Annotated in this window: 100 protein-coding genes and 1 tRNA gene (2 of these 101 running past the window's edge); 52 read left to right on the plus strand and 49 right to left on the minus strand. The window is 44.1% G+C overall.

Going from position 1 to position 115343, the window contains the following annotated elements; translation table 11 throughout:
- The 6 genes from C942_RS00525 to yidZ form a co-directional block, all read left to right on the plus strand.
- Positions 1–801 carry the 3' portion of an AI-2E family transporter gene (locus C942_RS00525; RefSeq protein ID WP_007461247.1) on the plus strand. 327 nt of this gene lie to the left of the window's left edge, so only the last 801 of its 1128 coding nucleotides appear in the window; its start codon lies beyond the left edge, outside the window; its stop codon occupies positions 799–801.
- A 160-nt stretch (positions 802–961) separates the two neighbouring features.
- Complete coding sequence (locus C942_RS00530; protein ID WP_007461249.1) at positions 962–1966, plus strand: SDR family oxidoreductase; 1005 nt, start codon at positions 962–964, stop codon at positions 1964–1966.
- A 179-nt stretch (positions 1967–2145) separates the two neighbouring features.
- The gene (locus tag C942_RS00535) at positions 2146–3258 is read left to right on the plus strand and encodes a YcjF family protein (RefSeq protein WP_007461251.1); all 1113 of its coding nucleotides are present in this window, start codon (positions 2146–2148) and stop codon (positions 3256–3258) included.
- Positions 3233–4783 (plus strand): GTPase family protein, encoded by a 1551-nt coding sequence (locus tag C942_RS00540; RefSeq protein ID WP_007461254.1) that lies wholly within the window; start codon positions 3233–3235, stop codon positions 4781–4783. Before C942_RS00535 ends, C942_RS00540 begins: the two co-directional genes overlap by 26 nt.
- Before the next feature lie 154 nt (positions 4784–4937).
- Positions 4938–6143, plus strand: coding sequence for an MFS transporter (locus C942_RS00545; protein ID WP_007461258.1), 1206 nt, complete (start codon positions 4938–4940; stop codon positions 6141–6143).
- The gene (gene yidZ, locus C942_RS00550; RefSeq protein WP_007461260.1) at positions 6118–7074 is read left to right on the plus strand and encodes an HTH-type transcriptional regulator YidZ; all 957 of its coding nucleotides are present in this window, start codon (positions 6118–6120) and stop codon (positions 7072–7074) included. The genes C942_RS00545 and yidZ overlap by 26 nt, the downstream gene beginning before the upstream one ends.
- A gap of 280 nt (positions 7075–7354) precedes the next feature.
- Here the strand turns inward: yidZ and cra are convergent, their stop codons facing one another.
- Positions 7355–8338, minus strand: coding sequence for a catabolite repressor/activator (cra, locus tag C942_RS00555; protein ID WP_007461262.1), 984 nt, complete (start codon positions 8336–8338; stop codon positions 7355–7357).
- Between the two features lie 281 nt (positions 8339–8619).
- On the opposite strand from cra, the gene fruB reads away from it, so the two are divergent.
- Genes fruB through fruA form a run of 3 tightly spaced genes read left to right on the plus strand, consistent with a single transcriptional unit; the run spans position 8620 to position 12458 of the window.
- The gene (gene fruB, locus C942_RS00560; RefSeq protein WP_007461264.1) at positions 8620–9738 is read left to right on the plus strand and encodes a fused PTS fructose transporter subunit IIA/HPr protein; all 1119 of its coding nucleotides are present in this window, start codon (positions 8620–8622) and stop codon (positions 9736–9738) included.
- The gene (pfkB, locus tag C942_RS00565; RefSeq protein WP_007461266.1) at positions 9738–10697 is read left to right on the plus strand and encodes a 1-phosphofructokinase; all 960 of its coding nucleotides are present in this window, start codon (positions 9738–9740) and stop codon (positions 10695–10697) included. Before fruB ends, pfkB begins: the two co-directional genes overlap by 1 nt.
- A gap of 21 nt (positions 10698–10718) precedes the next feature.
- Positions 10719–12458: a PTS fructose transporter subunit IIBC gene (gene fruA / locus C942_RS00570; RefSeq protein ID WP_007461268.1), complete on the plus strand. Its 1740-nt coding sequence runs from the start codon at positions 10719–10721 to the stop codon at positions 12456–12458.
- Between the two features lie 319 nt (positions 12459–12777).
- Here fruA and C942_RS00575 read toward each other — a convergent pair whose 3' ends face one another.
- Complete coding sequence (locus tag C942_RS00575) at positions 12778–13455, minus strand: hypothetical protein (protein WP_007461270.1); 678 nt, start codon at positions 13453–13455, stop codon at positions 12778–12780.
- A 386-nt stretch (positions 13456–13841) separates the two neighbouring features.
- Entirely contained in the window at positions 13842–14675 is an 834-nt protein-coding gene (gene ppsR / locus C942_RS00580) for a posphoenolpyruvate synthetase regulatory kinase/phosphorylase PpsR (protein WP_007461271.1), read from the minus strand.
- A 220-nt stretch (positions 14676–14895) separates the two neighbouring features.
- Between ppsR and ppsA the strand changes: the two genes are divergently transcribed.
- Positions 14896–17268, plus strand: coding sequence for a phosphoenolpyruvate synthase (gene ppsA / locus C942_RS00585; protein ID WP_007461273.1), 2373 nt, complete (start codon positions 14896–14898; stop codon positions 17266–17268).
- Positions 17269–17371: 103 nt separating this feature from the next.
- Here the strand turns inward: ppsA and C942_RS00590 are convergent, their stop codons facing one another.
- Complete coding sequence (locus tag C942_RS00590) at positions 17372–17752, minus strand: hypothetical protein (protein ID WP_007461275.1); 381 nt, start codon at positions 17750–17752, stop codon at positions 17372–17374.
- Positions 17753–17786: 34 nt separating this feature from the next.
- Positions 17787–18095, minus strand: a complete 309-nt coding sequence (locus C942_RS00595) for a monooxygenase (RefSeq protein WP_007461277.1) — start codon at positions 18093–18095, stop codon at positions 17787–17789.
- 171 nt (positions 18096–18266) lie between these two features.
- On the opposite strand from C942_RS00595, the gene C942_RS00600 reads away from it, so the two are divergent.
- Positions 18267–19190: a LysR family transcriptional regulator gene (locus C942_RS00600; protein WP_007461279.1), complete on the plus strand. Its 924-nt coding sequence runs from the start codon at positions 18267–18269 to the stop codon at positions 19188–19190.
- A 425-nt stretch (positions 19191–19615) separates the two neighbouring features.
- Here the strand turns inward: C942_RS00600 and C942_RS24250 are convergent, their stop codons facing one another.
- The 6 genes from C942_RS24250 to C942_RS00630 all read right to left on the minus strand — a co-directional run bounded on the left by C942_RS24250 (position 19616) and on the right by C942_RS00630 (position 25769).
- Positions 19616–20296, minus strand: coding sequence for a DUF2931 family protein (locus tag C942_RS24250; protein ID WP_007461282.1), 681 nt, complete (start codon positions 20294–20296; stop codon positions 19616–19618).
- A gap of 45 nt (positions 20297–20341) precedes the next feature.
- Positions 20342–21022, minus strand: a complete 681-nt coding sequence (locus C942_RS00610) for a DUF2931 family protein (protein ID WP_007461284.1) — start codon at positions 21020–21022, stop codon at positions 20342–20344.
- A gap of 45 nt (positions 21023–21067) precedes the next feature.
- The gene (locus tag C942_RS00615) at positions 21068–21754 is read right to left on the minus strand and encodes a DUF2931 family protein (RefSeq protein ID WP_007461286.1); all 687 of its coding nucleotides are present in this window, start codon (positions 21752–21754) and stop codon (positions 21068–21070) included.
- Positions 21751–23865 carry a T6SS phospholipase effector Tle1-like catalytic domain-containing protein gene (locus C942_RS00620; protein ID WP_007461288.1) on the minus strand — a complete coding sequence of 705 codons (2115 nt, stop codon included), beginning with the start codon at positions 23863–23865 and terminating at the stop codon, positions 21751–21753. Before C942_RS00620 ends, C942_RS00615 begins: the two co-directional genes overlap by 4 nt.
- A 9-nt stretch (positions 23866–23874) precedes the next feature.
- The gene (locus tag C942_RS00625) at positions 23875–24237 is read right to left on the minus strand and encodes a hypothetical protein (protein ID WP_007461291.1); all 363 of its coding nucleotides are present in this window, start codon (positions 24235–24237) and stop codon (positions 23875–23877) included.
- A 236-nt stretch (positions 24238–24473) separates the two neighbouring features.
- Positions 24474–25769, minus strand: coding sequence for an outer membrane protein transport protein (locus C942_RS00630; protein ID WP_007461292.1), 1296 nt, complete (start codon positions 25767–25769; stop codon positions 24474–24476).
- 680 nt (positions 25770–26449) lie between these two features.
- Between C942_RS00630 and C942_RS00635 the strand changes: the two genes are divergently transcribed.
- The gene (locus C942_RS00635; protein ID WP_036798168.1) at positions 26450–28249 is read left to right on the plus strand and encodes a carboxylesterase family protein; all 1800 of its coding nucleotides are present in this window, start codon (positions 26450–26452) and stop codon (positions 28247–28249) included.
- A 137-nt stretch (positions 28250–28386) separates the two neighbouring features.
- Here the strand turns inward: C942_RS00635 and C942_RS00640 are convergent, their stop codons facing one another.
- Entirely contained in the window at positions 28387–29826 is a 1440-nt protein-coding gene (locus C942_RS00640) for a glyceraldehyde-3-phosphate dehydrogenase (RefSeq protein ID WP_007461296.1), read from the minus strand.
- Positions 29827–30310: 484 nt separating this feature from the next.
- On the opposite strand from C942_RS00640, the gene C942_RS00645 reads away from it, so the two are divergent.
- Positions 30311–31195, plus strand: a complete 885-nt coding sequence (locus C942_RS00645; RefSeq protein WP_007461298.1) for a sulfurtransferase — start codon at positions 30311–30313, stop codon at positions 31193–31195.
- A gap of 27 nt (positions 31196–31222) precedes the next feature.
- Positions 31223–33157 (plus strand): ATP-binding protein, encoded by a 1935-nt coding sequence (locus tag C942_RS00650; protein ID WP_007461300.1) that lies wholly within the window; start codon positions 31223–31225, stop codon positions 33155–33157.
- 94 nt (positions 33158–33251) lie between these two features.
- Here the strand turns inward: C942_RS00650 and C942_RS00655 are convergent, their stop codons facing one another.
- The 4 genes from C942_RS00655 to C942_RS00670 all read right to left on the minus strand — a co-directional run bounded on the left by C942_RS00655 (position 33252) and on the right by C942_RS00670 (position 38158).
- Positions 33252–34346, minus strand: coding sequence for an anhydro-N-acetylmuramic acid kinase (locus tag C942_RS00655; protein ID WP_036798170.1), 1095 nt, complete (start codon positions 34344–34346; stop codon positions 33252–33254).
- Positions 34347–34564: 218 nt separating this feature from the next.
- Positions 34565–36415 (minus strand): maltodextrin glucosidase, encoded by a 1851-nt coding sequence (gene malZ, locus C942_RS00660; protein WP_036798276.1) that lies wholly within the window; start codon positions 36413–36415, stop codon positions 34565–34567.
- A 110-nt stretch (positions 36416–36525) separates the two neighbouring features.
- On the minus strand, positions 36526–36972 hold the full coding sequence (locus tag C942_RS00665) for a DUF4174 domain-containing protein (protein WP_036798172.1): 447 nt from the start codon (positions 36970–36972) through the stop codon (positions 36526–36528).
- Between the two features lie 262 nt (positions 36973–37234).
- Entirely contained in the window at positions 37235–38158 is a 924-nt protein-coding gene (locus C942_RS00670; protein WP_007461308.1) for a LysR family transcriptional regulator, read from the minus strand.
- Positions 38159–38356: 198 nt separating this feature from the next.
- On the opposite strand from C942_RS00670, the gene C942_RS00675 reads away from it, so the two are divergent.
- From C942_RS00675 to C942_RS00690, 4 genes are all read left to right on the plus strand, one after another.
- On the plus strand, positions 38357–39550 hold the full coding sequence (locus C942_RS00675) for a glycine C-acetyltransferase (RefSeq protein WP_007461310.1): 1194 nt from the start codon (positions 38357–38359) through the stop codon (positions 39548–39550).
- A gap of 117 nt (positions 39551–39667) precedes the next feature.
- Positions 39668–40699, plus strand: coding sequence for an L-threonine 3-dehydrogenase (gene tdh, locus C942_RS00680; RefSeq protein WP_007461312.1), 1032 nt, complete (start codon positions 39668–39670; stop codon positions 40697–40699).
- 222 nt (positions 40700–40921) lie between these two features.
- Positions 40922–42517 carry an ABC-F family ATPase gene (locus C942_RS00685; RefSeq protein ID WP_007461314.1) on the plus strand — a complete coding sequence of 532 codons (1596 nt, stop codon included), beginning with the start codon at positions 40922–40924 and terminating at the stop codon, positions 42515–42517.
- A 63-nt stretch (positions 42518–42580) separates the two neighbouring features.
- Complete coding sequence (locus C942_RS00690; RefSeq protein WP_007461316.1) at positions 42581–43033, plus strand: YaiI/YqxD family protein; 453 nt, start codon at positions 42581–42583, stop codon at positions 43031–43033.
- Between the two features lie 13 nt (positions 43034–43046).
- Here C942_RS00690 and C942_RS00695 read toward each other — a convergent pair whose 3' ends face one another.
- The 3 genes from C942_RS00695 to C942_RS00705 form a co-directional block, all read right to left on the minus strand.
- Complete coding sequence (locus C942_RS00695) at positions 43047–44105, minus strand: ParB/Srx family N-terminal domain-containing protein (protein ID WP_007461317.1); 1059 nt, start codon at positions 44103–44105, stop codon at positions 43047–43049.
- A 156-nt stretch (positions 44106–44261) separates the two neighbouring features.
- The gene (locus tag C942_RS00700) at positions 44262–44936 is read right to left on the minus strand and encodes a DUF3334 family protein (RefSeq protein ID WP_007461320.1); all 675 of its coding nucleotides are present in this window, start codon (positions 44934–44936) and stop codon (positions 44262–44264) included.
- Positions 44937–45152: 216 nt separating this feature from the next.
- Positions 45153–45512, minus strand: a complete 360-nt coding sequence (locus C942_RS00705) for a glutathione S-transferase N-terminal domain-containing protein (RefSeq protein ID WP_007461322.1) — start codon at positions 45510–45512, stop codon at positions 45153–45155.
- Between the two features lie 234 nt (positions 45513–45746).
- Here C942_RS00705 and C942_RS25690 point away from each other — a divergent pair, with 234 nt between their 5' ends.
- The 4 genes from C942_RS25690 to C942_RS00715 all read left to right on the plus strand — a co-directional run bounded on the left by C942_RS25690 (position 45747) and on the right by C942_RS00715 (position 47401).
- Complete coding sequence (locus C942_RS25690) at positions 45747–46127, plus strand: response regulator (protein WP_332308675.1); 381 nt, start codon at positions 45747–45749, stop codon at positions 46125–46127.
- Between the two features lie 120 nt (positions 46128–46247).
- Complete coding sequence (locus C942_RS25695) at positions 46248–46472, plus strand: hypothetical protein (RefSeq protein ID WP_332308672.1); 225 nt, start codon at positions 46248–46250, stop codon at positions 46470–46472.
- Positions 46473–46496: 24 nt separating this feature from the next.
- Positions 46497–46910 carry a GGDEF domain-containing protein gene (locus C942_RS25700; RefSeq protein ID WP_332308673.1) on the plus strand — a complete coding sequence of 138 codons (414 nt, stop codon included), beginning with the start codon at positions 46497–46499 and terminating at the stop codon, positions 46908–46910.
- Positions 46911–47053: 143 nt separating this feature from the next.
- The gene (locus C942_RS00715) at positions 47054–47401 is read left to right on the plus strand and encodes a DUF3802 family protein (RefSeq protein WP_007461324.1); all 348 of its coding nucleotides are present in this window, start codon (positions 47054–47056) and stop codon (positions 47399–47401) included.
- 224 nt (positions 47402–47625) lie between these two features.
- Here the strand turns inward: C942_RS00715 and C942_RS00720 are convergent, their stop codons facing one another.
- Together C942_RS00720 and C942_RS00725 are read right to left on the minus strand one after the other, a co-directional pair.
- Positions 47626–49110: an alanine/glycine:cation symporter family protein gene (locus C942_RS00720; RefSeq protein WP_007461326.1), complete on the minus strand. Its 1485-nt coding sequence runs from the start codon at positions 49108–49110 to the stop codon at positions 47626–47628.
- 1007 nt (positions 49111–50117) lie between these two features.
- Positions 50118–50194 (minus strand) — tRNA-Pro (locus C942_RS00725).
- An 884-nt stretch (positions 50195–51078) separates the two neighbouring features.
- Here C942_RS00725 and C942_RS00730 point away from each other — a divergent pair.
- The 3 genes from C942_RS00730 to C942_RS00740 all read left to right on the plus strand — a co-directional run bounded on the left by C942_RS00730 (position 51079) and on the right by C942_RS00740 (position 53657).
- On the plus strand, positions 51079–51381 hold the full coding sequence (locus tag C942_RS00730; RefSeq protein ID WP_007461328.1) for a hypothetical protein: 303 nt from the start codon (positions 51079–51081) through the stop codon (positions 51379–51381).
- Between the two features lie 579 nt (positions 51382–51960).
- Positions 51961–52818: an ABC transporter ATP-binding protein gene (locus tag C942_RS00735; protein ID WP_007461330.1), complete on the plus strand. Its 858-nt coding sequence runs from the start codon at positions 51961–51963 to the stop codon at positions 52816–52818.
- Entirely contained in the window at positions 52815–53657 is an 843-nt protein-coding gene (locus C942_RS00740; protein WP_007461332.1) for a hypothetical protein, read from the plus strand. Before C942_RS00735 ends, C942_RS00740 begins: the two co-directional genes overlap by 4 nt.
- A 58-nt stretch (positions 53658–53715) precedes the next feature.
- Here the strand turns inward: C942_RS00740 and C942_RS00745 are convergent, their stop codons facing one another.
- The 4 genes from C942_RS00745 to C942_RS00760 all read right to left on the minus strand — a co-directional run bounded on the left by C942_RS00745 (position 53716) and on the right by C942_RS00760 (position 59373).
- A complete protein-coding gene (locus tag C942_RS00745; RefSeq protein ID WP_007461334.1) occupies positions 53716–53919 on the minus strand; it encodes a helix-turn-helix domain-containing protein in 204 nt (67 codons plus the stop codon).
- 102 nt (positions 53920–54021) lie between these two features.
- Positions 54022–56856, minus strand: coding sequence for an Hsp70 family protein (locus C942_RS00750; RefSeq protein ID WP_007461336.1), 2835 nt, complete (start codon positions 56854–56856; stop codon positions 54022–54024).
- Between the two features lie 55 nt (positions 56857–56911).
- A complete protein-coding gene (locus C942_RS00755) occupies positions 56912–58747 on the minus strand; it encodes an Hsp70 family protein (protein WP_007461337.1) in 1836 nt (611 codons plus the stop codon).
- Entirely contained in the window at positions 58747–59373 is a 627-nt protein-coding gene (locus C942_RS00760) for a DUF2760 domain-containing protein (RefSeq protein WP_036798280.1), read from the minus strand. Before C942_RS00760 ends, C942_RS00755 begins: the two co-directional genes overlap by 1 nt.
- Positions 59374–59919: 546 nt before the next feature.
- Here C942_RS00760 and C942_RS00765 point away from each other — a divergent pair.
- Entirely contained in the window at positions 59920–60276 is a 357-nt protein-coding gene (locus tag C942_RS00765) for a YajD family HNH nuclease (protein WP_036798175.1), read from the plus strand.
- A 153-nt stretch (positions 60277–60429) separates the two neighbouring features.
- Here the strand turns inward: C942_RS00765 and C942_RS00770 are convergent, their stop codons facing one another.
- Positions 60430–60723, minus strand: a complete 294-nt coding sequence (locus tag C942_RS00770; RefSeq protein WP_036798177.1) for a winged helix-turn-helix domain-containing protein — start codon at positions 60721–60723, stop codon at positions 60430–60432.
- A gap of 133 nt (positions 60724–60856) precedes the next feature.
- Here C942_RS00770 and C942_RS24500 point away from each other — a divergent pair, with 133 nt between their 5' ends.
- From C942_RS24500 to lpxL, 5 genes are all read left to right on the plus strand, one after another.
- Positions 60857–60994, plus strand: a complete 138-nt coding sequence (locus tag C942_RS24500; RefSeq protein ID WP_007461346.1) for a periplasmic nitrate reductase, NapE protein — start codon at positions 60857–60859, stop codon at positions 60992–60994.
- A gap of 31 nt (positions 60995–61025) precedes the next feature.
- A complete protein-coding gene (gene napA / locus C942_RS00775) occupies positions 61026–63518 on the plus strand; it encodes a nitrate reductase catalytic subunit NapA (RefSeq protein ID WP_007461349.1) in 2493 nt (830 codons plus the stop codon).
- 11 nt (positions 63519–63529) lie between these two features.
- Positions 63530–63982 carry a nitrate reductase cytochrome c-type subunit gene (locus C942_RS00780; RefSeq protein ID WP_007461351.1) on the plus strand — a complete coding sequence of 151 codons (453 nt, stop codon included), beginning with the start codon at positions 63530–63532 and terminating at the stop codon, positions 63980–63982.
- Positions 63983–63995: 13 nt separating this feature from the next.
- A complete protein-coding gene (locus C942_RS00785; RefSeq protein WP_007461352.1) occupies positions 63996–64577 on the plus strand; it encodes a NapC/NirT family cytochrome c in 582 nt (193 codons plus the stop codon).
- A 313-nt stretch (positions 64578–64890) separates the two neighbouring features.
- Positions 64891–65817 (plus strand): LpxL/LpxP family Kdo(2)-lipid IV(A) lauroyl/palmitoleoyl acyltransferase, encoded by a 927-nt coding sequence (gene lpxL, locus C942_RS00790; protein WP_007461354.1) that lies wholly within the window; start codon positions 64891–64893, stop codon positions 65815–65817.
- Between the two features lie 81 nt (positions 65818–65898).
- Here the strand turns inward: lpxL and C942_RS00795 are convergent, their stop codons facing one another.
- The 5 genes from C942_RS00795 to C942_RS00815 all read right to left on the minus strand — a co-directional run bounded on the left by C942_RS00795 (position 65899) and on the right by C942_RS00815 (position 71213).
- Positions 65899–66741, minus strand: coding sequence for a pirin family protein (locus C942_RS00795; RefSeq protein WP_007461356.1), 843 nt, complete (start codon positions 66739–66741; stop codon positions 65899–65901).
- A 149-nt stretch (positions 66742–66890) separates the two neighbouring features.
- Positions 66891–67499 (minus strand): DNA-J related domain-containing protein, encoded by a 609-nt coding sequence (locus C942_RS00800; RefSeq protein ID WP_007461358.1) that lies wholly within the window; start codon positions 67497–67499, stop codon positions 66891–66893.
- A gap of 148 nt (positions 67500–67647) precedes the next feature.
- Positions 67648–68940, minus strand: coding sequence for a serine/threonine transporter (locus tag C942_RS00805; protein WP_007461360.1), 1293 nt, complete (start codon positions 68938–68940; stop codon positions 67648–67650).
- A 611-nt stretch (positions 68941–69551) separates the two neighbouring features.
- Entirely contained in the window at positions 69552–70034 is a 483-nt protein-coding gene (locus C942_RS00810) for a YajQ family cyclic di-GMP-binding protein (protein WP_007461363.1), read from the minus strand.
- Between the two features lie 123 nt (positions 70035–70157).
- Entirely contained in the window at positions 70158–71213 is a 1056-nt protein-coding gene (locus tag C942_RS00815) for a 3-deoxy-7-phosphoheptulonate synthase (RefSeq protein ID WP_007461365.1), read from the minus strand.
- A 196-nt stretch (positions 71214–71409) separates the two neighbouring features.
- Here C942_RS00815 and C942_RS00820 point away from each other — a divergent pair, with 196 nt between their 5' ends.
- Entirely contained in the window at positions 71410–72300 is an 891-nt protein-coding gene (locus C942_RS00820; protein ID WP_007461367.1) for a putative PEP-binding protein, read from the plus strand.
- Positions 72301–72362: 62 nt separating this feature from the next.
- On the opposite strand, the gene C942_RS00825 is transcribed toward C942_RS00820, so the two are convergent.
- Both C942_RS00825 and C942_RS00830 read right to left on the minus strand, forming a co-directional pair.
- Positions 72363–73385 (minus strand): acyltransferase, encoded by a 1023-nt coding sequence (locus tag C942_RS00825; protein ID WP_007461369.1) that lies wholly within the window; start codon positions 73383–73385, stop codon positions 72363–72365.
- A gap of 236 nt (positions 73386–73621) precedes the next feature.
- Entirely contained in the window at positions 73622–74965 is a 1344-nt protein-coding gene (locus C942_RS00830) for a hypothetical protein (protein WP_007461371.1), read from the minus strand.
- 325 nt (positions 74966–75290) lie between these two features.
- Here C942_RS00830 and C942_RS00835 point away from each other — a divergent pair, with 325 nt between their 5' ends.
- From C942_RS00835 to C942_RS00845, 3 genes are all read left to right on the plus strand, one after another.
- Positions 75291–76130, plus strand: coding sequence for a CvfB family protein (locus tag C942_RS00835; protein ID WP_007461374.1), 840 nt, complete (start codon positions 75291–75293; stop codon positions 76128–76130).
- A 146-nt stretch (positions 76131–76276) separates the two neighbouring features.
- A complete protein-coding gene (locus tag C942_RS00840) occupies positions 76277–77896 on the plus strand; it encodes a peptide ABC transporter substrate-binding protein (RefSeq protein ID WP_007461376.1) in 1620 nt (539 codons plus the stop codon).
- Between the two features lie 229 nt (positions 77897–78125).
- Positions 78126–78662 (plus strand): OmpA family protein, encoded by a 537-nt coding sequence (locus C942_RS00845; RefSeq protein ID WP_051035679.1) that lies wholly within the window; start codon positions 78126–78128, stop codon positions 78660–78662.
- Between the two features lie 65 nt (positions 78663–78727).
- Here C942_RS00845 and moeB read toward each other — a convergent pair whose 3' ends face one another.
- Both moeB and moeA read right to left on the minus strand, forming a co-directional pair.
- Positions 78728–79474, minus strand: a complete 747-nt coding sequence (gene moeB / locus C942_RS00850; protein ID WP_007461382.1) for a molybdopterin-synthase adenylyltransferase MoeB — start codon at positions 79472–79474, stop codon at positions 78728–78730.
- 9 nt (positions 79475–79483) lie between these two features.
- Positions 79484–80716 carry a molybdopterin molybdotransferase MoeA gene (moeA, locus tag C942_RS00855; protein WP_007461384.1) on the minus strand — a complete coding sequence of 411 codons (1233 nt, stop codon included), beginning with the start codon at positions 80714–80716 and terminating at the stop codon, positions 79484–79486.
- 216 nt (positions 80717–80932) lie between these two features.
- Between moeA and folE the strand changes: the two genes are divergently transcribed.
- Both folE and C942_RS00865 read left to right on the plus strand, forming a co-directional pair.
- Positions 80933–81586, plus strand: coding sequence for a GTP cyclohydrolase I FolE (gene folE, locus C942_RS00860; protein ID WP_007461386.1), 654 nt, complete (start codon positions 80933–80935; stop codon positions 81584–81586).
- 84 nt (positions 81587–81670) lie between these two features.
- Positions 81671–82642: a LysR family transcriptional regulator gene (locus C942_RS00865; protein WP_007461388.1), complete on the plus strand. Its 972-nt coding sequence runs from the start codon at positions 81671–81673 to the stop codon at positions 82640–82642.
- A 50-nt stretch (positions 82643–82692) separates the two neighbouring features.
- Here C942_RS00865 and C942_RS00870 read toward each other — a convergent pair whose 3' ends face one another.
- Together C942_RS00870 and C942_RS00875 are read right to left on the minus strand one after the other, a co-directional pair.
- On the minus strand, positions 82693–83595 hold the full coding sequence (locus C942_RS00870; protein WP_036798181.1) for a YjjW family glycine radical enzyme activase: 903 nt from the start codon (positions 83593–83595) through the stop codon (positions 82693–82695).
- Complete coding sequence (locus C942_RS00875; protein WP_007461392.1) at positions 83549–85096, minus strand: YjjI family glycine radical enzyme; 1548 nt, start codon at positions 85094–85096, stop codon at positions 83549–83551. Before C942_RS00875 ends, C942_RS00870 begins: the two co-directional genes overlap by 47 nt.
- A gap of 591 nt (positions 85097–85687) precedes the next feature.
- Between C942_RS00875 and C942_RS00880 the strand changes: the two genes are divergently transcribed.
- Positions 85688–87268, plus strand: coding sequence for a L,D-transpeptidase family protein (locus C942_RS00880; RefSeq protein WP_198287456.1), 1581 nt, complete (start codon positions 85688–85690; stop codon positions 87266–87268).
- Between the two features lie 156 nt (positions 87269–87424).
- Here the strand turns inward: C942_RS00880 and C942_RS00885 are convergent, their stop codons facing one another.
- Entirely contained in the window at positions 87425–88375 is a 951-nt protein-coding gene (locus C942_RS00885) for a TerC family protein (RefSeq protein ID WP_007461396.1), read from the minus strand.
- 624 nt (positions 88376–88999) lie between these two features.
- Between C942_RS00885 and C942_RS00890 the strand changes: the two genes are divergently transcribed.
- Positions 89000–90979 (plus strand): methyl-accepting chemotaxis protein, encoded by a 1980-nt coding sequence (locus C942_RS00890; protein ID WP_007461398.1) that lies wholly within the window; start codon positions 89000–89002, stop codon positions 90977–90979.
- A 120-nt stretch (positions 90980–91099) separates the two neighbouring features.
- Here C942_RS00890 and C942_RS00895 read toward each other — a convergent pair whose 3' ends face one another.
- The gene (locus C942_RS00895; protein WP_036798186.1) at positions 91100–92437 is read right to left on the minus strand and encodes a transporter substrate-binding domain-containing diguanylate cyclase; all 1338 of its coding nucleotides are present in this window, start codon (positions 92435–92437) and stop codon (positions 91100–91102) included.
- A 459-nt stretch (positions 92438–92896) separates the two neighbouring features.
- On the opposite strand from C942_RS00895, the gene C942_RS24960 reads away from it, so the two are divergent.
- The 3 genes from C942_RS24960 to C942_RS00905 all read left to right on the plus strand — a co-directional run bounded on the left by C942_RS24960 (position 92897) and on the right by C942_RS00905 (position 95472).
- Complete coding sequence (locus tag C942_RS24960) at positions 92897–93058, plus strand: hypothetical protein (RefSeq protein ID WP_007461402.1); 162 nt, start codon at positions 92897–92899, stop codon at positions 93056–93058.
- Positions 93059–93427: 369 nt separating this feature from the next.
- Positions 93428–94645 carry a glucose-1-phosphate adenylyltransferase gene (gene glgC, locus C942_RS00900; protein WP_036798284.1) on the plus strand — a complete coding sequence of 406 codons (1218 nt, stop codon included), beginning with the start codon at positions 93428–93430 and terminating at the stop codon, positions 94643–94645.
- A gap of 419 nt (positions 94646–95064) precedes the next feature.
- The gene (locus C942_RS00905) at positions 95065–95472 is read left to right on the plus strand and encodes a hypothetical protein (RefSeq protein WP_007461407.1); all 408 of its coding nucleotides are present in this window, start codon (positions 95065–95067) and stop codon (positions 95470–95472) included.
- 59 nt (positions 95473–95531) lie between these two features.
- Here the strand turns inward: C942_RS00905 and C942_RS00910 are convergent, their stop codons facing one another.
- The 3 genes from C942_RS00910 to C942_RS00920 all read right to left on the minus strand — a co-directional run bounded on the left by C942_RS00910 (position 95532) and on the right by C942_RS00920 (position 98530).
- On the minus strand, positions 95532–96938 hold the full coding sequence (locus tag C942_RS00910; protein WP_007461408.1) for a basic amino acid/polyamine antiporter: 1407 nt from the start codon (positions 96936–96938) through the stop codon (positions 95532–95534).
- A gap of 202 nt (positions 96939–97140) precedes the next feature.
- Positions 97141–97614, minus strand: coding sequence for a cell division inhibitor SulA (locus tag C942_RS00915; protein ID WP_007461410.1), 474 nt, complete (start codon positions 97612–97614; stop codon positions 97141–97143).
- Between the two features lie 529 nt (positions 97615–98143).
- Positions 98144–98530, minus strand: a complete 387-nt coding sequence (locus C942_RS00920) for a hypothetical protein (protein WP_007461412.1) — start codon at positions 98528–98530, stop codon at positions 98144–98146.
- Between the two features lie 382 nt (positions 98531–98912).
- Here C942_RS00920 and C942_RS24255 point away from each other — a divergent pair, with 382 nt between their 5' ends.
- Positions 98913–99650: a class I SAM-dependent methyltransferase gene (locus C942_RS24255; RefSeq protein WP_007461414.1), complete on the plus strand. Its 738-nt coding sequence runs from the start codon at positions 98913–98915 to the stop codon at positions 99648–99650.
- 390 nt (positions 99651–100040) lie between these two features.
- Positions 100041–100415, plus strand: a complete 375-nt coding sequence (locus tag C942_RS00930) for a hypothetical protein (protein ID WP_007461416.1) — start codon at positions 100041–100043, stop codon at positions 100413–100415.
- 312 nt (positions 100416–100727) lie between these two features.
- Here C942_RS00930 and C942_RS00935 read toward each other — a convergent pair whose 3' ends face one another.
- Entirely contained in the window at positions 100728–101183 is a 456-nt protein-coding gene (locus C942_RS00935) for a hypothetical protein (protein ID WP_007461418.1), read from the minus strand.
- Between the two features lie 14 nt (positions 101184–101197).
- On the minus strand, positions 101198–103153 hold the full coding sequence (locus C942_RS00940) for an alkyl/aryl-sulfatase (protein WP_007461421.1): 1956 nt from the start codon (positions 103151–103153) through the stop codon (positions 101198–101200).
- 474 nt (positions 103154–103627) lie between these two features.
- Here C942_RS00940 and C942_RS00945 point away from each other — a divergent pair, with 474 nt between their 5' ends.
- The 3 genes from C942_RS00945 to C942_RS00955 all read left to right on the plus strand — a co-directional run bounded on the left by C942_RS00945 (position 103628) and on the right by C942_RS00955 (position 108273).
- Entirely contained in the window at positions 103628–106642 is a 3015-nt protein-coding gene (locus C942_RS00945) for a flavocytochrome c (protein WP_007461423.1), read from the plus strand.
- A gap of 77 nt (positions 106643–106719) precedes the next feature.
- Positions 106720–107673, plus strand: a complete 954-nt coding sequence (locus tag C942_RS00950; protein WP_157372531.1) for an FAD:protein FMN transferase — start codon at positions 106720–106722, stop codon at positions 107671–107673.
- Positions 107674–107733: 60 nt separating this feature from the next.
- Complete coding sequence (locus tag C942_RS00955; RefSeq protein ID WP_007461427.1) at positions 107734–108273, plus strand: GNAT family N-acetyltransferase; 540 nt, start codon at positions 107734–107736, stop codon at positions 108271–108273.
- A 124-nt stretch (positions 108274–108397) separates the two neighbouring features.
- On the opposite strand, the gene C942_RS24510 is transcribed toward C942_RS00955, so the two are convergent.
- Entirely contained in the window at positions 108398–108745 is a 348-nt protein-coding gene (locus C942_RS24510) for a hypothetical protein (RefSeq protein ID WP_083882284.1), read from the minus strand.
- 217 nt (positions 108746–108962) lie between these two features.
- Entirely contained in the window at positions 108963–109874 is a 912-nt protein-coding gene (locus tag C942_RS00965; RefSeq protein ID WP_007461431.1) for a LysR family transcriptional regulator, read from the minus strand.
- Positions 109875–109990: 116 nt separating this feature from the next.
- Here C942_RS00965 and C942_RS00970 point away from each other — a divergent pair, with 116 nt between their 5' ends.
- From C942_RS00970 to C942_RS00980, 3 genes are all read left to right on the plus strand, one after another.
- Entirely contained in the window at positions 109991–110845 is an 855-nt protein-coding gene (locus tag C942_RS00970) for an SDR family oxidoreductase (RefSeq protein ID WP_007461434.1), read from the plus strand.
- Positions 110846–111137: 292 nt separating this feature from the next.
- The gene (locus C942_RS00975) at positions 111138–111701 is read left to right on the plus strand and encodes a hypothetical protein (RefSeq protein WP_007461436.1); all 564 of its coding nucleotides are present in this window, start codon (positions 111138–111140) and stop codon (positions 111699–111701) included.
- A 273-nt stretch (positions 111702–111974) separates the two neighbouring features.
- Complete coding sequence (locus tag C942_RS00980; protein WP_157372523.1) at positions 111975–112328, plus strand: hypothetical protein; 354 nt, start codon at positions 111975–111977, stop codon at positions 112326–112328.
- Positions 112329–112447: 119 nt separating this feature from the next.
- Here C942_RS00980 and C942_RS00985 read toward each other — a convergent pair whose 3' ends face one another.
- Positions 112448–112930 (minus strand): cupin domain-containing protein, encoded by a 483-nt coding sequence (locus C942_RS00985; protein WP_007461440.1) that lies wholly within the window; start codon positions 112928–112930, stop codon positions 112448–112450.
- A gap of 345 nt (positions 112931–113275) precedes the next feature.
- Here C942_RS00985 and C942_RS00990 point away from each other — a divergent pair, with 345 nt between their 5' ends.
- Positions 113276–113881: a hypothetical protein gene (locus C942_RS00990; RefSeq protein ID WP_157372524.1), complete on the plus strand. Its 606-nt coding sequence runs from the start codon at positions 113276–113278 to the stop codon at positions 113879–113881.
- 91 nt (positions 113882–113972) lie between these two features.
- Here the strand turns inward: C942_RS00990 and C942_RS00995 are convergent, their stop codons facing one another.
- Both C942_RS00995 and C942_RS01000 read right to left on the minus strand, forming a co-directional pair.
- Entirely contained in the window at positions 113973–114194 is a 222-nt protein-coding gene (locus C942_RS00995; protein WP_007461447.1) for a hypothetical protein, read from the minus strand.
- A 254-nt stretch (positions 114195–114448) separates the two neighbouring features.
- Positions 114449–114970: a MerR family transcriptional regulator gene (locus C942_RS01000; protein WP_007461449.1), complete on the minus strand. Its 522-nt coding sequence runs from the start codon at positions 114968–114970 to the stop codon at positions 114449–114451.
- A 349-nt stretch (positions 114971–115319) separates the two neighbouring features.
- On the opposite strand from C942_RS01000, the gene C942_RS01005 reads away from it, so the two are divergent.
- Positions 115320–115343, plus strand: partial view of an MBL fold metallo-hydrolase gene (locus tag C942_RS01005; protein ID WP_007461451.1) — the start only. The gene runs 822 nt beyond the window's last position; only the first 24 of its 846 coding nucleotides appear in the window; its start codon is at positions 115320–115322; its stop codon lies off the right edge, out of view.

A 115343-nucleotide genomic window follows, 5' to 3' on the forward strand; every position in this document is an offset into this window, starting at 1 on the left:
GGCAATGTCAAACTTCCGGGGCCGACTCCTCGTGTGGCTGAAATTCCTTTGATTGGTGACAAGCTCTATGACGTCTGGGCGTTGTTCTCGTTGAATCTAGAAAGTGCGATGCAGAAATATCTGCCTGAGATTAAAGGGGCTGTCAGTGCTTTTGCTGGTTTGCTGGGTAGCAGCTTAGCTTCGCTGGTGATGTTCATTATTTCGCTATTAATTGCAGCCGGATTTATGGCTCATGCCGAAGCGATGTCAAAGGCAGTACAGAATGTATCAGTCCGTATTGTTGGCAAGCATGGTGAAGAGTGGGCAAATTTAATTGCCGCCACTATTCGTAGTGTCTTGCTCGGGGTAGTGGGTGTGGCGTTTATTCAGTCTTTACTTGTTGGCTCTGCATTTTTTATTTTTGGTGTGCCTGCCGCCGGGTTGCTAACGTTGCTTGTGTTTATCTTTGGTATTGCTCAGTTACCGGCAACCTTGGTGGGATTACCCGTCATTGCTTATGTTTTTTCCGTTCAGGATACGACTCCGGCGACCATTTTTGCAGTGTGGGTGATTGTGGCTGGCTTGTCCGATAATGTGTTGAAACCAATGCTGATGGGGCGGGGAGTCTCAATACCTATGCCTGTAATTCTGTTTGGTGCAATTGGCGGGATGATTACTGCCGGAATTATTGGTTTGTTCCTCGGTGCTGTCATTCTGGCGATTTGGTATGAACTGTTTAATACCTGGCTGAAGCTGGAACAGTTTGGACCGGAAGATATATCGGCTGGAGATAAAGCTCAGGCTGAAGCTTCATCGAAATAATACACTTAGAGTAATAGAGATCAGGCCGGGTATTGCCCGGTCTTTTTTGTTGCGGCTGGCTTTTGTTATTCGCTTAGCTAGTGCGCTTAGTGCGGATGGCAGGCTCGGATAATAGATATCTGAATATTTGCTCTATACTGAATCGAAGGAGTGACGTTAAGTGATTGACGTTAAAAAAATGGATATTCAGGCCAAAGGGAGTAAAGCCGCAATGGAAACCATCTTTGATAAGGCAAGAAGGTTGATTAATCGGTTAGAAGTGATCACCGGTACGTTTAAGTTGTCGAAAGTAAAACCGGATGAACCGAATAACAGCCCACCGCTAACGGATAAACACAGCGAACTTGAGAATAAAACCGTTTTTATCAGTGGTGGCTCCAGAGGGATCGGTTTTGCTATTGCCAAGCGTTGTGCTGAAGCCGGAGCAACAGTCATCATTGCGGCGAAAACGACAGAACCTCATCCTAAGCTCCCCGGCACTATTTACACCGCAGCCGATGAAATCAACGCGATTGGCAAAGGCAAAGCAATTCCTGTTGTATTGGATATTCGTGATGAAGAGGCGATAAAACAAGCTGTCGATGAAGTCTGTCAGCGGACGGGAAGAATTGATGTTGTGATCAATAATGCCAGCTGTATTAATCTGCAAAACACCGAAAATACCCCGGCTAAAAAATTCGATCTGATTTTTTCTATTAATGTGCGTGGTACTTACTTATTAACTCAGGCTTGTCTGCCTTACCTGAGAAAGTCCGATAATCCGCATATTCTTACTCTTTCTCCGCCAATCAACCTTAAGCCCGAGTGGTTCAAAAACTACGGGGCGTATACAACGTCAAAATACGCCATGTCGATGCTGGCGCTGACCTTTTCGGAAGAGTTTAAAACTTACAATATTGCTGCCAATGCCTTGTGGCCGAAAACTGCGATCGCGACATCTGCGATCCTAAATATGAAAGAAGGGAAATGGTTGAAAGATCGTTCTCGTCACCCCGAAATCATGGCTGATGCCTGTTATGAAATTATTACCCGGGACGCCAGAGAATGCAGCGGCAACTTCTTTATTGACGAAGAGGTACTAAAGCATCAGGGAGTGACGGACTTTTCTCATTACGCCTGTCAGCCCGGAGCCAGCCTTCAGCGTGATTTGTTCCTGAACGGCTAAACTGACGGCAACAGCGGTTAACTTTGAACTTAATTGATCACTAGCGCATAAGGCCAGAAGGTAGGGAGCCGCTTAAATATTTCAGCTTTAATATTCATAGTGTTATTGTCAGTTGCTTCACCTGGGGTTCAAATAGTCGCGGGTATATTGGTGCGCAGGATTAAAAGGGGCCACTGGTAATGCAGCAATTTTTTAAGACGATCTATCAGTACATCAGTCCACCGGAAAGTCCGGACATTGAGCCTGCAGTTTCTCAATGGCAGGCTCATTTGCCAACGCTATGGCTCTTGGGGAAAACCGGCGCGGGGAAATCATCATTGATTCAGTCGTTAACCGGTAATACGGCCATTGAAATCGGTAATGGTTTTCAGTCCTGTACTCCGACCTCCATGAGCTACATTTATCCTCAATCAAACCCTTTGCTTTGTTTCCTTGATACCCGGGGACTGTCTGAAGCTGACTATGATCCCCAGGAAGATATTGCAGCCTGTCAGAATCGAAGTCATGCCTTATTGGTTGTCATGAAAGCCGAAGAGCCTGAGCAGAGCGATATCATTAAGGCGTTGGAGCAAATTCGCGATACAGGTCAGATAAAGCAAGTACTGGTTGTTCATACCGGTGTGATGTCGATTGCTAATGCTGATGAAAGGAAAAATGCCATTGCTTACAACCAGTCTCAGGTTGAGGGAGCCTGGAAAGGGGAGTTGTCGTCAGTAGCGGTTGATTTTGCCCATACGCCGGAACCAGCTGGATTGGATGTCCTTAAATCATCGCTGGGGGAGATGCTGCCGATTTTATTTTTGCTGATGGAGGAAGAAGAGCATCACAATCGGGAAGAATCGAATTTCAGCAAGTTGAAACGGGAAGTTATCTGGTATGCAGGTATCGCGGGAGCTTCGGATGCGATACCGGTTGTCGGGCTGGTGTCTGTGCCTGCAATTCAGGGCAAGATGCTTCATAGCTTAGCAAGCCATTACGGGATTGAATGGAACTGGCAACGTTTCAGTGAATTTGCCGGATTACTCGGTTCCAGTTTTGCCTTTCAATACGTCTCTAAACTGGGATTGCGACAGTTGGTAAAGATCATTCCTGTATATGGCCAGACTATCGGTAGTGCTTCAGCGGTTGCCATCAGTTTTGGTTCAACTTATGGAATTGGTCGGGCTGCATGTATGTATTTGTATCACCTGAATAAAGGGGAGCCAGTGTCGAGTCAGGATATCAGGCAGGCGTTTGAGCAGGCTTTCACTCATACAAAGGAGCGACATGAAAAAAGCACGCGGCGGGATTAATTTTCTTACTGAGCTGTCCGGCGGCATTGTACCGCTGTTTCTCGCTTTGCTGGTGATACCAACTCTGATGTTGGCAATTGTAGGCGCGGTGACCTTAGTGCAGTTGGGCGGATGGTTGTGGTTTGCGTTGCTGTTGGCACTCTCTTCACTCATTGTCTCCATTCCTTATTTTTATCTGGTCAGGCAGAGAAAAGCAGAAAAGCGGGCACTTGAAGCTTTGCCCGGTTATCAGGTGAAGCCATCAGGGCAATGGAGTGACTTCGACAACAAGGTGTGGGACGAGCTGAACCTGCGTGTTGAGACTCTGCTGGCGTTAAATTCTGAATGGGGGATGATGCGCCCCCATGCCTTTCAGCTTGTTGCTGATGCCGCCGGTTATTATTTTCCTGATAAAGCCGATAAAGAACTGGCTTTTACTGCTCCTGAATTTTTATTGATGGTGGAAGAGGTGAGCCATCGTTACCGTCAGTTTTTGTTAGAGCATGTACCTTTCGCTGAGAAAGTCCGGCTACGGACGCTGGTTAAGGGCTATGAGCAAAAAGACAAGATAGGTGTTGCGAAACAGGCTTACGATATCTATCGGGTGTTCAGAGCGATGACGCCTGCCGGATTAATTGCTGAAGCCCGCGGCCAGATCCTCGGGCGGATTTTTGAGGATGTAAGTGAAGAGGTTCAGGGTCAGCTGAAACGGGTACTGCTACAGGAAGTGGTGGCTGTAGCTATCGATCTTTACAGCGGACGCTTTGCTGCAAGAGAAAGTGAACTCGGTAAAAGTCGAGTTTCAGATGATGATCAATCAAGGTTTGCAGCTGAAATTGAGCCGCTGCGGATTGCGGTGGTAGGGCAAGTCAGTGCCGGTAAGTCATCACTGATAAACGCTATTTCGGGAAATATGGTGGCAGAGGTGCAGGTGTTGCCTTCGACTGATGAGGTAACAGTGCATCGTTGCGAAGTCGATGGGATCGACCTGGTACATCTGGTTGATCTTCCAGGCATTGACGGAAGCCTGAAAACCGCAGAGTTACTCATAGATCAAATGACTAACAGTGATTTGATCTTTTGGGTTGTTAAAGCGAACCAGCCAGCTAGAAAGCTGGATGTTGAGTTACGAAAACAGCTGGATGCTTTTTATCAGGATGAAAAACACTTAAAGCGAAAAAGGCCGATGATTCTGGCTCTGGTTAACCAGGTTGACAGATTAAAACCGACAGAAGAGTGGGAACCGCCGTATGATATTGTTCAGCCGAATTCAGCTAAAGCAGAGGTGATTCGCGCTGCTTTGGAATATAACCGTCAGCAATTAATTCCGGATGAGATTATGGCGGTTGCCGTGCTTGAAGGGCAACCGGATTACAACATTGAACACATTGTCGAATTTTTACTGGAGAACTATCCGGATGGGGTAAACACACAGTTAAACCGTCGTCGGATAGAGCATAAGAGTGCAGCGCTCGGTGATCAGATCACAAGGTTATACCGGTTGGTCGAGCGCGCATTCAAAGAGTTTCAGAAAGAGATATATTAATATTACAGTTCTTCGACATCATAAGTGTGATTGCTATAGCCACTAATTGTTGCCAATGTCGTAAGTGGAAATACCTGTTGTCATAATGGTAACGCGCCAATTCAAGTGATGTCCCATATCATCCTCGTAAACCCAATTTGTTTGCGAGGTAACCATGAAACCACTCTATGTATCCCGATATTTGTTATGCAGTTTTGCCTTTGTGCTGCTCTATCCAACCGCGATAGATCTTTACTTAGTTGCCTTACCACAAATTGCTAAAGACCTGTCTGCGAGCGAATCACAACTTCATATCGCCTTTTCCATTTACCTCGCAGGTATGGCGTCGACTATGGTGTTTGTTGGGCGTGCGGCTGACCGGTTAGGCCGTAAACCTGTAGCAATGTGCGGAGCAGTAATTTTTACCATAGCATCAATGTTGGCAGGCTCGGCGCAGACTAGTGATAGCTTCCTGGTGATGCGCTTCTTCCAAGGTGTCGGGGCCGCGTGTTGCTACGTGGTGGCTTTTGCCATTTTGCGCGACACTCTAGACGATCAAAAGCGTGCGAAAGTGCTGTCGATGCTTAATGGAATTACCTGTTCGATCCCTGTGCTTGCGCCGGTTATCGGCAACTTGATCATGATTCAGTTTCCTTGGCCAGTGCTATTCACAGCCATGGCGATGATGGGTATTGCGATTGGTTTGACTGCCTGCTTTGTGCTTAAAGAGACTTTACCTAAATCTGAGCCAACGACTTTGATTGTCGATGAAGGATCAAGTGAGTTTATGTTCAATCGCTTTTTCATCTCGCGCGTGATTTTTACATCTTTAGGCGTAACTGCGATTCTTTCCTATGTGAATACATCGCCAATGATTGTGATGGATACATTGGGCTTTACCAGAAGCGAATACTCAACCGCCATGGCTCTGCTTGCTATGGTGGGTATGGCAACATCGTTTTCAGCGCCGATTGCACTGTCTTACTTTAAACAAAACACTCTCATGGTGGCCGCACAGATTACCAGTTTGCTGTCGGCTATTGTCATTCTCGCGGCTCACTTGAATGGCGATAGCTCGACACTCTATATGGCAGGCTTTTTCTTAATCAGTATGAGTTTTTCTATGGGCTTTGGAGTGGCCATGAGCCAAGCGTTAAGCCTCTTCTCTCGCAAAGCAGGTCTGGCAAGTTCAATGCTTGGCATTGCTCAGGTTTCTTGCTCCGCGCTGTACATTTGGCTGATGGCACTATTAGGCTTATCTGCTGTGATGATGTTAATGATAGCGTTGGTTGCAAGTGGCATGATTGGGCTCTCTCTAATATTATTATTTCCACATCAAAACGTTAGTGAACATCATGAAGAAACCTCTTGCCCGACTTGATCTTAATTTATTGCTCACCCTGCAATTGCTACTGCAAGAGCAGAGTGTCACAAAAACGGCGAAAAAGCTCAACGTGACACCCTCAACAGTAAGCAAATCATTGGGTAAACTGCGCGATTGGTTTGATGACCCACTGTTTGTGAATACGCCGCAAGGACTGAGGCCGACAACTCTGGCGACGAGCATGCAAGAGAGCTTGTCGGACTGGATGCAAATAGGCAATCAAATTGCTTCGCGCCGCGGGGCTGACGCACCAAGTGGGGTAAAATTTCATCTTGGTGTCGAGTCGCCCTTGTCACTCATTATGGTCGATGAGCTGACCAAACGCATTCACGATACGTATCCGGACTCTAAAGTGAAGTTTCACAATTGGGATTATGATTCACTTGATGCCATTACCCGTGGTGAAGTAGATATAGGCTTTACAGGCCGCGAAAGTCACCCTCGCTCAAAAGAGTCTTTAGAACTGCTTCCGTACTTCATCAACTTTGAGGTGCTGTTCTCGGATTTACCTATGGTTTACATCCGTAAAGACCACCCTGCCCTTAAGCAAGAGTGGAACTTAGAAACCTTCTTGAGCTATGACCACATTAACGTGACATGGGAGAAGAACGACAGTTGGGCGCTCGATGAGATCTTGGCTGAGCAGGGTTATACGCGAAATATTAGCTTAACTATGGCGAGTTTCGAGCAAGCCCTGTTCGTGGCGGAAAGGCCAGATCATCAAATGTTGACGACAGCGCCTAAGTACTGCCAGCGATATTGCGAGCAGCTCCATCCGAATTTGGCGGCGTTGCCTATTCCAATAGAAAAGGAGTATCAGCACAAATTGCTCATTCCATTCACTATGATTTGGCATAAACGTAATAATCAGAACCCAAAAATCGTTTGGTTGAGAGAAACGATCAAAAGCCTGTATGGTGCAAATTGAACGATTAATGTTTGGGCATTGTTAAAGCGAAGGGGGGAATAGTGTCCCCCCCTTTGTTCTATCTATAGCAATGGGGGGCAGGTCTTGCCGTTTGCCTTCCATTAGCTTAAGTATTCTAAAATCAGAACACTATCATCCGCTCTGATGTTGGTCGCAACTCATTTTGGGGCAAAGGCGACTTAGAGCAACCTGTCAGATTCGATTACATCGAGCTTTGGGAACTGAAAAATTGAGCCCTGACCAATCCTATTAAAGCGTATTCATCTCAGGGCATCTGGTGTTAGCGATGTTTTATTTTCCGCGGAACGACTTCCACACCGGTTCTGTAGCGTCCGGCTGTTGCGTTGAGTGCCAGCTCGAGAGCATTTTCAGCAATTAATTCAAACTGCTGTGGCAGTGACTGAATTCGGATTGGCAGAAAGTCCAGCAGGCGGTTGTCACCGAAGGTTGCCAGTTGCGTTTTTTGCATTAGTTCCGGGTTGGCAAGCAAGCAATCCAACACGCCTTCAAACAGGGTATAGGATGTTGCCAGAATAGCATCCGGCATCGTGCCTTCGTTAATCCATTGCTGAACCATTTCTTGCCCCTGGGCTTGACTGAAGTGTTCACCATAGGACACCAGTGTGCTTATCTCTGGCTGTTTGGCCTGAATCGCGGCGAGGAATCCCTGTTCACGTTCTTTTGATACGCCCAGCTCAGGTACAGCACCAACCAGGCCGATGCTGTTAATACCTTTATTGATCAGGCTTTGGGTCAGTTCGAAAGCGCCATCCAAATCTTCACTGATCACACTGGCAAAGACCTCATCATCCATCGCACGGTCGAGAGCGATAACGGGAACGCCGCTAGCCTGGATCTTTTTGTAAAAAGGGTGATCCGGCGGCAGGGCACTGGCTACCAGCAGGGCATCAATTCGGCGGCTGAGTAAAGTATCAGCTACTTTCATCTCGGTTTCAGCATTATCGTCTGAGCAGGAGATAATGAGCTGATAGCCGGCTTTGCGGGCATCCCGCTCCAGTAACTTGGCCAGCTTGGCATAACTGCTGTTTTCGAGATCAGGAATGATCAGGCCGAAAGAACGGCTGCTGCCTGCACGAAGGGATGTCGCGGCATGATCAGGCCGAAAGTTAAACTCATTAACGACAGCCATGACTTTTTGTTGTGTCTTTTCACTGATCCGGTATTTAGCGGCCTTGCCGTTAATAACGTAGCTGGCGGTTGTTCTCGACACCCCGGCCAGTTTTGCAATTTCATCTAACTTCATTCTGGTTTTTTCTCGATCCCAACAGAATTGTGCGGCGGATCATATATTGGCAAATGATCTGATACGGAACAATTGCAATGTTAGCTGAAACCATTCAGCATGTCAGCTGAAAGGTTTCAGCAAAGCAGATAAAACCGAATGAGTTTTGCTGGAGCTTTTATTTTTAGCTTTTGCTGAATCGATTCAGTAAAAGCTGATTTAAACTAATTTTAGATGTGTAGGGATAGGTAAAAGACAAAACGAAAGTGCTTTTACCGCATCAACCGGATACTGGAGTGGGTATGTTGTCACTATCAACCAATGATATTCAGCTGAGGCAGTCAGCAGCTGACAAACAAGAAGCGATTAAGGCTCTGGCGACAGGGTTGGAACAGCAGGGGCTTGTTGAGACTGGCTACGTTAATGGAATGCTGGCTCGTGAAAATCAGAATTCCACTTTTCTGGGTAACGGTATCGCCATTCCGCACGGGACGACAGATACCCGAGGTCTGGTAAAGCAGACGGGTGTCCGTGTTCATCATTTTCCGCAAGGGGTAGATTGGGGAGATGGTAAAACCGCTTATCTGGCAATCGGTATTGCGGCTAAATCCGATGAGCACCTTGGCATCCTCAAGCAGCTGACCAAAGTGCTTTCAAGTGACGGCGTTGAAGCGAAACTTCAGCAGAGCAATAGTGCTGATGAACTGATTAAGATTCTGAACGGTGAATCACAGCTTGAAGCAGATTTTGATCCGACTCTGGTTCAGCAGGACTTTCCTGCAACCGATTTGATTCAGCTGATTGCTGTTGCAGCCGGTCTGATCAAAAACCGTGAAGCTGCGGGTAATGCTAGTGTTGCTGATGCGATTGCATCAGGGGCTACTTACTTAGGTCAGGGACTATGGCTGGCAAAAACCGATAAAGATGTAACCAGGACGAGCCTTTCTTTTGTTACCCCACAAGTACCGTTTGTTGAACAGGGCAACCCGGTAAAAGGTTTGCTGATGGTTGCAGCGTGTAACGGCTCTCATATTAACAACATTAATTACTTGACTCAGCTCTTGTATAAGCAGCAGGCAGACAAGCTCTTTGCGGCAGATGCTGACAAGGTTGTGACTTTGCTGACCCAGGAGCTGGTTGAGGGTAATTCCGAAATCTTCAAAATCCGTAACCCTCATGGTCTTCATGCGCGTCCGGGCGCAATGCTAGTGAGTGTGGCTAAGAAGTTCGAATCAAACATTCTGGTTGCCAATCTTAACGGTGACGGTAAAGCCGTAAATGCCAAGAGCCTGATGAAGGTGATTGCTTTGGGTGTTAAACAGGGGCACGAACTGGAATTTACAGCAAATGGTGCGGATGCAGATCAGGCACTACAGGCCATCGGACAGGCTATCGCAGATGGCTTGGGTGAGGGTAAGTAATGAGTAAAAACGAAATGCCAAAAGTTGTCACTGTTACCTTAAATCCGGCACTGGATCTGACCGGGAACTTGAATGCCTTAACAGCAGGCACCGTAAACCTGGTGGAAAAAGGTAGCCTGCACCCGGCCGGTAAAGGGGTGAATGTTGCCAAGGTACTGGCAGAGCTTGGCGCAGATGTAACGGTAACCGGTTTACTGGGGGCAGATAATCAGGAGCCATTCTGCCAGTTATTCGAACAGCTTGGTGTAACCGATAAATTTGTTCGTGTGCGTGGGGCCAGCCGAATTAATGTCAAGCTGGTGGAAGCCAGCGGTCAGGTCAGCGATATCAACTTCCCTGGTGTGACTGTATCTGAGCAGGATATCGCTAACTTTGAGCAGACTCTGTTTGAACTGGCAGAAAGCCATGAAGTGTTTGTTATCGCAGGCAGCCTGCCAGCTGGGATCTCCCCTGAGCAGTGCGCAGGCTGGGTGGCGCGGTTGCAGCAGCAAGGCAAGTTTGTCTTTTTCGACAGCAGTAAGGCGGCATTGGCTGCAGGCCTGAATGCGGCGCCGTGGCTGGTTAAGCCGAATGATGAGGAATTGTCAGACTGGGCTGGTCGTAAGTTAGAAACAGAACAGGAATTGATCGAAGCAGCGGAACAGCTGGCCGACAAAGGCATCGCGAACGTTGTGGTGTCATTGGGCGCAGAAGGTGTGATGTGGCTCGACAGTGAAGGCTGGCTGGGTTCACGCCCGCCAAAAATGAATGTGGTGAGTACCGTTGGTGCAGGTGACACTTTGGTTGCCGGGATGTGCTGGGGGAAACTCAAGAACTGGACCAAACAAGAGACACTCAGTTTTGCCACTGCACTTTCGGCGTTAGCTGTAAGTCAGGTGGGGGTCGGCGTTGAGGATATCGATGCAGTACTGACCGTAAAAGAAAGTGTCCTAATCTCAAATCAAAGCGTGAAGAGTTAACTCGGATCAGAGGGTATCAAGATGAAAATCGCAGTTGTAACAGCTTGCCCTAGCGGTATTGCAAATAGTGTTATTGCTGCCGGCTTAATGGAAAAAGCCGCAGCGGAATTGAAATGGACGGCAGACATCGAGTGCCAGTCAACGGTAATGCCGGTTAAGGCACTGACATCGGCTCAGATCAACGATGCTGATTACATCGTTATTGCGGCAAACACTGACGTCGACACCAGCCGTTTTAAAGGAAAGATGGTTTATCAGTCGTCGATTGATGCATGCCTGACTGATCCGAAAGCATTTCTGGAAAAGGCGGTTGTTGAAGCGACTCTGTTGAGCGAAGTTAAAGAAGTCACTTCTGTAACTGCTACCGGCACCAAGAAAATTGTAGCTATTACTGCCTGTCCTACCGGCGTAGCTCACACTTTCATGGCTGCTGAAGCGCTGGAAGATGAAGGCAAGCGTCAGGGACATGAAATCAAGGTTGAAACCCGCGGATCTGTAGGGGCGAAAAACCAGCTGACAGCAGAGGAAATCGCTGCGGCAGATCTGGTTGTGATTGCTGCTGATATTGAAGTGGATTTATCTCGCTTTGACGGTAAGAAACTGTATAAAACCAGCACCGGTTTGGCATTGAAGAAAACAAGCCAGGAACTGGAGAAAGCGTTTGCAACAGCAACGGTTTATCAGTATCAGGGAGGTGCGTCTTCTAGTGCTGAAGATCAGAAGAAAGAAAAGACTGGTGCATACAAGCACCTGATGACGGGTGTATCTCACATGCTGCCACTTGTTGTGGCGGGTGGTCTGGCAATTGCTCTGTCTTTTGTCTTCGGTATCGAAGCCTTTAAAGAAGAGGGCACACTGGCTGCGGCGCTGATGTCTATCGGTGGTGGTTCGGCATTTGCCTTGATGGTGCCTGTTCTGGCTGGTTTTATTGCATTCTCGATTGCAGATCGTCCTGGTTTGGCTCCGGGTCTGATCGGTGGCATGCTGGCGAGTTCAACCGGTGCAGGTTTCCTTGGTGGTATCGTGGCGGGCTTCCTGGCTGGTTACAGTGCCAAAATGGTTGCTGATAATGTAAAGTTACCTCAGTCCATGGAAGCGCTGAAGCCAATTCTGATTATTCCTCTGGCATCTAGCCTGATCACCGGCCTTATCATGATTTATGTGGTTGGTGGTCCGGTATCTGCGGCAATGACAGGTCTGACAGAGTTCCTGAATAACATGGGGTCAGCCAATGCAGTATTACTGGGTGTGATTCTGGGTAGCATGATGTGTTTCGACCTGGGTGGTCCGGTAAACAAAGCGGCATATACCTTTGGTGTTGGTTTGCTGGCATCTCAGACTTATGCGCCAATGGCTGCTGTAATGGCGGCGGGGATGGTTCCTGCGCTGGGTATGGGACTGGCGACATTTCTTGCCAAGCGTAAGTTCACTGAAAGTGAAAATGAAGCAGGCAAGGCATCATTTGTGCTTGGTTTGTGCTTTATCTCCGAAGGTGCAATTCCGTTTGCGGCACGTGATCCAATGCGAGTTATCCCAAGTTGTATGGCGGGTGGTGCTCTGACTGGTGCGCTTTCAATGTTGTTCGGTGCGAAGCTGATGGCACCTCACGGTGGTCTGTTTGTACTGTTCATTCCGAATGCCATTACGCCTGTACTGATGTACCTGGTTGCCATTGCTGCCGGTACGTTGGTTACTGGTTTGACGTACGCCTTCCTGAAAAAAGCGGATCAAGAGCAACTGGTTACAGCGACAGCCAAATAGTAATGGTGAGCCGTAACAGGGAAGCGATGAAGTTTTTGATTAATTAGCTTCTGATAAAAAAGAAAGCCCCGGCATTAAATAATGCCGGGGCTTTTGCCACCGCTGCCTACGGATTCGTTACGATTGTTGCCAGTCTGAGTGCTGACTTAGCTCATCCCCATCGCCCGTACAGGGTACTTAAGCGCAACAAGAGCTTATATTTTTGCAATCGCATCTGTTATTAGTTGTAGGCATTCCTTGCGATTTGAAGCAGTGTTTCCACTGAAATAGCGCAACTAGTCTTTTATTTATAGTTTTATCCCAAGTTATTTTTATATTGTTATTTTTCTTCTGCTGCTACCAATAGGTCTTCCCCGTTGGTAATCAGTAAGTACGACTTCCCTGCGTCTAAGTCACATAGGCTGATCGCCTCAGCGCCAAAATAAAGTTCCCCGCTACAATTTTCCAATGTCATATATGGACTAAGCTGACCTTTTTTTACTTCATTAGATGAGATCACGCTTGAAATGATCTGCACCCTGGTGTCCTGATGGCTGAATACCCGTATGCGATAATGATTCGGTAAATCGGAAGATTGCTGGGTAGCGGTTGAAAGCATCAGTTCATTATCATCCATCCAGCTAATTGCCCATGCTTTTTCTGTGTTATTGAGCATCAACTGTGCAATATTGCTAGTTTCAGTCTGAGTATTGGTATCACGAGCGCCGATGTTTAGATTTAATGGCGTCGGTGTATCCCAGCTAAAGGATTTCTTATTAATTTCTGTATTGTAGCAAGAAGTTGCCTTATTACTTTGTTCATATAAAAGTTCGTTGCCATTAGCATCAGAAACAAAGTAATCAATTGACTTCCCAGCCGTATTGATAAAGTCGATGTCAACCTGACGGGCAGATGGCTCCTGTTGTGATGAGCTTGTACCCGTATCAGAAGATGAACTTCCTCCACCGCATGATGCAACACAAAGAGAAAACAAAATTGTTAGCGCTGACCTAATCATGTGACGAACCTTGTTTGTAATTATTTATGAAGCTCAAAGTAAGCATATTGCAAGAAGTAGTGATTTTTTGATGAATCTCAGGGATAAAATTGAGTGTTTTGTAAATAGCTGGTTTATAAGTACAAAAACACCTCTCAAGAATGAGAAATTAAACGGATACGAAGAATGGAACAGTTATTGTAGGGGGGATTTATCCTATTTGATTCACAGCTCAACATCAGAGACTAGCAATATCATAAGTGTGAATTTGTCTGTGTTAACTTGATAGGAGAGAAGAAAATTTAAGTGCCGAATTGAATTCAAAAATAAGGCTCACTTAATTGAAAGTGAGCCCTATATGCTTGGTTAATTTTGAAACATTAATATGTTTTACGATAAGAGCGGTATCAACACATACGCCGCCTGAGGCCGCTGATATCAAGTAACCTGGTTGATATTTCCTCGACAGAAAGTGAGGTGGTGTTCAGATAAGGAATGGCCTCTCGACGGAACATTGCCTCAACTCTATGGACTTCATTTTCACATTGCCGCTGACTTGAATAGTCACTGTTGGCATAACGGCCGTTACGGATCTCGACCAGGCGCTCGGTATCTATGGTCAAACCGTAGGTTTTATAACGATAAGGTTCGATTGCCTGAGGTAGTTTCAGGCTTTGCATATCTTCAGCGATGAACGGGTAGTTGACAGCTCGGATACCAAACTGCATCGCTAAATACAGACTGGTTGGCGTTTTACCACAACGTGAAACACCAAGCAGGATAACATCGGCCTGTTCGAGATTGTTCAGTGAAATACCGTCATCGTGGGCGAGGGTATATTCAATAGCGGCGATACGGTCGTTATAACTCGCCGCATCCCGTTCAATACTGTGTGAACGCTGCAGTTTAGGCATTGGCTCCAGTTGCAGATCCTGCTTAAGCGGTTCGACAAGAGCATTGAGTACGTCATAGAGGTTTGCCTGGCTTTGCTCAATGATTTCTTTGACTTCCGGAAGCACGATGGAATAGAAAACCAGTGGTTTCACGCCGGTTTGTTCATAGGTGTGGTTGATTTGTTTCTGCACACTTAAAGCCCGCTCAACCGATTCGATAAATGGTCGGGTATGTTGCCGGATTTCAACCGGAAATTGTGCGAGGACGGCATGACCGAGTGTCTCCGATGTAATAGCTGTACCATCAGAAACGTAAAACACATCACGAAAATTGGATTTGCGCTGCATAAAAAGTTGAATCCTTCAAAAATACCTGTAACGTAGAGCTCATTAATAGATATAACAATAACCTTACAGGGCATCTATGCTTTTATTACATCCCCCAAGGTAATGAAGGAATGCTTAGCGAAATCGTATTGTGGCTCAGCTTTTTTTTAACTGCTAGCGCAATCGTTTCCGTTGAGAGGTTGTCCACATAAACTGTTGAATCCAATAAAGGAGAATTGCCGTGCAACAGAACGTTGTTTGGTATGATGGCTTGTCAATGAACGATGTTGATAAAGTCGGAGGAAAGAATGCGTCACTGGGCGAAATGGTTTCTAACCTGGCTAATGCCGGCGTAAAGGTACCTAATGGTTATGCGACAACGGCCCATGCATTCAATCAGTTTCTTGAAGCAAACAGCCTGAATGATCGAATCCATGATCTGCTTGATGAACTGGATGTCGATGATGTGAATGCATTGCAGCAGGCCGGAGAAACTATCCGAAATTGGGTTTATGAAGCGCCGCTTCCAGCCGAACTGGAAAAGGATATCCGGGAATGCTATAGCCAACTGGGTGAAGGCGATGAAATGCTTTCTGTAGCAGTTCGCTCGTCTGCAACTGCGGAAGACTTACCTGACGCCTCGTTTGCAGGCCAGCAGGAAACTTTCCTTAACGTACGCGGTATCGACGCGGTTATTGAAGCTGTGAAGCATGTCTTTGCTTCTCTGTTTAACGACCGTGCGATTTCCTATCGAGTTCATCAGGGCTTTGATCACCGAGGGGTTGCTCTGTCTGCTGGTGTTCAGCGCATGGTTCGTTCAGACAAGGCAGCTTCAGGGGTTATGTTCACCCTGGACACTGAATCCGGCTTTGATCAGGTGGTATTTATCACTTCATCCTGGGGCCTTGGTGAGATGGTAGTTCAGGGGGCTGTGAACCCGGATGAATTCTATGTACACAAGCCAATGCTTGAAGCCGGAAACCCGGCTGTGGTTCGTCGTACCATTGGTTCGAAGCTGATTAAGATGGTGTATGCCGACGGTAAGGAACTGGGTACTCAGGTAGAAGTGCTTGATACCACAGCCGAAGAGCGCAAACAGTTCTCTTTGACTGATGAAGAAACTGAATCGCTGGCGAAGCAGGCGATGATCATCGAAAAACACTATGGCCGTCCGATGGATATCGAATGGGCCAAAGATGGTTTCACTGGCGAACTATTCATTGTTCAGGCACGTCCGGAAACAGTCCGCTCTCGCGATGATGCTCAGGTGATGGAGCGTTTCCACTTGAGCGGTGCAGGAAAGGCATTGATTGAAGGTCGTGCAATCGGCCAGCGTATCGGTACCGGCGTGGTTCGAGTTGTGACAGATTTGAGCCAGATGGATCAGGTTCAGCCGGGTGATGTGCTGGTGGCTGATATGACAGACCCGGATTGGGAACCTGTTATGAAGAAAGCGGCAGCGATTGTTACCAATCGTGGTGGCCGTACCTGTCATGCTGCGATTATTGCCCGTGAGCTGGGTATTCCTGCGGTAGTCGGTTGTGCTCATGCCACTGAGTTGTTGAAAGATGGCCAGCAAGTAACCGTATCCTGTGCTCAGGGCGAAACCGGATATATCTATGAAGGTGAACTTGATTTTGAAGTTCGTCGTTCAGCAGTCAATGATCTACCGACTCTACCGTTGAAAGTTATGATGAACGTGGGTAACCCGGACCGTGCTTTCGATTTTGCCTGCATTCCGAATGAAGGTGTGGGTCTGGCCCGACTGGAATTCATCATCAACAAGATGATAGGTATTCACCCTAAGGCGTTGCTGAACTACAGCGAGCAGTCTGATGAGCTGAAAGCGGAAATTGATGCCCGTATCATTGGCTATAACGATCCAGTGGAATTCTACATTCAGAAACTGACTGAAGGGATTTCAACGCTGGCTTCAGCTTTCTGGCCAAAGCGTGTCATCGTTCGTATGTCAGACTTTAAGTCAAATGAATACCGTAATCTGATTGGCGGCGTTCATTTCGAGCCGACAGAAGAAAACCCGATGCTTGGTTTCCGTGGTGCATCCCGTTATATCTCGCCTCAGTTCCAGGACTGTTTCGCCCTCGAGTGTGAAGCAATTAAACGTGTTCGTGAGCGTATGGGCCTGAAGAATGTCGAAATCATGATCCCGTTTGTTCGTACCGTCAGTGAAGCGGCGTCAGTTATCGACTTGCTGGCTAAGTTCGACCTTCGTCGTGGGGAGAATGGCCTGAAAGTCATCATGATGTGTGAGCTGCCATCCAATGCAGTATTGGCAGATGAATTCCTCAAGTATTTCGATGGATTCTCAATCGGTTCGAACGATATGACTCAGCTGACTCTGGGGCTTGACCGTGACTCCGGTGATATCGCCCACATGTTTGATGAGCGTAACCCGGCGGTTAAGGCGATGCTGTCGATGGCAATTAAGGCTGCCAATAAGGCAGGTAAGTATGTCGGCATTTGTGGTCAGGGACCTTCAGATCATGAAGATCTTGCAGACTGGCTGATGGAGCAGGGCATTGATTCTGTATCTCTGAACCCCGACACTGTAGTTGAAACTTGGTTGCATTTGGGCTCAAAAGGCAGTGATTAATGCTGTTCAATACTGGCTATACTATCGCTGATTGAGTTTAAAGAAATATAAGCAAAGCCCGCACTGATTTCAGTTGCGGGCTTTTTGTTTGCTGTTCAGATGGTTATTTCTGAAGCTGCTTTTTGTACTGAATGAAGCTCAGAGCAGTAAGTAGGGCAAAAAACGCTGGGTCACTCCAACCGAAGCCAACAAAAATACCTTTGAAGCAAGCATACAGAGTGATAATCAAGCCAAGGATATTGGTGATCATCAAACCCTGAAACAACTTGGCTGAAAGCTCACCTTTCTCGATATCGCGGAACAGAAAGCTTAGTGCCGCAATACCTCCAAGGAAGATGCTGTTATGCTGGGACAGGAAATAAGCGTATTGATCATTAACCTGTACGCCGTACATTGGCCACATCAGACTTGGAATAAAAAACAGTGCTATGGCAAACACGCTGTAGATTGCACCGTGGACGACTAAAAAAGTTCTGTTCTGCATATCGTTGTTCCTGGTAAATACTGTTTGGATGCTGTTACTTGTTAACCGGGCCTTTATTAATCAAAGACAGGCTTTCATTAAAATCAAATACGATGCCACGGATATCGGTGATGCCCATTTTTTGTAAACGCTCGCTGTGCATTTTCAGATAAGCCTGCGCAGTTTCTTCACTTTCAAAAAGATAGATACCGCCACCCAATTGGTCTTTTGCACTTTCGGTCCAGATCTTCCAAATCATTCCGGGCTCATGGTTAATAGACTCTGCCAACTCTTTCAGCTGTGATGCCATTTCTGAACCAAATGGACCCTGGTAGGTAAAATCGACCTGTAATAATTTACGCATTTTGATTACTCCACTTTTGAGGTTGTATACCCGCTAACCTGAAACCGTCATAAGCTGCAAAGGAATGTTTTCTGACTGGTTCCTCGTCTGCGGTATGTGTAATAATCATATCTGTAAAAAATGAACATAAAAGTTCAATATTTATTGATTTAATGTGGAAAAAATAGACCAATGAGACTGAGAACAACACTGGATCAGTGGCTTACACTGCAAGAAGTTGATCGCTCCGGGAGTATTCAGGCAGCGGCAACGCGGCTGAACAAAAGCCATACCACACTGATATATGCCATTAAGAAGTTGGAAGAACAGCTGGATGTGTCGTTAGTTGAGGTAAAAGGACGCAGAGCTGTACTGACCGATGACGGCAAGTCGTTGCTTCGCAGAGCCAGTTCGATGCTGGAACAGGCTCAGGAGTTGGAAGTGTTGAGTGCGCAGTTATCAAAAGGTATTGAATCAGAAATTACCGTATCGGTAGACCATTTATGTTGTCGCGAGTGGGTGTATGGTCCGTTAGCTGAATTTTTTAGCGAGAATAAAAGCACGTCGGTCCAGGTTGTCGAGACGTCTCTTTCTGGTACTACTGATGCTGTGTTATCGGAAAAATCTGATATCGCAATTATTAATTTTCCCATCACCAACTATCCGGCAGAGGCTTTCGGTGTTGTGACTATGGTTCCTGTGGTTGCAGAGCATCATCCATTAGCTGGTAAAGACAATTTGTGTTTGGCGGACTTGATCACAGAGACTCAAATTGTGATTCGTGATTTAGGCTCACAGGTCACCGACGATGAAGCGAATGCCGGTTGGCTGAAATCCCAGCAGCGATTAACTGTCGATAATTTTGACCATGCATGGAGGGCGGTCAGGGCCGGGCTGGGTTTCTGTCGTCTGCCGGAACATATGCTGGATGCGATGCACAGCAATAATCTTGTCCGGCTCTCTATTGAAGGTGCTAACCGTTATCAGGTCCCTGTTCATATCACATTACCCAAGGGACCAAAGACCGGGCCTGCGGCAAGGAAGCTTTATGAGTTATTGATATCTGAAGCGGGCAGGCGAATGACAGAATCTTCTGTTGAAAATAACATGAGCTGATTTTCAAAATGCTTCTCAGGCTGATCAGTCTTCCACTTGAGCGAGCAAGGATTCCATTTTCTTTAAGATAAACTTTAATAACTCTGGATTTATGTCTTCACCATCCAGTAATCCCTGGATTATATCTTTCGATTGGTTTAGCTCAAACTCTACACATCGTTGGTTGAGGTCACTGATTTTCATACATTATATCTATTGAGTTATCGTAGAGTTATTATACTAATAGTGAATAAATACCGCTCTTAATAAGCTTTTTCCTTTTAACATTTTTTGAAGCTGGTTCATGTTTTTTATCAACTAGTTAATAGTTGACACACTTTTATACGTTTGATTTGTCTGTTTTTTGTTCGGTTACGGGCATTTACGTTATCTATTAGGCGTTTATCTGAGTTGTGGTGAGCTATCACCTAATGGTCAGAAAACGGCTAGTTTGTGATTTTTCCTGAATTTGTTGCGATAGGCGGTTGATCAAGTTGAAAACGCCAATAGGGGATGGAATACTTTTTGATGAAAGCTTGGTTTCTTTCGTCAAACGCTTTAAATCTATTTTTGAATTGACTTGCTAATGGCACCGTCTTGTCATATTCGGTTTGAACTTCGGAAGCAATATTGCGATGCAAAATTACCCGGTCAGCTTCACAGCCGGTACCGACATAGGTTTCAATATACCCCCCGGGTGCGACACCAAAAACTAAACTTCGGTCTATTTGCCAGCCGTTTCCACATTGGGTGATATAAGAGTCTTTATCCATCAAATCGCCAAGGTTTACAGGTAAATTAAGCCATATGCCATAGCGTTTTTTATCAACAAAGGAAACCCATTCAACATAGGCTTTAATTGGATGTTTTAATGTTTGCCTAGCTCCACCTGAGCCATAATAAGAAAATTGTCCGTTGATTATTTCATTGGGGAGAAAAGCCCCTGATATTCCGACGCTAAGTGGGCGTAGTTCGGTTTTATTGTCTGGTAGAACGAACCGGATTTCGGTATTGAACACCTCGTCTGCTGCGGCGGTAAAGCCATACCCCCAAGGTTCATGTTGTGCATATGCACAGGCAGCAAGTATGAACGCGAAGAAGAAAGTGATGATTCTATTTTTTATCATGATGTATATTCCTGCATTGGTTTTATCAGGACCAATGTGCAAAATCTACTGTGATTGATTGTTGTTTCTACGGCTTGTCGCGATAGGCGGTTGTTCAAGTTGAAAACGCCAATAGGGAATGGTGTACTTAATAAAGAACTCTTTGTGTTTTTCATGGAATTCATTGATTCCATATTGGTCTACTAATGGTACCGTCTTGTCATATTCGGTTTGAACTTCGGAAGCAATGTTGCGATTCAAAATTACCCGGTCAGCTTCACAGCCGGTACCGATATAGGTTTCAATATAGCCCCCGGGTGCGACACCAAAGTTTAGAATTCTTCTCATTTGCCAACCTTTACCACATCCAGAAATATAAGAATCTTCATCTGTTAAAAAATCGAGGTTGGTTGGAAAGTTGAGCCAAATCCCATAGCGTTTTTTATCAACAAAGGAGACCCATTCAACATAGGCTCTTATCGGATATGGAGCAGATTGTTTGGGGCCACTGAATCCGCGAAAAGCAAAATAACCATTAAGTATTTCTTGAGTAAGAAAAGCCCCTGATATTCCGACGCTAAGTGGGCGTAGTTCGGTTTTATTGTCTGGTAGAACGAACCGGATTTCGGTATTGAACACCTCGTCTGCTGCGGCGGTAAAGCCATACCCCCAAGGTTCATGTTGTGCATATGCACAGGCAGCAAGCATGAACGCGAAGAAGAAAGTGATGATTCTATTTTTTATCATGATGTATATTCCTGCATTGGTTTTATCAGGACTAATGTGCAAAATCTACTGTGATTGATTGTTGTTTCTGCGGCTTGTCGCGATAGGCGGTTGACCAAGTTGAAAACGCCAATAGGGGATGGAATGCTTTTTGATGAAAGCCTGATTTTTTTCGTCAAACGCTTTGAATCTATTTTTGAATTGACTTGCTAATGGCACCGTCTTGTCATATTCAGTCTGAACTTCGGAAGCAATGTTGCGATGCAAAATTACCCGGTCAGCTTCACAACCGGTACCGACATAGGTTTCAATATAGCCCCCCGGTGCGACACCAAAGTTTAGAATTCTTCTCATCTGCCAACCTTTACCACATCCAGAAATATAAGAATTTTCATCTGTTAAAAAATCGAGGTTGGTTGGAAAGTTGAGCCAAATCCCATAGCGTTTTTTATCAACAAAGGAGACCCATTCGACATAGGCTCTTATCGGATATGGGGTAGATTGTTTGGGGCCACTGAATCCGCGAAAAGCAAAATAACCATTAAGTATTTCTTGAGGAAGAAAAGCCCCTGATATTCCGACGCTAAGTGGGCGTAGTTCGGTTTTATTGTCTGGTAGAACGAACCGAATTTCGGTATTGAACACCTCGTCAGCTGCAGCGGTAAAGCCATACCCCCAAGTTTCATGTTGTGCCTTTGCACAGGCTGTAAGTATGAATGCGAAGAAGAAAAAGATGATTTTATTCTTTGTCATGATGTCTGTCCCGGAGTGTTGGGTAATAATTCCCGGTTGGCGATTTCACCACTATCCCAAAAACTATAATTGGCTTGGTTGACTAACTTATCTAAGGCTCCATTTTCATGTGAGCTATGATGGCAATAATAGCGCCGTAATGTACGATATACATCGGTTGGGAGTTCTTTGTATTGTTCTTTTACACCCCCCTTAATGCAGGCTGTTTTTAACCACGTTATTTCTAGCTTGGAAAGGTCAATAGGGATATTCGTTCGATTTGTTTTAGTTGTAAGTATTTTGTTGCCTGTTTTCCATTCATGGAAAGGAACCCCTTCTGCTTGACCAGCTTTAACCATCATATGTAGAGGAATTCGTGACAGTTCTCCTTCTACAACTCGATACATTAATACGTCAACATGAACTGATTTTTTGCTTTGCCGATGATTTCGCCTAAAGGTTCGGACTCTTAATCCAATTTCACCATCATTTAATACTCGGTTTGGATCTGTAAAAGTGACGATTCTATCTGCCCAGCCTAATTTTTGTTTATGTTGGGCATACTGTATCGCTTTTTTATATGCCTGACTTTTAGTGAAGTGTTGGGTTAGATTATTTTCAATGCTGACAAAATATCGTAAACGAAGATATTCGGTTAATGCTGGATCGGGATTGATGCCATAGCCTAAGGTGTGCCTGCTGTAGTAACCGCCTCCGACATCTGAGTGAGCACCAGGAAGAACCACTTCGGTGAAGTTACTGGCGATTTGAGAACCGTTAACATCATTTGTAATTCGTGTTAGCGGGAAATTTTTCCTGTATTCATCCGCAGCGGTCAGGTGTACAACACGTTCGGCGCAATCCGGTGAGAGGCCAAGCATTGTATCTTGCCATGCTGATTCAACTGTGTCGAAGATACCAACGAAAGTAACCCGGCTGTCTTTACGGTCTGACCAATTGAAACCAGCTTTGAGGTGTAATCCATTGATATTAGTTAATGACTCTATTAAGCCATGATTATTATTTTGGTCTATTGTATTGACAAAATGTCTGGCTGCTGCCGCTCCTCGGCTGAAACCAAAGACGTCGAATTCGATTTTTGAGTAGCCGTCGATATCAGTCATGTCATTAGAGGAAATTTGTTCACGGTAATATTCTTTAATGTCTAGTTGACATGCTTGAACTACACGAGCTTTTACTGATGTGTCACCCAAACTGACAGCGCTCCCCATAAGACTATCGTTGTTGCCGCTGACAGTGCCTATACCATCAATGTACGCAGGAAAGATATGACGATCTGATGTTATAGGAGGGCCATACATTTTGCTCAATTTGCCAATATTTGTCATGTCATTGGCATAGCTTCCTTCCACCGGGGTGGTACCTAGACGGCAATTTTCAAATTCATCGGCAGCCTCTGCCGGATCATCGCAGGTTTCTTTCAGCCATTGTTGAAGCTCAGCTAAGCCTTGCTGGTGGTTTTCGTTATTGTTGCCTGTCCCATCAAAAAATACGCCCAGTCTTAATGTTTTGTAATTAAACCCTTTCACCCTCAGGACATAACTTCTTCCTGTTTCCATGTGTAAGTTATCGGCTTGCTTAGCTACATGCCTTGGCGGTAGCGTAATGTCTTCTGTTGGCGCCGTTAAATCACCTGCTGTAACCGTCAGATAGTCTGGTGAGGATGACTGATGGCCTGTGTAAGAACGAGCGAACCATCGTACAGGATCTTCTCCTAGGTTTGGTTTATGTTCAGATTTTTGCGCTTCTTTCAGCCATGAAGTTGGCTCAAGTTCCAGTCTGACTGTACCGGGAGAGGTTCCGGAAACAAAAATTGGGTTTTTATTGAGTGCTATGGGGTGTTTTGTATCACTTGAATCAATCAGGTTACCTTTTACATTTGCGAATGGTTCATTGAATTCGTCACGGATGATGATTTCCACCCAATTATCCGTATCAACGCTTCCTGCTGTAATGCCGGAAGCACTGTTAGAAGATGCTTTATTTGCTTGGGTGGCGTTATTTTCTGCGAAATCAGTTTTTCTCGATTCTGCTGTTCTTCCGCCTTTTTCGAATGTCTTTGCTTTCTCTTTATGCTTGTGTGGAACCGGTAGTGGGTCTTTGCTCGCCATTGGGATTGTTTATGCATTCTCGACTGGTGCCGGCGGAATAAAACAGTCCACCTGATAAACAAGAAACTCTCCACAGGAAATCTTTTTTCCTATTTCATCAATCATCTCGTTCAACGATTTGTGTCTCATTAACGGTGAAGGACACAGTTGATGGTATAAGGTCAGGAAATCGAAATTATAGCCCCACATGTCGCAGTGACTGCGCAACAGGTATTTCGCCCAGTATTTGCTATTTTGGTATTGAATCAGTGCACTCAGCCTGTCGCCGTTGATCGCTTTGTATGAGGGAACAATGATAAAACAACGACCAGTAGCATCTATGATCCGAGTTCGCATGAACTTAGCTTCGTCAATAGGGTTATCAAACAGCACCGATAGTTTTCCTGTGTATGAATGATTGCTGGTAAGGAGGTGCCGTTAGTTTATGAAAGTCGGATTGATAGTTGGTTTTAAACTTTATTAATTGGGACCTGTTTTGGATGGTTGTTTTCGTTATTCAGTTATCTAGGTTACTAATTTGGAACCAGTTCAAAAAAGCCGCCCGGTGGAGTGGGCGGCAAACAAGAGTAAGAGGTAAACCTCTTTATTTAGGAACATCCAGTGATGGATTAGAAAGTACGGCTGTATTGAAGGCCAACAAGAATGGCATCAGCTCTTGTCGTGGCTCCTGTAATTGAAGGTACGGGCAGGCTCTCGTTAAGTTGTTCATCAAAGGTAACGCTTTCACCCATCAGGTAAGTGAAGCCAAAATCGATATTTTCTTTTTTGTTGAGATGATAGGTGAATCCGGTAGAGAACCAGTGGCGGTTTGAATCGGGGATTGAAATAGACTTCAACTCGTCTGTGGCTGAGATGTCATACATATAGCCTGCGCGAAGGGTCCAGTCATTGTTCAGATAATAAGTTCCCCCGACAGAAATATGGCCGGCATCTTTCCATTGATATTCTTTGTCGAGTCCGGCTATGTGCAATGTATCAAAGGCACTCCATTCAACCCATTGCAGACTGTAGTGAACAGCAAACTGGTTTGTCAGGCGGTGATAACCGGAAAATTCAGCCATATCAGGAAGAGGGAGATCCATTGAGTCTGCCTCGTTGGTACCTGCTTTGACATCACCTTTTGCTTCTACAGTCGGGCTGTAGCGGTAACTGAGTCCAAAGCGGTGATTCTCATTGACTTCATAGACGATGCCTGTGTTCCAGCCCAGAGCAAATCCCGATGCATCGACATCAATAACATTCATTTGAATGTCACGACATAAAGCGGGTTTTCCACCTATTGTCATACAGGCTTCACTGTCAAAATCTCGTTTCAGATTACCAACACCGTATATAAGGTCGATACCAGCACCAAAGCTGAGGTTCTGGTTTAGTCGGTATGAAAGGCTGGTACCTAAGTTCATGCTTTTTACACTGGTTTTGCCACCAAAGATGGAGGCTGGGAAATCATCTTCAAACTCAGTTTCTGTACCGAAGTTTGAGTAAGCTGAAATACCCCATGCCCATTGCTCATTCAGTGGCACGATCACATGAAGGTTAGGGACAAAAGATGAACCGCCGATATCATCGGTGCCTGAAATATCAAACTGGTTGGTTTCTATTGCAAGTATTTCACTACCGTTGGTGAGTACCCGTGGTTGATTATAGGTTCCTTCTTTAATACTGACGTCAGTTGAAATGACATTAAAGCCAAGAGAAAGGCTGTTTTCTTTGAAAAGAGCCATGGCTGCCGGATTACGAGCTGCTACTGAAGCATTATCGGCAATAACTGCATCGCCTGCGAAAGCACGACCAAGACCTGTAGCTGACTGGCTGTTTAATTGAAAACCTGCGGCTTGAGTAGAGACTGATGGAAATATAATGGCTGAAATAACAGCAGTGTATAACAGACGCTTCTTGAACATAGTTATCAACTTATTTATTAGGATTATATATAAATGTATTTAGTTGGTGTTTATCCGAGTTGAGTCTAGGGTTTTAATTAAATTGAACAAATCGGACCAGATGGCTAGAGTTTTGTGTGAAGTCGAGTTTTTTAAATGTGTTTTTAATTGGTTAATTAAATTTATTTCTTCAATGGTTGAAATTATTTTTTGTACTTAAGTGATGAGTTGTTGATAACACTATTGGATTTTTAGATTGTACTCTCTAAGTTCTGGGGGCTTAACTGTGATATTTGGTTGTGGTTATTAAGTGTGTGATATGTTTGGTTTTTGGTGTGTTTGGTTTGCATTGGTTCTTGTTATGTATCTATGCTTTTACTCATTTTGAAATGTTGAATATAGTGACGTTGACTACATTTTTAATTATTGGTTTTCTTGCGGATGTTTATTGCGAAATATTCTATTTTCTTATTTTTGTCTTTAAGGGATGTTGGTTGTAAATGCTTTTAATAAGTCTGTTTCATTGTTAGCTCTTTTCCAAAACGTCCGACCAGATTGAATTGAGTTTATTTTTCTTCGGCTTTTAATATACTTCCTTTGTTTTAATCGATTCTTACCAATGGGTAGATAATTAAACTAATTGGAAAGTTAGGTTGATTATTCTATTTGCCTTCTACATAAAATGGATTTAATTATTAGCAATGAAAAATATAAAAATAAAAGCCATTGGGCTCGTAATTTCATTTTTTCTGATTGGTTGTGGCGAAGATACAAGCACAAGTGATGGAAAAATAAGTGAACTGAAATTCGTTACTGTAAACGCTAATAATGGTGCGACAGTGACTGGTCTGGTTGAAAGTGGTGGAAAAGTCGAATCCTTTAAAGGCATTCAATATGGCAGCAGCAAGCGGTTTGTACATAGCACACTGAAGCCTCTTGACGGGAATCTAGACGCCACACAGTTTGGAGCGATATGTCCACAGCTAAATAATACTGAAGAAGTTCAGTCAGAGGATTGTTTGTATCTGAATATCTGGCGCCCCAAAGGCGTAGATATTGGGGGCGACTTACCTGTTTATGTTTTTATTCATGGCGGATCATTTGAAAGTGGTTCGGGTTCGTCGCTGGTTAACCACGGGGATACAATTGTTGCCCAAGGGGCTGAAAGCGGTAATCCGTTTATTTCTGTCTCCGTAAACTACCGTGTAGGTCTGTTGGGTAGTTTGTGGACTGATGATCTAAAAGGCGGTAATTATGGAATCGGTGATCAGAAGCGAGCGCTTGAATGGGTTCATCAGTACATTGCTGATTTTGGTGGTGACCCTGAAAATGTGACGGTTTTTGGTGAAAGTGCCGGGGCGATGTCGATTGGTATTCTTCAGCAAGAAACCGCGAACAAAGAGGAAAACGTTGCGGGTAAATATTATCAGCGGGCCATTATGCAGAGTAACCCTTATGGTATCGCGTACAAGAATTATGACTCGGCAGAAAAGTTGCAAAAGACACTGAGGCAATATGTTGAAGAAACGCCGGAGTTCGGTGGTAAATCTCTTGAAGAGCTTGATTTGGAACAGCTGAAAAAGGTGCAAGGTTATGCCAAATCTGGGTTGGTGCTTGTTGATTCGTTGTTGAGGTCGGCACCTGCAACATCAGGCATGCTGCCGTTTGCTCCCTATATTGAACAAAAGAAAAACATATGGGGACAGGTAGTTGTTGAGGGCTATCATTTAACTGACCAGCCGGTTGATACTCAGTTTATTGTTCCAACTGTAATTGGCTTTAACACTGATGAAGCGAATATTTTTACCTCTATGCTTGAAGCTCTGCTCTTTGTAAACATCGAGGACAAAGATGGCAATTACATTATTGATCATCCGGCAATACCTGAAATTGCCAGAAACAATAATATGTACGATTTGTCTGTTCGTGCTTTCTATGGTTTCAATGGGGTGCTTAAGGCTAATAAGTTGCTTGGAATGGACAGTTATGCCCCTGAAGATGACAGCACACTTGAAGGTTCGGGCAACAACGTGGCTAAATTCCGAATGCTTGCCAATGATATGCTGTTTACTTGCGCAGCCAGAAAGGTGATACAAAATCAGATTGATAACCCGAACGGCTCAAACCTGACGGCAATGTATCATTTCAATTATGATCCCGGTTTTAATTTCTGGCCGATGAGTGTGTCGCCATTGACGTCGTTAAGCTGCATGAATAAAGACGGAACCTCCAAAGCTTGTCATGCCGCGGAACTACCGTTTGTCTTTAATAAGCCTGTTGATTACGTTTCACAAAAGATCTATCCGACGAAGAGTGATCGCGAACTGATGAGTTTAATGTCTCGGAAGTGGTTTGATCCTCAAACATTTGAAAATAAAGAAATGCTGCCTGGGTTAGATAACGCTGTAATGATTGACGGGCGTGGATTCAGCACTATAAATGACTGGGATAAAGCCATGAATGGCGGGCGCTGTGAGCTTGTAAAAGACTTGCTGTTATAACCCTGGTTCCGACTTAGTTTCCTATCAAAAACCTCGAGTCGAAACGTTAAATCAAAAAAGCCGCCCGGTGGAGTGGGCGGCGAATAAGAGCAAGAGGCTAAATCGTTGTTATTATTTTGGAGTAGGATGTCTTTCAGTTACTTGGCTTCAGGGTAGGTCTTGTAGTGAACACCCATCATCTGCTCCATACAGTGAACAACCTGGCAGCTATAGCCGAACTCATTGTCATACCAGATATAAAGTACGCAACGCTTGTCCTGGGCAATAGTGGCTGCGCCATCTACAACACCCGCATGGCGTGAACCGACGATATCGGTAGAGACGATCTCAGTCGATTGAGTGAAATCGATCTGGCCGGATAGTGGCGAATTCAAAGCCATTTGACGCAGGTATTCGTTCAGTGCTTCAGCAGTGACTTCAGAGCCAAGGTTCAGGTTGGCGATGGCCATCGACACGTTCGGAGTCGGAACTCGGATGGCATTACCTGTCAGTTTACCTGTTAGTTCAGGCAAGGCTTTGGCAACGGCTTTGGCTGCACCTGTTGAGGTCAGTACCATGTTCAGAGCGGCAGAACGTCCACGACGCTCACCTTTGTGGAAGTTATCAATCAGGTTCTGATCATTGGTAAATGAGTGAACAGTCTCGATATGACCGGATTCAATGCCGTATTTATCATTAACTGCTTTTAGAATTGGCGTAATGGCATTGGTCGTACAACTTGCCGCTGAGATGATTGAGTCATCATCCTGAATTTCTGATTCGTTAACGCCAAATACTACATTCTTTATATCACCTTTACCCGGTGCGGTAAGCAGGACTTTCGATGCTCCAGTGCAGTTCAGGTGCTGGCTTAGCCCATCGGTATCGCGCCAGATACCCGTGTTATCAACAACAAGCGCATTAACAATATCATAAACGCTGTAATCGACTTCTGCTGGGCTGTTTGCGTAAATCATCTGAATGTAGTTGCCATTAACAATAATGGCTTTGCGCTCTTCGTCTATGGTGATGCTGCCGTTGAATTGACCATGGACAGAGTCGCGGCGCAGCAGGCTGGCACGCTTCTCTAAATCTCCCTGTTTGCCGCCTCGAACTACAATAGCACGAAGGCGCAACGGGTAGCCGGGGCCGCTTTTATCAATCAATAAACGGGCGAGTAGGCGTCCGATACGACCAAAGCCATACAATACAACATCGCGAGGCTCGACGGACTGGGTGCTATTGAGTGACTCTGTCAGCGCCGTCTGCAAAAAGTCGTTGAGATCATCCTCATCATCATGATCTTTCCAGAACTTATGGGCAAGTTGTCCGACATCGACTTTGCAAGGTGATAGTTCAAGTCGGGTAAGAGCCTGAACCAATGGCAGGGTTTGTGCGGGAGACAGTTCAAACCCCGTGTAACGACGGGCTACACGGTGTGCCTTGATGATATCAATAATAGAAGCATTGACGATTTGGCGTCCGAACAGAAGGGTTTCAACGCCTTTCTGTCGGTATAGCTGGCCAAGAAGTGGTGAGATGGATTCTGCGTTAGTTTGGCTTGTTTGCCAGTCTAGAAGGTATTTTTCCGGACTCATCTTTACTTAGGACCTTTCACGTTGGGGAAGAAAAACAGGAGATTATCCTGTGAGACTTTGTAGTTTTTATGGCGGGGAGTGTAACGTTTGCGTCGTTATTGTCCTAGTAAAATTAACAACTTATTAGTGTGATCTTTGTCGAAAGAAATTAGTGATTTGAATCACGCTTTGTATGTATGGAAATGTGATCGGAAGAAGAATACACACACTTAATTTTAACGGGGTATTAACTTTTTGAGCGGTAATGTTGCTTAGCGAGCAATAACCCATATTTGAATTCGCGTTGCAGGATGCAAAAACACGGTTTGGGATTTGTGGGGTAGAATGAAACTGTTCGATTTAACTGCTTGTTTTAAGACGCTAACGTTGTGATAAGGACGACAACAAATATAAAAATAGACGTAAATTGAAGTGGTAAGAAATTTGCTTCTCTATAGCAACCATCATGTATTAATAGCAATTGGTGTTGGACTAGGGAGGTGTTATGCAATTTACCTATTGTTTTGTTGCAACCTGGATAAGGCTTCTGTTGATCGTCGCATTGTCATTTTTCGGGGCTAATGCAACGGCTACTGAAGCAAAATACTCTGTCAGTGCTGATTGGTTAATCGAACGTCTTGGGCGTGATGACGTTATCATTTACGATGCCAGGCCAGAACGAGAATATCTTAATGGCCATATCCCGGGTGCAGTCAGCTTTCCAGTTAATGATACCTATCATGTTAACAATGATGTGTATTATGTGAAAAACAAAGAAAATATAACGCCCTTGTTGAGGAAAAAAGGTTTAGACAAAAACAAACTCGTCATTATTTACGATAACGGTAATTATCTCGATTCATCGCGACTGTTTTGGGTTTTGGAGCTATACGGGCACCGTAACCTTGCAATTTTGGAAACCGGCTACAGCCTATGGCTTCAGGAGTATCCTGTTAGCACAGAGATAATCTTCCCTGATAAAACAAGTTATATTCCCGTTTTTAACTCAGCGGCCTACGCCAGTACGTTGGTTGCCAAAGTGGCAACTTATAGTCCCGATTATCAATTATATGATTCCAGGACCTTGCCTGAATACGAAGGTAACAGATCAGTTACTCACGTATATGGTCATATTCCCCGAGCGCGTCATCTTTCTATAGGCGACTTTTTTACGCCCTCCGTCGGTGGCGTAAAAGTGTTGAAGTCGCAATCAGAGATTGCTCTGGTATTGAGCGACTTTGATAAGAGTAAAAAGAACATTACCTACTGTAATAAAGGTAAAGCATCAACTTTAAGTTATTACTTGCTAAAGCGTTCTGGCTTTGATGTTGCTCATTATGATGGGTCATGGCTGGATTGGTCAGCAAAGAACCTGCCTACCGAAAGATAAGGACAGTCATTATCAGAGGCTGGCAGAATGGCCGAATGTATAGCTTTACCAAAAACAAATAAAAAGGTGCAGAAGACTATGCGTGTCGGGGAGGGATTTTCAAAAGGAACTCTTGTCTGGAAGATCTATCTGATCATCGGACTGGTGATGCTTTGCTCTGTCGCGATATCTCTGTATTTGACTTATAAGAGTAACGTTGATCGTGTGGTAAAAGATGTGCAGGTTCTGATGAATGCTTCAAGTCAGATGATAATAGATGCCACGCTTTTTGGTAGTACAGAGAAGTCGATTGAGTTGAATCGAATGCTGAGTAACTACGAAGAAATAGGTTCAGTCTCGATTTATGATTTAGAAGGAAATCTGACTCATTTATACGTGAAAGCCAATGAACCTTATACATTTGCTTTCGCTTTACCGTATGAAAACGGTGTATCGCTCCTGAACTTCAATTTTAAACTAAGCTTTCCGCTTTTGTTTAACAATAAACCCATTGCAAATTATGTAGTGCATTATTGCTCTACACAGGTTTATTACAACATGCTGCAGCAGTTAATGCTGTTCTCTTTTCCGTTTGTGATCATGCTGGGCTTTATCTTGTTTTATATGCACAGAAAAATCACTCGGCCGCTTAATGCAATGATACAAATTCTGCCTGATGTTGGTAACGGTGATGTTCAAATCGAAGGAATTAATGTAATGGAAGGGGAGGTTGCCTGCCTCGCAAGAAAAATAAAGGCCGTTGATAAGTCGATTTATCGTCGGGATGTGAAAATGGCAGCGTTAAATAAACGTCTGAGCGACAGTACTAAAGAGTTGAATCGGGCGATAAAGCTTAAAAGTGAGTTTATGGCGAATATGAGCCATGAAATCAGAACACCGATGAACGGGGTACTTGGTTTTGTCCAGTGTCTTGAGGAGCATCCGTTAGATGATGAAGCCCGCAGACAGGTTTCTTACATTAAAGAATCTGCCATTTCTCTTTTATCAATTATTAATGAAATTCTGGATTATTCGAAGCTTGAAACAGGCAAAGTTGAATTGATGAAAGCTGAGTTTAAGCCTAAAAACGTAGTCCAGAGTTGCATTAATACGCTGAGGCTTGAGGCAGAAAGCAAAGGCCTTAAATTTGATTACCAGCTTCATGGTTGTGACAAAAGTGTTTTTTGGGGGGATGAACATAGATTGCGACAAATTTTGATTAATCTGCTGGCAAATGCGGTGAAATTTACCGATGAAGGGGCTGTACTGTTAGTGGTAACTCAAAAAGAGGTTAGTTCTGCGGGCACGACATTACAATTTAAAGTTATAGATACCGGAATTGGAATTGAGGCTGAAAAACTTGCTGTCATTTTTGAGTCATATACTCAGGCTGACGGGTCTATTTCCCGCAAATTTGGTGGTACAGGTTTAGGGTTGACTATCTCCAGCAAATTATGTCGCTTGATGAATTCTGAATTGAAGGTAAAGAGCCAGCATGGGGTCGGGACCGAGTTTTACTTTGAAGTGACTTTTGACGAAATTGAGCTGCACGTACAGAAAGAAAACTTAGTATCAGAAGTTATGGATCTATCATCCTATTCGGATAAAAAAGTGCTTGTGGCAGAAGACAGTAAAGTTAATCAGCAATTAATTAAGGCACTGCTCAAAACGTTGGGTATTGAACGGGTCGATATAGTTGATGACGGTTTGCAGGCTTTTAATTACATGAAGGAAAAAGCGGCAGACATAATACTGATGGATTGTCAGATGCCGAATATGGGTGGACTTGAAGCAACAGAAAAAATACGTCAGTTGAATTTATTATGTCAGCCAAAGATTATCGCCCTTACCGCTAATGTATTGGAAGATCAGGAGAAGCTCTGTTATCGACATGGTATGGATGACTATGTTGCCAAGCCTGTTGAGCGCACTAAATTATACGTTAGTCTAAAGCGTATCTTTCAGCAGTTTGAATACTTATAAAATGAAGAACTAGTATAGAACTCTTAAAGAACCTTTAAATACATACAGCCCGATGAGTATATCAGCGGGCTGTTGGTTGGTCATTTCATACTATCTAAGGATAAATAGCGCCAAGAGGGGTGAGCTGTGTGGCTCCTGTTACCTCTGGCAGGTTACCGGGTAACTTGTGAAGAGTGCGATAAGCAAGCCATGCAAAGGCCATGGCTTCCATATTATCTATGTCTACACCGCGATCTGCCGTTGTCATTACCTGCCATTGGGGTAAGAGTTCTGCCAGGCGTTGCATGATTAGCGGATTATGCGCGCCTCCGCCACACACCAGTAATTCTCCCGGTGTTTCTTTCGTGACATCGTTACTGATACTAACTGCGGTAAATTCAGCTAATGTACGCTGAACATCTTCTGCTGACAGAGTGGATTGTTCCAGATGATTCTCAAGCCAGTGGAGATTGAAGAGCTCTCGCCCCGTACTCTTTGGCGGTTGTAGAGCAAAGTAGGGGTCACACATCAGGCTGTTAAGCAGATCGTTATTTACGTTACCGGTTAAAGCCCACTCGGCATTAGCATCAAAGCGTTTTCCGAGCTGTTTGGTGATCCAGGCGTCCATTAACATGTTGCCGGGGCCAGTATCAAAGCCTGTGACAGGTTTGGCAGGATCTAAAACGGTGATGTTAGCGATACCGCCAATATTCAAAATAACTCGGGTCAGATCCGGCTGACTGAAAAGTTGCTGGTGGAATGCAGGTACAAGAGGTGCACCCTGGCCACCGAATGCCATGTCTTTACGCCTGAAATCAGCCACGGTAGTAATACCAGTTTTTGCTGAAATAATATTGGCATCACCTAACTGCATGGTAAAGGGATGTTCGGTAGTCGGGGAGTGAAATACTGTCTGACCATGACTGCCAATTGCTTTGACAGATGAGGAGGCAATGTTAGCTTTTTCCAGCAGAGCCAGCACAGCATCTGAAAACAGATGACCCAGACGGTGATCTAGTTCGCCTATAGCCTGCAGGCTGGTTGGCTGGCCAAGACAGATATCCAGTAGGGATTGCTTAAGGTTTTTCCCCATCGGGAAGGCGTGTTCACAGAGTAAGTTAATGCGGTTATCGTCAATTTCGACCAGTACAGTATCGACACCGTCCATACTGGTTCCTGACATTATGCCTATGTAACGTTCTGCGCTCATCGTCTCTCCTCCGGCTAAAATCAATCAGCATAAGTAATTAACAAATAATTAATTATTCCGATTGGTATGAGTGATTCACTGTACATCTTAGCTAGATTTCCGGCAACGCAATTTCTGTGAATCCTTTGTTGCCTCCAAAAGAAAATGGCCGGCAATGAGCCAGCCATTTAACCAAACTGAATAAGAATCTGATTGGTATTATTTACGTATAGAGCCGATCACGCTTTGGTAAGCAGGAGTCCTTCCTTACCCGCGAGTGTCATTGAAAGTATGCCATCTTTTACTTGCCACTCATCTTCAGTCAGCAGGTCTTTCAGAATTGCTTGTTCCATACCTAGCTGCCAGAGAGGTACTTCGACAGGCTTGGCATTTTCACTGTTGTTGATTAGACAGACATAAGCTTCATCATCCAGCATTCGGGCAAATGCCAGTTGTTTATGTTCGGCCATCAGCCATTGCAGGCTCCCTTCTTGCAGACATTTCGCTTGTTTGCGAAGCTCAATAAGCTTTTGTACATAATCAAATGTCGGATGCTGAGCTTCGGCACGGTCCCATGGGAAACAGCGCCGGTTATCTGGATCCTGGCCGCCTTCCATACCCACTTCTGTGCCGTAGTAAATACATGGTGCTCCCACGTAAGCAAACAGCATCAGCAGTGCCAGCTGCATAGTTTCATCGTCGTTTTCCAGCATTGTCAGGAACCGCATGGTGTCATGGCTGTCCAGCTGATTAAGCTGGGCTAACTGGTTTTGCCACGGCATTTTACTGCGGGATTCATTCAGCCAGTTAACTAGCTCTTCAGCATCAATCTGGCAGTTGTGATAGGCAATATCCTTTTGTGCAAAAAAGGCGCGAAGAGGGTGGGCGAAACCATAGTAGTTCATGGCGCCGTCTTCCTGATCCCCCTGAAGCCAATTGCTGGCCTCGAAAAAGTGCTCGCCCAGGATGTAACAATCGTTATTGGCTGACTTGGCGGCTTCCCGGAATTGGCGCACATAATGTGGATTGTTTTTGGCTCCGGCACCTTCGCCCAGCATATGAATAACGTCAAATCGCCAGCCATCGATATTGTACGGAGGTCGCAGCCAGTGTTTGATAACCGCATCTTCACCGCTGTAAATATAATCACGGACTTCCGGGTTGGAGAAGTTGAGTTTTGGCAGGCTTGAAATACCATTCCAGCCGATATAGTCGTTACTGTTACCGTCAAACTGGTAGTGGTTACGGTATTTTGAATCCGGGTTGCCGTAAGCGCCGGGCTCATCAGGGTTACGTCCGTGTTTATCAAACCACGGATGATCCGTCGATGTATGATTGAATACGGCGTCTAAGGTGATTTTCATTCCACGAGCGTGCAGGTCGCTGACCATATCGGCAAACTGCTCATTGGTACCCAGGTGTGGATCGATTCGTAAATAATCAGTTGTATCGTATTTGTGGTTGCTTGGTGCTGAGAAGATTGGGTTCAGATACAGTGCAGTAATACCAAGATTTTGCAGGTAATCGAATTTACCCTGGATCCCTTTCAGGTCACCACCGAAGAATTCATTGGGGCCGTTTTCACCATGGCTGCTGACAGGGGCTCCCCACTCTTTAGCTATAGTCGGGCGATCATCGCCATTAAGGCTGTATTCATTATCCAGAACGCTAATTGATGGATCGCCGTTCGCGAAACGATCGGGGAAAATCTGGTAGAAAACCTGTTCTTTCACCCATGCTGGTGGCTGATCTTGCCGATTGTATTTGAAGTGTGCCTCTTTGCCAGGCACACGAGGTGAGATGCCATTGCCGTGCAGCCACCACTGACGACTGTTTTGCATCACTTTAAAGCAATAGTGTGTGACAGGTTTGTCGGCGTTAAGAGGTATTTCACCATGCCAGTACTGGAGACGCCCACGAGTTTCACCTCGCTCCATATCTACCAGTTTTTCTTCATTATCGGGTTCGCAACGAATGAAAATCGCTGATATTAATGTACTTGCCTCGCTGACTAATGTCAGCTTCATTGTGTCCCGGGTTGGGGTAGCCCAGAACAGATCTTGTCCGTGATATAAGTAAGGTGCTTTCATCATTTTTATTAATAGTTAGTTATCTTTCAGTGATATCAAGATACGTCTTCTGGCACAAAATAAAATCCTCCCTGGTGAAAAATTAGACGGAGTAGACACCCGGGCGTAGATCAGGCTGAACAGCGACTTGGGCGAGAGGTCATTTCCACTTTTCGTAAAGGCATTTTATCGATGAGTTCTGTAATGAAAATCCAGTTAGTAGTCTCTCCCCAGCGGTGTTTTTCCAGGCCATCTTTGCCGATCAAAATAGTGGTGTGATCGTTGCCTTTGATTTTGTATTTTTTCCTCAGATGCCGGATATCTTCTGGGCTAAACAGGTTAGCCGGTTTATTGAAGCCGTCTTTAGTGATTACCAGAGTTCTGATGTCCCGTTCTTGCAGCAGGCAATCATTCATCAGAGTTTGCATCATGAAAGCTTTTACGTGTTCATCTTTCTCAGGGGCAAAAAACACGATGCTGCGATGATTCCAGTGGATGGAGTTCATCGGGTAGGAGAAGGTTGTGGTGCTGAAAATAAGACTAAGAATTGAGTATAAACAACAACGTAATACTTTCATTGCTGTCCTCCTGAAATGAGTCCTTCATACCCGGTGGACGATAGCTTTGAGATAACTACATTTGTAAAAGAGAGCGCTTTGCAAATCCACAGGGTCTTATTGGTAAAAAACGGCGAACATAGCGATTAGGATCAATCTGCTTTTGTTTATATGTCGCCGTTGATACCAACTGAGTCTGTAAGAATCAGTATAGTCTATTGCGTATTTGCCAAATCAGGATGATTTTGTGCTGTAGTGAGAGCTGGTCTCAGTTAAGCGAGAATCAGTGTGCAGTGTACTGATATAGGTGCTCAGAGACATAGTCTATGAATGCCCGCAAACGGGCCGGCATGAATTTTGTCTGGGCAAATTGCAGCGCAATATCACCCTGATAGTTGCCTTTCAGAGTCCAGTCAGTAAGTACTTGCTTAACCTTGCCTTCCTTCAGAGCATTTTTAATGACGAAATCAGGAAAAATTCCAATCCCGAGACCATCCGTTACCCCTTTAAGGCGCATTTGGGAGTGGTTTACTGCGTAGCGTCCTTTCACTGGGATGCTGTGGAACTCATCATCTTTTACAAAATCCCAGATATGGTCTGTGGCTGTTTCACCAAGGTAAATACAGTCATGGTTAAGCAATTCAGTAGGGTGTTCAGGTATACCGCGACGTTCAAGGTAATCCGGGCTGGCGCAGAGGGAAAGACTGACTTTACCCATCTGTTTAAGCACCAGCCCTTCAGAAGGTTTTTCTGTTAGACGGAATACCACGTCAATGCCTTCTGAAATCAGGTCGATTTCACCGTCTCGCGCTTTTAGCTTCAGTTCGATATCAGGGTATTTGGTCAGAAAAGGAGTGACCATTGGTTGTAATATGATGCTAAGAAATGCTTTTGGCGCGGCAACTGTTAGCGTACCTGAAGGAGTGGTGTGCTCCGAGCTGGTGTACTCAACAGCTTGCTTGGCGGCTTCCAGTATGGTGCTGCACTGCTCGTAAATGCCTTTTCCTGACTCGGTTATTACCAGCTTACGGGTGGTTCGTTCGAGTAGTTTGGCAGATAGCTCGCGTTCGAGGTGGGAAATCTGTTTGCTCAGCGCAGAAGGAGTGACTCCGAGCTTTCTGGCTGCACCGGTGAAGCTTCCTTCATCAACCACAATCTTAAAAACAGCCAGTTCTGGCATAAGGGCAATCAGTTTATTTGTGTCCATTTGTGTCCGTAGCTCAAGAGTCCTTTTCCCGTTGGGGGGATAATAGTCTGATTACGCTTGAATTAGAATGGACTCAGAACAAAGATCCTGAAAAATGTACATTTTTTCAGGCAAATAACCTAACCTGACTATATGGAATTAACTTTGTGAATGTGACCTTAAGTTGCATGAACATAAGTTATGCTTGAGAGGAACATCATGTCAGCTGCATTCTACGACCAAATCAATCAGCAACTTGAACAAGTTAAAGCTGAAGGTTTATACAAATCCGAACGTGTCATCACTTCCGCACAAAAAGCATCTGTTGCTATTCAATCTGGTGAAGAAGTATTAAACTTCTGTGCCAATAACTACCTGGGCCTTGCTAACCACCCTGATCTGATTCAGGCGGCGAAAGACGGCATGGACAAACATGGCTTTGGTATGGCGTCTGTCCGCTTCATTTGTGGTACTCAGGACATCCACAAGGAACTTGAGCGTAAGCTGTCAAACTTCCTTGGTATGGAAGATACCATCCTGTACACATCTTGCTTTGACGCTAATGCCGGTTTGTTTGAAACCATTCTTGGCGCAGAAGATGCCATCATCTCTGACGCTTTGAACCACGCATCAATCATTGATGGTGTTCGTTTGTGTAAAGCGAAACGCTTCCGTTACTCAAACAACAACATGCAAGAGCTTGAAGAGCAGCTAATCGCTGCTAACGAAGCGGGTGTTCGTCACAAGCTGATTGTGACTGACGGTGTGTTCTCGATGGACGGTGTGGTAGCCAACCTACCTGCTATCTGTGACCTGGCTGAGAAGTACGACGCTCTGGTAATGGTGGATGATTCTCACGCTGTTGGTTTCATGGGCGCGCATGGTCGCGGTACACATGAGTACCACAATGTGATGGATCGCGTAGACATCATCACTGGTACGCTGGGTAAAGCGATGGGTGGTGCTTCAGGTGGTTATACTGCTGGTAAAAAAGAAGTGATTGACTGGTTGCGTCAGCGTTCACGTCCATACCTGTTCTCTAATTCAGTAGCCCCGGGCATTGTCTCTGCATCACTGCGTGTACTTGACCTGCTTGAAGCTAGTGATTCACTGCGTGATCAGCTATGGGACAATGCGACTCACTTCCGCAGCCGTATGACAGAAGCTGGCTTCACATTAGCTGGTGCTGATCATGCCATCATTCCAATTATGCTGGGTGATGCGAAGGTAGCCGCGGAATTTGCAGAGCGTTCGTTGGCGAAAGGTATCTACGTCATTGGCTTCTCTTTCCCTGTAGTGCCGAAAGGACAGGCCCGTATCCGTACTCAGATGTCAGCTGCACATACCCGCGAGCAGTTGGATAAGGCAATTGATGCCTTCATCGAAGTCGGTAAAGACATGGGCATCATTTAAGCGACAACGCTTGAATGAACATTCTTAAGACAGGGACGGGAAGAATGTACACCAATCAAAAGAGTTGTAGCTCGTTCCTGATATCTTCAATGCAATACAGTTGTTGAGATAAAAGCCATGAAAATTAAAGCTCTATCTAAACTAAAGCCTGAAGAAGGCATTTGGATGACAGAAGTGGATAAGCCAGAGCTGGGTCATAACGATCTGCTTATCCGAATCAAGAAAACGGCAATTTGCGGTACTGATGTTCACATCTATAACTGGGATGAGTGGTCTCAGAAAACCATTCCGGTTCCAATGGTTGTCGGCCACGAATACGTAGGTGAAGTGGTCGGCATCGGTCAGGAAGTCCGTGGCTTCAAGGTTGGTGACCGTGTTTCTGGTGAAGGTCATATCACTTGCGGTCACTGCCGTAACTGTCGCGGCGGTCGTACACATCTTTGCCGCAACACTATCGGTGTTGGTGTAAACCGTGAAGGTGCATTTGCAGAATATCTGGTTATTCCTGCTTTCAACGCATTCAAAATCCCTGAAGGCATTTCTGATGATTTGGCTTCAATTTTTGACCCGTTCGGTAACGCTGTACACACAGCATTGTCTTTCGACCTTGTTGGTGAAGACGTACTGATCACTGGTGCTGGCCCAATCGGTATCATGGCAGCAGCTGTTGCTAAGCACGTAGGTGCTCGTCACGTTGTTATCACTGATGTGAACGACTACCGTTTGGATCTTGCCCGTGAAATGGGCGTAACCCGTGCTGTGAACGTTGCTAACGAGAAGCTGGAAGATGTAATGGCTGAACTGGGCATGACAGAAGGCTTCGATGTGGGTCTTGAAATGTCCGGTAACCCATCTGCATTCAACAGCATGCTTACCAGTATGAACCACGGCGGTAAGATTGCATTGCTGGGTATTCCACCGTCAGATATGGGCATCGACTGGAATCAGGTTATCTTCAAAGGTTTGATCATTAAGGGCATCTACGGCCGTGAAATGTTCGAAACCTGGTACAAGATGGCAAGCCTGATCCAATCTGGTCTGAACCTGAACCCAATCATCACTCACCACTATAAGATTGATGATTTCCAGAAAGGCTTTGATGTAATGCGTTCTGGTATGTCAGGTAAGGTTATTTTGGACTGGGAATAATCCAACCTTCATAGGTAACTGAATGAAAAGCGAGCTTATCAGCTCGCTTTTTTTATGCTTTTGAATATTATCTACGAGATTTGTTAAATGAACACCTGGTGAGTGATGTGGCTCACGTAATCTGATATACTCACCGTCTATTTATAGAAAAGTTAAAGAAAAGTCGCCGATGCTGGCGACTTTTTTCATGCCTGACAGACTAATCACGATTGGAACAGTACATTGATTTCAACAGCTAACATTACAATGCAGTTCGGCGATAAGCCGCTGTTTGAGAATATTTCCGTTAAGTTTGGTGAAGGTAACCGTTACGGCCTAATTGGGGCGAACGGTTGCGGTAAGTCAACCTTCATGAAAATCCTGGGTGGCGAACTAGAGCAATCCGCGGGTACTGTTTCAAAAGATCCTAACGAGCGTATGGCTAAGTTGGGTCAGGATCAGTTTGCATTCGAAGAATACACAGTTGTTGATACTGTGATCATGGGTCACAAAGAGCTTTGGGAAGTCAAAGCAGAGCGTGACCGCATTTACTCTATGGCAGAAATGTCAGAAGAAGATGGTATGCGCGTTGCCGACCTGGAAGTTCAGTTCGCTGAAATGGACGGTTACTCTGCTGAAGCTCGTGCTGGTGAACTGCTGCTTGGTCTTGGTATTCCTGAGGAGCTGCACTTTGGCCTGATGAGTGCTGTTGCGCCTGGCCTGAAAGTTCGAGTGCTACTGGCTCAGGTTCTTTTTGCTGACCCAGATATCATGCTGCTTGACGAACCGACGAACAACCTGGATATTCATACCATCTCATGGCTGGAACGCGTTCTGCTTGAGCGTAACTGCACCATGATTATCATCTCGCACGACCGTCACTTCCTGAACAGTGTTTGTACGCACATGGCTGATCTGGATTACGGTGATCTGCGCCTGTTCCCTGGTAACTACGATGAGTACATGGTTGCAGCTACACAAGCTCGTGAGCGCCTTCTGGCTGACAACGCTAAGAAGAAAGCTCAGATTGCTGAACTGAATACTTTCGTTAGCCGTTTCTCTGCAAACGCATCGAAAGCGAAGCAGGCGACTTCTCGCCTGAAGCAGATCGACAAGATCCAGCTGGAAGAAGTGAAAGCATCAAGCCGTCAGAACCCGTTCATCCGTTTTGAGCAGGAAAAAGAGCTGTTCCGTAACGCGCTGGAAGTGGAAGGTCTGAAGCAGGGCTATGGTGACAATATCCTGATCAACGGTGTAAACCTGCTGGTGGAAGTGGGTGAACGTATCGCGATTATCGGTGAGAATGGTATCGGTAAGTCTACCTTCCTGAATACCCTGGCCGGTGCGATGGAACCGATGGACGGTATGATCAAGTGGTCTGAAAACAACAACATCGGTTTCTATGCTCAGGATCACAGTGATGATTTTGATACGGACATGAACCTGATGGAGTGGATGAGCCAGTGGAAGAACGAAGGTGAGGACGATCAGGTTGTCCGCGGTATTCTTGGACGTATGCTGTTCTCGCAGAATGACATCAAGAAGTCTGTACGCGTAATTTCTGGTGGTGAGCAGGGGCGTATGCTGTTTGGTAAGCTGATTATGCAAAAACCAAACATCCTGCTTATGGACGAACCGACTAACCACATGGATATGGAATCCATTGAGTCGCTGAACCTTGCTCTGGAAAACTACAAAGGCACACTGATGTTTGTTTCTCATGACCGTCAGTTTGTATCATCGATTGCAACGCGTATTATCGAAATTACCAAGGATGGCGTGGAAGATTTCCACGGCACTTACGATGAATACCTTGCGAAGAAAGGCCTTGAAGGTTAATTTTCGCCAATTGACTATGAGAAAGCCGCCTATGGGCGGCTTTCGTTTATCAGAGAGAGAATTATGAAAATTTGGGTTGATGCTGATGCTTGCCCGAATGTCATCAAAGACATTCTGTTTCGTGCCGCAGACCGAGTAGGAGTACCAGTTACTCTTGTTGCAAACCAGTTTATTCGTGTTCCGCCGTCACCTCATATTAAATCGGTGCAGGTTGAATCCGGCTTCGATGTTGCTGATAACTATATCGTTCAGATGGTTGAACCTCGAGATTTAGTGATTACTGCGGACATTCCATTGGCTGATGAGGTGATCACCAAAGAGGGGCATGCACTTAACCCAAGAGGGGAGATGTATACCAAAGATACCATTAAGCAGCGTTTGCAAATGCGTGACTTTATGGAAACGATGCGTAGCAGTGGTATTCAGACAGGAGGGCCTGCGCCGTTGAGCCAAGCCGATCGTCAGAACTTTGCCAACAAGCTGGACAGCTTTCTGGCGAAGAACTTTCGTAAGTAAGCGCAAGTTTTAACTACTCTGACTTTTCGTCTTTGTTGTTCGGCTCAGCTTCTTTGCTCTTTTTCTTCTTTTCTTTCTCTGCGGCTTCTTGCTCTAGTAGCCGCTTAGGCGTTGATTTCTCTTTCTTGGCCATTCGATAAGCCATCGCGTAATTGAAATCAGACTTTTTATCAGTGATTAGCTTTTCAAGTGCCTTACTGTCAACCGCCTTGAATTTCCCCATTTCTTTGGCTGTTTTTTCAGATTTTCCAATGACTTCATCGTCAGACAAGTCCACCATTATTGTTGCAGCTTCAGTCAGGGCGGTCGCATATTCATCAGGTACATTGAGATCATACTCTGAAATCTTCATATGCTTTCTTAATGCCAATGCCCAGTTAAGCTCAAAGAAGGGAATTGTTTTCTTGTCTTTGGTTTTCGGGTGGGAATAACTAATCCCCTCAAGCAGGAAAATCAGCGAAAGGTAGCGGTCATGTTTGAGCTGTTTTTGCCCTATATATTCGGGCAGGTCATCCGCCTTAATTTTCTGCCCCTTTGAATTACGTAACCAGACTTCACGATCATTATTCATCTCGGCCCAGAAATCTTCAGCCGAGCCTATCAGGTTATGTGTGACTTTTACCGTCACAGGCACACTGGTTCCCCCGTTTGGCATATCCCAGAAGGTTGAAAAAACATGGTGCCCTTGGGTCAGAAATAGCATTCCTTCTTCAGGGCCGACAACAACGGTATTTAGAGCGTCAGTGTGTGTGCCGGGTTTATTGCGGCACTGATAAGATTCCGGATCCGTCGGCTTTGAATCCTCACTCCACTTTTTTACCCCTTTTCCGCCATTGGCTATGCAAAGGTCGTTATACATCTGTTTAAGGTTTTCGCTATAACGGGCAAGGTTGGCATATTCACGGTCATAACTCAGTACGGCCTGGGTCGGTAACAACTGATCGAGCGTGACAGTAATAACATCACCGCTTTTCAAGTCTGCATAAGTTGTTTTGGCTGCAGATGCATAGGGGGTAAAAAAGCAAAACGTAAAACCGGAGACGGCAAAAAAGATGTCACGCAGACTTAGCATAAATCAGACCCTGTTGCGTCAAAGACGCTTCAAAGTCTAGCAAAGCACTGAGAGGGAGAGTGTAAAAGAAGTAATAACTAACCTGATCTATAGCGATACTGGCGAGGTCTCTGAGAATACAGACCAGGTTAGAGGAATTAGTTGGTAGTTTTGATATTAAATGCCAAGTTCGTCAAGCAGATCCAAGTCAACATCTACAGTGTCATTTTGTGTCTTCTTAGACTGAGCCTTCTTCGCACTCTCAATGATTTCATCAGGATCTACTTCGTCCATCTGCTCAAATTCTTCAAGCTGAATAAACTCAGTTTTATCCATTGCCAGTTCAAGGTAGAAGATGTTGTTGTTTTCTGTTGTGAAGCTCACACGGCGCGCCTGAGGACGATCCAGGTTAGTATCAACAGAAAGCAGAACCTGCTTGTTTAGCGCCAGCATTTTAGGTTGGTTCTGAGTAATGGAAATACGAAGCTCGCGACGGATCTTACCGGTAAAGTCACCAACTACCTGGTTCATCAGTTCACCCAGAACATCAGCCACTTCATCCGCAGTGTGATGAATCGCAAGGTCATCCTTAGACATGCCCATTTTTAGCATGTAGTTCTGGTACAGTTCCAGTGCAGCCTGTTGGGAGAAGTTGGTAACAACCAGGCCGGTAAAACCGCCGTCAAAAAGAACAAAGCAGCCAATATCTGGCTTCAGGCTGGTTTTATTGATTTTCTGAACCATAGCAGAGTAACCAACTTGGCTATCCGTTGCTGTGGTTAATACGTTACCGATTGACTGACAAAGCTTTAGCAGAATGTCGTCAGTAGTGATGGTTTTCGTTTTCTTCATTGAATGCTCGGGTGTCTGTATTGCAATTAACGCAGTGTGTCATTAAATAAGCGAAAATGCCATTAAATGCACAATCATTCAGAAAGCTAATTGATGTGGCTCACTGTTTATGAATAGCTATTAAAGTTAATAGCGTCCTGAAAACTGATTTACTAAAATCTGACATTTTTATGCAGGCAATAAAGTCAGAAATTCGTCACTAAACAGGCTCGATTTTTAGCTGAAGCGTTGCTCCAGATAGCGGATGATATCGTCAGATTCATACATCCATTCAATGTCACCATTCTTATTTTCTATGCGTAGACATGGCACTTTCCGCTTGCCGCCGCCATTGATCAGCTCTTGTTCCCACTGCGATTGTTTTGCATCCCTTGTTTTCAGCGGAAGATTAAGACGCTTTGCAGCTCGGCGAACTTTGACACAGAAGGGGCAGGCATCAAATTGGTAAAGCTGAAGTTGACGCATGGCTTCGTCTATCTTTTTTTGCTCTTCATCGTTACGTGTCAGTGACTTTGGTGAAAATACACAGTTGAGCAGCAGAATAACTCGCCCGAGAACCCATCGAATAACTTTCATTGAAGACTTGTCCCTATCGTTATTATTTAGATATGAGATTGTATTACAGCTGCTGAAAATTAATAACCACAAAGTAAAAGAGGAGAAGGGCAAACCAGTTCACTTATTCAATAAATATCATAATCATTGGGTATAAATTTAGGCGGGCTTTATTATTATAAAGCCGCGATAAATTCACCTAAGGAATACAAGGAGGAAATACAGAGCATATTGGTATGTGATGATTCGCCAATTGTGCATCGGGCTGTATCCGGAGTTTTATCCGGGCAGGAAGGCGTCATGCTTTTTTTTGCGGAGAATGGCGAAGAAGCGCTAGCGTGCCTGCAACACCATGATATTGATCTTATGTTTCTTGATTTAATCATGCCCGTTATGGATGGCTTTGAAGTCCTTAAGTTTTTGCTTGTGACAAAGCATGAAATGAGGGTTGTTGTTTTATCGGCTGATGTACAAAAGCAGGTTATGGACAACATTGATGCAGGTGTTGTGATTATCGATAAGAATTATACCGTTTATGCTTGGAATGTATTTATGGGGGCATACAGTGGTATCGGCTCGGATCAGGTTCTTCGGAAGAACTTATTTGAGGTTGTAGAAGATCTGCCAGTTGAATAGCTTAAGAACAAAATAGCGTCGACAATTAAGCTCAGAATGCGTTCTTTCAGATGCTGGGAGGACAGACCTAGAATTTTTAATTTTTCAAATTTCAGTTCGGTTACCGGTGGCTCATCGTTTATGTACCAGAATATGATGCTGACACTATTGAAGTCCCTTGATGGTAAGATCTCCCATATCTGCCTGACAATAACGGATGTAGCGGACATAGCACGAAATAAAACCCATCTGCGTGAACCTAATGCGCAGCTAACTCACCTGAGTATGACTGATCGTCTAACACAGTTATACAACCGTGGACAATGGGAAGTTTGTCTTGCCGAGGAATTTGAGAGTTGGCAGTAAACCGGTTTACCGTCGACTCTGATCATGTTGGATATCGATCATTTTAAAAAAGTGAATGATACCTTCGGGCATATCATTGGTGATGCTGTCATTCGCACTGTGTCGAGTTTACTGCGAGGAAGCAAACGTCAGAGTGATATAGCAGGGAGGTATGGCGGAGAAGAGCTTGGGGTGATTTTACCGGGCACAACGGCTGAGCATGGGCTTTACTTTACAGAAAGGTTACGCAACAGGGTAGAAGAAGCCACGGTTTCTGTGGATGTCAGGAATATCAGGGTCACAATTAGCTTTGGTGTTTGTGAGTGGGCTCCATGGATGAAAAACTACGAACAGTGGTTGTCACTCTCTGATTCTGCGTTGTACAGCTCCAAAAAAATGGTCGTAATCAAACCACCATTTATTTGCGTGAGGAATGTAGGAATGAGAATTCGTTTTTGAAAACTGTCAATATTTAACAGCAACTTGCATGTGACAGTTTTTTTATCATTTTGATCAAGAGCAAGAACATCGGTTTAGAGTATTGTAATTCCGCTCATTCTTCTTAGAATTGAAACAAACTATTACTAACCCAAAGAATTTTTATGGTTGTTGAGTCTGAAGGCTATCATGCGTTGATAGAATATTTCACTGAGCATCTGTCTCTGTTTGAGAATGCGAGTACAGATGGCGGGAGTGAAACAGTGGAAGATGTTGTTACTGATATGATAGCAACCAATCTGATGGCTGTTTTTACACAGAACCCTGATCTGGATGCGGATTTTCGCTTTAAGTTGATGCAGGAAGCTGATGCTGTGGTTGAAGACCTCTCCGAGGTTCTTGCCGGAGCATGGCATCGTTGCCCGACAAATGAGCAGATTGCGTTCCTTGAAGATTATATTGGGCTGGTTAAGAACTTGTTTGACAGTGCAATTAGTGGTCAGAGCGTTTGATCGCCTGACGACAGATTGATTCGAGTATGATTAAAGGCAGCCTACAGGCTGCTTTTTTGATGCGTAGCATAAGGCCATATAACCTGTCGAATGATAATGCTCAGGCCTTGAGAGAGCTTGTCAGGTTCGCGAGAATAGTGGTTTTTTGTAACCGATATAAAAACACCCCGCTACAAAGCGGGGTGTTTGTTTTTCATAGCTAGAGTTTTAGTGAGTCAGCTGTGTTATTTGCTGATCGCAATAGGGTCTGTACCTTCCGGATGCCATGCACCGTCCAGTTCGTCCAGCTCTGGGAATTTAGAACGGTCAAACTCAGGCGTTTTACCGGCTTTAAGCTGAGTTTCATAGTCCTTGATAACTTTGATTGCCAGTTTAGACAGCATTACAAGAGCGATGATGTTAACCAAAGCCATCAGACCCATTGATGCGTCTGCAAGGTTCCATACAACAGGCAGAGAAGCTACAGAGCCAAACATAACCATTGCCAGAACAATCAGACGGAAAACAAACAGGCCTTTCTTGGTGTTGCCGTTCAGGAACATGATGTTCGTTTCAGCGTAAGTGTAGTTTGCGATAATGGAGGAGAAGCAGAACAACAGGATAGCCGCAGCCATGAAGTAAGTTGTCCAGCCACCCAGTTCACTAGTCAGAGCCTGCTGTAACAGTCCAATACCGGAAGCCGCGTCAGGCTGATCCATTACGCCTGAAAGCATAATCATTGCGGCTGATGCTGTACAGATAACCAAAGTATCAGCAAAAACGCCCAGCATTTGAACAAAGCCCTGTGAAGCAGGGTGGTTAGGGTTTGGCGTTGCACTTGCTGCTACGTTAGCGGCAGAACCCATACCGGCTTCGTTCGAGAACAGACCACGAGCAATACCACTTTGCATCGCCTGCGAGATTGTGTAAGCAACACCACCGGCAGCAGCTTCCTGCCAGCCGAAAGCACTCTTAACAATCAGAGCGATTGCTGCAGGCAGCTCAGAAATGTTCATTACTACGATCACAAGAGCAATTGCCAGGTAGCCAACAGCCATTACAGGGACGATACGCGCAGAAGCTGATGCTACCTTACGCAGGCCACCCATGATGAAGAATGCTGAAGTGGCTACAATCAGCACACCCATGAAGGTTTCATCAATACCGAAAGAGTGGTTCAGTGCGTCAGTAATGGTATTTGCTTGAACAGCATTGAATACCAGGCCGAATGCAATGATCAGGCACACAGAGAATAGTGTACCCATCCAGCGCATACCTAGGCCTTTTTCCATATAGTAAGCTGGTCCACCACGGTACTGGCCATCAACATCTTTGGTTTTATAGATCTGAGCCAGCGTAGATTCAATGAAAGCAGTCGACATACCGAAGACAGCAATAACCCACATCCAGAAGATAGCACCAGGGCCACCAACACTTAGTGCAACCGCAACACCGGCCATGTTACCTGTGCCGACACGGGCTGCCATAGAGGTACAGAATACCTGATAAGAACTGATACCGTTGTCTACATCTGTACCACTTTTAAGTACAGTGACAGCGTGTTTGAATTGGCGGATTTGAATGAAGCCGAGACGTAAAGTGAAGTAAACACCTACTGCAACGAGCAGGTAAACAAGCAGTTGGCCCCAAAGCAAACCATTAACGGCGCCGATGGCAGACATAAGTCCGTCATTCAGCGATGTTAGCCAAGTTTCGTTTGATACACTCATACAATTTTCCTGTAAATGAAGCTCAGCCAGTTCACTCTTAATTAAGAGAACCTGACTGAGAGAACCGGAACGTCCGTTTATGTGACAGTTCGTAAGATGATTCTTGTATTGTTATTTTTGAAAGAATGAATGAACCGCTATCAGATACTGGTTGCATTCACATTTGTGAAACATAGAATCAGATGCTTCGTCTATCTAAGGCGTTGAAAGTTAGCACGAAATCTCAATAACCCAGCGTGATCAAGATCACATTAATGCTATGGAATTTTTGCAATAAATGTAATGGGTATTTTGCCCTGTAAAATTTTACCTTTTATATCAGTATTTTAATGTGTCGCCTGCTGTTGGGTTTATTTAATGTTGAGAACACTGTTCATTTAATAAAAATCAGTGATTTAACCTGGTTTTCACGTAAATTAACAAAAATTAAACTAGTGAATTGGTGTTTTTTATTCACATGGAATTATCATGTGATTGTTATTTGAACACTTTATCGCTTAGTGAGAACCAGAAGTGGTGATGATTTACTACATTAGCAATATGTATTGCGAATGGTCACTGGCAACGAAATAAAGTTATTCACAATATTCTCGCCATTCTAGATTGTGGAATGGTGGCGGAGCTTTTAGGAACATTATTATAAAATGCTTCAATCAGCTTACAGAGCTAAAATAAACTAATGCCTGTACATATATGCCCACAAATACAGATTTAAACATTTCTTCTGACACGAAAAAATCATCAGATTGCCTACAACTAGCGTTGGTAAGAAACAGCATAATTAAAAACGTCTGTATCTTATTTGACTTAATACTGGCTCAACTAATCTCATGTGTTATGAAACAGAATGTTAGAACCTGTGTGAACATTATAGGTGTTAAATGTGAGGAGGGATTTGGCACTATCGAATACATATATGAATGTGCCGTATTTTGTTTCATTTATATCAAACGCTGAAGAAGTGGAGCGGGGCATGTCAGTGATAGATGCTAAAAATAAAGGCCTTATGGTCGGACATACTGGATTCGAACCAGCGACCCCTACTCCCCCAGAGTAGTGCGCTACCAGGCTGCGCTAATGTCCGCCATAAGGCCTTTTATAACTAAGTTGTTGACAGGAAAAGGTTAACAGCAATATTAAACTCACGCAAAAACAAAGTTTTAACTGCGTGGCATGAATCACAAAAGGCCTCTGACGTTATTAATTATTATCGCAGAGAGTGTTCAAAGAGTGGCATGCATCTTAGTAGATGGCTGTACTACTTGGAGACAAAGGGAGAGGAAATGAGTATTTTATTGATCATAAAATTAATCAAATCTGATTTATTGTGTGAATTATATGCCCGATTTAATTATTCACCGGATAGCAAAAATAGTTTCTATTAGTGGTGAAGCTAATGGTTGTGCCAGGGATCGCCGATTTCACAGGTAAGGGAATGTAAGTGATAGTGATACATTAAAGCTTTGGTGGTTAATTTAACAAATTAGTAAAGCTTTGCACTTTCGGCATATTGAGATCGATGTCTTGAAATTCATAGTGGCATGACTAAAAAGTGTGAATTTTTGCCATGTTGACTGTTGCCAATCTGTTTCATTTGAACCAAAATGTTTACAACAAGTCTGAATAGTGTCTTAACAAACACAATTTTGCTTGTGTAATTGATGAAATTCACTAAATATGAGTTCACAAGATAGTCGTCTAGAGGTATTATCGGCGCGTTAGGCAGTCTGGTGGCGTAGTAGTCACAATATTCCATTATAATTAGAGTGTGAGCAGAAATCATTTCAGTCTAATGTTAATTGACAGACCGTCATCAGCTTCGAGTTCTTATTGAGGCTGTCTTTATTTCTAAGCTGAACGTAACGCTTCAAATGCGTGGCTCTTGCTTCAAGGCCATTTAATAAAAATCATTAACCTTGTATTGCTTTGGCAATCACACGCCGGTTTATGATTCAAGAGGTATATTTCATGGATACTTTTGCTGCGGCAGAAAAAGCTCTGACTGCAATGTTGAAAAATGTTGATGCAACTACTGGTACGATTAAAGAAGAACGTGCTGATTATCGTAAAATGCTAATTGATTTCGCTGATGAAGTCCCAGGCCGACAAAAGGCTGTTATCAAGCGTATTCCACTACAGAAAATCAATGATTTGATTGCTGTTCTTTATGAATTTAAAGATGAAGCACGCCAGGTTCGTATGACTGAAATTCTGGCTATGATGGAAAAAGATGGTGTTCACCCAGAAGACCTAGTTGATAACGAAGAGTAATGACATAACTAATATAGTTGTTATTACGCCTGATGCATAAATTTCATGTTATGCCAGGTAGGAGCTGTGTTTCTTTTAGGCACTGACTTCTAAGCTTCATTCGAGAGAACTTCTTTTTCTATATGTTGCTCTAACGGCAATAGGACTTATATTTCTTTTATACTTGAGCTGACGCAACGTAAATAGACCATATAGCATTCATAACAGAACATCATCAAAGGTTCTGAGGTTGTATGTACCTGATGTATATTTCTTTGAAGATCGCTTACAGGTAGCAAGGCTTTAATCCTGGATGTGTGCTGTTTTCATCACTTTTTGGTTATAAACGATCACTGAGTTTAATAGCTACAGTGAGCTTTGGTATGTTGATAGAGGTATAATCCTTCAATATTTCCCTTCCGATTTGGTAACCCTTTGATTAGCCAATCTCTATGAAATTTCAGCATAAGGCGCTGATCATGATCAGCCCTTATTAATTCTGCTTCTCTTTGTTACTATCCCTTTAGCGTGATAGCCAGATGATTTCGTTCTGAAGACATTAGTTTGGTATCAGATATATTAAGAATAGAGAAACAACTTGTGGAATTATTGATAAAAGCCGATCGGCTCGGTAAGACGCATCGACGTGATGAAGTGTTGTCGAGTGTCAGTTTTGAGTTAAGTACAGGACAGGTACTGGGTTTGCTGGGACATAATGGCGCTGGTAAATCGACTTTAATAAAGTCTATTCTTGGCGCACAGCGTTTTGATGGTGAGTTATCTGTATTTGGTTTTCATCCTGATAAAGATCGCGTAAAGGTCATGAGAGATCTGGCTTGTATTTCTGATGTCGCAGTTTTGCCGGGTTGGATGAAGGTTGAGCAGTTAATTAAATACATGTCAGGCGTTCACCCTTCATTTGATCGACAAAAAGCGTATCGATTGCTTGAAGAAACAGATATCCGTCCCGGGAAATGTGTTCATCAGCTGTCAAAAGGGATGAAGATGCAGCTACACCTAGCGTTGGTGATGGCTACTGATGTACGAGTGTTGATCCTTGATGAGCCAACACTCGGGCTAGATTTAATGTATCGCGAGAAGTTTTACCAGGGTTTAATGTCTTGGTTCAGAAAAGGAGAGCGAGCTCTTATCATTGCAAGTCATGAGGTTGCTGAAATTGAACATATGCTTACCGATATTCTGGTATTAAAAAAGGGAAAAACGGTATTACAAGGCAGCATTGCGGAATTAAAAAATCGCTTTTCAACTTTATGTACTACATCAGATAACTTGAATGAAGCTATGGCGTTGAAACCTGTGTATCACAGAGCGCAAAATAAAGATCATATTCTATTGTTCGAAGATGTAATTGAAGAACAACTCCACCCTTTAGGGCAGGTTGTCCACACAGGATTGTCAGATATTTTTATTGCAAAGCAGTTGGAGGTTGGAGAATGAATACTTTGCTGACATTGCTTAAAAAAGAGCTGGCAGAGCATCGTATAGTGCTTCGGTTGCCGTTGATTATTGCATTATTTGCAGTCTTTAATTTTGTGCTGGTGGTTAGCAGTAACAATTTCAGCTTTTCTTTTCATTCGTCCGGATTAGGTGATTTTGGTATTGATTCTGTCTCAACGGTATTTGCCGGGATGATAGGAAAGCTCAATGAGATGATCTCAGGATTAATCTTTCTTGTTCTTTTTATGGTGTATGTGCCGAAGACATTACGTAAGGAGCGCCAGGAAGGTAGCCTGATGTTCTGGCGTTCTATGCCGGTTTCAGATTACATGGCGATTGGAGCTAAATTGATTTTTGCTCTGGTAGTTATTCCTTTGATTACGTCGTTATTACTATTAGTTTCTGATGTTATTGTCTGGGTGTTGACGCATTGGCTGTTGACAGAACAGGTGAGTGCGAGTTTTTCAATTACTCTACCGGCTATGGCGTGGCACTGGAGCAGTTTTGTCGGGCGTCTCGCTGTTATCAGCCTTTCTTTGTTACCGATTGCCTGTGTGTTACTTGTGCTGTCTCAGTTGACAAATCATCCACTAATCACTGCGATAGTTGCGGTACTGGCTGTTAAGCTGACTACTTATATCGTTTTTGCCAGCTCGGTAATCGGAGATTTTATTACTGGTGTTTACTCGTTGCCGTTAATGATTCTGAAAAGTGATTCACCGTTGGTTGCGTATCTAAGTTTAGGCGGGCTTGCTCAGGCTGGGCTTATCTTTATGAGTGGCGGTATGTTTTATATGTGTTGCAGACTAAGAGCTGCCGGTGATTTTCTTCATGAGTAACCTGTAAAAACGGAGAGCATTTGCTCTCCGTTTTGTTATTTGTGAGTGCTGTATTGAATTAAGCAGCAACGACAGTTTTAAGGTATTCAACTTCGTTTTTGTACTTTCGTACGTTACGAGAGAGAGTACCTTTTGGTACCTCAAAACGCTTCTCAGCTTCATAGCTGGATAAGCCCTCAAAGACCACTGCCTCAACAGCAACGCGCTGTTTTTCGGATTTGAAAATACGCTGAGCGATTATCTGATATTGGGAACGGTTCATGCTAATACTCACTAAACACATAAAAATCCCTGCAAGAATATCGGCGCAAGGAATACACGAAATTTTATGCTTTGAGATTAACACCCGAACCCTAACAGAACCTTAATCGAGCAAGCGTAATCCTGAAGGTAATGCATCACCGAATACTCGCTTGGTTTCTGCTTCTGTCAGTACCTTCACTTCCGAAATCATGTTGATCCAACTTTCTGGAGCTTTGCTTTTCTTAAGCTTAGCAATGACTTCAGCACGGTTTTGTTCATCAACATCAAGCGCGCGGTCACCTGTCATACGGCACATCATCACCGCGGCAAAAGCGATATAAGGCTCTTTGCGCCAGTCAAACTCCATTAGCTCAGGTAAACAGTAAGCGATGTGCTGTGGTGTTAGCAGGTTATGCGCACTGCCATAAAACGGACTACGAGTTGCTATACGGCCGATTGCCCACCAGTGAGCCTGTGCATGCTGAGTTTTTTGTAAGCGGCCAAACAGCCACTCGATAAGCTGCAGCTTTTTATCAAACGGTAAGTTTTCCAGTGATGCGGCCAAGCGAACCATGTCCTCGTAGCTGCGCTCATTCATTTCCTTACTGAGCTTGCCGTTACGTAGGGCACTTGGGTTAATGTACTTGGCTATATCTTTAAAGATCACCAATTGCTGTTCCTGAGACAGTCCGCCAGCTACCCGGCGCCAGAGGTTCCACCAGTCGCTCCAGGTTTGAGTGTTGCTGTCGAACTGAACACTATGCTGATACAGTGCCCATAACTGATCCATGCGCCATTCGTCAGACGGATACCCGAATCCCGGACGCATCGTAAACCCTGTAAGCTTCAGCCAGTTTCTTTCGTGAATGTCAGAGCGGCGGCGGCGCTTTTTACTGTCGAGCAGGGCATTGGCCAGTTCACGCAGGCTTGGTGTCTCCCAGTTATCGCGTTTACCCAGCATTTTTTCCAGGTCGTTACGCAGCGTTTTAATCGCTTTATTATCGACGTTTTTGGTACTGCCACCATAGACTTGTTTGATAGCACTGATGGCATCGTCGATACGGGCAGGCAATGCGGACTCAGCCAGGGTTGAACCTTCATGGCCTCGCTGGAGTTTTGCCAGATCTTTTCGAATGGCAAACTCTACTTTCCAGCGTTTGCTTTCATCGTTCACACTGACGCATTCGATCTGAAGGGTTCCGACTTCGGTCAATTGGCAGGCGAGGGTGACTTCTTCACGATCTTTCTGGTTGGCAGCCAGTTCAGCACGGTTTCGCTCGCTGTCTAATGTTGCGATAAATGGCGGTAAAGACACAAAACTTTCGTTATCAATGTCAAATAACTTGCCTGCCTGGGTGTATTCATCATCTGTTGATGAAACAAGGTTGAAACGAACTGGTTCGCCAAGGGTCAGGGCAAACTTACGATCTTTAAATCTGATCTCTGTACCTTCATCAATCCCTTTAGGCAGTATACAAATACCTTGTTTGGCTTTTTTCTTACCTTCCAGGACAAGGAAGAAAGAGCGGGCTGAACCACCACCAATTTTTAGCTGAGCACCGTGGCGAGCTTTCGCATAGGCTACTGCACCGTGGGCGACAGATAGGTCCGGATGCGGGTTTTTTAATTCTGTGACGGTGTCACCTCGCCAGTGCGAGAAAGTATCCAGCACACGGTTTGATAGAATCGGGCTGTTGAATACACCGCCGTTAAGTAGTACTGCCGCAGGAATGGCTGGTTGGTCGTCACCAATGCTAATGTCATTGGCAGTTAATGCTTCACGACATACCTTGTCATGCAAATCAATGAACTGAGCAAGGTGCTTACTGATGGCTGGATCCGCAGCATAGGGCAGGCCGAATTCAACAACTGCTGCCTGGCGCTGGCTTGGCTGATCTTTATATTCTGTTTTCGGGAAAAAACCGTCCAAGGCTATGCAGTGAACTTCTTCTCGGGTCAGCTCAATACTCTTTGAACCGCCAATCAGTTTAGAGCCGCTGCCTAGTAAGGTGACTTTGGCTGTCTCCGGCGCGTTGCCGGACAGCAGCTGTTCTTTCACCTTCCGGGTTTGCTGGATCAGTTTGGACAAACCCGCTGCACTGAGTTTTTTAGCACCGCCATGCAGGCGCTGTTCTGCTTTATGTGCCAGGGCAAGATCCAGGTTATCACCACCAAGCATCAGGTGATCGCCGACACCGATGCGATCCAGCGTGAGCTTGTCATCTTCTGTCCCGACTTTGATCAGGCTTAAATCTGTTGTACCACCGCCAACATCGCACACCATCAGCAGAGGGATGTTTTTAAGCAGTTGTTCGGCTTCCGCTTTATTCTGGGCATACCAGTCATAGCAAACGGCCTGAGGCTCTTCAAGCAGCAGGATATTTGGTAAGCCAGCCATAGCGGCTGCTTCTAGAGTTAAGGCTCGAGCTGATTCGTCGAATGAGGCAGGAACAGTGATAACCACTTCCTGGTGTTTCAGCTTTGCATTCGGATGGTGGTAATCCCATGCCTGACGAACATGGTTGAGGTAGCTGGCACTAGCGACAACTGGCGAGACTTTGACTACCTTGCTATTTGAAGACCATGGCAAGATAGGCTCACTGCGGTCTACACCGGTGTGAGACAGCCAGCTCTTGGCACTGACAACCTGGCGGCCTTCAACTTTAGCGCCGAGTTCACGAGCGAATTCACCAATAATCGCATTATCGATATCACCCGGAACCGGTTCGACATCCCAAGGTAGTACTAATTCAGAAGGATTGATTTCACCTTCAGTCGGATGATAACGGAATGAAGGCAATAGCGGTTTTCTTGCCACTTCGCCCGGTGCGATCAGCTGATCGATTTCAAAGATTTCAATAGGGCTTGATTCGAGATCGTCGGTAATTGGTGTGAATGCGACAACAGTGTGCGTTGTACCTAGATCGATACCGACAAGATAACGAGGGGAAGACATCTGTTACTCCAAAAAAATTACGGCGCATCGTGGATGCGCCGTAATGAGGTAGGGGTTATTTTTCGCGAACGTCGAACTCAACCTGCCATTTTTCGCCGCCATCTGTAGGAATAGCTTCAAGGCAAAGCGTTCCTAGTTCAGTCACGCGGGACGCAAGGCGAACCGGGACAACTTCACCGGCAGTGCGGCCTTCAGAAACAGGCAGAGTTACCTGAATCGCCGGTAGTTCTTCCAGCTCTTCTGGCTGCCACCAGTCCAGGTGAGTACCAGCAGGGTCATCACGACGAACTGTTGAGCCGAAGAACTTGAATTGAACCGGCTGACCGATAATCAGGCCGAACTCACGGCTTGGTACGTCAGCGTGTGTGCCTTCTTCCATACCGAATGGTGCCACACACAGGGCTTCCAGAGGCGGTTCCATACCTGGAATCGCAGGCATAGAGCTTTCGATACCTACGTAGTAGCTGCTTGCGATACCACCACGGATACGAACGCCTTTACCTTTACGAACTGAGCCGTAATATGACGCACCGCTCGCGACTGCAAGATCCAGGTCAACGCCTGTTAGTCGCTTAGCTTCAGGGCTACCGGCTGTAGTCAGCCAGCTGTTGATGATAGACAGCAGACGCTCAGAGAGCAGCTGAGACTTCAGTACACCACCGTTAAACAGAATCGCTGTCGGGCGGATGAAACCGTCATGAACTTGCTCGTACTTTTCAAACAGCTCGTCAACAGCAGAAGACTGGCGGCTCAGGAAGCCGGCAACATGACGGGACACTGCTGCGTCCTGAGCATAAGGCAGACCCATTTGAGTCAGAGCGCCGCGCTGCATTTCAACCGGATGCTCTTCAACGCTGTTGCGAGGGAAGAAACCTTCAACCAGAGTTTGCTGCACTTCTTCCTGAGTCAATTCCGTTTGCAGAGTTCCGCCCAGCAGCTTAGAGCCACGGCTAGGTACTACGATTGGCACAGCCTGAAGCTCAGAGTCGCTCAGCAGGGCTTCTTTTGCATCACGGCAGGCATGTGTGATTGCCTGGATCTGCCATGGTTGAAGCTGCTTGCCTTCCTGCGCCAGTTTCATTTTCAGGCGGTAGGCCAGAGCCAGGTCCATGTTGTCACCACCCAGCAGGATGTGGTCACCAACCGCAACGCGGTTAAGTACCAGGTTGCCTTCTTCTTCAGTTACAGCAACCAGTGAAAGGTCGGTAGTACCACCACCGATATCAACAACCAGTACCACATCACCGACAGAAACCTGGTCACGCCAGCTTTCATCATTGTTCTTCAGCCAGCTGTATACTGCTGCCTGAGGCTCTTCCAGCAGCGTCATGTGTTTGAAGCCGACACTGCGGGCCGCTTCTGCTGTCAGGTCACGGGCTGCCGGATCAAATGATGCAGGAACAGTAATGGTTACATCCTGATCAAACAGCGGTGTTTCAGGGTGTTTGTTGTTCCAGGCTTCAGCCATGTGCTCAAGATAGTTACGGGTCGCTTCAAGTGGAGAAACCTTAGTAACCTCTTCAGGGCTGTTTAGCGGCAGAAAGGCATCACGACGGTTTACACCACCGTGGCACAACCAGCTTTTTGCACTGGCAACCAGGCGGATAGGGGTTTTGCTTCCCAGAGAGCGCGCCATGCTACCTACGATAGCATTCGGCTTAGCGTTCCATGGAAGAGCTGTGTCGCCTTCAGCAAGCTCAGATTCGTGAGCCTGGTACATAAAAGATGGCAGCTGATCTTTTTCTTCAACATTACCTGGGTTGGTAAGCTGAGCCATAGGCATAACGTTAACTGATGCGTCTTCGTCATGCAGATCAACATAGGATAGTACGCAGTGTGTAGTACCCAGGTCGATACCTACACTAAAACGTTGTTCTTGTGTTTCTTGCATTACAGTTCTACCTCAGCGGCGGCAACGATGTGTGCATCGTGACCTTCTGCCAGTTTAGGCAGTTTAACTTCAGTCACTTTCCAGCCGCGGTGGACAAGGGTTCCGGTGAAAGGAGCTTCGCCAACCACATTACCTGTCAGGCGCACCTCAGAGGCATTGAAACCTTGTGGCAGGGTAATGCGAGTTTCTTCTTCTTCGGTACGAACCGGCGCGAAGCTAAAGTATTCGTTTAGTACTTTTTGGCCGCCTTCGTGGATAACACGTGCAGCAGCACCGATTTCAGCATCAGCAAAACCTTTCAGGTCTTCCTGCATGAAATCGATAAAGCGGGCTTCTTGCTGAAGTAATGAAAGCAGCTGAAGCGCAGCGTCTGGCGTTGCGGTTTTCAGCTTTGGTTCTACTTCAACAATTTTTTCTACAATCTTTTCAACTTCTACGATCTTCTCTACTGGTTTTTCAACCTCGACGATTTTCTCTACTTCGACTTCTTTTTCGACAACCTTTTCAACTTCTACCGGTTTTCCTTTTTTAGCGATGTACAAAACTAGTAGTACCAATACCAGTCCGCCTAACCAGGCATGACCCATATCAATAGTTGTCGGCACTGCCGAAAGATCCACAGTCATATTAGAAAAATCAAAAGCCATATCCGTCTTCTCTTTACAGTGAAAAACTCATTCACTATGAACAATTTGGGCTGAATACTAACATACTCATGCTGCAATACATCTAAGGCGGGGGGCTTTTTTGCCTTAAATCAGCTAAGAATTGGTGCCTTAGATTAATTTGCAACCAATCAAGGGTTTGACATAACTCTGTCATTGTAGTCCAGCCGCTGTGATATTCTATTGCGTCCATAAAGTATTTTATGAAAACTTTGATTGCTTCCTTCCATTTTTTGTCTGTTTTTCACGACCTTGTCACTCTTTGTTCATGTTTTCACCCCTTTGCTTGAAACAAAATGACTAAATTATGTTTCAAAATTTCTAAGGGATATTTCTATCAATTAAGCACAATGTGTGATTGATCAGGTTATTGGTGTTGGTTTTGGGTAGACTGACAGCTCAAAAATACAAGCTATGAAAGCTTGAGCCCCCACTACATTGTTTTACTGGAAGAGAGCAATGGATTGGTGGAATATACTTAGCAATGAAGAGATATCAGGCAAGACTATGTCATCAGATTACTACGGCACCAGTGCCGCTTATGCTCGCAAAGAACAGGGTTACCGTGAGAAGGCTCTTAAACTGTTTCCATGGGTTTGCGGGCGTTGTTCACGTGAGTTTGTTTACTCAAATTTGCGTGAATTAACCGTTCATCATGTTGATCATGACCACACAAACAACCCGGAAGACGGGAGTAACTGGGAGTTGCTGTGTCTTTTCTGCCACGACCATGAGCATGAAAAGTATACGGAGCATGAGCAGCAGATGGGAAGTGTTGTAAAAGCCGGTGAGGACGATCACGAGCCTGCGACTTTTAATCCATTTGCCGACTTAAAGGCGATGATGGATAAGAAAAATAAATAAATCTATAGCAGTGGTTCTAAGCTTTTTCAGGTGTGGAACCACTGTTTATGTTTTCTATTCTATTTTCTTCGATACCGTCAGGTTTGGACTTCATGGCCAGCGTAAATACTGGTTGTAAATAAAGGACTATAAAGCAGATTTCCAACAGTCTGATTATGGGTAATCCAGCACAGACTTAATTTCTGTCAGGTTATCATCAATCCACTTCTTATTAATTGCTCCCCAGTCACTGATTTCATAGTGACCAGTTCTGTTTCGTTTTCCTTTCGCCTGAATAAAATTACAGACAATATCGAGATCGGCCAGGCTCTTAATCGTGTCTTGGGCTGTACGCCTTGGCATACCTGTATATTCAAGAATACCGGGCACGGTCGCGATTCCATGATCGATCAGATGGGCAATATAGAGCCTGCGATAAAAGCTTGTTTTTGTTTTGCTTATTGGCATATACGTAGTTAATCCTTCAACTATTTATCCCCTTAGGTTTTCAGAGTAACACTAAAGAGGGAGGCTATCGAGTTATCAATTTTCCAGATGCTGGCTAGATTTATAGTTAACTTGCCTGTTTTGGAGTCGGCAAATGGATAGTGAAAATCAGCGTAAAGCTGAGCTCAAAGCGTTTCTTTTTATCACTATAATTCTTTTCCCGATCCTCGCTGTTGCCGTTGTTGGCGGTTACGGCTTTCTGGTGTGGTTTCTACAGGTGCTTACCGGTTAATTGATCGAAGCGAGTATGTAGAGAGGTCGCAATGAAATTTTCTCGTCGTGCATTTATAAAGGCTCAGGCAGCTGCGTCAGCTGCGGCTGCTGTTGGACTGACGATACCGGTTAAGGCCAGTAACGTTATTACTGACGCTTCGCAAACCAAACTTAAATGGCAAAAGGCACCTTGTCGTTTCTGTGGTACGGGTTGTTCGGTGAACGTGGGTGTTAAAGGCGATACCGTTGTTGCAACACATGGTGATATCAAATCACCGGTAAACCGCGGTCTTAACTGTGTAAAAGGCTATTTCCTCTCGAAGATCATGTACGGCAAGGATCGCCTCACTCAGCCAATGCTCAGGATGAAAGATGGGAAGTATCACAAGAATGGTGATTTCAGCCCTATATCCTGGGATGAGGCATTTGACATCATGGCCGAAAAATGGAAGAAAACCCTGATAGATAAAGGGCCGGAAGCTATCGGAATGTTCGGTTCCGGTCAATGGACTGTGTATGAAGGTTATGCTGCTTCCAAATTGATGAAGGCCGGATTCCGTTCCAATAATATTGAGCCGAATGCACGCCATTGTATGGCATCCGCAGTTGTCGGCTTTATTCGCACCTTTGGTATTGATGAGCCGATGGGGTGCTATGACGATATCGAAGCGGCTGATGCTTTTGTCCTCTGGGGCTCAAATATGGCGGAAATGCATCCCATCTTGTGGACCAGGGTAACGGATCGTCGGTTGTCCAAACCAGACGTTAAAGTGTCGGTTCTTTCTACCTTTGAACACCGCTGTTACGAGTTGGCTGATATTCCAATCGTGTTCACGCCACAGACAGATTTAGCGATTCTCAATTTTATCGCTAACTACATTATCTCCAATGATAAAGTGAACCATGAATTTGTTAATAAGCATGTGAACTTTCGGCGTGGTGCAACGGATATCGGTTATGGTTTGCGCCCAGAGCATCCTTTACAGAAAAAGGCCAAGAATCCTGATAGCGGTAGTTCAGACCCGATGACATTTGATGAGTTCAAAGCGTTTGTTTCTGACTATACCGTTGAAAAAGTCAGCGAGATGTCCGGTGTTAAACCGGAGAAACTGATTGAACTCGCTGAGCTTTATGCGAACCCAGACACGAAAGTTGTCTCTTTTTGGACAATGGGATTCAATCAGCATACTCGTGGTGTGTGGTGTAACAATCTGGTTTATAACATTCATCTGTTGACGGGAAAAATCTCCACTCCGGGTAACAGTCCGTTTTCATTAACCGGGCAGCCATCTGCTTGTGGTACAGCAAGAGAAGTGGGGACATTTGCCCATCGTCTACCTGCCGATTTGGTAGTAGCTAATCCGGAGCATCGTAAAACAGCTGAGAAAATCTGGAAGTTACCTGACGGTACGATTCCTGGGAAAGTCGGTGCTCATGCGGTTTTACAAAATCGTTTGTTACGTGACGGCAAGATTAACGCTTACTGGATTCAGGTAAACAATAACCTGCAAGCTGCAGCTAATATCAATGAAGAAACCCTACCAGGCTATCGTAACCCGGATAACTTTATCGTTGTATCAGAGGCTTATCCGACGGTTACTGCGCAGGCTGCAGATCTTATTCTTCCTACAGCAATGTGGGTGGAAAAAGAAGGTGCTTACGGTAATGCTGAAAGGCGGACACAGCTCTGGCATCAAATGGTGAAAGCGCCGGGAGAATCTAAATCTGATCTCTGGCAGTTGATGGAGTTTTCTAAACGCTTTAAAACTGAAGACGTTTGGCCGAAAGAGTTGCTTGATAAAAATCCGGTTTATAAAAACAAAACCTTGTTTGATGTACTTTTCCTCAATGGTCAGGTAGATAAGTTCCCGTTAACGGATTTGGCTGAAGGTCAAAGTAATGATGAATCAACCGATTACGGCTTTTATGTACAGAAAGGTCTGTTTGAAGAATATGCTGAGTTCGGGCGCGGGCATGGTCACGATTTGGCACCATTTGAGATGTACCACGAAAGCCGTGGGCTGCGTTGGCCTGTTGTAGACGGAAAAGAAACACTATGGCGTTATCGGGAAGGTTCGGATCCTTATGTCAAAAAAGGCGCCGGATTTGAGTTTTATGGAAAACCTGATGGCAGAGCGATTATTTTTGCCTTGCCATATGAGCCGCCAGCTGAGAGCCCGGATAAAGAATACGACTTGTGGTTGGTTACAGGCCGGGTGCTTGAACACTGGCATTCTGGTTCTATGACACAGCGGGTTCCTGAGCTTTATAAATCCTACCCAAATGCTCAGGTCTTTATTCATCCTGATGACGCCAGGTCCAGAGGGCTAAGGCGGGGTGATGCGGTTAAAGTCATATCGCGTCGGGGGGAAATAATTACCAGGGTTGAAACCCGTGGTCGTAACAAACCGCCGAAAGGTCTGATTTTTGTTCCATGGTTCGATGCAAGTCAGCTGATAAATAAAGTGACATTGGATGCAACCGATCCACTGTCAAAGCAGACCGACTTTAAGAAATGTGCTGTAAAACTTGTGAAAGCATAGGAGCCAGCACAATGAAATGGTTAATAACACTAACAACTTTGTTTTTATCATTCTTTGTTTTGGCTGCAAATCCCGTCAGTGATCAAGATTTGGCCACATTGCGTCATTTTGCACTGGATGAGCAGCCTCAACCGCCAATGATGAGTAAAACACTAAATACAGATCGTATTCCAAGCCGTAACTATCCGATGCAGCCACCGCTGATTCCTCACAAGATAGATAACTATCAGGTCGATCTTAAAGTGAACAAATGTATGTCTTGTCATGCCCGTAGTAGGGTGGAAGAAACTCAGGCAAGAATGATCAGTGTGACTCACTATATGGATCGCGACGGTAACTTCCTGGCAGAACTGTCTCCGCGACGTTATTTTTGTCAGCAGTGCCATGTTGTTCAGACCGATGCCAAACCGCTGGTGCATAATAATTTCACTGATCTTGACACCATAATTGGTCAGGAGAAGTGAGGAGGAAGCCGGGATGTGGAATTGGATAAAAAAGTGGTTGAAGTTGATCAGGACGCCACCTAAGCATTTCAGCCTTGGTTTTCTGACGTTAGGAGGATTTATTGCCGGGATTATTTTCTGGGGAGCTTTCAATACCGGGATGGAGTTTACAAATTCTGAAGTGTTCTGTGTAAGCTGCCATGAAGATAATGTCTACCAGGAAATCCAGGGAACCATCCATTTTACGAATCGCACAGGAGTCCGGGCGATTTGCTCCGATTGTCATGTTCCTCATGACTGGACCGATAAAATGGCGAGAAAGATGCAGGCATCTAAAGAAGTTTTTGCCTGGATCACAGGTGCTATATCAACCCCTGAAAAATTTGAAGCAAGACGTTTACACATGGCTGAGCGTGAATGGACTCGGATGAAGAAAAGTGACTCGCTGGAATGCCGAAATTGCCACGAGTTTGTCTATATGGATTTTACCCGACAATCACTAAGAGCATCAGCACAGCACTCTACCGCATTGGCCGATGGTAGTCGCACTTGTATTGATTGCCATAAAGGTATTGCCCATAAATTACCAGATATGCAGGGGGTAGAAGGATTCTGACTTAAATTCTTGTGTTCCGACCTGTTTAATCGAAATTGTGACGTATATTTAAGCCCACGAATGTGGGCTTTGTTGTCATTAGTGGCAGATCTTGGTAATCAGCGTTTATAAGATGGTAGAATTGATCACACCCTATTTTGACGGTGGGTCTTCCGGTTTTTCTTAATCAAGCCTGTACGAAAGGGCAAATGGTATTGGCTTGATCTTGCATGGCTAAATATCCGGGAATAAAATGCGCTATTCGAACGTTTCTGCGCTTTGTTTTCTTTGACCATGATGAAGTCATAATAATAACCATGGGAACATATGTTATATGAGTAAATTTACAGTACCGACGTTTAAAAAAGCGTTTCTGCATCCTCGGTATTGGTTAACGCTATTGATGATTGGCGTTATGTATCTGATGAGCTGGCTGCCTTACTTTATCCAGTTTCGTTTAGGTCAGGGTTTTGGTCGTCTTGCGATGCACTTTATGAAAAAGCGCCGTAAAACTATCGAGCGTAATTTGGAATTATGTTTTCCTGATATGCCAGAACAAGAACGCCAGGAATTAATTCAAAAGAATATCGATAATACAGGTTTGGCTCTGTTTGAAACTTGTATGGCTTGGTTCTGGCCGGATCTTCGAGTCGAACGTCATGTTAAAATAGAAGGTCTGGAGCACCTCTATAAGTTGGAAGAAGAAGGCAAGGGTGTATTGCTGATAGCCATTCACTCATTGAATCTTGAGCTTGGGGCTCGGGCCTTTGGACTAAAGGCTCCGGGCGTTGGTGTTTACAGACCAAATACCAATCCGTGTTTTGACTACTTCCAGTTTAAAGGTCGCGTTCGTTCCAATAAATACATGATTGATCGTAAAGATGTGAAGGGAATGCTGAAGGCTCTGCGCGATGGTGAGCGAGTTTGGTATGCACCAGACCATGATTATGGTCTTCGTCGTTCGTCTTTTGCTCCTTTGTTTGCGGTTGAGAAAGCATGTACAACGACAGGAACAAGTTTGCTGGTTGATGCAACAGATTGTGCAGTAGTGCCATTTGCGATGGTACGTGAAAGTAATTATGGTCGTTATACACTGAAAATTTTCCCGCCACTGGACGAATTTCCACATAACGAGCCGGATGCAGCAGCTGCTTACATAAACAAAGCCATTGAGCGTTCAATAATGGAAGCGCCGGAGCAGTACATGTGGCTTCACCGCCGTTTCAAAACTCGCCCTGAAGGCGAAGCTTCACTGTACTGAGCAGAGACGTTATAAATAATATTAAGGCAGCCTAACGGCTGCCTTTTTTATCACTGATTTTATACAGAAAAGAAAATAGCTTTATCCAACTAGTCGGCCTTCTTGATAATCACTAATGGCTTGTTCAATCTCTTCCATTGTATTCATAACAAACGGCCCGTAATGAACAATAGGTTCATCAATAGGGATGCCAGACAGCAGGAGGACACCTGAATCATCGTTAGCAGAAATTGACAGACCTTCTCCCTGATCCAGAATAACAAGTTGTCCGGCTTTAGCTGTAACTCCTTCAATCTCTATATGTCCCTGATAGACATACAACAGGGCCTGATAATCCGGATTGAGGCAACTCGAGAAATGTTCGCCCTTACTTGCTTGCCAGTCGGCGATGGTGGTCGGGACTCCTGTTTGTTGTAACGGTCCTGTCAGAGTTTCACCTCTAATTGTCAGATCGCCGGCGATCACTCGTACCAGACTATGATCAGATAACAGTTTTTCCGTAATCACTTCTGGTTGAAAATCATGATACTGAGCTTCTGACATTTTCTTGCTGGCGGGCAGGTTTAACCAAATCTGGAAACCGTGCAGGTTGCCGTCAGTCACCATCGGCATTTCGCTGTGGATCACACCGCGACCGGCAGACATCCATTGTGCACCGCCATCGCGTAGTTCACCTACGTTGCCCATATGGTCTTTATGTTGGAAATGACCATTAAGCATATATGTGAGAGTTTCGATGCCGCGATGCGGGTGAGCCGGAAATCCACCAATGTAATCGTCCGGGTTTTCTGATTTGATTTCATCAATCATCAGAAACGGTGAAAACTGAGCATTGTTGAACCCGTGAGTGCGTTGAATTTTAACGCCGTCACCATCCGAAGAAGCATGAGATTGAATAATTTGTTTAATGCGCCTGATAGCCATAAGACCTCCGAATAGTCCCTCGACCTTAACCTGAATAACCTGTTTGTTATAAGTCTAGAGTCGGCACGTATTGGTTAACAGATGGCAAAGTTGGCCGAAATGTTAGAAAAAATTGAATGACTGGATTTGGCAGAGAAGGGCATGACATCTTAGATTTGAGAATTCAATCGTTGCCAGGCTTCACAGATCTTACGGAATTGTTCAGCATCACCATTAGGACGATCCGGATGCCAGCGCAGGGCCAGTTTTCGCCATTGACGACGTACCTGAGACGGGCTTGCGTCTGTCGGCAGCTCCAGCAAGGCATAATCTTCCGGTTGAGCTGTGACGCTTTGAATAGTGCCAGTGCCGATATAACTTTGGTAGCGCTTCCAGAATGAAGACAGCAGAGACTTAATTACATCCGTGTCTGTGTTGTAGTTCTGCCAGTCGAGGTAATAACTTCTCAGTGGATCATCAATATCGACTTGGTTATGGTCGCCGGAAAGGTTATCAGACAAGCAAATATCCATAGCCTGAGCTTGTAGCCATTGATCCGGTAACAGCATTTCCTGCAGTTGATAAAGTGCATTCATTAACAGGAAATTGCGTTTAAAAAGATCTTTTTCGGGATCCTCATCCAGAGTTGTTAGCAGGCCTTTTTGTTTCAGGGCTTCGGAAAGGGTATGAATCATCCAGCCTGATGGTTTTTCTTTTAAAATCGAAATAATCGGCCAGATTAGCGGGTTGTCATACTCTGAATAGCGCTCCAATTCCATTGGCAGGAGGTTCCTAAAAATCTCAAATATATAGAGACTTTAGCAGAGGCATAAAATAATACCAATCAATATATAACCTAAAGGAATAATAAAAAGGCCAATCGAATGATTGGCCTTGTAGATATTTATCTTTATTACTGGTGGTTAATTACTGAGCCAGTGAATAGAAGATTGCTGAAATTGAAACCAGGCCGATAACAACAATGAAAATGTTGCTCAGTGCACCAGAGTATTGGCGCATAGATGGCACTTTCTTAATTGCGTACATTGGCATGATAAATAGCAGCATTGCGATAACCGGGCCACCCAGGCTTTCAATCATACCCAGAATACTTGGGTTAATAGTTGCAACTGCCCAAGTTGTTACCAGCATGAATAGCGCAGTGAACGTATTCAGTGCTTTAGGGCCAACTTGTTTACCACGGCTGCGCGCCATTTTGATTACGATACCATTCAGGCCTTCGCTTGCACCCAGGTAGTGACCAAGGAAAGACTTAGTAATCGCAATAATTGCAACGATTGGTGCAGCATAAGCGATCGCTGGCGTATTAAAGTGGTTCGCTAGGTAAGTCAGGATAGAAACGTTTTGTGCCTTCGCTTCAGCAAGGTTAGCCGGAGACAGGCTCAGAACACAGCTGAATACGAAGAACATTACAGTTACAACCATCATGATGTGGCTGCGAGCCAGAATGCGAGAACATTGCTTCTCGGCATTTGCGCCGTATTCTTTCTGCTTGGCTACAGCGAAAGAAGAGATCACCGGAGAGTGGTTGAATGAGAAAACCATAACCGGAAGGATCAGCCAAACTGCCATCAGAATTGTGCTAAAGCCACCGTCTGCAGGAACGATTTCGTTGAAAATCGTACCGTTCCAGTAAGGAACCAGGTACAGTGCCAGCATCAGCAGTACAGCAACAAATGGGAAGACAAGTACGCTCATCGCTTTAACGATCAGCTGTTCGCCCAGACGTACAATCGCCATAAGAGCAACAATCAGTAGCAGTGCTAGAATAGCGCGCTCCGGTGGCTGGATGCCTAGCTGATGCTCCATGAAGCTTTCAACTGTGTTAGTCAGTGCCACACTGTAAACAAGCAGGATTGGGTAAATAGCGAAGAAGTACAGCAGGGTGATAACTTTACCCATGCCTACACCGAAGTGTTCTTCAACAACTTCTGTAATGTCAGCACCAGGATTAGAGCTGGACAGAACAAAACGAGTCATGCCGCGGTGTGCGAAGAAAGTCATTGGCAGGGCCAGCAGGGCCATAACCAATAGAGGGATAAGACCACCTACACCTGCGTTAATTGGCAGGAATAGTGTACCTGCACCTACAGCAGTACCGTAAAGGCCAAGGACCCAAACCGTATCGCTTTTGCTCCAACCAAGTTTGGTTGTGTTGGTTGAAGAAGTATTAACAGTATTGTTTTGTGTTGTGTCCATTATGGACATCTCCTTTATAGGTATATTGTTATAGCCTTTAAAGGGTTCTGGTAGCATACCTTCCGTGCTTCGCTCAGTAGCGAAGGAATATAAGCAGATCTCAGTACTTAAATAGTACTTATGTTCATTTGAACAGAGAAAGAAGCTAATGGTGAGTTGAATTTAATACTAGATTATATCTGGTATTAATTCATAAGACGGGTCCTGAGTCTGAAGTGCTATCCATGCGGCATTAAGCTGCTGATAAAATGTCTGCTTTATAATCGTTAATTAAATAAAACCTTATAAATACAAATGGAACCCTAAAGGACGGAAGGGAGTATAGGGGATTATTTGTTTCACAACTAATGATTTCGGTTTTTATTGAGATTGTTTGTGCAAATAACAGGCATATGTATCAATACCACAAAAGGATAGTTATGAAAAATTACGTCAAAAGATTGTGAGTTGTTAATACTTGGTTTTAAATATTCAGCTTAGGTATAACCAATAAAATTATCTGATGGCGCTATTTTATCAGGGTGGTGAATATATAGATGTAATAAAAAAGGAAGGCATAATGCCTTCCTTTAAAATTAATATGACTAATTTGAAATCAAATAAGATAAATATTAATCACGGAAATTATCAAACTGGAATGGCTGACCTAATTCTGCTTCGCGAACCAGTGTCATAGTTGCTTGCAGGTCATCGCGTTTTTTACCAGTTACACGAACTTTCTCGCCCTGAATAGAAGCCTGCACTTTGATCTTAGATTCTTTAATTGCCTTAACAACTTTCTTTGCTGTCAGGCTGTCGATACCTTGCTTGAACAGGACTTCCTGGTAAAAGGTTTTACCTGAATGGACAATGTCCTTAAGTTCCATCGCTCTTGCATCAACGCCACGCTTTGCCAGGTTACCGCGGAAAATATCCATCATCTGCTGGATTTGGAAATCAGCTTCGGCAACGACTTTCACAACTTCTTTGTTCAGTTCAAAGCTAGCTTCAACACCGCGGAAGTCGAAACGTGTTGCGAGTTCGCGGTTAGCGTTGTCTACAGCGTTCTTCAGTTCAACGCTATCAACTTCAGAAACAATATCAAAAGATGGCATTTGCAAGATCCTAATAGTTGGTTTGTTCCATTAGCAAGTGGCTTAAATCAGCATGACGGCGAACAGTTTTGCGCCGTCAGATTTCGTTTGGCTGCCTAAGAAACCTGCGTTTCTATTTATAGCTTATTTACGTGCTTTTACCGCATCAGCCAGCATCGTCAGCATGGTTTCAGTATCACCCCAGTTGATGCACGGATCGGTGATAGATTGGCCATAAGTAAGCTGAGCAAGGTTTGCTGCATCGACGCTCTGGTTACCTTCCTCGATAAAGCTCTCGGCCATAATGCCGGCAATGAAATGGCTGCCATTTTTGATCTGTTGACAGATATCAGCAGCAACATCTAACTGAAGTTTGTGTTGTTTCTGGCAGTTGCCGTGGCTGAAATCGACAATCAGGCGTTCAGGCAGTTCGAAGGACTTCAGAGTATCGCATGCTGCTTCGATATCTTCCTGATGGTAGTTCGGCATTTTGCCGCCACGCAGGATGATGTGACCGTGAGGGTTGCCCGAGGTACGGTAGATGGTCATTTCGCCGTGTTTAGACGGAGAGCAGAACACATGAGGTTCACGGGTTGCGCGGATAGCATCGATAGCAATCTTAATATTGCCATCAGTGCCGTTTTTGAAGCCAACAGGGCAGGATAGCGCTGATGCCATTTCACGGTGAATTTGTGATTCTGTAGTACGGGCACCGATAGCCCCCCAGGAAATCAGATCTGCCAGGTATTGGCCAGTGATCATATCCAGAAACTCAGTCGCTGTCGCCACTCCAAGTTTGTTGATATCAACCAGAAGTTTGCGGGCAGTGTGCAAGCCGGAAACCAGATCAAGGCTGCCATCAAGGTGAGGGTCAGAAACCAGACCTTTCCAGCCAACAACGGTACGAGGCTTTTCGAAGTAGGTGCGCATAACAATACAAAGTTGGTCTTTGTATTTGTCCTGAATTTCTTGAATGCGCTTTGCGTAATCAAGTGCAGCTTCAGGATCATGTACCGAGCAAGGGCCAACGATAACCAGAAGCCGGGAGTCTTGTCCCGTTAAAATCGCTTCAACCTGTCGGCGAGAGTTTGCAACATGCTCTGCAATTTCATCAGTGATTGGGTAAGCAGCTTCAACATCTGCTGGCGTTGGCATCGCCCCAAGGCTCACTGTGCGGAGTTCATCTGTTTTCATTGGCATAATACGTTTGCCTATCTCGGTATATCAAAAAATTACGACGCGTAAAGATAGCCCAAATGACCGCAGGAATAAACCAAACTTGTGATATGTCTTAGGTTTTTATGTAGAAATCCATGCTTTGTTAAGCATAGCTGCTGTATTGATAAGCAAACGTTACGAATAAAAAACAATTTGAAAGCGAAAAAATGAGGGAACTATGGCAAATAAAGTGCAAGCTGGATTGCATATAACCGGGATGTTAAAGAAAGCCGAGCAACTTGAAGCACCGGACTTTGAAGTGGGTTTAGTATCAATGGATGATCTTATTCATCATGAGATTGGTATTCACCCTTACGCGATTGCTGAAACGGCAAAATTGGACGAATCAAAGCAGGAAACTGTTATTGCGCGAGTGGGTGAACAGGATGCGCCTGCAGAATGGTATGTTACAACGCTAACGGGCTTATTGATTAAGGCGGCGAAGAAGTGCGAAGGGCAGCCGTTGAAAGTGAAACTGTCTGGTGCTGACTCATACAGCCGAAAATCTTTACTCGGAAGTGAGCTGGAAGCAGATGAAGTCAATCCGTTAATTGGTCTTCGTGGTGTTTCCCGTTTTGCAGATCGGGGTCACCGCAAAGCTTTTGAGCTTGAATGTGAAGTGATTAAGCGGGCTCGTAATGCTGAAGGTATGACTAATATCGAGCTGGTGGTTCCGTTTGTCCGTACCTGCAGTGAAGCGGCAACCATTATAGACTTGCTGGCAGAGCAGGGGCTTTGTCGTGGTATGAATGGTTTGAAGGTTAATCTGTTGTGCGAATTGCCAGCCAATGCACTGTTAGCCGAGAAATTCCTGCCGTATTTTGACGGCATGGTTATCGATATTGATCAACTGGGCCAGTTCGCATTGGGGCTGGACCAGGATCATCCGACGCTGAACTACTTGCATGATGACCAGAATGAGGCAATACAACTTTTGCTCAAACAGGCACTGAGTGCGGCTGAAGCCAGCAACAAGCCTTGTGATGTCGTCAGCCACTATATCCGACAGGCACCTAAGCTACAGAAGTGGTTGCAGGATTTGGGCATAAAAACTGTGGTTAGTCAGTAAGTAAATTGAAAGTTCAAATATAAAGAAACCGGCAACCAATGCCGGTTTCTTTTTGTGCGTCGTTACCTTAGCAGTACGTGTTTTAGTGGTGTTTTGCTTAGAAGGCGAGTAAGTAACAGCGAGATAATAAAAGTCAGCGGTACGGATATGATGTCAATGAGGATCCCTTCAAGTTCCAAAATGGTAAAAATATTGGCGAGGTAAATAAAGATCATTAGGTGGCAGAGATAGATCCCTAAAATATCTTTGCTCAACCTTGTCAATCGCGGGGTGTTACCCAGTTGCGGCTTGTTCAGTAGTAAGAAAAAGATACCTGTTGTCCAAAGTGGCGTTCCGACGAGAAAGTCGTGTTCAACAAAGAACATGTCGTAACTCACAAGATAATAGGCTTCATAAAGGTGAAAGAGCATACCCGCTAGCAACATATACGCAGCTTTAGCTGTCGAAACACTGATGTTTCTAAATCTGACCTCAAAGCCTATTGCGATCATCAATGTGCTGAAGAAAGGACCATTGCGAGTGAATATCGGTGCTTCAAGGCCAAAAACAGGGTGATAACTTCCGGCCATTAATCCGTAAACATAAAGGATAACGGCCAGTGGTAAAGCGATATGTGCTTGTTTGTAATGACAGAGCATCGCATTGATGGCTGTGCCGCAGATTAAACCGGGAATGAACCACAGATGCACAATGCCGCCTTCAAACAATGTGTTGAGCGGAGCTGACAGCAGATAATCCCAGTATCCCATTCGCTCGGCCAGGTAGCTTTCTTCAACAACGGTTCCCAGATTAAACGGGATAACCAGATAAATCACACTCCATGCCAACCAGATTTTAAGTAAAGGTGCACTGTACTTTTTTAGGGTTTCTACAGGCTCGCCGACTAGTTTTGGCATCAGGAAATAGCCAGAGATAATAAAGAAAAGAGGGACCGCGAATCGTGACAGTTGATTAAGAAGCATGCCTAACCAAGGTTGGTCTCCGATTAACGGTTCAACCTGAAGCGGGGCACAATGAATGATGATCACAGCGATAATGGCAAGGAAACGTCCCAGATCTAAACTGGTTATCCGGCTGTTTTTCATAGAATAAATGACCACAAAAATACAAATACTTGCCGAAAATATCAGTGAGGCAGACTTTGTAAAGCCGACTGGATCAGTTTCATGACTATAAAACTATGCCGATATTATGAACCGTGAATCAGCTCCCAGTACTTCCTTAAAAAGCCGTATGTATGAACTTGATATTTAGTGAGGATGGGGTAGTAAATCCCGACATGTGCCGGGATTTCATTATTCGGGGCAGGGGAAGAAGTTATTTAGGTAATAGGTTCAATATCGACGATTTTTGAACGGTTGATAATTACTTTCCAGCGTTGGATCCGCACGGTTTTATCTTCATCTGTTTCTCGGGTGATCAGGTTGATCAGATGGCGTTTTTCAACCGACTCTTTTGATACCTGTCCGTCTTTAAGCTGATAGAAACGTTGAGAACCTTTCCCCATGAGCTTTGACAATACACGTAAATCAAGGGTCAAAGATTCCAGTGTCTGTTCATAACCGGTCAGGAACTTGGTCGGGGACATCCGAGTTGTGCTTTTGTAGTGAAGAATAGTTTCTTCACGCTGCGATACTTTGTGTTTACGGACCTTTTTGATTTCATCATCAATTTTGCGATAGCTGATGTATTCGAGCCACTCAAGCTGACGGCCAATGAGCTTACTTGAGTTGGCGTCGAAAAACTGTTTGCGCCACTTTGGCTTTCCTTTACGCATCCAGCGCCACATCATGGATTTCAAGTCATCTTTGAACACTTCACGGGCGGCATAGATAAACGACAACACCAGAAGGAAAGACGCGGTAATATCACCCAGCACACCACGCGCTTTAATCATCAGAATGGAGACGAAAATCATCACAAAGCCTGCCGCAAAACCGGCAATAAACTTTTTGGTGTTCTTACCAAGAGCAGTTGTTTTTTCCTTCATAGTGACCGGATATTCAATCAAACGGCGCAACAGGCGCATCTTATTCGACATCCGTGTCGGATCCTGAATCGCTTTGGTGGAGTTATAGTCGTTGTCGAGACGGTGCTGTGACTCTTTTTCGCAGATTTCAAGCAACAGGCTTTTGATTTCCGGGTAGTCGGCATTACGTGGTAGGTGTGCCACCAGCGACAACAATCGCTGCTCGGTATACCACGATAGGTAATTATCAATATTCTGGTAGTATTTCAGCAGCTTTTTATCGGTTGGCACATTACGGCGTAACCTTTTCAGGATGCGAACGGCAAGTTGAGCAACCTCGTCAACTTCTTCAAGCGTTCTTTCCTCATTGCCCTCATGAAGCTGGTGGGTCGTTTTTTCCAGCGCCAGAGAATATTGATACGCATAAAGGCTCAGGCTCAGTCGGTACTGTTCAGTAGAGAGACCGCCGCGACTGGCTAGACGACTGTGCACCAATGGCAGGTGAATGACGTCACTGTAGTAAGTTCGCTTACCTAGAATGGCGTTATGGTAGAACTCGTCTTCAGAAATGATATTGGGGTTGAGTCCTAATTCACCGGGCACGAAAACATAGAGGTCAAGCTGTCGATTAGTGGTTTCCTGAATAACATGGGATATCTTTATTTTATGCCCATCTTTCTTTTCAACAGTGATCACTATGCCTTTAAACCTCGCTTGAAAATGATTGAACTGGCTAAGAAAATAACAGCAGTGATTATCACTTACTTTTAATAGAAATGTTAGCAAGAATGCTGAATTTCACTTAATGAAATTTTTATGAGAGGGCAGAATCGCTCCAGATAGCATTAAAAGAAGAAAAAACAGCCAAATAAATGAATATAGGTCAGGCGCATCAGCTTAACATCACGTATAATGCGCGACCTGAACTATAAGAAGATGGCAACTTTCGTACCTTGTTTGTGGTCTTATAAAAGACAGATGTGCGGTGGTTGTTTTTATTTACCCAGAGAGTGTCAAGTAAATGATTAAAATTGGACAATACAACACATTAGAGGTCGTCAAGCTGGTTGATTTTGGCGTTTTCCTTGATGGTGGTGAAGACTTTGGCAATATCCTGTTGCCGAAATCCTCTGTTCCGGCTGGCACTAAGCTGGGGGATGAAATTGAAGTCTTCCTATATTTTGATTCACAAGATGAAATCATCGCAACCACTAAAGAGCCACTGGCTCAGGTTGGCGATTTCGCTTTACTACGTGTTGTTGGTATCTGCGGTGTCGGTGCATTTGTTGACTGGGGACTGGATAAAGACTTGCTAATCCCGTTCAGTGAGCAGCGTCGTCGCCTAGAAGAAGGCCAGGACATTATGGTTCGCGTGTACAGCGATAAGGCATCTGGCCGTATCGTAGGCACAACTAAATTCAACCGCTTCTTGGATAAAACTCCGGCGGAATATAAAATCGGTGATGAAGTGCAGGTGCAGATTGCTGAAGTCACTGATCTTGGTTACAAGGCGGTGATAGAAGAAGCGCACTGGGGCCTGATCTTTAAAACTGAAGCATTCGGTAAACTGTTCCCGGGTAAGAAGCTGAAAGCATTCGTTCAGGAAATTCGTCCGGACGGTAAAATTACTTTGTCACTGCAAAAAGCAGGTCGTGCAAAAGTCGATGATCTGGCAGATAAGATCATGACAACGCTGGCACGTAAAGGCGGTTTTGTACCACTGAGTGATAAGTCTTCACCGGAAGCGATCTTCAAAGAATTCCGCACAAGTAAAGCAACGTTTAAGAAAACGATCGGTGGCCTGTATAAGAAAGGCCTGATTGTGATTGAACGTGAAGGCATCAGACTGAACGACAACTAATCAGTGCCTTTTTAAGCTAAAATTCAATAAGAAGCCGATGATTTTCATCGGCTTTTTTGTGAGCATAGCTCTACCAACTCTATGCATATAAGTGTATGTTACCTGCGAAAATATTCCATTAATCAAGGTAACAGCAAGGAAATGATATGCAAGGAAGTAATATGTCAAAGCTGGCAGCTTTGGTGGCATTGATAGTTGCAGCCCCGGTTATGGCTGCGGAAGTACCGGCAAACGTAACTCTTTCTGATATTCAGGAGATTGTCCGTGGTAACGGTGATGAAGTCCCGACGCTGGATCCTGCCTTCTCTTCTGATACTTCAAGCTCTCGTGTAATCCAGGACATGTTTGAAGGTTTGGTCAGTCAGGATGGTGACGGGAATATCATTCCAGCTCTGGCTACTGGCTGGAAAAAGTCAGACGATGCCAAAGTCTATACTTTTTCACTCCGTAAAGGGGCGAAATGGTCAAATGGTGAGCCAGTAACTGCTTACGATTTTGAATACAGCTTCAAGCGTGTTATCGATCCCGCGACAGGTTCAAACTATGCCTGGTATTACACAATGGCTCATATTCTGAATGCTGATGCGATCAGTGAAAGTAAGATGCCAAAAGATGAACTGGGTGTAAAAGCACTGGATGATCTGACGCTGCAAATTACATTGGATAAGCCAGTACCATATTTTGAAAAGATGCTGGCACATCCCTCCATGTTCCCGGTTTATCGTAAAGTGGTCGAGAAATACGGAGACGCGTGGACGAAACCGGAACACATTGTTACTAACAGTGCATACAAGCTATCTAAATGGGTGATCAACGAGCGTATTGTTCTGGAGCGTAATCCGGCTTACTGGGATGACGCGAAGACGGTGATCAACAAGGTTACTTATTTACCGATCCAGGATATGACTGCGGAATACAATCGCTTCCGTACCGGTGAAATTGATATCACTTCATCCTTCCCGCTTGAGCAGTACAACGCTATTAAGAAGCAGCGTCCGGATGAGTTGCTGACGATGCCGTCACTCGGCACTTATTACTACCTGTTTAACATTGATAAGAAGCCGTTTGATGATGCTCGTGTACGTAAAGCACTGGCTTATGCTATCGACCGTGATGTTGTCACTAAAGTGATTCTGGGACAGGGACAGCTTCCAGCCTACGGCGTGACTCCGCCATCAGTATCTGGCTTTAAAGCGCCGGAACTGGCTTGGGCGGAGATGAGCCAGAAAGAACGTAATGCCAAAGCGAAGGAATTACTTGAAGCTGCCGGTTACAGCAAATCAAACCCGCTAGAGTTTGAGCTGATTTATAACACCATGGAGTCGCACAAGAAGTTGGCGATTGTGATGGCATCCATGTGGAAGAAAAATCTTGGGGTTAAAGTTGAGCTGGCGAACCAGGAATGGAAGACGTTCCTGCAGAAGCTAAGTCAGAAGGACTTTACGGTTGCCCGTTATGCCTGGAACGGCGACTACAATGAAGCGTCCACCTTCCTGTCTTATTTTGAAACGACAGGTATGAATTATTCGAAGTGGAGCAATGCTGCGTATGATGAGGCAATGGAGAACGCAATCAAGGCTGCGGATAATGCCAAGCGAAATCATTATTACCAGCAGGCTGAGTTGGTGTTTGCACAAGATATGCCGGCAATTCCTCTTTATCACTACACTCGCTCTGTGCTGAAGCAGAAGTATGTTGGCGGCTATTCTGTTACCAATGCTGCAGAAGCACGTTTTACGAAAGATCTGTATATTGAGAAACATTAATTAGTATTGATGAGGTCGCTATTGGTAGCGGCATTTGCCAAAGGCAACACAAAGATAAAGCTGAGTATTCGTACTCGGCTTTTTTTTGCTCTGGTTTTTGTTTTTTATGTAACTGATGTGAACGGGAAATAACTATTGCGAACTATCTCCATAATAGTTACTTCAGGTAACAACGCAAATTATTGATTTGATAGAGTTATTGACGAAACAGGTTAATAGGGCGAATTCTATGCACAAGGCGAAAATTACCATTTTTATGTTGATGTCGGCACTTTTGTTCGGCTGTGCTTCTGGCGATAATTTTTCAAGAAAAAAAGTCGATGCATTTCTGAACTATACCTATGATGAGGCTCAGAAGTTTATTGATTCTGAAGACGGTACAGTCAACCGCATCGGTGATCAGGTGATAGTGGTTTTACGTGGTGATCAGAGCTTTAAGCATGACAGTGCGACCGTGCGTAGAGAGACCCACTATGTACTTCGACGTTTATCCACATTATTGAAAGATCATCCTCAGTCGAAGATATTTATTGCCGGGCATACTGACAGTGTCGGAGCAAAGAAATATAACAAATCGTTGTCTGAAAAGCGGGCTTTATCTGTCTCGCAGTTTCTGATTTCACAGGGCGTTGACTCAGAAAGAATCGGGACGTTCGGGTTCGGTGAAATGATCCCAATAACAGATAACGATTCAGCTGTCGGACGCCGTGAAAACCGCCGAATTGAAGTTCGTATTACGCCAGACTTTGAATTGTTCACGGGTTAAGGCGTGTAGAGGGAAAGGGAAAAAGGAAGCTTCGGCTTCCTTCTTCTCTTTTTTTGGGGGGGAAATTAACTGCAAACAGTACAGGATGGCTGTTTGCCGAGTTTCATTTCACGCCAGCTCATACTCATGGCATCAAGCATCAGGATCTTACCAGTCAGCGGTTGTCCCATATTGGCAACAACTTTGATTGCTTCCATCGCTTGAACCGCACCGACAATGCCGACAACTGGGGACATGATCCCTGCTTCCACACAGGTTAGTGCTTGCTGGCCGAACAGTGCGCTCAGACACTGGTAGCAAGGCTCATCATCCTGATAGCTGTAAACACTGATTTGACCTTCCATGCGAATAGCCGCACCGGAAATCAGCGGAGTTTTAGTCTGGTAGCACAGACGGTTCAGTTGGTTACGAGTGTCGACGTTATCACTGCAGTCAAGCACCACAGTGTGTTGCTCAATCAGTGGTAACAGCTCTTCGTCAGTCAGGCGCTTGGCGATAGTATCAACCTGAGTGTTCGGGTTGATGGTTGTCAGCGCTTGCTTTGCTGATTCTACTTTCAGCATACCGACGGTGCTGTCATTGTGAAGCACTTGGCGCTGTAGGTTGGAGACTTCAACTTTGTCATCATCGATGAGCGTCAGTTTGCCAGCACCAGCGGCTGCAAGATACTGGGTTGAGGCACAACCCAGACCACCGGCACCAAGGATCAGCATTGAGGAATCTTTTAGCGCTTCCTGGCCGTCAAAATCGAACTGCTTCAGGATGATTTGACGGTTATAGCGCAGCATTTCTGCATCAGTCAGTTCTGCCACAATGGATCCTTAGTACAGCGTATGATTGAACAGTTCGATAGTGACTTCTTCGCCCGGCATGACGCGACCGCGATCTTTCTCCAGTACGACAAAGCAGTTAGCCTGGTGCATAGAGCTGAATGCGCCGGAGCCTTGGTTACCGGTAGTCGCTACTTCAACCTGACCATCGGCATTGATTTGGTAGATACCACGCTGGAAGTCAGTACGGCCTGGACGTTTCTTAAATACAGTCGTAGCTTTTGCCTTCACGCGCTGCGGTGGCTGGTACTGGCTGTGACCGGCCAGTTTAGCCAGCATTGGCTGTACCAGCTGGTACAGGGTCAGCATTGCAGAAACCGGGTTACCCGGCAGGCCACAGAACCAGGTGTTTTTGATGGTGCCGAATGCAAAAGGTTTGCCCGGCTTCATTGCGATTTTCCAGAAACCAATCTCGCCCTGCTCATCAAGAATATCTTTGGTGTAGTCGGCTTCACCTACACTCACACCGCCAGAGGTGATCAGAACGTCAGCTTTGGTCGCTTTATTGAATGCCTCGCGCAGTTTTTCCGGGTTATCCGGGATAATACCCAGATCCATAACGTCACAGCCGAATTTTTCCAGCAGGGCGCGAATACCGTAGCGGTTGCTATCATAGATCTGACCGGCTTCAAGTGGCTCACCGACAGAACGCAGTTCATCACCGGTAGAGAAAAATGCGACGATAGGGCGACGGTAAGTTTTCACTGTTGCCACACCCAGTGACGCCAGCAGTGGCATTTCACGGGCTGTAATGCGCGTGCCTTTGGCAACCACAACATCACCAAGGCGAACATCATCACCGATTGGGCGAACATGGTCACCGGCTGGTGGTTTGGTCAGGAAGCGGATGTTGTCGCCGTCTGTTTCAGTTTCTTCTTGCATAACGATAGTGTCAGCACCTTCCGGTAACTGGGCACCTGTCATGATGCGGATACACTGGCCTTGTTCACATCGACCGTCGAACGGGATCCCGGCAAAAGACTTACCCGCCATGATTAGGGTGTCAGTGTTTTCCAGATCTTCGCGGCGAAGGGCATAACCGTCCATTGCTGAGTTGGCAAAAGGCGGTACGTTAATTGGAGAGAGAACATCTTCGGCGATGACCAGTCCCATCGCTTCAGACAGGGAAACGGTATTTACTGTTTCCAATGGCTTAACTTCAGCCAGGATTTTGGCCAGAGCAGTTTCTACAGGCATCAGGCCCGGTGCGTCACAACATCCCATAATTGGTATCCGTTACAAGTCGTTCGCTTATTATGATTGGTATAAGAGATCATTATGACAAAAAAATCAGGCTATAACTAATGCCTTAGTTAATGAGAGCTGTAACTATTCAATTTGGTATTCTTGCCAATTACAGGTATCCTTCGGTCTACATTATCGCTGGCAGAGTGAAATAGGGCATTTTCGCATTGCGCCCGTGCCAGTTGGAGGGAAAGAATGACAGCATTAAGTGAATCTGCATTAAAAGTGCGTAACGCACTGCAAGAACGCGGCCTTGAAACACCGATGACAGATAAGGTGATGAGTCGTGACGAGAAAAAAGAACGAATCGAGTACCACATGCGTGAAGTACTTGAGCTGCTTTCATTGGATTTGACCGATGACAGTCTGGTAGAAACGCCGCATCGTATTGCGAAGATGTATGTGGACGAAGTTTTCTCCGGGCTTGATTATGCTAATTTCCCGAAAATCACAGTTATTGAAAACAAAATGAACTGTGATGAGATGGTTCGAGTTAAAGACATTACGCTTACCAGTACTTGTGAACACCACCTAGTTACCATTGATGGTAAAGCAACTGTGGCATATATCCCGCGTGGCAAGATTATCGGTTTGTCGAAAATTAACCGTATCGTTCGCTTTTTTGCCCAGCGTCCTCAGGTGCAGGAACGTATGACGCAGCAGATTCTAGTTGCGCTGCAAACGCTTCTTGAAAGTGAAGATGTCGCTATTACGATGGATGCGACTCACTACTGCGTGAAAGCGCGTGGTGTAATGGATGCGACAAGTTCTACAACGACGACAGCATTGGGCGGGATCTTCAAACGTAACCCGGCTACCCGTGCGGAGTTTTTAAACGGCCTGCGCTAATCGCAGGTGTAGTTTGTTGTAAGTGATTGACTTTAAAAGCTAGTTGGTTACGCCAGCTGGCTTTTTTGTTTTTACGGGTTATCTATGGATTTGATAAAACTATCCCGGGTCAGTATGAAGCACCTGGTTACGCTTCATGTCATGCTGGATACACTCAGCGTGACAGTCTGTGCCGAGCGTCTGTGTCAGAGTCCGTCTTCGGTCAGTAAAACCCTGACTCAGTTGCGTGAAAATCTGAATGACGAGCTGTTCTACCGTCACGGTAACCAGTTGGTTGCAACGCCGCTGGCAAGGCGCCTTGGTCCGACAGTGCATCAGATGATCAATGAAATGAATCAGATGCTGACTCAGGAAGCGTTTGATCCGGCGAGCTATGAAGGACGGTTCTCTCTGGCGATGCGGGAAAGCACCTTCGAGCTGTTAGCCACCAAGCTGAGCGCAAGAGTGTTAGAGCAGGCTCCGCACCTAAGGCTAGAAATCTGGTCTCGTGACAGCATGGGCTTTGATGGCCTAAGTAAAGGTCAGCTGGATTTTATCTTGCTTCCTCATGACCGGAGCCAACCGCCGTCATGCCAGAATAATCTGGTTTGGGAAACCTTACTGGATGATGAAATGGTCTGCCTGATGAATGCAGGTCATCCTTTGGCTGAGAAGGAGCTGGCACTGGATGACTACCTGAGCTATGGCCATATTGGCATTATGGATCAGGATTTAAGTGTGCCATTTTTTGAAATGGAGCTGGCTCAGCAGCACCGCAAGCGACGGATCGCAATTTCTGTTGCCGACTTCGGTGGAGCCGCACTGATGTGTCATAACAGTGATTTGCTCTTCACGTGCTCGAAAAAGTGGGCTCAGACGGCTATGCAGGCAAAAGGGCTGATCACCAAACCGTTGCCGTTTAATTATGGTGAAGTCTCTTACAGCCTAGTTTGGCACCAACCGAGTATGAATGATCCGGCTCACCGTTGGCTCTATGAGCAGATTGTTGAAGTGTGCAGGGAAGAATTGGTTGATGAAGTTAAGGGAAAGTTGCAAGAACCGAGTATAGAAGCTTAAGTCTCGGTTCCTGATATTTGCTCCTTTAATATAGAAAGGACAGAAAAAACCTAACTGAGCACAACTGCTGGGCGCACAACATTTTTCATGCCTCGTTTTTCCAGTTGTTGTGCAAGGGTTTCAATTTCTTCTTTCGTACATATCGGCCACTCTAATGCCTCTCCGGTTACCCCGTGGTGCTGGAAGGCATTCAGCCTTACCTGAGTACTGATTGGCAGTTGCGACAGGTAATCAGCCAAATCGTCAATTTCAGCCTGAAAATCCGTTACAGACGGTATGTGCAGTAAACGGACTTCGTGTAATTTTTGCTGTTCAGCTAATAAGTTTAACGTTTTAAATACTCTGTGATTGTCGCGCCCGGTGATCCACTGGTGCGTTTCTTCCTGCCAGGCTTTCAGATCGATCATTGCGCCGTCCAATACAGGCATGACTTTCAGCCATCCGGTTTCGCTCAGACTGCCGTTACTGTCGATCATACAGGTCAGGTGATTGAGCGCAGGATCGGCTTTGATCTGTGTAAACAGCTCTGTGATGAAATTCAGCTGGAGTGTCGCTTCTCCGCCGGTAACTGTCACGCCAGTAATAAACAGACTGTTTTTTCTAACAACAGCCAGCATTTCCTCCACCGTATAGCGCTGTGTTTTCGGATTCGATTGTTTCGGACAAACGTCTAAACAGGTATCACAGTGCGTACATAGCGCCGGTTCCCAGATAACCTGAGATTTTCCTGAGCCGTTTTGCCTTATTGAAAGCGCATTGGCAGGGCAGTGGCTAACGCAGTCGCCGCAATGATCACAAACGCCGATTGTGTGCGGGTTATGGCAGTTCTTGCATCGGTAGTTGCATCCTTGCAGGAAAATGACGAGCCTGTTGCCAGGCCCGTCGACGCAAGAGAAGTTGAGAATTTTACTGACCGTTGCCACTGTTGTTACCGTAATAAGGCGTTTGTTCATGACTGATCACTCTCGGCTTGCGGTTCAGGATTCCAGTGTTGGCGGCAGCTTCATTGCCAAGCCATGTGGTATTGGTGCGGGAACCCTCTTGATTGAATTTTTCAATGTCAGACAGCTTGATCATGTAGCCGGTAACACGGATCAGGTCATTTGAATCCACATTGGCGGTAAATTCACGCATACCCAGCGTCAGTGCACCTTTGCAAAGCTGGTACATAGCTTCAGGGTTACCTTTAACTGTTTCATCAATGGTAAGGATGTCACTGATGCCGGACGTGTAATACTGGTGGTGCTCAGCCAGTGCCTGAATATGGGTGACCGGATCCGGTTCTGTGCCATATGGAATACGCACACCTGGTGTTACGTCTTTATCCAGGCTGATACCACCCTGAGCATGAAGCAATGCGTGGCCATTGTAGCCATAAGTGACAGGCGTCGATTTAACAATACTGTCTAATGCTGCTGATATTTGATAACTAAGCTGGTTTGCACCGTCATCATGACCATAACTAGCCTGAATACCTTCTTTTTCCAGCAGAATATTGACCGCTTCTGCCATACCGTAAATGCCGAACATAGGCGTAAAGCGAGATTCATCGATTAACCCTTCTTCAACAAGGAAGCTGTTGAAGAAATGCGAATCCTGATGAAGGAATGCAGAACGCGCTTCAATCAGTTCATACATAAGGTCGCTGTAATGCGGCAGAACATGATTGAGGAAATCTACCCGGTTTTCTGCTTTAAGTGCGGCTTGTTTAAGGTTCATGCGAACCAAGGTGTTGGCACCTCCAGCCAGTGGCAGTGAGTTGTAGCAACTGACAATGCCAAAGCCTTTATTGTCAAAAGCATTCGCATGCAGCGGATAGTTGGCGATGTGGGGCTTGCTGGTTTCACAGATGTTTTTCGCTGCGACACGCAGTAAGTCATCAGGTGTGACAGCAGGGTCATACATAAAGGTCAGGTTAGGGGCTACCTGTTTGAGTTCTGCATCAATGCGCAAAATGGTACGGCAGATAATATTATCCGACGGGCCGATATTGGCATGCATGAAAGCATCCGGCAGGGTGCGATCCAGCATGATCCAGAATAGTTTCAGCTTGCGATAAATGGCGTCTTCATCCAGTCCTTCAGCAAACGGCAGCAGAATTTCATCAAGTTGACCTAGGTAAACCGGAATATTGGTAACTGAAGGGACATGGTGATAGAGAATTGTCAGGGCATTAATGGCTTCATCAAGATCCTGCGCAGGTTCAAGCTCAAGGTACGCTGAACCTTGCTTGAGGAATTTTCCGTAATCTGGCAGTACATAACGTGGCTTGAATGGTGCGTTGCCTTCAAACATATCGCAGATAATCCCGTGCTCCATAGCTTCTTTTACAGCTTCAGAAATAGTGAGGTAGGGAATACTGGCATCCGCTTCCAATGCAAGGAAGTTCGATTTTTGCTTTGGCGAAAGCGTAGGATCAGTAATGATTTGATGGAATTTTTCTTGCAAGGCCATGATTAAATACCCGCTAAACTTATGTGGGCTTAACCTTATCCTTTATACGGTATTTCTAGAAGTGAAATCGTTGAAAATATCATTTTCTCAAATGGAAATCCGACATTCCGCATCACAATGACTCAGAGCCACTGAAGAAATAATATTCATATTCTTCACATAAAAATTTCATCATAACTTGGGTGATAGTTCACTTAATTAATCTTTCGAAATATGTTTATTTTGAAGGCTGAATGCTATTCTGCCAACCGCTTTAGTCAGATCCATATTTCTTTAAATTAAATAATGATAGAAACAGCAATTAATGATTAATGTCAGACGGCAATTAAGTATATGAAATATTGAGTTAAAACAGATTGTCGAAAGCTGTTTTTTTGTACTGGCTTGTCATAATGTTAAATTATTGACTACATATTAAAAGCGCCAGATAAGTAAAGATAAAGGCTGAATTGTTTCTATCGGTAAGCAATCATGGATTGACAGCAATAACTAAAACCAACCTCAGTTCAGGACCGTTGGATAATGATTAATACTGTTCTAATTGTAAGTAGATATTGTTGTAGATTACTTATTTTACTCTTCGTGTTTCCTGTGTTTGCGTATGGACAGGAGTTGCTGGGCTGGCAGTTCCTGGATGGTAATCAGCTTGACAGCCAGAAGCAACTTTGCCCCGACAGTGATAACAAAGTCTGTTTTACAAACGCATTAGAAAATATATATAGGGAAAATAATTACTATCCTTTGTGGCTTGATGAGTCATTTCAGAGTGAATTATTACTGCAGTTAAAATCTCTGGTGTACGCAGAACTTGTTCCCGGAATGGATTTGCGACTTAATGAGCTTGAAAAGCTATCTGAAAACAGTGACTTGCGTGGCTTTGACTTATTGGCAACCGACACATTACTGGCTTATAAATCTATTGTTCTGCAGGTTCAGAAAAAGCCGCGGTATTTATTCAAAGGACATAAGTTACGTATTCCTCGACAAACATATCTGGGTACGATCCTTTCAATTTCTCCAAAATACCTTTCTGAAGAATTGCAGCAGCTAAAGCCGAATGTGAAGCGGCTGGAAAATGCCATTGAGGTTGCGGAAGAGTTCATACGATTGCCCTCGCATAACTATGTAGCAAACAAGGGGGCTCGGGTAATCCGTTGTGGTCAGGAAATTATTCATGGTCATGCGATGCTTGAAGTCCTGTATCGCTACGGTGATCTTGCGTTTTCTGATTATCAGTGGCTCAGGCAGCAGCCTGTGATTGAAAATGCCGGACCGGTAAATGATGCAATCAAGGCTTTTCAGCGTCGAAATGGTTTGTCCGTGGATGGGATTATAGGTCCATCAACCAAACGACAACTTGCGCTGCCATATAAAGAAGTAGCCAGGGTGATTGCACTAAACCAGCAACGCAGCCGTTTTGGCGCAGATGGCAGTAAGCGACCAGTAATTAAAGTGAATATTCCGGATTACAGCCTCAGGGTTACTAATCAGGAGCAGTTGTTATTTGAATCTAAGGTGATTGTCGGGCGCGCCAACAGGCCGACAAACCTGTTTTCATCGTCTCTGAATACAATGGTCGTCAATCCGACCTGGAATGTCCCGATGACGATTAAGCAAAAAGATGTGATTCCCAAAGTAAAGAAGTCACGAGAATATTTGACGAATAAGAATATGAAAATCGTGAAAAGCTGGATTGATCGCAGTGAGATCCTGCCGGATCAGATTGAGTGGAGTATGGTCGATCCAGAAACATTCCCCTATGAGTTTCAGCAAGGACCCGGACCGACTAATGCGCTTGGTCGCGTTAAGTTTCTGATGCCGAATGACTATGCGATATTCCTTCACGATACACCGGCACGCAGTTTGTTTAATCGCAACAAGCGAAATTTGAGTTCAGGTTGTGTACGGGTAGAAAAGGCAGAAGAGCTTGCACAGTTCATTCTTGATTATCAGCGTCGTTCTGGAATAGCGCCTTTTGCTCATATGGTCAGGGATGAAGACTCTGATACCGTCAGCCTGGCTCGTCGTCTTGATGTTGAGTTTATGTATATGACAGCCTGGTTAGATGAAAACGACAGGCTGCAGTTACGAGAAGACATTTATGGGTATGACAGGCCCGGTTCTCATCCGGTCGACCCAGAATTTGTGACCCTTAAAGATTTCAGGTACTGAAGCTGGTACTTCTGAAGCGGGTCGTTAAGAAATTGATGTTGGTTGAAACAGATGCTTCTGCAATAAGTGCTCTTGAATAAATCGTGGAGTGAATAACCTAACCACAGCCATCCGCAGTGGTTAGGTTTTTTTTCGTTTAGCTCACAGTCAATTTACTCAGGAAGATACCGCTGCGGCTTTGGTTTTCCACAAAGACCCGATGATTGCGGTTGAAATAGTCACGACAATCACACCCAGGGATACCGGGGTTGGAATTGCCCAAGTAGTTTCCATCAATAGCATCTTCACGCCGATAAAACTCAGAATGAATGCCAGTGCTGGCCGTAGATAACAGAAGCGGGTCAGCATACCTTCCAGAACAAAGTACAAAGAGCGTAACCCGAGCAGGGCAAACACGTTAGCGGTGAATACCAGGAATGGCTCTTTAGTTACGGCAAAGATTGCCGGGATTGAATCCAGTGCAAACATCACGTCAGTAAGTGCAATCACAGCAATGACAATCATCATCGGTGTTGCAATCCAGCCGATGCGGTCTTTATATAGCACCTTGTGTCCCTGGTAAGATTCACTAACACGGAAGCATTTCTTCACCAGTCTGACCGGCAATGATTTGGAAAAGTCTTCTGGTTGTTCATCGTCCTCCTGCCATAGCTTAAAGCCGGTATAAAGCAGGAAGGCTGCAAACACATACAGTACCCAATGGAACTGAGTCAGTAATTCTGCACCAATGGCGATCATCAAGCCGCGCAGCAGCAGGGCTCCCACTACACCTAGCATCAATACGCGCGGGCGTAATGATTCCGGTACAGCAAACTGACCGAAGATCAGCGCAAATACAAACAGGTTGTCGACACTCAATGATTTTTCCAACAAGTAACCTGTCAGAAAAGCCGTTGCAGCTTCACTATTTGTATAACTGCTCTCCGGTGCCATCTGCTGCCAGTAAAGATAAATAAACCCGTTAAAGAGCAGGGCAAGGAATACCCAGAACAAACTCCATAACGCAGCTTTCTTTATTGTGATAACACCGCCACGGGTTTGGTATAAATCCAGCGCCAGCATGATAACAGTCAGAACTGCGAACCCTTCATAACTCAAAAGGCTCATGATTTTCTCCTTTCTAAGATACGCGAAAGGAGGAACAGACTGGGTGTGCTACGACCTTCCACGCATTACTACAATTACACCGGAGTGCATGAATAATGGCGTTGGTCTTGTCAGAATGGTGTCATGTGAGATGTTGATGACAAATCCATCCTCGACTGCCGGAAGCATGAGGCTTCGGGATGACGACAGGCGAACAATTAGTGACTACTCCCCAAACGAACCTGATCTTAATGCTGATAGAAGAAGAATGCCAATGAAAAAAATTTATTCTGTTAATCAGAATGGATGATTGATGCTCAGTCTGTACTTAAGCCGGACTGGAAGTTTTAATGTAAAACCCTTGAAAATAAATTATTTCCCGACTCGTGATAAAGATCAAAATAAACACGGAATTTATTTAAATAAGAGAGATGACCGTAATTGGGATGGGTTTCGATCGCTGATAATATGATACCGCCCGATGTATTGTAAAAGCCAATAGCTTGTTCAGTGTTATCACTCTCGTGATTAATATTGAAATTACATAATGTCGAGCAGCCGATGAATAATATTCATTAATCCATAGTGGAAAATGTTATTAAACATTCATCGTTATTATAATTAATCATATATTAGGGGTTAGTAATGGCAAAAGTATCTCTCGTAAAAAAGATAATTACGGGTGTTTCACTTTTAGTTCTTCTTATTGCTTCTGTCGGCACCTGGCTTGCTGTAAGACGGATTTCTGACTTAACACTGACAAATGTCAGAAGCGGTCTGGCGACACAAGTTAGTGAGAAAGCCGAGTTTGCAAAAGGTTATGTCTCTAAATATCAATCGCTTGCCACAACTTTTCTGATGAGTTCAGATGTTCGCTCCTTTGTAGAAGAACGAGGTGAGTTAAGTGACGAATTACCAAGAGAAAGATATGAAAATGTACTTTCTTATATCCACAGAATGAATGAAACGGATGAAAATCTGTTTAGTTTATTTTTTGCCTTGGAAAATACAGGTGAATATTATGATGCTTCAGGTCGTTATTATGATTCGTCAGTAGACTTGAAACAACGTCCGTGGTGGAGAACAACACTGTCAGAAAGAAAAGCATGGTTCACAACTGCCATCGATGTAAGAAATGGCAATCTTAATGGCGCATTATATATCCCTGTTTATGATAACGCAGGGAGGCTTGAATATATTGGTGGGGCTGATGTAAAAATAACAGCACTTCAGCAAGCCTTATTAGACGAAACCCGTTATATGGGAGAAGGCACGGCTTTTCTGTTTAATGATAAAGGTGAAGTGATTTTATTTTCAGGTATGACACCTGATGACATGAGCGGCTTAACACTGGATAAACTCGATTACAATAATCCAGGATTTGCCAACCTGAGAAAAGCCAGTTTGCAAGGCGAGACCTCATTTGCTGAAGTAACCTGGCAGGGCAACAGCCAGTTAGTGGCAATGCATGACATTGTGCTGGAGTCACCGAAACTTAACTGGAAGTTGGCTCTGATGGTGCCAATGTCAATGGTTGATAAGCCGGTAGAAGAAGCCAGCCACAGAGCGATGTTGCTGGCTTTACTGGGAACGGTTGCGATGGCGACCGCTCTTGGCCTCTTCTGTATGAAAGCACTTGCGCCACTTCATGAGGCCGCGGCAGCAATGCGTGATATTGCTCATGGAGATGGGGATCTGACACAGCGTTTAACCTTCGACAGAAAAGATGAAATTGGCCAGGTTGCAATGGCGTTCAATGACTTTGCCGGCAAAATTCAGGGGCTGATCATTCAAAGCCGTAAACTGGCCGGAAAGGTTGAAGTGAATAGTCAGGGTATGGAGCAGACAATCGTTGCGACGAATAAAGCCGTACAGGTTCAGAAGGGCGAACTGGACCAAATTGCTACTGCTGCAACGGAAATGGGTCATGCGGTAAATGAAATATCGACCAATGCAGAGCAGACCCGAATGATGACCCAACAGGCTGAATCACTGGTTTCAACCAGTAATGACACCGTGCAGTCAGCCATCAAAAATGTTGAGTTACTGACACATGAGATTTTCAGTGCGGAAGAGTTGGTGTTGAATCTGCGGCAGGATGCTGAGCAGATCGGTCAGGTGTTGGGAGTGATAAGTGATATTGCTGAACAAACCAATTTGTTAGCTCTGAACGCAGCGATTGAAGCGGCGCGGGCCGGTGAATACGGACGAGGTTTTGCCGTGGTAGCTGATGAAGTCAGAAGCTTGGCCAGTAAAACACAGGAATCAACTGTTAACATTCAGCGGATTATCGAACAGCTGCAATCGAATACTCATAATGTGACTTCTGTGATGGGTAATAACCGACGACAGGCCGAACAGACGATGGATGAAGCCAGCCATGTCGGTGACGCGTTAAACAAGATCATGCATGCTATTTCCGAGATCCAGGCTCAGACAGAGCAAATTGCCTGTGCAACAGCGGAGCAGACAGAAGTCGTGCAGGAGATTGGACGAAACGTGAATCGGGTAAATGAGATGGCGGATGAAACCGGCACACAGATGACAGCCGCTGTGTCTGAAACTCAGCAGCTGAATAGTAATAATAAAGAGCTGCAATTGGCGATGAACAGTTTCAGAGTGTAACAGTTTCAGAAGGTAGTTAACGTTCCAGACTCAAAAGCTCACATCAGCGTCTTAAGCAGGATGTGAGCTTTTTTATTCTTATCTCGAACATACCACCAACTCGGTGGGGATTGTTTTAGGTTAAGCCTCACAGGAAGCGAGATCTGGAATACAGCGGTTCCTGCCGGACATTTTTGCCTGATAAAGACGCTCATCTGCCACTCTGATCAGATTATCAATGCCGGCACCGGGTGAGCTTTCAATATCAGCAATACCAAAGCTGGCTGTAAGGCTTTTACCATCAACTTTCATATCTTTTTCAATGGTGGCTCTTAATCGCTCTGCTATTGCTACGGCATCATTTAGCTCGGTGTTAAAGCAGATGATCATGAACTCTTCGCCACCCCAGCGACCTAACGTATCCGAGTTACGTAACTGATGCTGTAAAAGCTGCGATAGTGATTTCAGAACATTGTCGCCTTCGAGGTGGCCGTGCTTGTCATTGATGACTTTAAAGTGGTCTATATCAATGATAATGATAGAGAAATTAATATTTGCTCTGAGGAACAGGGAATAAGCCAGCCTTAAGCTTTTATTAATCCCTCGTCTGTTTAGCTGAGAAGTCAGCTCATCTTTAACGGACAGTGCTTTTAATCTTACGCCTTGGGAATAGAAGTAATAAATGGCAAAGCACAGTAAGAGCAATACCGGAGAGATTTGGTATAGCCACTGAAATTCGGGTTTGGGTTCCTTATACCAGAACCATTTTTGCCTTAACTGGTTGAGCTCATCAGTACTGATTGCAGCGATAGCTGGATTTATTTCCTTGATAATACTGGCATTTTCTTTTTTGACTGCGGCACGAAGCTCCCAATATACGCCGGTACCAGAATTGATGCTAAAACCGGGAAACTCTTCCATCAGAATGTATTGCATCACTTCTGATGAGTCGACCATTGCATCAATTTCATTGTTGAATAAAGCAATCAGGCCGGATTTGAGACTACGATAATAGCTGGCGCTTTGTATATTCAGTGAATCTGAAGGTCCGTACTCATCAACCAGACCAAGTCGACTGTTTCTTACAAAAGCTTTGGGATCGGTAATATAGCGTTCCTGCTTATTGGTGACGAAAACCAGTTCGCTTTTATAGATAACATCAGAAAAAACTAAATGCTTTCTGCGCTTTTCTGTCGATTGAATATCAAAAATAACATCACAGCCGCCGTTAAGAATCTCTGAATATGATTCTGACCATGAATTCGTATTATGTAATACAAAACTAAGGCCGGAATGAATTTGAATTCTTTTAATAAGGTCGGCACTAAGGCCTTTATGGGTACCATTGTCGGTATAACTAAGAGGATACCAGTTGGGGTCGATGCAATACGATAACTCACTCTTCTGAGCTGACCATGCGCTAGGAGAGAGAATAATACCTAATATAAACAGTATCTTAGAGTCTGGAAGTTTGAGCATCTCTTTCTTGTTCACTGTATTGCATATTTTGTCACCTGAAGAGTAATACTCGTGTGACGATTATTTATTTCGATTTTATTTCTTTTGTAAATAAAGCTCAAACGTTGTTTTTAATAATTTGCTTAATTAAAGCGGTTGGATAACGCTTAGTGTGTGTTGTTTCATATTTTGGTTATATTGGCTTGTTTTTCTTAATCTTGGCTTTATTTATCCGGTTGGAGTGGTAAATTGAATAAGTAAACTATTCAATACAAACATGGAAGAAATCTCATACAAGCCTGATTAACTAATGATTAAAGTAAAAGTTTGCCATCAAAAAAAGTCAATCCTTAACGGAGGTTGAACAGAAAATTAATATAAAAAGCAAAAAAAGATTTTGAAATGAAAGAGGCATTTTAGAAAGGGTGGTTCTGATAGTATCTTTTTGAGTTGGTGTGATTAGTGTTTAAGGATAAAAACATGGAAAGAAAAATGCTAATACGGAACATTGCTTATATGGAACGCGAATTATCAGAAATGAAAAAAGAACTGGCATTGTTAGATGCCAGATGGGAACAGCAACAGATTGTGACCAACAAGAGTCAAAATGATGAGAGCCTGATGTATGTTGAAGAACATTAGGTAGTTATTTGAATCAGTCAAAACTTACAAAGAAGCGATGGTCTAGGCCATCGCTTCTTTTTCTATATTTGTTTCACTACCACCATGTTTGTTTCACCATGAAATGATGTGCTGCTACATTTTGGTGCATCGCATTAACGACTTCACTCATATAGGGCAGTCAGGTGTTCATTTTGGTGAATCCTGAGCAAAAAATTTGGGGCAATTGACGAAATATGCTGGTTCTACATACTTAGTTCAGGTGGCTTGATAGTTGCTAAGTGATAGTTGAAAAGCTTGTTAATGGAAATAGTTACAGATAAATCAACAGAAGTGTGCTGACAGTATGTCTTGAACCGCTATCAACTATTAAGCAGAGGAAGCCCGATGATTGATGAAACCATAACCGTCATTTTGGCTGGTGGAGAAGGAAAACGTCTTACCCCTTTAACGGATAATCGAGCTAAACCGGCTGTGCCGTTCGGCGGTAAATATCGAATCATTGATTTCACCCTTGCGAACTGCCTTCATTCAGGGTTACGAAAAATTCTGGTGCTTACGCAGTACAAATCCCACTCATTGCAAAAACACCTTAGGGATGGCTGGTCGATTTTCAATCCTGAGCTCGGAGAATATATCACAGCCGTGCCGCCTCAAATGCGTACCGGAGACAGTTGGTATCAGGGCACTGCGGATGCCATTTACCAGAACCTTTATTTACTCCAGCGCAGCAATGCAAAGTATGTTGTTGTCCTTTCCGGGGATCATATCTACCGCATGGATTATGCGCCCATGCTTCGCCAGCACATTGAAACCGATGCGGCATTGACGGTTGCCTGTATGAATGTAACAAAAAAAGAAGCGACAGCCTTTGGTGTGATGCAGGCCGATGTTGACCATCGTGTTATTGCATTTGAGGAGAAGCCGGCAAATCCGGCTACGTTGCCAGACAACCCTGATGTTTGCCTGGCATCAATGGGGATTTATATTTTTTCTCTCGATGTACTGGAAAAGGTATTACAGCAAGATGCGATAAATAAAGGCTCCAGCCATGATTTTGGTAAAGACATTATCCCGGCAATGATCGACAGGGCACATGTTTACGCATATCGGTTTGGTGGTGAAGCCGGGCGGGTAACTCAGGATGCTTATTGGCGTGATGTCGGGACCATAGATGCGTTTTATCAGGCTAATATGGATTTGCTCTTAGCTGAATCCCCGGTGGATTTATATCAACAGGACTGGCCGATAAGAACTTATGAGCCTCAGTTACCACCAGCAAGAACGGTGTCATCGGCACAAGGAAATGAAGGGATCTTCATCAACTCAATCATTTCAAGTGGTGTGGTGATCGCCGGAGGCTCTGCTCAAAATTCAGTTCTGTTTCCGAGAGTATCCATAGGGAACGCTGCTGTGGTAATTAACAGCATTCTTTTTGAAGGAGTAAAGCTGGGGGAGGGGGCGCATCTTGAAAACTGCGTTGTAGATAAATATGTCGAGATACCACCGGGAACGGTTATCGGCGTTGATAAAAAGAAAGATGCTGAGCGTTTTCATATTTCAGATAATGGTGTGGTTGTTATCTCATCATCACATCAGTTTAATTGAACGTTGAAATAAATAATTCATTTATCATCATGCTTATGTGGAATGTAAGACTTATTCCATGGCTATGAATTAATAGTTGATGTCCGTTATCAAAGCGCCGCTAAACAAGCGGCGCTTATGTTTTTAATCTGTGAAACACATGATCCATAATGGTTTTTTGAATGTTTCAGTACATTAAATTGTGCAATATTTCCACAAAGTAACGCTTGTATTTTTAAGGTGCTCTTGATGTTAATCAAATGTGTACCCAATATTTTCACTTTGGTTTTTTGGCTCAAAAAGCAGGATCGAGTGCAAAATTTGCACAATTGAGAATTCCTCAGAGGCAAGTTAATCGTATAGTGAGGGAACACTTGATGTATATGCAATCGGTATACTGCTTCTAACCAACAGTTGTAATGTTTCTTTTAAGGATGATTATGGAAACATCAGTTGATAGCACAAACAACAGTAACGTTGTATTCGATTACACATCGTTCCTTTCTGCGTCTTGCCATCACAGATGGACGTTTCTGGATGCGCTGAAAGCACTGCTTCCTGCTTTTGAAGTTTCATGGACGTCTTCATTACCGGCAGGGTTATCTGAATCTGAAAAACTACAGATGCAGGCACTGAAAGTACTTTCGACCAATGTGAGTGATTCCAGTAACCTGATTCGTTTGCTTCGCCTTGCACGGGCCGAGAGTATTCCCGAGTTGGTCATCACCTTGCCGTACTCATTGGATGATGAACAACTTGAGCAGATTGAAGAGAAAGCAGAATGCAGGATTACGCTTGCGGAAGAGAGCGGTGAAATCCTAAGAGTTCATATGATTGAACCGCATTGATCGTGAACGATAAAGAAAAAGCCAGCATTGCTGGCTTTTTTGTGTTTATTTAGTGGCTCTTAGAGCATTCCTTTCCATAGCATTCCAGCTGCCAAAAATGCTGCTGCAGTCAGCATACTGGCTGCGGCTTTTTCACTGCCGATAAACGCCTGAGTGTTTTGCTCGCGCTTAGCCTGAACATAGAAGTAGAGGCCTGGAAGGTAGAGCAGGGCAGACAGCAGCAGGTAATTCAATCCTGATGCATACAACAGCCACAGGCCGTATAAGCTTGCGCCTGTACCTACCATCAGCAATGAGCCGCGGTTTTTAGTGTCAATAGCAAGCTTCAGCGTATATGCGCCAACCAGGAAGTAAGGCACCAGGATCATTTCAGATGCGATTGCCAGTAGTGTGTCATACGTACTGCCTGCAAACACAACGAATACCAGAGAAATCTGCACACAGATGTTAGTCAGTGTTAGTGCTTTCACCGGGCTGCCAGCTTCATTTTGCTTCGAAAAACTTTCCGGGAACATCTTATCTTTAGCTGCAAGATAAGGGGCTTCGGATGCCAGTACAGTCCAGCTCAGGAATGCACCGCAAACAGAGATAAGCAGGCCACCACCGATGATCACTGAACCCCATGGGCCAAGAATTTCAGTCAATACTCTTGCCATTGACGGATTCTGGAATGTTGCCAACTTTTCTGTGCTTACAACACCCATTGAAAGCAGAGTTACCAGGATATAAATAGTCAGAGCAGTCAGCAGGCCAAGAATGGTTGCACGACCGATATCCTTGCGGCTCTTTGCTCGTCCTGAAACAACGACCGCTCCCTCGATACCGATAAACACCCACACTGTGATCAGCATGGTGCTTTTAACCTGAGAGAGTAGATCATGGCCGTCACCGAAGTGTAAACCGGTGAAGTCGAATACAAAGGTATCCCAGCGGAAAGCGATAAGAGAGCAGAGGATAAAGAGGACGAGGGGAATGAGTTTAGCGATGGTGGTGATCATATTGATTACTGCGGCCGTTTGAACACCTCTTCGTACCAGCGAGTGTACCATCCAGAGGAGAACAGATGCACCGGCAATGGCATACCAGGTATTACCGGCACCGAAAATGATCATATCGGGCTGGTCGACAAACATTCCTAATGTACTGAACACAATAACAAGGTAGGAAACATTGGCCAGCATTGCGCTTAGCCAGTAGCCCCAAGCGGAGCAGAATCCAACAAAGTCACCGAAGCCTGCCTGTGCGTAACCGAAAACGCCACTTTCGATTTCAGGTTTTAGTCGGGATAGATGCTGAAAGGCGAGAGCAAGAAAAATCATCCCGATGCCCGTGATGGTCCAACCGATCATGACGGCCGCTGGGCTGGCGACCGAGGCCATATTTTGGGGAAGGCTGAAGACACCAGCACCTATCATTGAACCGATAACTAGTGCAGTCAACGAGCCTAATCCCAGTTTCTTTTCCATGTTCATTTTCCGGTTTTTGTATCTAGTGATGCTTTGTTCTGAGGTATTTTATGGTAGTTGCAATCAAAATTGCATAGAAAATGTGAGGTATTATGAAGAAAAGGTGGTTAAATAAACTGTTCTGTGGTTGCGATCAAAAAAGCCACCAAAATTCTTTTTGATGGCAATGATTTAGTGAAATTTGCTACTCAGTTAACAGATATCAGTGAAAAGTAATTTTCCGCTTTGCTTCATGATTTATCACGAAAGCGTACGAAGCCCCGTATTCTGCGGCCTGGCGGATGTTATCGTTGGTAAAATGCTCAATATCACCGCAAGCAATTACGGCACTGCAATTGCCAGATTCCAGCGCCATCTCCATTAAACGTGGATCAGAAATCTGCTTCTTATTATTCAGTACAAGCACTTTATTGATATCAATCCCGGCACTTCCTAGCAGTTTCTTATCAACCAGAGCTTCTTCACCAATAAACATAATCCAGCGGTTCTGTTCACTGGCCTGTTTAAGAATACGTAAGAAATAAGCCAGCTGTGCCTGATGTTCATCAGAGAAGCAAACCTCAATCGGACATTTAACAGGCTGAAGGACAGACGGCGAGGCAGTATCAGTAGCAAAAGTAGATTTGTATGCCTGAGAAACAGAGACAGATTGTAGGTTGTCAAATAGTACTGCCATAGCTCGCCATCCTTAATAGTGGTTATATATACATACTGTATGCCTATACAGTAGTAATGGTAAGGTCAGTTTGCAAGCTTTTTTTTTGTCAGTTCCAGTCTCATTTGGGATTTTGTCCGGCTAAATGGGATTCTGTTTTTTGGTTTATCTTTTTGTTTATAAAGTGATTTTTTGAGTTGTGGATACTTGGGGCGAAATGAGTTGTCCAACTTTGCGCTTCATACAACCAGAAAATGAGAGCCTTGAAGTTTGAACTAGTTCACGCAGCAAGCTGAGTGGCAGGCTTTGTTTCTATGGGCGCAATGGAGCTACATTGGTCAGGTGTTGAGAATGGCGGGTGCCGAATGGGACAACAACTGTATCTAGCGGAGGGTAATTGGTGGGGCTGGAACGGTTAGCCCCATAGTTTCTTATGAATTATTGAAGTATCAGCTGAACTAAGCGCCATTTGGCCTATTTGTTTTGGTGTCTATGAAGTCGATAGCTATTTAGTTTCACTCATCGGCTTGTATTTAACTCATAGCTTTAATCACTCAACAGTTTCGAAGTAAAACTTGTATTCACGTACACCATCTATCTGGACACCTTTTTCTCTTAGCTCGAGGTACTGCTGGATCTTAACCGTTCTGAAATCCATGGCTTTCAGCGCAAGGATTATCCGTAGTTCATCCATCGAACGTGACTTAGCAACAGAACTGCAAGTACCGCAGACAACATGAGTCTTTGCCTTAAAACCAGTCTTATCAAGCCAGTTAAGCTCTTTCGGTTCTTTTTGCTTACCACAAAAGTAACAGCGGTTGTCTTGTTTCAATGCTGCCTGTTCTCTTAAAGCTTTAGGGCTAAGTGGTTTGTTTGGTGGGGTAGTGTTGACCTTCTTATTACCACTGAACATAGAAAATTGAACTACATTAGACATTTGGATAACTCTTACTAATCAAGGTGTATTCGTTTAGTTGACAGCGTAAAACTGAACATTATTGTCATGTTCTTTCGTATCCTATTGCTTGTGTACTCAATTAGTCAAATTACTACTGTACTCATTGCACAGATTAATTGACTTAGCCAATGTGATCGGCTAGAGCAATATTAGACACTGATCTATGCGAGTTTTGCCTTACTTTAGATAATGGTTGTGGGGAGGGTATTTTTGATTATGGTAATTCGCTTGATAAACACTTTTTAGTCCAACATATCCATCAGTGGTACATAAAATGCGTGTCTGACTTTTACCAGTGTTAACTAAGTCATTAAATGGCTTTTTCAAAATTGACATGCGAAATGAGAATCAGGATGCGATTATGGAGCAATTTATTAAGCTTTATCGTGATACTGCAAAAGGTAAATGTACGACCCCCGATAGCTACAAAGGCTTACCCATACATGCTCATCAAGGGTTACATCAACGCTCGCTTGAAATAGTCAATAACAATCGAATACTAAATAATGCAGAAGTACTTGATATTGCTGCAGGTTCTGGTGCTATGTCACTGCGCCTAATTGACAACGGGGCAAAAGTTACTTCAATAGATTTAGTTGAAGAAAATTTCAGAGTGAATCACCCTTCATGTGACTTCAACAAACTGGACCTAAACACTAACTTCTCTACCAGCATAAACAAAAAGTTTGATGTGATTATTGCGTTGGAAATAATAGAACATATCAATAACTCTCGTCAGTTTATCAAAAGTTGTCGAGAGTTATTAAAACCTGGAGGTTTATTAATAATATCAACACCTAACATCAGCTCTGACTATGCAATAGCAGAACTGATATGTAAAGGTACATACCCTTATTTTGATAATGATCATTATTACAATGGTGGGCATGTAAATCCCATCTCTTCCTGGTTGGTTGAGTTATTACTAAAAGATCATCAACTTGAATTGATACAATTTGAAAGCTTTGGTAAAGCACAATTGCGGTTTTGGGAATGGCCTAAGTTGTATCTTACGCATAAGTTCGTGTCTGTTCTGAGAACGGAGCAAACTAGACCAAATGGCATAATAAACCTATTTGTTATCACAAAAAGTACTTAGTCCCAACTTCAACAGTGAAGTGCGACACTCGCCAATATCAGGCAGCCATTGCCATTTTCTCAATTACTATGGCAGGGGCTTGAAGTTTAAACACTTTATTGCTCAATGTGCTCTGCTCCATTAATGCAGGGCACCGAGTTAAGTGACTTTGCCATACTTGAGTTAATCCATTAGTTAGTCATATTCGATTGTCCGAGCCTCATTTAGGCCACTTCAGATTAGCTTGGGAGTGTTGAGCGTTATAGTATTAGCTTAGTGAACAGCGTTACCTCGCTCTGCGCTCCGCACAAAATCATCCACGGCAATCCAGTTTTCAATGTCTACTGAGATGGTATTTTTTTAGAAAACGCGCATAATCTTGCTATACAACACTCAAAGAAGAAATTATCTATGACTGATTTTCAATATTACTTTCACCAACTACCTTGTTTTAACTGTAAAAAAACCACAGTAAGTACTGATCTTGGTTGGTTGACGGCTGCAATGAAAGATGATGTCCTAGCGCAAGTGGGTGCGATTATCGCGCAAGGCAACGTCGAGCCAGATCTTTCGGTGAATGTGACTTGTACTAAAGATGAAGCGCGTGATTACTTATTGCTGAATTTCTACGGCTACTCTGAAGAAGAACTAGCGAATCAAGTTGAAGCGGAAGATGAGCAAGAAGTAGCGGATGAAATAGCAGAGCTACTGGCAGAAGGTAACGATACAGCAGTCTTTGAACACGAAATTGCACTACAAAGTTGTACTGATTGCGACATTGATTAAGAGTCAAACCAAGCGTGATTATTAAACTTAAACATGTTCATCATAGATAACATGATGTTCTATTTATTTAAGGCGTTAGCAGAGTAGCGTTTGCTAACGCCTTTTTCGTTTCTGCGGTTTTTAGTTAAGCACAATTCAAGAGGGTAGGTATTGCTTTTTGCCTATCGCAACCGCCAATACTTGAGATAATCCATGAAATGCTAATTTGGTAAAATCAGTGACTCACCTATGTCCGATAGTGATTTAACTACCTACCAAGCTCATGCATTCTCTACCTAAGAATTGTAGCGGCAAACTACAATGTCTTGTTGTTTAAGACTGAATAATCAATCCCAACTCTATCGCTGTATTGAACGTGATTTTTTTGATTACCAAGTTATGAAGTGCTGCTTCCGATATTAGTAATATCTGAGCTCCTGCATCGGGAGCATCAACGTGTACTGACAATTTCTTGTCTGATTGATACTTCGACCATAGCTTGCTATCGACCAAATAAATGTAGGTATCTGAAGGTAGTTCAGGGTAGAGGCCAACCATCAAATTTAGCCACCAACTGGCTCGACGTAGCCCTTTTTGACCTTCTAGGCTTTGTGGTCGCTCTATAGACTGTGCTCTTATCGCTTGTTGAGTAGCAATAGCAATATCTAACGAGCCAGGATAACTTTCAGAAAAAGGGTTATTAAATTGCCCATCATAAGAACAAGCCCAGCTAAGTGGGCTTGTTGATGTGATAAGAGCAGTAGACAGCAACAACGTGCTTTTCTTCATACTGCACTCCTCGTTTATGGGGTAACGATATTAAACCAGAATTTAAACGTATCAAGCATACCGACAAAGTCTTTAAAGACATCTTTATCGCCATCAAGCTCAATATCGCCATTGGCGATGGCTTGCTCTAATGTAACGTTTCCCAGTTGAACATCATCCAATGCTAATTTTGTTAACGTCAGTGTTACATCCGGTTTATCTGCTTGCTTCTTTGTATGGTTTAATACGGAGTTTTCAATATAAAGCGTATATTTCTCATCCAGATCGGTGAAGTTTAGATTAATTGCAAAGCTTTTACCTGCGGCTTTATCTGGCAGTATGCGCACTGCAAGGTAGTCGAATAACATCTCTGGTGGCATATTCTTTATAATATCGGGAGAGGCGGTGTTTGTTCCTCCTGCCGATGGGGTGCCATTTCTAAGCTCATAAGCACCTTGTAAATATACAGAGCGCCATGGGCCCGATTCAGCTTGATATCCCAACTGCTCGTATGTATCAGCCAGTAACTTTTTACCTTGTTCACTTTGCGGATTGGCAAACACAACATGTTTTAATACTTCTGCTACCCAGCGATATTTTCCCGCTTCATAATCCGCTTTTGCTTTCTTGATGATCTCTTGTTCTCCCCCCATATACGCTACATAGTTAACTGCAGCATCTGTAGGTGGTAGGTTGTTAAGATCTGATGGATTACCGCTGTACCATCCCATATAACGTTGATATACCGCACGGCTATTATGGCGTAATGTTCCATAGTAACCACGTGTGCTCCAATTGTTTTCTATCTCATCCGGGAACTGAATGATTTCTGAAATTTCGGAACCAATGAAGCCTTGGTTCATCAAACGAACAGTTTGATCGTGAGTGTATTTATACATGTCACGCTGTTTCTTAAAGTAGTCGACAATCTTTGATTGCCCCCACATGGGCCAGTGATGGCTTTGAAATTTCACTTCAACTTCATCCCCCCACATTTCTATAGTTTCCTGCAAATAGCTCGACCACTTAAGCGCATCACGTACCTGAGCTCCGCGTAAAGTCAGAATGTTGTGCATCGTGTTGGTAGAATTCTCTGCCATCCATAGTGCTTTTTTGTCAGGGAAGTAAGTATTGATTTCAGTAGGAGCCTCTGTGCCTGGTGTATACTGAAACACCATTTTCACGCCATCAATTGTGCGTTCTTCACCTGTTTTCTTGATGATATCTGTCGGTTTGATAAGGGTTGCCAGACCTGTGGATGTTGTTTGTCCTAAACCGCCATTGACTCCCCCTTGTACATTTCGAGGCAATAAAGCACCGTACATATAAACTGCGCGGCGACCCATCGCATTACCTGCAATTACATTTTCTGATACGGCATGCTCAGTAAAACCATAGGACGCGATAATATCGACTTTACCGGCCAATACATCTTTCTCATCGACAATCCCACGAACACCACCAAAATGGTCGATGTGGCTGTGGCTGTATATAACGGCAACGACGGGCCTTTCTCCTAACTCACTGTTTATAAAAGCTAGAGCGGCCTTAGCAGTTTCTTGAGATATCAAAGGGTCGAATACAATCCAACCAGTATCGCCTTTTACAAATGTGATATTTGATAGGTCATAACCACGAATTTGATAGATGCCATCTGTCACCTCAAATAGCCCGTTAATCATGTTTAACTGAGCGTTTCGCCATAAACTTGGATTCACACTGTCTGGCGCAGGTGTCTCTAATGTGATGTATTTCTTGTAAGCTTCTAGATCCCAAACAATATCGCCATTGGCATTTTTTATGGTGACAACGTCTTGCTTGGCGATGAAACCACGCTGTGCATCTTTAAAATCTTGTTTGTCGTTAAAAGGTAAAGTTTGCTTAACTTTATTGTTCGCAGTAATCGTTGTTTCGGTTGCTGGTTTAGGTTCGCCAGCAATTAGTCCTGATGAGACAAATAATGTTATTGCTATCGCCGCTATTGGCTTCATGACTCACTCCCTATGAACTGTCCTAACAATCACTGTTAGTCTAGGACCTTCCTTTAATAACAACTTCGCACTGTTGATAAAATATTGGTATGCAAGGGCTGCGGTGGGATGAGCATTCGAAAAATGTTCAGTGATACCTTTTGGGTATTGTGTTCGGGAATAGCATGGCGTGACATTCCAGAGCGCTTCTGCATAGTTTGAGCCGGTAGCTATATGCCTAAGAATTAAAGCCCCAATATTGCTGCATTTGTAATTTTTTTCGACACAATCAGCGGAGGCGTAGACGGCTATTTTCCCAATTGTTTAATTACACATATTCTTGGGCGTAAAAATAATAAATGCGTAAAAGTCATTTGAAACATGACAAACATTCATTTTACTCATAATGATAAATCTATAAGATTCGCAGGATTAGGATATGAGGGAGATGCGCTCTTTCATGTCAAGATCAATCTGTAGGAATGGAGCGAATTAATGGACCAGCTAGTCGGTGAAATGTTATTTCAGTCTGGTGGAAAGCTAAAGAATCGTATTGTTATGGCACCAATGACGATTCAGTCTGCTTTTTTTGATGGCAGTGTTACTCAGGAAATGATCGAGTATTATGCAATGCGCTCTGGTGACGCCGGCGCCGTTATTGTGGAAAGCGCATTTGTTGAAAATTACGGTAGAGCGTTTCCTGGCGCTTTAGGTATTGATAGCGATGACAAAATTCCGGGTTTAAAAAAACTAGCCGAAGCGATTAAAGCGAAAGGCTCAAAAGCTATCCTACAGATTTATCATGCAGGTCGTATGGCTAACCCTGAATATAATGGGGGACATCAGCCTATTTCTGCCAGTCCTGTTGCCGCGCTTCGGGATAATGCAGAAACACCACTGGAAATGACCAAAGAACAGATCGAATTAATGATTGAGAAATTTGGTGATGCAGTGAACAGAGCCATCTTAGCCAATTTTGATGGTGTCGAAATCCATGGCGCAAATACCTACCTCATTCAGCAATTTTTCTCTCCTCATTCAAATCGTAGAAACGACATGTGGGGCGGGAATATTGAAAAACGAACCACGTTCCCTTTAGCGATTCTGGAAAAGACAAAGCAGATCGTAAAATCGCATAAGAAAGAGGGATTCATTGTCGGCTATCGTTTTTCACCAGAGGAAATTGAAGAGCCAGGTATTCGCTTCTCCGATTCAATGTACCTCCTGGATAAATTAGCCGCTCATGGCCTGGATTATTTCCACTTTTCTATGGGCAGCTGGGCTAGAAATTCCATTGTAGAGCCTGACGATAAAGAGTTGCTAATTACTAAATACCGTAAATTGCAGTCAGAAAATGTCGCTAAAGTGCTGGTGATTGGCGTTGGTAATATCGCTCAACGAGAAGATGCAGAAAAAGCACTCGCACAGGGCTACGATATGGTTAGCGTTGGTAAAGGTTATTTGGTTGAACCAGAATGGGCAACGAAGGCTCTCAACTCAGAACAGTGTGCGCAATTTGCTGATATTGCACAGCAGGAAGAGCTTAAAATCCCGACCCCTTTATGGCAAATCATGGATTACATGATCGTTGATAGCAAAGCTGAAGCCCTGAAGCATCAACGTATCAAAGAATTACAAAACGTCAAAATCCATTTTAATCCTGGCGAGTATACCGCGTATGGTCGTGGGCATAACGGTGATTTACCGATTACAGTTTCGTTTTCAGAAGACGAAATCCTGAATATTTCTGTTGATTCTTCAAAAGAGTCTGATGGAATCGCGAACCCTGCATTTGAACGTATTCCTCAGCAGATCATCAACGGGCAAACGCTGAATATTGATGTTATTTCTGGCGCAACGGTCAGCAGCCAGGCGGTACTGGATGGTGTTGCCAATGCTGTTGATCTGGCCGGAGGAAATTCAGAAGCACTGCGTTGTAAGGCACAAGCAGCGGTTGAGTGGTCTTCAGAAGTAGTTGAAGAGACGGTTGATATCGTTGTTGTCGGTGGTGGAGGTGCAGGTTTGAGTGCTACGCTGTCTGCGCTCGATAAAGGCAAGTCTGTTATTTTGCTGGAGAAGTATCCTGCGATTGGTGGCAATACTGTCCGTACAGGCGGGTGGGTGAATGCTGCTGAACCAGAATGGCAGAGTGAATTCCCGCCGCTACCGGGTGAGAAAGAAAACCTGATTGCGCTTGCTAAAACTCCGGAATCAGAATTCACAGCCGAATACCTTATAGATTTTAAGAGACTGAAACAGCAGATTGCTGAATATCTCAAAGCGACAGAAAGTGGAAAGCATTACCTTTTCGATTCTGTGGAGTTGCACCGTATTCAGAGCTATCTCGGCGGTAAAAGAACGGATCTGAACGGTCAGACCATTTATGGGGATTATGATTTGGTCAAGACACTAACCGATCGTTCGATGGAATCCATACACTGGCTGAGTGAAGCGGGTATTGATTTTGACCGCAGTGTCGTTGAAATTCCTGTTGGTGCACTCTGGCGTCGAGCTCATAAACCTAAGCGTCCTAAAGGCGTTGAGTTTATCGATAAACTACAAAAACGGGTTTTAGAAAAATCCGGACGTATCATGGTTGATACGCGGGCGACCGATCTGATCGTCAAGAATAATAAAGTCGTAGGTATTGAAGCTCAGCAGGCTGATGGCAAAAAGTTAATCTTCAATGTTAATCATGGTGTGGTACTTGCCTCTGGTGGTTTCGGTGCTAATACGAAGATGATTAAAAAGTACAATACGTACTGGAATGACATTGCCGATGATATTAAAACCACTAACTCACCGGCGTTAGTGGGGGATGGTATTGAAATTGGTGAAAAGGTTAACGCTGAGCTGGTTGGTATGGGATTCACTCAGCTAATGCCTGTTGGTGACCCCAAATCTGGTGCCTTGCTGACCGGACTGATTGTACCGCCTGAGAACTTCGTTTTTGTTAATAAACAGGGCAAACGCTTTATTGACGAATGTGAAAGTCGTGATGTTTTGTCTAACGCATTTCTCGATAACGGCGGTTTAATCTATATGATTGCCGATCAGCGGATACGTCAGACAGCGGCGAATACTTCTGATGAAACTATCGAAAGAGAAATCGAAGAAGGAATTATCTTTCAGGCCGATACACTTGAAGCTTTGGCTGAAAAAATTGGTGTTCCGGCAGCCGGGTTGCAAGAGACAATTAAAAAATACAATGAGTATGTGGACCAGGGAAGCGATCCGGAATTCCATAAAAGCGCTTTCGGCCTGAAAGTAGAGCAGGCACCTTTCTATGCAACCCCACGCAAGCCATCCGTTCATCATACGATGGGGGGATTAAAAATCGATACCAGTGCCCGAGTTATCGATAAACAAGGTGACATCATTCCTGGCTTATACGCCGCAGGGGAAGTTGCTGGTGGGATACATGCCGGGAACCGCCTGGGAGGTAATGCCCTGATTGATATCTTCACTTATGGACGAATTGCCGGAGAGAGTGCCGCTGATTTGATTTAATATCAATAAAACCAAAAGGGAAGCATAGATACATTCTGCTTCCCTTTTTACTATTTATAACGTTTACATTAAGTGTAATTAAGATGGTTAAGTTTCAGTCAAGATTTCAGATGATGGGTACCTTTATTGATTTACTTATTTACCATCGTGATGGTGAAAAGCTAATTAAAGATACCTATCATCAGCTTAATAAATATTCCGAGCGTTTTACTGTAAATCAGCCAGGATCTGAGCTGATGACGGTCAACAAGAATGCGGGTGTTGCTCCTGTGTCAGTTGAGCATGATCTTTTTCAATTAATAAAAATGGCTAAAAGGATTAGTGAAGATAGAGTGAATCCGTTCAATATCGCTATTGGTCCACTGGTGAAAACCTGGCGCATCGGTTTCAAAGATGCAAGGGTCCCCGCTCAGGAAGATATTTCGAAAAAGTTATCCTTGGTTGAACCTGAAAACATCATATTAGATGATCAAAAGCAGTCGGTTTACTTGAGTCAGCCAGGAATGGAAATTGATTTAGGGGCTATTGCTAAAGGTTACTTTGCCGATGAAATCAAGAAAAGGTTGATTAACAACGGAGTTGAAAGTGGTTTTATCAATTTAGGTGGCAATGTGCTGACCATCGGCCATTCACCGGATAACCCTCATCAGGCATGGACAGTTGGTATCCAGAATCCTTTAGCAGACCGTGGCACTATCATACGCGCTATATCACTAAAAGGTGCGTCCATCGTTACGTCCGGGATTAATGAACGTTTTTTCCATACCAATGGGCAGCTATATCACCATCTTCTTGATTCCCAAACAGGCATGCCGATTTCAACGGATATAGCCAGCATTACTATTGTTTCACCACACTCTGTTGATGGTGAAATATGGAGTACAGCAGGTTTTCTATCAACAGTGACAGACAGTATTTGTTATTTAAATAAGCAGGATAATATTGAAGCTGTCGTTATTTCGAAAAGCGGCAGTATTCATTTAACCGATGGCCTGGCTGATGATGGTAGCTATATTTATCCTGTCAATTAGAGCCATCTGTCCTTTGTTGATACCATAATGTAATTATCATCACTGAGTTTGGCGAATAAAATGATTATGGAATATACAACATCCAGATTGACGGTATCTGAAATATCGGATGATATTGCTCAGCTTGAGCTAACAGAGCTTTTTGACCGTGTAGCAGAATTACTTACACCATCAGTAGTGAAGAACCTTCCTCCTTATTTTCATGGTGTTACGTCACAGTCTGATGCTCAGCGATGGTTTGAGCGAATGGTATCTGAGAGTCGGTTATTCGTGGTAAAACACAATGGTCTGGACACAATAATTGGTTTCTTATTTGCTTATGTTGAACACGACCTCGATGCGCATATTGGTTACCTCCTCGGCGAGTCTTATTGGGGGAAAGGGTATGCGAGTGAACTACTAAGTGGCTTTATTAATAAGACGAGCAAAGAGACAAAGTGGGTTAAGTTAGTTGGCGGTGTCGATAAAAGTAATAAAGCTTCTTCGTGTTTGTTGTTGAAACTCGGTTTTGTTGAGCAGTCTGATGATGGACTGGTGGTGTTTTACGAATATCCTTTAACTGAAAATGCCCCAATTCGTGAAGGAGTCAAAAAAAGCTGACTGGCAGAAACTACCAGTCAGTTATTGTTTGCCGAATTTACACTAAGTTTAGCTACGAGAACTCTGCCTGCATTACTAGTTATTTATCGAAATATCGTAGCGAGGTATTTGGAAATACTAATACTTATGCTTGGTCAGAAACAATTTCTACTGGCCCATGATCATCACAATGATCACCATGTTGGTGGTGCAAGCGACCATCAACAATATAGTCAATATGATCCCCATGTTTGACGGCTTCATGACCACATCCAGGTCCATGTATATGCTCTTCACAAGAATAAGCGGAATTACATTCATTGGGATTGCTTTCACTGACATCGATGACGTGCTCGTCACAGTGATCTCCGTGCGGGTGGTGCAATACGCCATCGACTATGTAGTCAACATGACCACCATGACGTATTGCGGTGTGCCCGCAATCAGGTCCGTGCACATGTTCGGGATGAGAATGAGTTTTAGAACATGACATCCGTGTTTCTCCTTTGGATAGGTAACTAAAATCACATAGAATTTTAGTTAATAATTCCGAGAAAACATCAACTTTAGCGTGAAGTGTTATATGTGCATCAACATTAATATTGGCGCGTAAGTTGGGGGAGAATTATAGCTGTAAATTGAGTCCTTACTTATCCCTTGTAGTCAACAATTTGCATTGTACGAGCAGGTGATAGCTTATTAACTTTTCACTATTGTTTATGAACTGCGTCCTTTTTTAATGTTTCGCCTTCTTTTTTCAGAAAATCAATCAAGGTGCGTGTTTTTAGCGGCATTAAAGCTTTGTTTTGATAGACGGCATATAAAGGAATCGTAACATCGTGAATGTTTGGGAGGATTCTGACTAGTTCACCACTTGCCAGTTCTTTTTTAACCGCAAAGTCTGGCAAAACACCAAATCCTACATGTTTGATCAGGAAGTCTTTCAAGGTGTTAGTGGTGCGCACCTGCACTTTGGGTTTCATGTTTAGTTTAACGACTTCGCCTTGTGACGATTTTAAGAGCAGTTGCTTATCACCGTGGACAATATGGTGACTAATCCAGTCGAGTTTTAGCAAGTCTTGTGCTGACTTTAGTTCATGAAAACGCCTTATGTAATCCGGTGATGCACAAAGAATATCGTTAAATTCACCAATTCTTGTGGCATACAGGCTGGAATCCTCAAGTGCTGAAGAAGCGCGGATTGCAATATCACAGCGAGATTCGATTAAGTCGCTATAACTATCACTCTCCAACAAATCAAGCTGAACCTGTGGGTATTGGTTGAGAAACTTACTGAAGATATTGGTGTAAGTTGCATTACCGATCGGCGTTGAAATTCGTATCAGACCACTAGGCTCACTACTGAATTTCTGCGCTTCAGTGTTGGCTTGGGTTGCCAGCTCTTGAATCATTTGACACTTTTCGTAGTAACCTAATCCAGTGTCAGTCAGCGACAGAGATCGTGTTGTCCGGTGGAGCAGGCGAGTGTTTAATTCTTTTTCCAGCTTGGTAACTATTTGAGAAACGCGCGCTTTACCAATTCCTAACTGATCGGCTGCTTTGGTAAAAGATTGAGTTTCGACAACCCGGGTAAACACCATCATGTCATCTAATGAAATCATTTCTTATACATAGTTTAGTAAAAATTAACTATTAGTTTATTTGAATAATAATTATCAATCAAATTCGAAACGATATAGTTATCGCCAGACAGAAAAGACATGTATGGAGTTAGAAAATGATTGTTGTAACAGGTGCTAATGGTCAACTTGGTCGTCTGGTTATCAAACACTTAATCAGTAAAGTCGATGCTTCAGAAATTGTGGCGGCGGTACGTACGCCTGAAAAGGCAAGTGACTTAGCTGCCCTGGGAGTACAAGTTCGTGAAGCCGACTATTCAAAGCCGGAAACTCTAAAAAAGGCATTCGAAGGTGCAGAAAAAGTTCTGTTGATCTCATCAAGTGAGGTAGGCCAAAGAACACAGCAACATATAAATGTGATTGATGCAGCGAAAAACGAAGGTGTGTCTCTTATTGCCTACACTAGCTTACTGCATGTAGATATTTCACCTCTAGGATTAGCTACAGAGCACATTGAAACAGAAAAGTATTTGAAGGAAAACAAAGTACCATTTGTGTTACTTCGTAATGGTTGGTACACGGAAAACTACCTGGCAAGTGTTGCGCCTTCCATCGAGCATGGAGCCTTTATTGGTAGTGCGGGTGAAGGTCAAATTAGCTCTGCATCTCGAAATGATTATGCAGAAGCGGCTGCTGTGGTTTTGACATCGGAAGAGCCTCAAGCTGGCAAAGTTTATGAGCTTGCTGGTGATGAGTCATACACACTTGCTAATCTAGCTGCTGTAATTAGCCGTGAAACAGGCAAGCAAATTCCTTATGTGAATCTGCCTCAAAATGAATTTAAAGAGGCGCTTATAGGAGCTGGGCTATCAGAGCCATTTGCGGCATTACTTGCAAATTCTGATGCTGGTGCTTCGCTAGGGGGGTTATTTGACGATAGTAGAGAATTAAACGGTTTAATTGGTCGTCCTACTACAGATCTAAGTGAAATGATTAAAGCGATTATCGCGTAATATACCAAGTCATAATTGTATTGTTTTAAATAAAGAGCTTCTTTCATAAGGGGCTCTTTTTTTATGTGCTCGTTTTCAAATAGAACCCCGATTTTGCTTATACATTGTGATCCAGTCGGAGTCGCTTTCTTCGTTACTCTTGTACAGTTTTATTATCACTATGTTCCTCTATATTTTGTTGCCTTGAGGAAAGACAGAGATAGTGAAGAGTTTAATTATAGGTTCTTAAGGGAAGTTTTGCGGTATTCCTGAGTGTTTGGCAGTAATTGTTGAAACGAGAAGGGAATAGGATATGAAAAGGATTTTGCTTGGCGGTTTGTTATTTCTATTACAGGGTTGTGTAAGTTATCAGGAAGAAAGTGATTTTGTTACCAGTCAGGTTTGTGAAGGCAGTTCAGATTTACCTTCGGTACTAGCAGGGCAGTTTGAGCCTGTGCAGGATGAACAGTTGCTCAATGAGGCTTTAGGTGAGCCGGAGAAGGGTAAGTTATGTCAGGGTAAGGTTTATGTCAGTAAGTCTGATTCAGAAGTCAAAATCTATCGTGCATGGAATAGCACTAATCCCAATAGCCGGTATGGAAAATGGTGGGCATTCAATAAGCCAGATGGCAGTGTTGCACAATACCGAGAAGATTACGAAATCTGTTATCAGTGGTCGCCGTTGGACAAAATGGTTAGTTGTACCTTAAAGCCGGAAACCAAAATTGTAGTTGGAAACGGACAGAGTGCTAAATGTTCTGAGTATCTGACATATCCTGTTTCGGCAAAACAACAGGTTTATATTATTAATGCATCTGATGCTGTGCTTAATTGTACAGAGTATGACGGTGTCCTGAGCTGGAAATCATCTCTTTAATAGAACGTTTTATAGATTAGGCGGTGCAACTTGTAATGGGGTGCACCGCTTTGTTGTATTTAATCACAGATGCTTTTTGGGGTGCGTAGGGAACCATAAGTATGATAAATGATATAAATTGAGCTAGAAGTCATAGTTATCATAGGCTTGTTTGTTGTATTGTATTGTATTGTATTGTTTGTCTGTCTTCGTTAAATCGCACTGATTTAGTTTGAATTGAAGTTTTTGTAAGTCATTTAATGAAGAGAGAAATCGATGTATAAAAAATCGAATATGTACCTGAAAGGCAGTGTTCTGGTTGTTAATAAGGAAGAATACAGGCTTTCAAGAATGCTTAACATCCGAGCCAAAGAACTAAGGCTGAAAGATCAACTGATTCGGATATTGTCTATTTCACTGGCTTTGTCAGTGTTTGGTTGGATTATTCTGCCAATAACAGGGCCGATTTTGATGCTGGTTGGAGCTCTCATTGCTGTTTTTACCATGAAGAAATACGAGCTTTGCGTCGAAATCAGAGCTACAGATGAAAGTGGTGATCAGTGGATTCCTATAGCAAGGGGAAGAAAGCCGGAAGAGTTTTTGTTATTTAAAAATACTGCAGAGCTTGTGGCGGGGTACCTTAAGTAATATCGCACTCTATGAGGAAAGGACAGGCACAGTTATTTGGTAATCTTACCTCAGTGTCTGTCCTTTAACATGAAGCTGTTTTTTTAATTAATACAGCTTTGTTGAATTAATATCGTGCTTTATTTGTTTTCACTACGGCTTAAGCGACGAATGATTTCTTCGTGCTGAGGGTAGTCAGCCAATAGCGTTTCCTGATTAAACAATTCGAAGTCTTCAAAAGTAAAGCCCGGTGATACCATACAGCCGACCAGAGAGTATCCCGGTTTGTTCATTGCAGAACCGAAAATACAGCCTTTAGGTACAAGAACTTGAGGGCGTTCGCCGTTAGCAATATCAAGGCCGAGCTGCGCTGTTGTCAATTCGCCGTCTTCAGAGATCATATAAATAGTCAGCGATTCACCTGCATGGAAGTACCACATTTCATCAGCAGTTAAACGGTGGAAATGCGACACTTCACCTGTTTTCAGTAGAAAATAGATGCTGGTCCACAGTGAGCGCTTTTCGTCGAAATCACTTTCAGACTTAAAAGAGGAGCGGTAGTAGCCGCCTTCAACATGCTGTTCTAGTTCCAGCAGTTCAATGAATTCTTCGGCTGTTTTCATAAGTCAGTACCTGTTGTTTTCAGATTATACGTTTGGTCAGAGTAAAATGTCTGTCTGCGAGATAGAGAATTGAAATCGCATTGTGAAAGAGTCATCAAACAGAAAAGCTCACAGAATCATGGAAATGGATTATATCAGTAGTGGTGATGTTTGGTTAGATCTGGTTGATATTATAGGGAATTATCGTCAGAAAACTGTTGCCTAAAAAATATGCAGCAACAAATGTTTTTGCTGATTTATATCTGTTTGACTGCACGTTAAATTGAATTGATGTCAAAGTTTCTATTCAATTTGTTGGTATTTTACTGAGCGATTATAGATAGTCCACGGGGCAAAACTGTACGCTTGTTTTTCGTTAAATATAAACAACAACTTTTGGTTGAATTAAGAGAAATACTTATGGATGAACTACGTTCGCCGGCATATTGGGTCGGGCACTTTTTTACTATTGCCGCAACTATTATTGGTGTTTATTACGCAGCTGTGGTGGGCTTTGACGCTGCACTGAAACTTGATCTTGTTAAAGCAGACAGAAGCACCTATTTTGTCGCTGAGTCAATGTATAAAGAGCTGGATTTTAATGTTCACAATATAGACAAATACATTGAGCGCGTGAAGAATGAACGTTATGTCTACAATGAACATCTTGCCAGCATAAAGCTTAATGATTATGTATTTCAGGCATCGAAAAACTCAGAATCAATGTTTGAGATTGAACCAAAGCTGCTTACAGAAGTTTCGATTTATTACTTCACGGTTGGTAATGCTATTGAACATTACTATGAGTCGGGCAAGCAATCCCCGAGTAGCTTAATGAAAGTTGTGCAACGTGAAACCCAAAAGCTGAAAGAGCAAAAGACCTTAGAACGCCTTGCCGCTTATAACAAAGGGCTTGCTGATAGTGTAGAAGCTCGTGGTATAAGCCTGGATCAACCGGGTATTGCTATCTGATCTTGTAAATTTATTTAGAAGTGTAAATGAATACTCATTAAAAAGGCCGCAATTGCGGCCTTTTTCTTATTTATGTCAGCCTTTGAGGCTTCTATTCTATTGTGATCTCACCACTGCGAACCATGTGGCAAAAACGAGAATAGTCGTGGCTGTATACACAAAAAGCCGCAGGAGTTGATGCATCTGTCATGAACTCATCGAAGGCTTTACGTGTCTGGTTTGGTAGCTCTACCGGGTCTACGACTTTGAACGGAACGTCCGGAATCGAAAACTCTTTTAGTTCAGGCAGTAACGCGTCTAGTTCAGTTGCCATATAACCATCACCTTCCACTGTTGGGTTAATGATACTTAGATCATTATAGTCAACGAAAAATACGCCCTGATCAGACTGTTTGTATAGTTGTAGCTTTGTATTATTTTGACCAGAGTAAAAACTATCCGTTTTGTAAGTCTCATTGCGTTTTTAACGACTAACACGATTTTCTGGTGGTATTACTGCCAGTTACCATGCGCCTTCAACAAGGTCGCATGGTATGTCCTGAATATACGGAGTTTGATTAAAGCAAATTAGGCCTTTGACCAGCTACGGATTTTTTTGATTTCTTCCGCATCAATACGCAGGGACTCAAGGAACTCCTGGTGGGCTTCCGGTTCCATTTGTTCGAACCGTTTGTGCCAGTTCTTCATATCTTGCTCATTCAGGCCTGCTGCTCTCATAATCTCGACCCAGCGTTCTTTAGTAACCATGTTTTGCTCCAATAAAGAGGGTTGTTCAAGTAGCATGACAATGGCTTTTTGTTGCTGTCGTAACCGTTGAATTTCTCGTTCAAGGGCATTGAACTGGTCACGCAGAATTTGCTCTTGTGTCATGTCATCATTATGGTCAAGAAGAGGTGCTATTTGTGTTATTGGCACACCAAAAGAGCGGTAGGCAATGATAGCCTCAAGCCTTTTGAGTTCATTATCACCGTACCAACGATAACCGTTTTCAGAACGGCAAGTAGGCGAAAGCAGTCCTGCACGCTCGTAGTAAAGGACAGTGGTACGTGATAATTGATATTTTTTAGCCAATTGACTGATTGTTAGCATAGCTCGTTCTCTTCGTTAACCTGAGAAGGATTCTGAACCCAGCACCTGTAGACGGGTCAACAATACGTCAGGGGGAATTTTTGTGCCACTTAAACAGTTCCTGTGCGGCCTGTTTATTAGTTACTGGGTGATAAGGCGTCTCTGCCCAATACCTCTCGTTTGATCACATGATGTGATTTTAAATCCAGATAATATGGCCCGTTATTCTTACGTTCATCGGGCAATAAAAAGCTAAGGACTTTCAGTGGATATAACGAACGCAGTAGGAAGTGTAATCTCGACAACTATTGGAGAACTTGAGATCATCAAATTTCTCGGAAAAGGTAAATCAGGTTATTAAGAGGATGCTATGAAAATTACCGCTCTTGTTGAA

Origin of the sequence: Photobacterium marinum, assembly GCF_000331515.1 — a bacterium.
GTDB classification, from domain to species: domain Bacteria; phylum Pseudomonadota; class Gammaproteobacteria; order Enterobacterales; family Vibrionaceae; genus Photobacterium; species Photobacterium marinum.

Coding starts and splice junctions, on each gene's coding strand:
- C942_RS00535 (WP_007461251.1), top strand. CDS start 2,146: ATGCAGCAATTTTTTAAGACGATCTATCAGTACATCAGTCCACCGGAA.
- C942_RS00540 (WP_007461254.1), top strand. CDS start 3,233: ATGAAAAAAGCACGCGGCGGGATTAATTTTCTTACTGAGCTGTCCGGC.
- C942_RS00545 (WP_007461258.1), top strand. CDS start 4,938: ATGAAACCACTCTATGTATCCCGATATTTGTTATGCAGTTTTGCCTTT.
- yidZ (WP_007461260.1), top strand. CDS start 6,118: ATGAAGAAACCTCTTGCCCGACTTGATCTTAATTTATTGCTCACCCTG.
- cra (WP_007461262.1), bottom strand. CDS start 8,338: ATGAAGTTAGATGAAATTGCAAAACTGGCCGGGGTGTCGAGAACAACC.
- fruB (WP_007461264.1), top strand. CDS start 8,620: ATGTTGTCACTATCAACCAATGATATTCAGCTGAGGCAGTCAGCAGCT.
- pfkB (WP_007461266.1), top strand. CDS start 9,738: ATGAGTAAAAACGAAATGCCAAAAGTTGTCACTGTTACCTTAAATCCG.
- fruA (WP_007461268.1), top strand. CDS start 10,719: ATGAAAATCGCAGTTGTAACAGCTTGCCCTAGCGGTATTGCAAATAGT.
- C942_RS00575 (WP_007461270.1), bottom strand. CDS start 13,455: ATGATTAGGTCAGCGCTAACAATTTTGTTTTCTCTTTGTGTTGCATCA.
- ppsR (WP_007461271.1), bottom strand. CDS start 14,675: ATGCAGCGCAAATCCAATTTTCGTGATGTGTTTTACGTTTCTGATGGT.
- C942_RS00590 (WP_007461275.1), bottom strand. CDS start 17,752: ATGCAGAACAGAACTTTTTTAGTCGTCCACGGTGCAATCTACAGCGTG.
- C942_RS00595 (WP_007461277.1), bottom strand. CDS start 18,095: ATGCGTAAATTATTACAGGTCGATTTTACCTACCAGGGTCCATTTGGT.
- C942_RS00600 (WP_007461279.1), top strand. CDS start 18,267: ATGAGACTGAGAACAACACTGGATCAGTGGCTTACACTGCAAGAAGTT.
- C942_RS24250 (WP_007461282.1), bottom strand. CDS start 20,296: ATGATAAAAAATAGAATCATCACTTTCTTCTTCGCGTTCATACTTGCT.
- C942_RS00610 (WP_007461284.1), bottom strand. CDS start 21,022: ATGATAAAAAATAGAATCATCACTTTCTTCTTCGCGTTCATGCTTGCT.
- C942_RS00615 (WP_007461286.1), bottom strand. CDS start 21,754: ATGACAAAGAATAAAATCATCTTTTTCTTCTTCGCATTCATACTTACA.
- C942_RS00620 (WP_007461288.1), bottom strand. CDS start 23,865: ATGGCGAGCAAAGACCCACTACCGGTTCCACACAAGCATAAAGAGAAA.
- C942_RS00630 (WP_007461292.1), bottom strand. CDS start 25,769: ATGTTCAAGAAGCGTCTGTTATACACTGCTGTTATTTCAGCCATTATA.
- C942_RS00635 (WP_036798168.1), top strand. CDS start 26,450: ATGAAAAATATAAAAATAAAAGCCATTGGGCTCGTAATTTCATTTTTT.
- C942_RS00640 (WP_007461296.1), bottom strand. CDS start 29,826: ATGAGTCCGGAAAAATACCTTCTAGACTGGCAAACAAGCCAAACTAAC.
- C942_RS00645 (WP_007461298.1), top strand. CDS start 30,311: ATGCAATTTACCTATTGTTTTGTTGCAACCTGGATAAGGCTTCTGTTG.
- C942_RS00650 (WP_007461300.1), top strand. CDS start 31,223: ATGGCCGAATGTATAGCTTTACCAAAAACAAATAAAAAGGTGCAGAAG.
- C942_RS00655 (WP_036798170.1), bottom strand. CDS start 34,346: ATGAGCGCAGAACGTTACATAGGCATAATGTCAGGAACCAGTATGGAC.
- malZ (WP_036798276.1), bottom strand. CDS start 36,415: ATGAAAGCACCTTACTTATATCACGGACAAGATCTGTTCTGGGCTACC.
- C942_RS00665 (WP_036798172.1), bottom strand. CDS start 36,972: ATGAAAGTATTACGTTGTTGTTTATACTCAATTCTTAGTCTTATTTTC.
- C942_RS00670 (WP_007461308.1), bottom strand. CDS start 38,158: ATGGACACAAATAAACTGATTGCCCTTATGCCAGAACTGGCTGTTTTT.
- C942_RS00675 (WP_007461310.1), top strand. CDS start 38,357: ATGTCAGCTGCATTCTACGACCAAATCAATCAGCAACTTGAACAAGTT.
- tdh (WP_007461312.1), top strand. CDS start 39,668: ATGAAAATTAAAGCTCTATCTAAACTAAAGCCTGAAGAAGGCATTTGG.
- C942_RS00690 (WP_007461316.1), top strand. CDS start 42,581: ATGAAAATTTGGGTTGATGCTGATGCTTGCCCGAATGTCATCAAAGAC.
- C942_RS00695 (WP_007461317.1), bottom strand. CDS start 44,105: ATGCTAAGTCTGCGTGACATCTTTTTTGCCGTCTCCGGTTTTACGTTT.
- C942_RS00700 (WP_007461320.1), bottom strand. CDS start 44,936: ATGAAGAAAACGAAAACCATCACTACTGACGACATTCTGCTAAAGCTT.
- C942_RS00705 (WP_007461322.1), bottom strand. CDS start 45,512: ATGAAAGTTATTCGATGGGTTCTCGGGCGAGTTATTCTGCTGCTCAAC.
- C942_RS25695 (WP_332308672.1), top strand. CDS start 46,248: ATGTACCAGAATATGATGCTGACACTATTGAAGTCCCTTGATGGTAAG.
- C942_RS25700 (WP_332308673.1), top strand. CDS start 46,497: ATGTTGGATATCGATCATTTTAAAAAAGTGAATGATACCTTCGGGCAT.
- C942_RS00715 (WP_007461324.1), top strand. CDS start 47,054: ATGGTTGTTGAGTCTGAAGGCTATCATGCGTTGATAGAATATTTCACT.
- C942_RS00720 (WP_007461326.1), bottom strand. CDS start 49,110: ATGAGTGTATCAAACGAAACTTGGCTAACATCGCTGAATGACGGACTT.
- C942_RS00730 (WP_007461328.1), top strand. CDS start 51,079: ATGGATACTTTTGCTGCGGCAGAAAAAGCTCTGACTGCAATGTTGAAA.
- C942_RS00740 (WP_007461332.1), top strand. CDS start 52,815: ATGAATACTTTGCTGACATTGCTTAAAAAAGAGCTGGCAGAGCATCGT.
- C942_RS00745 (WP_007461334.1), bottom strand. CDS start 53,919: ATGAACCGTTCCCAATATCAGATAATCGCTCAGCGTATTTTCAAATCC.
- C942_RS00750 (WP_007461336.1), bottom strand. CDS start 56,856: ATGTCTTCCCCTCGTTATCTTGTCGGTATCGATCTAGGTACAACGCAC.
- C942_RS00755 (WP_007461337.1), bottom strand. CDS start 58,747: ATGCAAGAAACACAAGAACAACGTTTTAGTGTAGGTATCGACCTGGGT.
- C942_RS00760 (WP_036798280.1), bottom strand. CDS start 59,373: ATGACTGTGGATCTTTCGGCAGTGCCGACAACTATTGATATGGGTCAT.
- C942_RS00765 (WP_036798175.1), top strand. CDS start 59,920: ATGTCATCAGATTACTACGGCACCAGTGCCGCTTATGCTCGCAAAGAA.
- C942_RS00770 (WP_036798177.1), bottom strand. CDS start 60,723: ATGCCAATAAGCAAAACAAAAACAAGCTTTTATCGCAGGCTCTATATT.
- C942_RS24500 (WP_007461346.1), top strand. CDS start 60,857: ATGGATAGTGAAAATCAGCGTAAAGCTGAGCTCAAAGCGTTTCTTTTT.
- napA (WP_007461349.1), top strand. CDS start 61,026: ATGAAATTTTCTCGTCGTGCATTTATAAAGGCTCAGGCAGCTGCGTCA.
- C942_RS00780 (WP_007461351.1), top strand. CDS start 63,530: ATGAAATGGTTAATAACACTAACAACTTTGTTTTTATCATTCTTTGTT.
- C942_RS00785 (WP_007461352.1), top strand. CDS start 63,996: ATGTGGAATTGGATAAAAAAGTGGTTGAAGTTGATCAGGACGCCACCT.
- lpxL (WP_007461354.1), top strand. CDS start 64,891: ATGAGTAAATTTACAGTACCGACGTTTAAAAAAGCGTTTCTGCATCCT.
- C942_RS00795 (WP_007461356.1), bottom strand. CDS start 66,741: ATGGCTATCAGGCGCATTAAACAAATTATTCAATCTCATGCTTCTTCG.
- C942_RS00800 (WP_007461358.1), bottom strand. CDS start 67,499: ATGGAATTGGAGCGCTATTCAGAGTATGACAACCCGCTAATCTGGCCG.
- C942_RS00805 (WP_007461360.1), bottom strand. CDS start 68,940: ATGGACACAACACAAAACAATACTGTTAATACTTCTTCAACCAACACA.
- C942_RS00810 (WP_007461363.1), bottom strand. CDS start 70,034: ATGCCATCTTTTGATATTGTTTCTGAAGTTGATAGCGTTGAACTGAAG.
- C942_RS00815 (WP_007461365.1), bottom strand. CDS start 71,213: ATGCCAATGAAAACAGATGAACTCCGCACAGTGAGCCTTGGGGCGATG.
- C942_RS00820 (WP_007461367.1), top strand. CDS start 71,410: ATGGCAAATAAAGTGCAAGCTGGATTGCATATAACCGGGATGTTAAAG.
- C942_RS00825 (WP_007461369.1), bottom strand. CDS start 73,385: ATGAAAAACAGCCGGATAACCAGTTTAGATCTGGGACGTTTCCTTGCC.
- C942_RS00835 (WP_007461374.1), top strand. CDS start 75,291: ATGATTAAAATTGGACAATACAACACATTAGAGGTCGTCAAGCTGGTT.
- C942_RS00840 (WP_007461376.1), top strand. CDS start 76,277: ATGCAAGGAAGTAATATGTCAAAGCTGGCAGCTTTGGTGGCATTGATA.
- C942_RS00845 (WP_051035679.1), top strand. CDS start 78,126: ATGCACAAGGCGAAAATTACCATTTTTATGTTGATGTCGGCACTTTTG.
- moeA (WP_007461384.1), bottom strand. CDS start 80,716: ATGGGATGTTGTGACGCACCGGGCCTGATGCCTGTAGAAACTGCTCTG.
- folE (WP_007461386.1), top strand. CDS start 80,933: ATGACAGCATTAAGTGAATCTGCATTAAAAGTGCGTAACGCACTGCAA.
- C942_RS00865 (WP_007461388.1), top strand. CDS start 81,671: ATGGATTTGATAAAACTATCCCGGGTCAGTATGAAGCACCTGGTTACG.
- C942_RS00870 (WP_036798181.1), bottom strand. CDS start 83,595: ATGAACAAACGCCTTATTACGGTAACAACAGTGGCAACGGTCAGTAAA.
- C942_RS00875 (WP_007461392.1), bottom strand. CDS start 85,096: ATGGCCTTGCAAGAAAAATTCCATCAAATCATTACTGATCCTACGCTT.
- C942_RS00885 (WP_007461396.1), bottom strand. CDS start 88,375: ATGAGCCTTTTGAGTTATGAAGGGTTCGCAGTTCTGACTGTTATCATG.
- C942_RS00890 (WP_007461398.1), top strand. CDS start 89,000: ATGGCAAAAGTATCTCTCGTAAAAAAGATAATTACGGGTGTTTCACTT.
- C942_RS00895 (WP_036798186.1), bottom strand. CDS start 92,437: ATGCTCAAACTTCCAGACTCTAAGATACTGTTTATATTAGGTATTATT.
- C942_RS24960 (WP_007461402.1), top strand. CDS start 92,897: ATGGAAAGAAAAATGCTAATACGGAACATTGCTTATATGGAACGCGAA.
- C942_RS00905 (WP_007461407.1), top strand. CDS start 95,065: ATGGAAACATCAGTTGATAGCACAAACAACAGTAACGTTGTATTCGAT.
- C942_RS00910 (WP_007461408.1), bottom strand. CDS start 96,938: ATGGAAAAGAAACTGGGATTAGGCTCGTTGACTGCACTAGTTATCGGT.
- C942_RS00915 (WP_007461410.1), bottom strand. CDS start 97,614: ATGGCAGTACTATTTGACAACCTACAATCTGTCTCTGTTTCTCAGGCA.
- C942_RS00920 (WP_007461412.1), bottom strand. CDS start 98,530: ATGTCTAATGTAGTTCAATTTTCTATGTTCAGTGGTAATAAGAAGGTC.
- C942_RS24255 (WP_007461414.1), top strand. CDS start 98,913: ATGGAGCAATTTATTAAGCTTTATCGTGATACTGCAAAAGGTAAATGT.
- C942_RS00930 (WP_007461416.1), top strand. CDS start 100,041: ATGACTGATTTTCAATATTACTTTCACCAACTACCTTGTTTTAACTGT.
- C942_RS00935 (WP_007461418.1), bottom strand. CDS start 101,183: ATGAAGAAAAGCACGTTGTTGCTGTCTACTGCTCTTATCACATCAACA.
- C942_RS00940 (WP_007461421.1), bottom strand. CDS start 103,153: ATGAAGCCAATAGCGGCGATAGCAATAACATTATTTGTCTCATCAGGA.
- C942_RS00945 (WP_007461423.1), top strand. CDS start 103,628: ATGGACCAGCTAGTCGGTGAAATGTTATTTCAGTCTGGTGGAAAGCTA.
- C942_RS00955 (WP_007461427.1), top strand. CDS start 107,734: ATGATTATGGAATATACAACATCCAGATTGACGGTATCTGAAATATCG.
- C942_RS24510 (WP_083882284.1), bottom strand. CDS start 108,745: ATGTCATGTTCTAAAACTCATTCTCATCCCGAACATGTGCACGGACCT.
- C942_RS00965 (WP_007461431.1), bottom strand. CDS start 109,874: ATGATTTCATTAGATGACATGATGGTGTTTACCCGGGTTGTCGAAACT.
- C942_RS00970 (WP_007461434.1), top strand. CDS start 109,991: ATGATTGTTGTAACAGGTGCTAATGGTCAACTTGGTCGTCTGGTTATC.
- C942_RS00975 (WP_007461436.1), top strand. CDS start 111,138: ATGAAAAGGATTTTGCTTGGCGGTTTGTTATTTCTATTACAGGGTTGT.
- C942_RS00980 (WP_157372523.1), top strand. CDS start 111,975: ATGTACCTGAAAGGCAGTGTTCTGGTTGTTAATAAGGAAGAATACAGG.
- C942_RS00985 (WP_007461440.1), bottom strand. CDS start 112,930: ATGAAAACAGCCGAAGAATTCATTGAACTGCTGGAACTAGAACAGCAT.
- C942_RS00995 (WP_007461447.1), bottom strand. CDS start 114,194: ATGGCAACTGAACTAGACGCGTTACTGCCTGAACTAAAAGAGTTTTCG.
- C942_RS01000 (WP_007461449.1), bottom strand. CDS start 114,970: ATGCTAACAATCAGTCAATTGGCTAAAAAATATCAATTATCACGTACC.